The organism is Pantoea sp. NPDC088449 (assembly GCF_044753225.1).
Lineage (GTDB): Bacteria > Pseudomonadota > Gammaproteobacteria > Enterobacterales > Enterobacteriaceae > Pantoea > Pantoea floridensis.
In genome coordinates this window covers 458,832-574,174 of sequence record NZ_JBIVMT010000003.1, presented here as the reverse complement: position 1 = coordinate 574,174, position 115,343 = coordinate 458,832, and the positions used below count along the sequence as shown (strand labels likewise).

Genomic DNA, 115,343 nt, shown 5'->3' with positions numbered 1-115,343 from the left:
GCCAGGCCAAACTGTTCCATGAAGCGGTGGGCCTGACCGGCATCGCCCTGACCAAACTGGACGGCACCGCCAAAGGCGGCGTGATCTTCTCGGTTGCCGATCAGTTCGGCATTCCGATTCGTTATATCGGTGTTGGGGAAGGCATCGAGGATTTACGGCCGTTTAAGGCCGCAGACTTTATTGAGGCACTGTTTGCCCGAGAGGAATGATTGGGATGATTCGCTTTGAAGAGGTCAGTAAAGCTTACCTGGGTGGACGTCAGGCGCTGCAGGGGGTGGATTTTCATCTGCGTCCTGGTGAAATGTCGTTCCTGACCGGCCACTCTGGCGCGGGGAAGAGTACCTTACTGAAGCTGATTTGTGGCATTGAGCGCCCGAGTGCGGGGCAGATCTGGTTTAGCGGCCACGATATTTCGCGTTTGCGTCACAGCGAAGTCCCTTTCCTGCGACGTCAGATTGGCATGATTTTCCAGGATCACCACTTACTGATGGATCGTTCGGTCTATGACAACGTGGCGATTCCGCTGATTATCTCCGGTGCCAGCGGCGAAGACATTCGTCGCCGCGTATCGGCCGCGCTGGATAAAGTGGGCCTGCTCGACAAAGCGAAAAGCTATCCGATTCAGCTCTCAGGCGGTGAACAACAGCGTGTGGGCATTGCCCGCGCGGTGGTGAACAAACCGGCGGTGCTGCTGGCGGACGAACCGACCGGTAACCTCGATAATGCGCTGTCGGAAGACATTCTGCGCCTGTTTGAAGAGTTCAACCGCGTTGGCGTCACGGTACTGATGGCAACGCACGATGTCGGGTTGATTGCGCGCCGGAATTATCGCGTGATGACGCTCAATCAGGGACGTCTGCACGGAGGCCACGATGGTCAATAAACGCAACAAGCGCGCACCTGCGCCGAAAGCGAAGCAACCTTCTAAAAGTAAAGCGCTGAAGGGTGGCTGGCAGGAGCAATGGCGCTACGCGCTGCGCGGCACGCTGTCCGATATGTGGCGTCAGCCGCTGGCGACGCTGCTAACGGTGATGGTGATTGCTATCTCACTGACGCTGCCGAGCGTGTGCTACATGGTGTGGAAAAACGTAAGCCAGGCCGCGACCCAGTGGTATCCCGCCCCGCAGCTGACGGTGTATCTGGATAAAGCGCTGGATGACACCGCAGCAGAGAATGTCACCGCGCAGCTTAAGCAGCTGGATGGCGTGGATAATGTGAATTACCTGACGCGTGAAGAAGCGCTAAATGAGTTCCGCAACTGGTCGGGCTTTGGCGGCTCCATGGACATGCTGGAGCAGAATCCGCTGCCGGCGGTGGCCATCATCACGCCAAAACTCAACTTCCAGAATTCGGATACCATGGCGAATCTGCGCGATCGCGTAGCGAAAGTGCAGGGCGTTGATGAAGTGCGCATGGATGACAGCTGGTTCTCACGTCTGGCAGCGCTCACGGGGCTGGTTGGCCAGATCGCCTCAATGATTGGTCTGCTGATGGTGGTGGCGGTGTTCCTGGTGATCGGCAACAGCGTTCGTCTGAGCATCTTTGCGCGTCGCGATACGATCAACGTACAGAAGCTGATTGGCGCGACCGATGGGTTTATTCTGCGTCCTTTCCTGTATGGCGGTGCGCTATTAGGTTTCGGCGGTGCGGTGCTATCGCTGATTCTTTCGGAAGTGCTGGTGCTGCGCCTGCAATCGGTGGTGGCGCAAGTGGCAACGGTATTTGGTACCACCTTTGTGCTGGAAGGTTTTTCCTGGGATGAAGGGCTGCTGTTATTGCTGATTGCCGGCATCATTGGCTGGATTGCGGCATGGCTGGCGACGGTACAACATTTACGCCGATTTACGCCACAGTAACCAAAAGCAACGTTTTTTGGTATACTCTTCCTCTGCTGCCGACGACCTGGGAGCAGAGGAATTCTCCTGTTTCCCCCGCCGTCATCTGTGTGTAAAATATTCACTGCTATAATTGAACTTGTGGATAACTTTGTCGTCCAAGTAGCACAGATTGCTTCTGGTTTTCTCGCGACGTTGACATAATGTAGCGTCTGCGCAAGGAAACGTGCAGCAAGTCCATTGAATTTGTGAGGGTTTGAATGACCAAAGAAATGCAAACTTTAGCGATTGCTCCTCTGGGTAACCTGGAATCTTACGTCCGGGCTGCCAACAACTGGCCGGTACTGACGGCAGAAGAGGAAAAAGCATTGGCTGAGCGGCTGCATTACCAGGGCGATCTGGATGCGGCTAAAACGCTGATCCTGTCTCACCTGCGCTTTGTTGTTCATATTGCTCGTAACTACTCCGGTTACGGCTTGCCACAGGCGGACTTGATTCAGGAAGGTAACATCGGTCTGATGAAGGCGGTGCGTCGCTTCAATCCTGAAGTCGGTGTACGTCTGGTGTCGTTTGCCGTGCACTGGATTAAAGCAGAGATTCACGAATACGTGCTGCGTAACTGGCGTATCGTGAAAGTCGCGACCACCAAAGCTCAGCGTAAGCTGTTCTTTAACCTGCGTAAAAGCAAACAGCGTCTCGGTTGGTTCAACCAGGACGAAGTGGAAATGGTTGCGCGCGAGCTGGGCGTGAGCAGCAAAGATGTGCTGGAAATGGAATCGCGCATGGCCGCGCAGGATATGACCTTCGACATGTCGTCTGATGACGAAGCGGGCGAAGGCAAAGCGATGGCGCCAGTGCTGTATCTGCAGGATAAAACCTCTGACTTTGCCGATGGCATTGAAGAGGATAACTGGGATGCACACGCTGCGGACAAGCTGAGCGATGCAATGCTGAGCCTCGACGAACGCAGCCAGGATATCATCCGCGCCCGTTGGCTGGATGATGATAACAAGACCACGCTGCAGGAGCTGGCCGATAAATACGGTGTTTCTGCGGAACGCGTGCGTCAGCTGGAAAAGAACGCCATGAAGAAACTGCGTGTGGCGATTGAAGCCTGATAACTTTCAGGCGGAAAAACGGGGCGACTTTTTAAGTCGCCCTTTTTATTGCGCGCGAATCGGTCGCCATGAATGACGACCCTACAAATGGCGCGGTTTCGTAGGGTGCGCATTTATGCGCACCGTTTCACCCACCGCACGAAACCCTTCAACGCACCCAGCCATCAGCCTGCGCGCGAAAACCACATGCCTGCATAAAGGCTGCCCGCACGCCCCGATCGGCGTCGCCATCATCGGCAATCCACCAATCCGTCAGCGCACCATTCTGCGTAATTGTCTCTACCAGCAAATATTGACCTACGCCGCGGCGGCGTGTCACTTCGCGTACGTTGAGATTAAAAATTTTTCCCTGCGTGCCGCTAATACTAAGTTGTAATGCGGCCAGCAGCCGATCGTTGAAACGCGCGGCATACAGCTGCTGTGTTTCGCTGAGTTGTGCTTCCAGTTGCACAATATCCATTTCTGGCCAGACTTTAGCTAAATCGATGCGATCCTGTGCGGTTAACGATGCTAAGCGCTGGATTGTCAGCTTCATACCTAATACCTGTACTAGTGCAAAGGCGATAGTGTAGCGAATTTAGACAGTCAGAGCGCTGTCACTTTTTTGCAATGAAAATAGGTCGAATGCCAGCCACTTTGCCAGGATTGTGGAGTAAGCCATCAATGATCGTTGAAAAAGCCAGCATAATGCGCTGGTATCCTGCTGAAAAATCGGCCATAACGACCAGACGATTCTGCTGCTCCACTCAGTCAATTCTGAATATGTCAGTTGATTTACAGAATAAAGTTCCTGTTTAATAACCTGAAAAATAAAGCCTTATTACCAATAAATGCCAGAAAAGCGCGCTAACCCATTATTGCAGAATGAGTTTTCCCCTTTGACTGGCAGAAAATAAACCAATCACAACACACACGACACAACTGATGGGGAAGTTCGCATGAAAATGAGTAAAGGACGCGCATTATTGGCGGGCTGCGTCGCCCTGGCGATGAGCCACGCGGCACTGGCGAAAGACATCAAAATTGCTATCGTCGGCGCATCAACCGGTCCGGTCGCGCAGTACGGTGACATGCAGTTTACCGGTGCAGCGCAAGCCATTAAGGACATCAACGCCAAAGGCGGCGTAAACGGTGACAAACTGGTTGGCGTGGAATATGACGACGCCTGCGACCCAAAACAAGCGGTTGCGGTTGCCAACAAAGTGGTTAACGACGGCATTAAATACGTTATCGGCCATCTGTGCTCTTCTTCTACTCAGCCTGCTTCAGACATCTATAACGACGAAGGCGTGCTGATGATTACCCCAGCCGCCACCGCACCCGAGCTGACTGCGCGTGGCTATGCTGACGTGCTGCGCACCACCGGCCTGGATTCCGATCAGGGCCCAACGGCGGCAACCTACATTCTCGATCACATCAAACCAAAGCGTATCGCTGTTGTGCATGACAAGCAGCAGTATGGTCAGGGCCTGGCGGAATCCGTACAGAAAACCCTGAAAGCCAAAGGCGGCAATGTGGTGCTGTTTGAAGGTATCACCGCCGGGGATAAAGACTTCTCCACGCTGATTGCGCGCCTGAAGAAAGAGAACGTGGATTTCGTTTACTACGGCGGCTATTACCCAGAGCTGGGCCAGATTCTGCGTCAGGCAAAATCGGCTGGCCTGAATGCCGGCTTCATGGGCCCAGAAGGCGTGGGCAACGCTTCACTGTCTAACATCGCGGGTGATGCATCGGAAGGCCTGTTTGTTACCCTGCCGAAGCGCTATGACCAGCTGCCAGAGAACAAGGCAATTGTGGATGCGATTAAAGCCAACACCGCGTCTAACCGCAAAGATCCCACCGGTCCGTTTGTCTGGACCACCTACGCCGCGATTCAGTCGCTGGTGGCGGGGATTGAACGCAGCAAGAGCGATGAGCCTGATGCGATTGCTAAGAACCTGAAAGAGGGCGCCGCCGTTCCTACCGTGATGGGCAACCTGAATTGGGATGAGAAAGGCGATCTGAAGGGCTTCGAATTTGGTGTCTTCAAATGGCACAAAGACGGCTCTTCTACCGCAGTTAAGTAATCCCCCCCAAATTCCCTCCCCCGCACGCGGGGGAGGGAATTATTCAGCTCCAGAGCAGGTCTTCACTATGTCCGAGCAGTTTCTCTATTTCATTCAGCAGATGTTCAACGGGGTTACCCTCGGGAGCACCTACGCGCTGATCGCCATTGGTTACACCATGGTTTACGGCATTATCGGCATGATCAACTTCGCCCATGGCGAGGTGTACATGATCGGTAGCTATGTCTCCTTTATCGTGATTGCCGCCCTGATGATGATGGGCATTGATACTTCGTGGCTGATGATTGCCGCCGGTTTCGTGATGGCGGTGATCATCTCCAGCGCCTACGGCTGGAGCATCGAGCGCGTGGCGTATAAGCCGGTGCGATCGTCGAAGCGCCTGATTGCGCTAATCTCCGCCATCGGTATGTCGATCTTCCTGCAGAACTACGTCAGCCTGACGCAGGGTTCGCGCGATCTCGCGCTGCCAAGCCTGATCACCGGCCAATGGACGCTGGGTGAGAGCAACGGCTTTGCCGCCACGCTCTCCACCATGCAGCTGGTGATTTGGATTGTCACCTTCCTGTCGATGCTGGCGCTGACGCTGTTCATCCGCTATTCGCGCATGGGACGCGCCTGTCGCGCCTGCGCAGAAGACCTGAAAATGGCCAGCCTGCTGGGCATCAACACCGACCGCGTTATTTCACTCACCTTTGTGATTGGTGCGGCGATGGCGGCGGTGGCGGGCGTGTTGCTCGGTCAATTCTACGGCTCCATCAACCCGTTCATTGGCTTTATGGCTGGGATGAAAGCCTTCACCGCCGCGGTATTAGGCGGCATCGGCAGCATTCCTGGCGCGATGATTGGTGGCCTGGTGCTGGGCATTGCCGAAGCGCTGACCTCGGCCTATCTGTCGACCGAATACAAAGACGTGGTCTCCTTCGCGCTGCTGATTGTGGTGCTGCTGGTGATGCCAACCGGGATTCTTGGCCGTCCGGAGGTAGAGAAGGTATGAAACGCCTCGGTTTGGTCAACGCCGTGATCTCCACGGTGATGTTGTTGGTGCTCGCCACCTTTTTCATGGGCGTACGCCTCGATTTGGATGGCACCAAACTGGTGGTCGCCAATGCGGGCGCGGTACGCTGGAACTGGATCTTCATTGGCTGTGCGGTAGTGTTTGTCTTCCAGCTGCTGCGTCCGCTGGCGCAGGGCAAATTCAAACGCAGCGGCAAAGGGTTTGTCCTGCCAGGTTTTGATGGCTCAACGCCGAAGCAAAAATTGCTGATGGCGCTGGTGATCGCGGCGGCGGTGATTTGGCCGTTTCTGGTGTCGCGCGGCAGTGTGGATATCGCCACGCTGACGCTGATCTACGTGATGCTCGGCCTCGGTCTGAACGTGGTCGTGGGATTATCAGGATTGCTGGTGCTGGGCTACGGCGGTTTCTACGCCATCGGCGCTTACACCTTTGCCTTGCTCAACCACTATTACGGCTTTGGTTTCTGGGAAAGCCTGCCACTGGCCGGTTTGGTGGCGGGCGCCTTTGGTTTGCTGCTCGGCTTCCCGGTGCTGCGCCTGCGCGGGGACTATCTGGCGATTGTGACGCTCGGCTTCGGCGAAATCGTACGCATTCTGCTGCTGAATAACACGGCGATCACCGGCGGCCCGAACGGTATCGCACAGATTCCCAAGCCCAGCCTGTTTGGTCTGGAGTTTGGCCGCCGGGTCAGCGAAGGCGGCTGGAGCACCTTCCATGAGTTCTTTGGCCTGAAATACGATCCCAGCGACCGTGTAATTTTCCTCTATCTGGTGGCGCTGCTGCTGGTGGTGCTGACGCTGTTCGTTATCAACCGCCTACTGCGTATGCCGCTGGGCCGCGCGTGGGAAGCGCTGCGTGAAGATGAGATCGCCTGCCGTTCGCTTGGTCTGAGCCCAACGCGCATCAAACTGACCGCCTTCACCATCAGCGCCGTGTTTGCGGGCTTTGCGGGTACGCTGTTCGCCGCACGTCAGGGTTTCGTCAGCCCGGAATCCTTCACCTTCGTCGAATCGGCCTTTGTGCTGGCGATTGTGGTGCTAGGCGGCATGGGCTCGCAGCTGGCGGTGATCCTCGCAGCCATTCTGCTGGTGGTTTCGCGCGAGCTGATGCGTGATTTGAACGAATACAGCATGCTGGTGCTCGGTGGTTTGATGGTGCTGATGATGATCTGGCGTCCACAAGGGCTGCTGCCAATGAAGCGTCCGCATCTGAAGATGAAAAGCAGTAAACAAGGAGAGCAGGCATGAGTCAGCCTTTATTAGCCGTTGAAGGCCTGATGATGCGCTTCGGCGGCCTGTTAGCCGTCAACAATGTGGCGCTTGAGCTGCATCCACAGGAAATCGTTTCGTTGATTGGCCCGAACGGTGCCGGTAAAACCACGGTGTTCAACTGCCTGACCGGTTTCTATAAACCAACCGGCGGCACCATCAAACTGCGCGATCAGCAGCTGCAGGGTTTGCCGGGCCAGAAGATTGCGCGTATGGGCATTGTGCGCACCTTCCAGCACGTGCGCCTGTTCCGCGAAATGACGGTGATTGAAAACCTGCTGGTGGCACAGCATCAGCACCTCAAAAGCGGCGTGTTCTCCGGTTTATTCAAAACCCCGGCTTTCCGTCGCGGTGAGAGCGACGCGCTGGATCGCGCGGCCACCTGGCTGGATCGCATCGGCTTGCTGGATCTCGCCAACCGCCAGGCGGGCAACCTCGCTTATGGCCAGCAGCGTCGTCTGGAAATTGCACGCTGCATGGTAACGCGTCCGGAAATTCTGATGCTGGATGAACCGGCTGCCGGGCTTAACCCGCGTGAAACCCACGAGTTGGATGAGCTGATCGCCGAGCTGCGCGGTGAGCACAAGGTTTCCGTACTGCTAATTGAACACGATATGAAGCTGGTGATGGGCATTTCTGACCGCATTTACGTAGTGAATCAGGGAACGCCGCTGGCCAACGGTACGCCGGAAGAAGTGCGTAACAATCCGGATGTGATCCGTGCTTATTTAGGTGAGGCGTAACATGGCAAACCCGATTTTAACCTTGCAGAATGTCAGCGCCCATTACGGCCCGATCCAGGCGCTGCACAACATTAATCTGCACATCAATCAGGGCGAGATCGTTACCCTGATCGGTGCCAACGGCGCGGGTAAAACCACGCTGCTCGGCACCTTGTGCGGTGAACCGCGCGCCACCAGCGGCAACATTACCTTTGATGGCAAAGAGATCACCGACTGGCAAACGGCGAAAATCATGCGTGAAGCGATCGCCATCGTGCCGGAAGGGCGTCGGGTGTTTTCGCGTATGACGGTAGAAGAGAACCTGGCGATGGGCGGCTTCTTCGCTACGCGGCAGCAGTATCAGGAACGTATCGATCGCGTCTATCAGCTGTTTTCACGCCTGGCAGAACGTAAAGCACAGCGCGCGGGCACCATGTCCGGCGGTGAGCAGCAGATGCTGGCCATTGGCCGTGCGCTGATGAGCCAGCCGCGTTTGCTGCTGCTGGATGAACCGTCGCTGGGACTCGCCCCGATTATCATTCAGCAGATCTTTGACACCATTGAGCAACTGCGCAAAGAGGGCATGACCATCTTCCTCGTCGAGCAGAACGCCAATCAGGCGCTGAAGCTGGCGGATCGCGGTTATGTGCTGGAGAATGGCCACGTGGTGCTTGAAGACAGCGGCGAAGCGCTGCTATCCAATGAAGCGGTACGCAGCGCTTATTTAGGCGCGTAACCGCGGTTGCCCTCACCCTAACCCTCTCCCGCAGGCGGGAGAGGGAACCGATCGAGCTTGCATATGGCAACATCTCCCTCTCCCGCAGGCGGGAGAGGGAACCGATCGAGCTTGCATATGGCAACATCTCCCTCTCCCGCAGGTAGGAGAGGGAACCGATCGAGCTTGCATATGGCAGCGTCTCCCTCTCCCGTGGGAGAGGGCCGGGGTGAGGGCACCAGCACGCAGCAGTCCTAACCAAATTCCGCTGTCACATCCCCGTCATAAACCTGTTATTAATCCGTCATTTCCCCGTGTCATGTTACATCGCGAACAAAAAAATGCGCGAATTCGCGCGTAGCTAACAGCACAGGAAAAACCTTATGTCCGCTTTTACGCTTCGTCCCCGCCTGATGAGTGTCGTGCTCGGTCTGGCGCTCAGCGGTAATGCGCTGGCTGCAACTGAGATCCCTTTCTGGCACTCAATGGAAGGCGAGTTAGGCAAAGAAGTTGATTCTCTGGCACAACGTTTTAACCAGGCTCATCCAGAATATAAAATCGTCCCGACTTACAAAGGTAACTACGAGCAAAGCCTGGCAGCGGGCATCGCCGCGGTGCGCTCGGGTAAAGCGCCCGCACTGCTGCAGGTGTATGAAGTCGGTACCGCGACCATGATGGCATCGAAAGCGATTGTGCCGGTCAATGAAGTGTTTAAAAACGCTGGCGTGCAGATGGATCCGCAGCAGTTCGTACCAGCCGTTGCGGGTTACTACAGCGACAGCAAAGGCCAGCTGATTTCTCAGCCGTTCAACAGCTCCACGCCGGTGCTCTATTACAACAAAGACGCGTTCAAAAAAGCTGGCCTGAATCCGGATCAGCCACCGAAAACCTGGCAGGAGCTGGAAAAAGATGCCGAAGCGCTGCGTAAAGCGGGCCTGACCTGTGGTTACGCCAGCGGCTGGCAGGGTTGGATTCAGATTGAAAACTTCAGCGCCTGGCATGCGCTGCCGGTGGCCAGTAAAAATAACGGCTTTGACGGCACCGATGCGGTACTGGAATTCAATAAGCCCGTGCAGGTGCGCCACATCGAAATGCTGGAAGCTATGAACAAGAAGGGCGATTTCACCTACTTCGGTCGTAAGGATGAATCCACCGCCAAGTTTTACAACGGCGATTGCGGCATCACCACCGCCTCTTCCGGTTCGCTGGCCGACATCAAACACTACGCCAAATTTAACTTCGGCGTGGGCATGATGCCGTACGATGAAACCGTACCGAACGCCCCGCAGAACGCCATCATTGGTGGCGCGAGCCTGTGGGTGATGAAAGGCAAAGATGCCAACACCTACAAAGGCGCGGCGGAGTTTATGAAGTTCCTCGCACAGCCGGAAATCGCCGCTGAATGGCACCAGAAAACCGGTTATCTGCCGATCACCACCGCCGCCTATGAGCTGACTAAACAGCAGGGCTTCTATGACAAGAACCCAGGCGCAGACATCGCCACGCGTCAAATGCTGAACAAAGATCCGCTGCCGTTCACCAAAGGCATGCGTCTGGGCAATATGCCACAGATTCGTACCATCGTGGATGAAGAGCTGGAAGGCGTGTGGACCGGCAAACAGACACCACAAGCCGCGCTGGATAACGCGGTGAAACGCGGTAACGAACTGCTGCGCCGTTTTGAGCAGCAAGTGAAGTAAACGCTGTCATCTCGGGGCCGACGTTTGACGTTCGCCCCGATTTCTCTCTTTGATTGAGCCTGCTATGTCCTCATCGCGCCCCGTATTTCGTTCCCGTTTTCTGCCCTATTTGCTGGTGCTACCGCAGCTGGTGATTACGGCCATTTTCTTCCTGTGGCCCGCCGGTGAAGCTCTGTGGTATTCGCTGCAAAGCATTGATCCTTTTGGCATCTCCAGCACCTTCGTGGGTTTGGCGAACTTTAAGCGTCTGTTCAATGACGAATACTATCTGGCATCGTTCTGGACCACCATTGAGTTCAGTGCGCTGGTGACGATTTGCGGCATGACTTTTTCCCTGCTGCTGGCGGCGCTGGTGGATTACGTCATTCGCCTGCGTAAGCTGTATCAAACGTTGCTGCTGCTACCGTACGCGGTCGCGCCGGTGGTTGCGGCAGTGCTGTGGATGTTCCTGTTTAATCCAGGGCTAGGGTTATTCAGCCATCTGCTGAACCAAATGGGCTACAACTGGAACTATGCGCAAAACAGCGGGCAGGCGATGTTCCTGATTGTACTGGCGTCGATTTGGCAGCAAATGAGCTACAACTTCCTGTTTTTCTTCGCGGCGTTACAGTCAATTCCCAAATCGCTGGTAGAAGCCGCAGCGATTGACGGTGCCGGTCCGGTGCGCCGCTTCTTCAATTTGTCGCTGCCGCTGATTACGCCGGTAAGTTTTTTCCTGCTGGTGGTGAATTTGGTTTACGCCTTCTTCGATACCTTCCCGGTGATCGATGCCGCAACCGGCGGCGGCCCGGTACAGGCGACCACTACGCTTATCTACAAAATCTATCGCGAAGGCTTCACCGGGCTGGATCTCTCCTCCTCCGCTGTGCAGTCGGTGGTGCTGATGCTGCTGGTGATTGGCCTGACTATCCTGCAATTCCGCTTTGTCGAGCGTAAGGTGCAATACCAATGATTGAGAATCGACGCGGGCTGGATATCTTCAGCCATACCTTGCTGGTGCTGGGCGAGCTGACCATTCTGTTCCCGCTTTATATCGCCTTTGTGGCGGCGACGCTGGATAACGAGGCGGTGTATCAGGTGCCAATGACGCTGGTACCGGGATCGCATCTGTGGGAGAACATCTCGCGCATCTGGACGCACGGCGTCAACGGCAATGGTCCGGCATTTGGCATGATGATGCTTAACAGCCTGCTGATGGCGCTCGGCATTACCGTCGGCAAAATCACCGTCTCAATGCTCTCCGCCTTCGCGCTGGTGTGGTTCCGTTTCCCGCTGCGCTCGCTGTTTTTCTGGCTGATTTTCATCACGCTGATGCTGCCGGTTGAAGTGCGTATTTTCCCGACGGTGGAAGTGATTTCGACGCTGAATATGCTCGACAGCTACAGCGGTTTAACGCTGCCGCTGATGGCGTCCGCTACCGCCACCTTCCTGTTCCGCCAGTTCTTTATGTCGCTGCCGGACGAGCTGATAGAGGCGGCGCGTATCGACGGCGCCAGCCCGATGCGCTTCTTCTGGGACATCGTGTTGCCGCTATCCAAAACCAATCTCGCCGCGCTGTTTGTGATCACCTTTATTTATGGTTGGAACCAATATCTGTGGCCGCTGCTGATCATCAACGACGCCAGCCTCAGCACCGCGGTAGCGGGAGTGAAAAGCATGATCAACACCAGCGGTGGCCCAACGCAGTGGAATGAAGTGATGGCGGCAATGTTATTAACCCTGATTCCACCGGTGGTGGTGGTACTTGTGATGCAACGTGCCTTTGTGCGTGGCCTGGTGGAGAGTGATAAATAAATGGCAGGCGTAACCCTTCAGACCGTTACCAAATCGTATGACGGCAAAAATCAGATCATTCAGCCACTGAATATCACCATCAATGATGGCGAATTTATGGTGATGGTGGGGCCTTCCGGCTGCGGCAAATCGACGCTGCTACGCATGGTGGCGGGGCTTGAACGCGTTACGTCTGGCGATATCTATATCGACGACAAACGCGTCACCAACATGGAGCCGAAAGATCGCGGCATCGCCATGGTGTTCCAGAACTACGCGCTCTATCCGCATATGACGGTGGGCGAAAACATGGCCTATGGCCTGAAAATTCGTGGCATGGGCAAAGTGCAGATCGCGCAGCGGGTGATGGACGCGGCGCGCAGCCTGGAGTTGGATCATCTGCTGCATCGCCGTCCGCGCGAGCTGTCGGGCGGACAACGCCAGCGCGTGGCGATGGGCCGCGCCATCGTACGTGAACCGGCGGTGTTCCTGTTTGATGAGCCTTTATCGAATCTGGATGCGCGCCTGCGCGTGCAGATGCGTCTGGAGCTGCAACAGCTGCATCGCCGCTTGAAAACCACCAGCATCTACGTGACGCACGATCAGGTTGAGGCGATGACGCTGGCGCAGCGCGTGATGGTGATGAACAAAGGGGTGGTGGAGCAGGTGGGTACGCCGGTGGAAGTTTACGAACGTCCGGCCAGCCAGTTTGTTGCCTCCTTTATCGGCGCGCCGGCCATGAACCTGCTGCCGGGTCAAATCAACAGCGATGGCACGCGCTTTACGCTGGATGCACTTAACAGTTTGTTGCTGGGTGAGAGTAAAGCCAAATGGGCCAACCGCCCGCTAACGCTCGGCATTCGTCCGGAACATATTCAGCTCAGCAGTCGCGATGCCGGCGGTATTCCGCTGGTGGTCGAGACGCTGGAGATGCTCGGTGCCGATAATCTGGCGCATGGCCGCATTGGCAACGCGCGCATGGTGGTGCGTTTGCCGCACAGCGAACGTCCGCAGGCGGGCAGCACCTTATGGCTGCATCTGCCGTCAGATGCGTTACACTTCTTCGATTCAACCTATGGAAAGCGTCTGGAATGAGTCAACACAACTGGCCTTATCCGCACATTGTTGCGCATCGCGGGGGCGGAAAACTGGCCCCGGAAAATACCCTCGCGGCGATTGATGTCGGCGCGCAGCACGGTCATACCATGATCGAGTTTGATGCCAAGCTATCGGAAGATAAGCAAATTTTCCTGCTGCATGATGACACGCTCGATCGCACCAGCAATGGCTGGGGCGTGGCCGGCGATCTGTCGTGGCACAAGTTGTCACAGCTGGATGCCGGCGCTTGGTTTAGCCGTGATTATGAAGGCGAGCCGCTGGCGCTGCTGAGCGAAGTGGCAGAACGTTGCCGCCAGCATCAGATGATGGCGAACATTGAGATCAAACCGACCACCGGTAAAGACGTTGAAACCGGCCGCAACGTGGCGCTGGCCGCGCGTGAACTGTGGCAAGGACAAACGGCGCCGTTGCTATCCTCGTTCTCTTACGCCGCGCTGGAAGCGGCAATGCAGGCGGCGCCAGAGCTGCCGCGTGGTTTACTGCTGGATACGTGGCATGACAACTGGCAGGCGCTGACTGCGGCACTGGATTGCGTGTCGATCCACCTTAATCACAAATTACTCGATGCTGAACGCACCGCGCTGCTGAAAGCGGCCGGTTTGCATATTCTGGTGTATACCGTGAATCAGCCCGCACGGGCGCGCGAGCTGCTGAGCTGGGGCGTCGACGCCATCTGTACCGATAGCATCGACATTATTGGTCCTGACTTTCGCTAGTTTTGCTGCTGTTTTTGGCCCGGCTGCGATTGAATCACCTGCTGCTGGGCACTGTTCCGCTGTTCCTGCACTTTACGCTGCACGTCCTGGCTCTGCTGCTGTTGATCCTGCTGCAGCTTGCGCTTCTGCTGTTGCTGCTGATTCTGCATTTGCGACTGCATACGCTGCTGGCTCGGGTTGTAGCCGGGCTGATTCGGGTCGTTAGTGCTGTTCAAGGTATTCGCCATGCTGCTTAACGGCAGCAATGCTGCGATCATAATTAGCCATTTGTTTTTGTTCATGGTCTTCCTCCATCAATGCAGCCTGCTGCTGTGTGGTGTTATTGCCTGACTGGCAACAACGGCTACTTGTATAAGTTTATGCTATATCTCAAACACCTCTTCCAGGAGTGCGCCTAATTTAACTTTACTGCTACTCTTTTTACTGTGTCTGCAAACACTTGCATCAATTGATAACAAATGTAAATAACGTAAAAAGGGTGGTAGCAGGATGAGAATTAAGAGCAACCTACGTCAGCTCAGTTGGGCGTTGCTGATGAGTTTTACCGTCGTGCAGGGGGGACAAGCCGCGCCAGCCAATGCGCCGCCGGTCTCTTACGGCATTGATAGCGATACCTTTCATCCGGTGAAAGCCAAACATGGCATGGTCGCATCGGTTGATGCGATGGCGACCGAAGTGGGTGTTGATATTCTCAGGCAGGGCGGTAACGCGGTAGATGCGGCAGTCGCGGTAGGCTTTGCGCTGGCGGTGACGCATCCGCAGGCCGGTAACCTTGGCGGTGGCGGCTTTATGCTGCTGCGTACCGCGTCCGGCCGCACCACCGCAATCGATTTCCGCGAAATGGCGCCGGCGCGAGCTTCGCGCGATATGTTCCTTGATAAGCAGGGCAACGCGGATAGTAAGTTATCACTCACTTCTCATTTAGCTTCTGGCACGCCGGGCACCGTTGCCGGGTTTGCGCTGGCCGCGCAGAAATATGGCACGTTACCGCTGAGCACTTTGCTGGCTCCGGCGATCAAACTGGCACGTGACGGCATCGTGGTTAATGATGCGCTGGCTGACGATCTCGCCACCTACGGCAAAGAGACGCTGATTAACCACGACAACAGCCGGGCGATTTTCTACAAAGCGGACGGCCAGCCGTATCAGAAAGGCGAACGGCTGGTGCAGAAGAATCTTGCGCGTAGCCTGCAGCTGATTGCCCAGCAAGGGCCGGATGCGTTCTATAAAGGTAAAATTGCCGATGAAATTGCCGGTGAAATGGCGCAGCACGGCGGATTGATTGGCAAGCCGGATCTGGCGGCCTACCGTGCCGTGGAGCGCAAGCCGGTCAGCGGCACCTATCGCGGCTATGAAGTCTTCTCCATGCCGCCGCCGTCGTCCGGCGGGATTCACATCGTACAAATCCTTAATATCCTGGAAAACTTCGATCTGGCGAAATGGGGCTTTGGTAGCGCCGATGCGATGCAGGTGATGGCGGAAGCGGAAAAATATGCTTATGCCGACCGTTCAGAATATCTTGGCGATCCTGATTTCGTTAAAGTGCCGCAGCAGGCGCTAACCAGCAAAGCCTATGCCAAAACGCTGGCGCAGCAAATTGACGTGAATAAAGCGCGCCCCTCCAGCGAGATCAAACCGGGCAAGCTGGCACCCTATGAAAGCAATCAAACCACGCACTTTTCCGTAGTGGATAAAGACGGCAACGCGGTAGCGGTCACCTATACGCTGAATACCTATTTCGGCAGCGGCATCGTGGCCGGAGAGAGCGGCATCCTGATGAACAATGAAATGGATGACTTCTCGGCGAAACCGGGCACGCCAAACGTGTATGGCTTAGTAGGTGGCGAGGCGAATGCGGTACAACCGGCTAAACGTCCGCTGTCATCAATGTCGCCCACCATCGTGGCGAAAGACGGCAAAACCTGGTTAGTTACCGGTAGCCCGGGCGGTAGCCGTATTATCACCACCGTGCTGCAAATGGTGGTGAACAGCATTGATTTTGGTATGAACGTGGCAGAAGCCACCAATGCACCGCGTTTCCATCATCAGTGGTTGCCGGATCAGCTGCGCGTAGAAAAAGGTTTTAGTCCCGATACGCTGCGCCTGCTGGAAAGCAAAGGTCAGCATGTGAAGGTGATGCCAGCCATGGGCAGCACGCAGAGCATTATGATTGGGCCGGATGGCACGCGCTATGGCGCCTCGGATCCGCGTTCAGTGGATGATTTGAGCGCGGGTTATTAAAAACGGTTGGTAAAAGCCAATTAGCCGTTTAATAAACCATAAAAAATGCCAGTCAGTTTTGCTGACTGGCAGAATGGTAAATTAGCGGGTCTAATTAAAGTAGACGCAGGTATATTATTTTACGCAAACATACTCTACACCCGCGAAGTTGGTGAGATCACCTTTTTCTCCATTGTTACGGTATAAATCAATTGCTTTACTGTTCCAATAATCTGAGACCCTCAGCCAGGCATTCGTATATTCACTTGATACTTTTTTATCGCGGAAGTCGCCACCATTTTGGAGGAAGGCTAATCCTTCTTTTGAACTAAGTACATGTCCTTGACCATAAATATTACAGTAGTTCTGTGCAGTACTTAAATTATCGGTATTGTGATCGCTAACCATTGACCAGTAATAAACGCCATTCAGTTTAAATACGGTACGAATAATAACGTCACGAGTTTGATTATTCACGCTTGTACTGGCGCTTATCGTCGCTGTGATATTACTCTGCTCCGTATAGTCCATCCCATTCAGCGTTATTTCGGCTTTACCTGAATCATCCGTATTAGAAACTGGCGCGCTCAATGTAGAAAGCGTGGTTGTCCATTGCACAGGATAATTGGCGACTTTATTACCGTTTGCATCTTCAACGATTGCCGTCAGGATGGCGGTATCGTGGCTGTTGCCGGTAATTTTCACTTTATTACTGGTGAGGGTTTTGATCTGGGCCGTCGTCACATCAGCGGTGAAAGCCACGTTCGCCGCATTCACATTGTTTCCACCACTCAGAGCAGCATTCAGGATGGCATCACCTGACACTTTACTACTCAGTTGAATAGTGGCTTCGCCTGCTCCGTTTGTGTTGCTGCTGGTTGCACTCAGATCGCCACGATTGGTCTTCCAGTTTACCTTAATGTTTGGCAGCGGATTGCCGTGAGCATCTTTAACCTGTGCGGTGTAGGTAACCGCTTCAGTACCATTCGCAATCACGGTCGTTTTGTCAGCTTTCACCTCGCTATCCAGAGCGGCCGTACTGTTATCGGCAATAAAGGTCACCGCAGTTGCAGGAGTGGCGGCACCCTTGTTAACGGCGGCGCTTACCACGGCCGTGCCTGCTAAGGTACTCGAAAGCTGGATGGTTGCCTTGCCTGCCTGATCGGTATTACTGCTATTGCTTTTCAGATCGCCATGATCGCTGGTCCAGCTAACGGCGATGCCCTGAACAGGGTTGCCGTGTGCATCTTCGACCTGCGCCGTATAGGTAACGGCTTCATTGCCATTGGCAATAGCACTGCTCTTATCGGCCTGAAGGTTGCCGCTACCAATTGTGGCACTAGCCTGATCGGCTGAGAAGCTCACGGCTTGCGCATTTATCGCCGCTTTATTGTTAACCGTTGCGCTAACGATGGCATCACCGGCGGCGGTACTGCTCAGATGGACTTCGGCTTTACCTGCATTATCCGTCGTGCTGCTGGACACATTGAGGTTACCGCGATCGCTACTCCAGCTAACCGCCATACCGACGACAGGATTACCTTGAGCATCTTTAACGAGCGCACTGTACGTGATGGCATCGCTGCCATTGGCCACTGCGTTCGTTTTGTCTGCTGTCAGGTCGTTGGTACCGATGCTAGCGCTGCTGCTATCGGCGATAAAGGTAACGATAGGTGCGTTTGTGACGGCACCATTATTTACCGATGCGCTGATGGTGGCCGTTCCAGCTCGTGTGCTGCTCAGCGTCACGCTGGTGCTGCCATCCTTATCCGTTACCGTGCTGTTTTTATCCAGATTGCCGCGATCGTTCGCCCAGCTGATAGTGGCGCCTGTGACTGGGTTGCCATGCGCATCTTTGACTTGTGCAGTATAAGTAACGGTATCGATGCCATTCGCCAGGGCGCTGGTTTTACTGGCTTTAAGGTCATCTTTCCCCAGTTGGGCGCTTGAACTGTCGGCGACAAAAATAACCGAGGTTGCTTTGACTTCTGCTGCGCCATTAACCGAAGCGGCGAGCGTAGCCAACCCTGCCTGGGTGCTGGTCAGATTTACAGTGGCTTTACCATTGGCATCAGTACTGCTGTCAGCGCTACTTAGTTTGCCTAAATCCGTCGTCCATTTGACGTTAGCTGCGGGAATTGGGTTGCCATTGGCATCTTTCACCAGCGCGGTATAAATAATCGGGCTAGCACCATTTGCGGGCGCATCGTTACGATCGTGAGTGAGATCGCCCTGATCGATGACGGCAGAAGAATTGTCTGCAATGAAGCGACTTTCGACCTGGGTACTCCCGCCATTGGCGGTTTTGGCCATGACCGTTACCGTTTCAGCGACGGTATTAGTAAACAGTAGGTTGGCATAACCTTGATTATCACTGATAACGTTTAAACTTGCGCTGTTCACAACCTGTGCGGAGCCGCTCAGGCTAAAGGTGACGTTGATTCCCGCTACTGGGTTTCCGCTGGCATCCGTTACGCGCGCACGTACTCGATTCTCGCTTTTACCATTCGCAATAGTTGCGTCCTGCTCTAACTTGAGATCGCCGTCCTGAACGACCGCTGAATCGGCATCACTGATTTGCTGTATGGAAAGAGCAGGTAATGCCTGGGCGTTCACCGTGGTAGCAATATTTAAGGTTGCCACGCGCGTTCCTGCGGTTATCAACGCAATATAGCTGCCATCAGTTTGTTCACTGATTTCTCCAATTGAGGCAGGTACTGCAGGAACCTGTACAGCCTGTGTTTTAATACGGCTGGTTTTCGCAGTGGAAATATCTTCTTTGAGCGCGACTTTAATATCTGCCGCCATTCCCCGAATAGGTTGCGAACTATCATCAATGAGTTTAATCACCAGCTGCGTAGTGGCGCTGCCATTGGCGATAATGGAATTCGCAGCGCTGCCCACGCTACTGTTTTTCATACTCAACGCAGGCGGAGTGACTTTAATCGTGGTATATGCGGCTTTAGAAACATTACCGCGTGTATCGTGAGCAATACCGCTAAACGCATAGCTGTTGGCACTACCGGCAAGATATTTCGGTAAGGCCAGCTGATAACTGCCGTTACCTTGATCGATGACTTTGCCGCCTGCCGCTACGAGCGCGGCGTCATTCCATACAACGTTGGAAAAACCATATTTACCCTGTGTTTTATAAACGAGTGGAATAACTTTGCTGCTTTCACCGGTAATTTCAGCCGACATGAATAAATCAATTAGCTGTTGTTTGCGATACTCAAGCACAATGTTGTTATTACGCTCAACCAGATCCATTGCACTGCCAGCCAGCGTGCGTTTATCACCCACCCGAGTGGGATCAATCTGTGAAGCCAGAGATTGGCCAAGCTGCCAGGACAATTGCAATCCGAATGCCGTCTCACTATTTTGACCGCCTTTTTTATGATCGGCAGTGAAAGAGATGAGGGGAATCGGCGTCCAGCTCAATCCTGCGGTAACAGCATCCGGGTTACGCTGACGCTTATCTTTACCGAACAGTGCGACTTCATCGCCATAATACTTCTCATACATCATACGCCCGCCAAGCGCGGGATAGGCAGGGAGCCAGGCTTCAGCACGCAGATCAAAACCGTTAGCCGGGCGCGCATCATAATCGGTAACATCGCCGGAATTACGCCAGTCAGAAAGACGCCAATAACCGTTACCCGAGAGTTTGACGTAATCGCGCCACGCTTCCACGCCGGTGCCCAATCGTTTATGGCCACGGCTGATATTCTGATCGTAGAAAGCGTTATAGCCGAACATCCATTCATCCACAAAATGACGCATGCCTAGCCCCATATTGCCGGTTAACTCACCGTCAACCTGGCGAAAACCTCCTTGGGTGAAGAACAGGTGTTCGTTGCTTTTATCCAGCGGCAGCAAGAGGTCCACGGCCCCACTGCGAGGCGTAAAATGCTGATTGGCGTTTAATTCAATGCGTGCGGTGCCAAAATTCTGCAACCACTGTTGCAGCTGCTGCGTCATCAGGCTGGATGCCTGTTGCGTGGCCAATCCATTAAAGTTGCCGGATTGCGCAGCCTGACCGAGGGTATTCAGCTGTCCCGCTGCGGCATTCAGTGGTGAATCATCTGCAGATAAGGGTTTTTCAGCTCTTGCGCTATTAATCCAGAGGGGAGAAATCGACATGCCGATTTGCACGGCGATTTGTAAATAAGCCAGAGGTTTAAGCCAGCCTTTCGTGGCTTTTTTTCTAATCGTATCCATGATGAGAACCTGGTATCCAAAAAATAAGAAGTGAAGGGAATTTCCAGGCGAGAGTTTAAGAGTGATGAACAAGGGCTCTTGTAAAGACATGTCTTGAAAATTTGGCAGAGAGGATGAAGTAGAGGCAGGTTATTACTTAACAATGCGCAATAAATTGCGCCGCTACGGTATGTGCACACAGTTATAGCGGCGCGGTTCTGGTTGGCTGTACATGCGCGATAATGCGGCGGCATCTTCGGGAATAGCATGGCGAATGACGATCTGACTCATCGAGCGGCTCCTTGTGCAAAATGGTTAAAGTCCCCTTTAACATCAAGGGATTATCAATCAACGTCAATGCAAAATAATTCGCGAAAGGGGTTTACAGACGCGAATGATAATGATTATTATTGCCATGCGAGCTCGGAAACGTCTCCTGACATCTGGGTAAGCACGACATTGCTCACATTGCTTCCAAGTATTATTTAGCCAGCTCGGGTGCTGGCTTTTTTTTGCCTGCGATTTCCCTTCTTCATCTACCCAGTCCATCTCGCCAGATGTTATTCATGATTTTTGAACAGAGGCGTGAAGTTTTTCAGCTATCAATCAACTCATCTCAAGTCCAGACTGTAAAAAACATTGAGGAGAATTGAACATGATTTACGTACGTAAAGCTGAAGAACGCGGTCATGCTAACCACGGGTGGCTCGATAGCTGGCACACTTTTTCCTTTGCCGATTACTATGATGCCAACTTTATGGGCTTCTCCGCCCTGCGTGTGATTAATGAGGACGTGATCGATGGCGGTCAGGGTTTCGGTACGCATCCGCATAAAGATATGGAGATTCTGACGTATGTGCTTTCTGGCACCGTCGAGCATCAGGACAGCATGGGCAACAAAGAGCAGATCCCGGCGGGTGAGTTCCAGATCATGAGTGCTGGCACGGGCGTGCGTCACTCGGAATACAACGCCAGCGCCACCGATCCGCTGCATCTGTATCAGATCTGGATTATTCCAGAGCGCAAAGGCATTGAACCGCGCTATGCGCAGCGCCGTTTCGCTGATGTGAAAGGCCGCCAGTTTGTGCTGACGCCAGACGAGCGTGATGGATCGCTCAAGGTGTTTCAGGACATGACGCTGTCGCGCTGGGTATTTTCCACAGGCGAAAGCGATGACGTGGCGATTGAAGCGGGCCGCCGCGTGTGGATTCAGGTGGTGAAAGGGAAAATCAGCGTGAATGGCGAGCAGGTAGGCACCAGCGATGCGCTCGCGATCTGGGATGAACATGCGCTGAGCATCAAAGCCGACAGCGATGCTGAAATTCTGCTGTTCGATTTGCCGCCGGTATAAAACCGCGTAATAAATGTATTGATCGCCATTCTTGGCGATCGATACATTTGATGGGGTGCGGATTCGTACGCGCCTGATCGGCGCGGTACGAGGCGTGGAAAATGAAAAATTAATGATAAACTTCATCTATCTCTGATTTCAGGCGCATAAGATGAAGAAGAAAAGACCGGTATTACAGGACGTAGCCGATCGCGTCGGCATCACAAAAATGACCGTCAGCCGCTACCTGCGCAATCCCAATCAGGTCTCTGCGGCGCTACGTGACAAAATCGCCGTGGCGCTGGACGAGCTCGGCTATATCCCCAATCGTGCCCCCGATATGCTCTCGAACGCCACCAGCCGCGCTATTGGCGTGCTGCTGCCTTCCCTGACCAACCAGGTTTTTGCCGATGTGCTGCGCGGTATTGAAGCCGTCACCGACGAAGCGGGTTACCAAACGCTGGTGGCGCACTTTGGTTACAACGCGCAGAAAGAGGAATTACAGCTGCGTTCGCTGCTCGGTTGGAACATCGACGGCGTGATCCTTACCGAACGCACTCACACGCCAGGCACGCTGCGCATGCTGGAAGTGGCTGGCATTCCGGTGATTGAGATGATGGACTCGGTGACGCCATGCCTCGATATGGCGGTGGGCTTCGATAATGTCGAGGCGGCGCGTCAGATGACGCATGCTATTCTGAAAAAAGGCCATCGTCACACCGTGTATCTCGGTGCGCGCCTTGATGAACGTACTTTGCAGAAGCAGCAGGGCTACGAAAAAGCGATGCGTGAAGCGGGACTCACGCCGCATAGCGTGATGATGGAAGATGCCTCGTCATTCAGCGCCGGTGCGCAACTGCTGTGTGAAGCACAAAAACGTTATCCCGAAACCGATAGCCTGTTCTGTACCAACGATGACCTCGCGGTTGGCGCAATGTTTGAGTGCCAGCGGCAGGGTTTGCACGTGCCGCAACAGATGGCGATTGCCGGGTTCCACGGCCACGATATTACGCAAGTGGTAAATCCACGGCTCGCCACGGTGCTGACGCCACGTGAGCGTATGGGGCGAGAATCGGCGGCGATGCTGCTGGCGCGGATTGGCGGCGATCGGACGGTAATGCAACCGCTGGATGTGGGGTTTGAAATTGCCGAAGGTGACAGCATCTGATTTTGGCGATTTTTTGAGTCAGTTCACACTTTCGTGCTTTTCCGCCTGACAAGGGTTGCCAGTCTTTCAGCGGCCTCCGACAATGATGACTGAAATTGTTATCGGTAACATTAGGCGGGTTTCCTGCCGGAGCGCAAAAAAAATGACAACGCCATCTCCATCGCACCACGTCTTTATCCTGATGGGCGTTTCCGGCAGCGGAAAATCTGCCGTCGCCAATCAGGTTTCTCACCAATTAAACACTGCGTTTCTTGATGGAGATTTCCTCCATCCGCGCAGCAACATCATGAAAATGGCCGAAGGCCATCCGCTGGACGATAACGATCGCCAGCCGTGGCTGCAGGCACTGAATGATGCGGCGTTCGCCATGCAGCGCACGCAGGAAATCTCCATTATTGTCTGCTCGGCGCTGAAAAAGTCCTATCGCGACATCCTGCGTCAGGGCAACGAGAACCTGAAGTTTATCTACCTGCAGGGCGACTTCGAAACCATCGAATCACGTTTGAAGGCGCGTAAAGGTCACTTCTTCAAACCGCAGATGCTGGTGACGCAGTTCGCCACGCTGCAGGAACCCGGCGCTGATGAGCCCGATGTACTGGTGGTTGATATCAATCATTCACTGGATGAGGTAGTTGCGGCCACGGTTGCGACCATTGAGGGTGCAATCAACAAGGGTTAGTCATGAGTACCGCAACGCTAGTGTTAACCGCAGCAGGCTCTGTCCTGCTGCTGCTGTTTTTGGTAATGAAAGCGCGTATGCACGCCTTTGTTGCCCTGATGTTAGTCTCTATTGGTGCTGGTCTGTTTTCCGGCATGCCGCTCGATAAAATCGCCGAAACCATGGAAAAAGGCATGGGCGGAACGCTCGGCTTTCTCGCCATTGTGGTGGCGTTGGGTGCGATGTTCGGCAAAATCCTGCATGAAACCGGCGCGGTCGATCAAATTGCCATCCGTATGCTGAAAACCTTTGGTGAAAGCCGCGCGCACTATGCGATGGGCGTTGCCGGGCTGATCTGCGCGCTGCCGCTGTTCTTTGAAGTGGCGGTAGTGTTGCTGATCAGCATTGCATTTGCGGTGGCGCGGCGCACCAAAGGTAATCTGGTGAAACTGGTGATTCCGCTGTTTGCCGGTGTAGCGGCTGCGGCGGCGTTCCTGCTGCCGGGACCGGCGCCAATGCTGCTGGCTTCGCAGATGCACGCCGATTTTGGCTGGATGATTCTGCTCGGCCTGTGCGCGGCGATTCCCGGCATGCTGATTGCTGGTCCGCTGTTTGGTAATTTCATCGCGCGTCATGTCAGCTTTAGCGCACCGCCGGAAGACCATCAGCCGGAAGTGGAAGAGGGCAAGCTGCCGTCGTTTGGCTTTAGCCTGTCGTTAATCCTCTTCCCGCTGCTGCTGGTGGGGCTGAAAACCATCGGTGCCCGCTTTACCACGCCGGGCACGCATTTGTATGAGTGGCTGGAGTTTATCGGCCATCCGTTCACCGCAATCCTGCTGGCTTGTCTGGTGGCGATTTATGGTCTGGCGTACCGTCAGGGCATGGATAAAGAGAAGGTGATGCAGGTGTGCGGCAGTGCGCTGCAGCCGGCGGGGATTATCCTGCTGGTGATCGGAGCAGGCGGCGTGTTTAAGCAGGTGCTGGTGGATTCGGGCGTGGGCCCGGTGCTGGGACACGCGCTGACCGGCGCAGGAATGCCAATTGCGCTGGCGTGCTTCATTCTTTCTGGCGCGATTCGTGTGATTCAGGGATCGGCTACTGTGGCCTGTTTAACCACCGTAGGGTTGGTGATGCCAGTGATTGAGCCGCTGCATTACAGCGGCGCGCAGCTGGCGGCGCTATCGATTTGCATCGGCGGTGGTTCGATCATCATCAGCCACGTTAACGATGCTGGTTTCTGGCTGTTTGGCCGCTTTACCGGCGCGACCGAAGCCGAAACGCTGAAGACCTGGACGCTGATGGAAACCATTCTCGGTACCACCGGCGCGATTGTCGGCATGATTGCGTTTAGTTTGCTGTCTTGATGTAAAACCCGCGCAATAAATTGCGCCGCTACGGAACAATGCAGATATTTGTAGCGGCGCGATTCATCGCGCGTCTTTGAACGTATCAATCCTCATCCCGCTCGTCATCCGGCTGATCTAACACCGTGTACGCCACGGCGCAGAACAGCGAATTCAAACGTTTCATATCGCCTAGCAGCCCAAGATGCAGCGAGCTGGTCTCGATACTTTGCACGTTCTGCATATGCAAACGCTCAACGTGCGCGTGGGAGAAGCGGCGGATCAGAATCCGGAAGCGATGCTTAGAGCGGCGCAGGCGTTTGGCGCTGGTGACGTCGTGTGAAAGGAACACCGACAAACTCAGGCGCAAATTGTAGAGTACCTGCTCCTGCAAGGTTTGCAGCTCCTCCAGTCCTTCCGCTGAAAATGCCCGGCGCGCGGTCAATGATTTGTCCGCCACGTCGGCGCACATACGCTCAATAATATCGCCCGCTTGTTCAAGGTTGAGCGCCATCTCAATAATCTCCGCCCAGCGGCGTGAATCATCCTCAGGCAAATCCTCTTTCGGCATGCGCGCCAGATAAAGTTTGATGGCGGTGTACAGCACATCCACATCATCATCCAGCCGCCGCACCGCGCGTTCTTCGCGCAGGTCGCCGTGTACCACTTTATTAAACGACTCAATCATTTGCTCAACCACATCGCCGATGCGCAGCGTTTCGCGCGAGGCGTTAGCGAGCGCTAACGCAGGCGTATCCAGCGCGCTGCTATCAAGGTGTTTGGGCTTAAGGTGAAGATCATTTTCCGCATCGTCGTCAATCATGCGGCGGCAGAGGCGCGCCATCGGTTCGGCGAACGGCACCATGACTAAGCAGCGAATCAGGTTGTAGAACACGTGGAAAAAGATCACCAGCTCTTCATCATTGACCGGCAATTTATCCAGCACGTCGGCGACAAAATTGACGAACGGCAAAATGGCGATGCTGCCAATCAGCTTAAACAGCAGGCTGCCGAGCGCAACACGCTTGCCTGCCGCATTGGAGCCGCTGGCATTAATCATGGCCAGTAAGCCGCTACCGAGATTGGCGCCAATCACCAGACACAGCGCAACTTTAAATGAGATGACGCCGGTGGCCGTCAGCGTAGCGGTAATCAGTACCGCCGCCAGGCTGGAGTAACTGATAATGGCAAACACCGCGCCAATCAGCGCATCGAGCATCACATCGCCGGTCAGCGTGGAGAACAGCACCTGCACGCCTGCCGCCTGCGTAATGGGTTTGGCGGCGGCGACAATCAGCTGTAGCGCCAGCAAAATCAGGCCCAGGCCAATACTGGCGCGGCCAAGTTGGCCTCCGCGCGTTTGCTTACGACTGAGGAAAAACACCACGCCAAAGAAGATAAACAGCGGCGAAAGCCACGTCAGATCGAAGGTCAGGATGCGCGCCATGATGGCGGTACCGACATCCGCGCCCAGTACCACCACCAGCGCCGGCGTCAGGCCCACCAGATTCTGTGCAACAAACGATGTGACGAGTAGTGTCGTGGCGTTGCTGCTTTGAACTAATGCGGTGACGCCAATCCCGGCAAGAAACGCCATCGGTTTTTTTTCGACGCTGCGGCTGAGCACGCGGCGCAGATCGGCACCGTACACGCGCATGATGCCGGTGCGCACAATGTGCGTACCCCATACCAGCAGCGCAACGGCAGAGAGAAGATTAAGCAGAGTTAACACGTATAGAGGCTCCTCATCCGTCAGGCTTAAACAGTACCGATTGCCAGCCTGACGGTGAGCACAACCGGTAAATCCTTCGCCGCGTTGCGTTGCCCATTTTTTCGTTTAAATTAAGCGACCTGGCGCAACGTCGACATCTCTAACTGTAGCCCAATCTGCATGCCAGCGGGATGCAAATCTGCCACGCTGCGGTTCAGCACATCGATGGAAAGCTCAATATTTTGCGCGCGCACGCGATAGCGAATCACATTGCCGAGCAGGCTGTGGCTGAGGATAGTGGCGGGAATACCTGCCTGCGGTGCGCACAGTTGGATCGACTCGGGACGAATTGCCACCTGGCCGCTAAAAGCCTGACCCGTCAGCTGCGTCGCCTCTTCAGCGCTTAACAAATTGAAGTTGCCCATAAACCCTGCGGCGAACAGATCGGCCGGTTGGGTATACAGCATTTCAGCGTTGCCGTTCTGCACGATTTTTCCGCGGTTCATTAATACGATGCGGTCCGAAAGCGTCAGCGCTTCTTCCTGATCGTGGGTTACAAAAATGGTGGTGAGTTTCAGCTCGCGCTGAATATTGCGGATCTGCTCGCGCAGATGGCGACGGATGCGCGCATCCAGCGCCGACAGCGGCTCATCCAGCAGCAGTAAGCGCGGACGCGTCACCAGTGAACGCGCCAGCGCCACGCGCTGACACTGCCCACCGGAGAGCTGATGCGGATAGCGGCGGGCGAAGTCGGTGAGCTCAACCAGCGCCAGCACCTCCATCACACGTTTTTGAATATCGCTGCTGGGAAGCTTCTGCATCTTCAGGCCAAACGCCACGTTCTTCTCCACCGTCATATTCGGAAATAGCGCGTAGCTCTGAAAGACCATGCCGATGGTGCGCTTCTGCGGCGGCAGCGGCACCAGATCCTGACCCTGCAGCAGCACTTTGCCGCTATCAACGTCGGTTAATCCCGCGATGCAGCGCAGCAGGGTGGATTTGCCGCAGCCGCTGGGGCCGAGCAGGGTGACAAACTCGCCCTCTTCGGCGCTGAAATCGATATTTTCAAAAATAGAGGTTGGGCCGTAGCTTTTGTTCAACTGGGTGACGTTCAGGTAACTCATGGTTAGCCTCGTTCAGGATTGAGGGCATTCGCCAGCCAGGTGACCAGCAGGACGACGGCAAAATAGGAAATCACCAGCGCGCTGGTGAAGTGGCCGCTGCCGTTGCGCATATTGAAAAGATAAACCTGCAGGGTTTCATAGCGGGTACCGACCAGCATGTTAGCGAAGACAAATTCACCGATCAGGAAAGAGAAGGAGAGCAGCACCGCAATAAACACCCCTTTGCGCAGGTTTGGCAGCACCACAAATAGCGCGGCTTGCCAGGTGCTGGCGCCGAGTAGTTGCGCGGCATCAATCAGCTCTTTCAGGTTGATCGCCTGCATATTGTTAGAGATGGCGCGATAGATAAACGGCAGCGCGATGGTGAAGTAGCAGCCAATCAGAATCCACGGCGTGCCGGTGAGCATCAATGGCGACGAGGAATAGAGCTGCAGCAGACCAACGGATGAAACCACCGGCGGCACGGCGAACGGCATCAGAATCAGCACGTTCATTAGCGCATCCAGCTTTGGATAATAGTAAGCAATTACAAACATGGCAGGCAGCACCAGCACCAGCGAGAACAGCAGTGCGCCGAAGCAAACCAGCAGCGAATGACCCAGCGCCGTTAGAAAACGCGGATCGCTCCATAGCGCAGTCAGCCATTTAAGCGTGAAGCCCTGCGGCAGAATGGTGTCGCTCCAGCTGGTTGAAATGCCATACAGCAGCGTCGCCAGCAGCGGCGCGGCTAAGATGCACAGCAGCAGCCAGACAATCAGGCGATGGTAAAATTTTTCTGCGCGAGACACGTGTGGCTCCTTAAGACGCTTTGGCGTTGAGATAGCTGCGGCGCACCAGATACTGCTGCACCACGGTGATCAGCGCCATGATCAGCACCAGCAGCATTGCCAGCGCGCCACCGGTATTGGGATCAAGCGAGATATCACCGGATACCAGCGCGGCAATGCGCACCGGCACCACGTTAAAGTTACCGGTGGTCAGTGCGTAAATGGTGGCGTAAGCGCCGAGCGCGTTAGCCAGCAAAATCACGAAGGTGCCGAGCAGCGCCGGGAACAGAATGGGTAAACCAATGTGCCACCAATAGCGCCAACGGCCCGCTCCCAACAGCGCGGCGGACTCTTGCCAGTCACGGCGCAGGCCATCAAAAGCCGGATAGAGCAGCAGAATGCCGAGCGGGATCTGGAACCAGGTGTAAACCAGCACCATGCCGTCACGCGAGAACAGCTTAAAGCCCTCCAGCACGCCGTAATGGCGCAGCAGCAGCGTCAGGCAACCGTTCAGCCCCAGCAGAATGACAAAGGCAAATGCCAGAGGAACCCCGGCGAAGTTGCTGGTCATGTTGGTAAATGACATTAAAAAGCGCTGAAATCGCCCACTGCCGAGTTGATGCAGCGAATATCCAGCAATCAGCGAGATCAGCAGACCATAAATGCTTGACCAGATGGAGATATCCAGCGAGAGACGAAACGCCTGTAAATAGAATGGCGAGGTGAGAATGTCGCTGTAATTATCGATGCCCCAACGCTCGTTGATGTCGCTCCAGAAGCTATTAATGGCAATCCATAGCAGCGGGGCGAGCTGAAACGCCACCCAAAACAGTGCAAAGGGCAACAGCAGCAGAGACGCGAGCGTTTTTCCTTTCATTACTGCGGCTCCGCCAGTAAACCATGGCAGATCGGCTTGTCGTGTTCGACGTTAAGTAAGCTGCAGACGATGCCGCACAGCTCGGTTTGCTGAGGCTGAAGATCGGGTTTTAATGAAAAACCGGTCCCAAACACAAACAGCGGTACCTGCGTCTCTTCCGGTAAAATGCCACCGTGCGAGCAGTCATCGTTCATGCCGTGATCGGCGGTGACAATCACCTGATAACCCGCCGCCAGCCAGCCGGGCATCCACTGCGAAAGATAACCATCAGCCATGCGCGCGCGGTTGCGGTACTGCGATGATGACAGGCTGTGCTTGTGCCCGGCATCGTCAATGTTCATGGGGTGGATGAGCAGGAAGTCCGGATCGTGGCGCAGGCGCAGACTTTCTGCATCTTCAAATAGGTGAGAATCCGGGTAACCGTCGTCCCAGTAAAAGTGCCCATACTGAATCGGCAGATCGGGCGCAACCGTGTGTCGGTCGCGCGCTGCGTTGAATGGAGATTGATTATAGAGCTCACTCACCCAGTGATACGCCGCCGCTGCGGTAGTAAGGCCAGCAGCTCGTGCGTAATGGAAGATGCTGCGTTGATTACTCAGACGGCTGACGCCGTTATGAATAATGCCGCTGCGCACTGGCGGAATGCCGGTAAGAATGCATTCGTACAGCGGGCGTGACAGCGAAGGCAGTTCGCAGGTCAGCGTATAATACTGGCCGTTGCCCTGCGCGCATTCCGCAAACAGATAGCCCATCGCGTGCTGCGCCACCTGATTACTCAGGCCATCCAACACCACCAGGATTGTTTTCATCCTTTCTCCTTTATGACAATCGTTAATCCAGGTGCGCATAAATGCGCACCCTACAAAACGCGTAGGGTCGCCATTTATGGCGACTTCTCCCCAGGAGCGCATAAATGCGCACCCTACAAAACCCGTAGGGTCGCCATTTATGGCGACCACACCTGAGAACGTTATTGCTTCATATTAATGATGACGTTCTCTTGCCACAGGCGCGGCAGCATTTTCGACGTCTTATCCCATGCGGCCTGATCTTTGATCGGACGGGCATTTTTATACTCAGACTGCGGCAGCAGTTTGGCCTGCACGTCAGCTGGCAGGGTTAAATGCTCGGCACGAATCGGACGCGCATAGCCTTTCGCCAGGTTGATCTGACCTTCATCAGACAAGATATATTCGCGCGCCAGCTTGGCGGCGTTTGGATGCTTAGCGTATTTGTTGATGATGGTGGTGTAGCCAGAGGTGACGGAACCATCGGATGGAATCACCACTTCGTAGCGATTTTTATCGATCTGATCGCGGTAGTTCAGGCCGTTAAAGTCCCACACTACAGCCACCTGGATTTCACCTTTCTCGATGTTGGCAATCACCGGATCGGTCACGCCAAGGCGACCCTCTTTCGCCAGGTCGCCGAAGAAGCTCAGCGCCGGTTTCACGTTCTTCTCGTCACCGCCCAGGGCATAGCTGGCGGCCAGTACGCCGTTAGCTGCCTGAGCCGCAGTGCCGACATCGCCGATAGTGACCACATACTTACCTTTCTTCAGATCGGCCCAGCTGTGCGGCACGTCCTTCACCTGCTGCTTATCCACCAGGAACGCGATGGTGCCGGTATACGCCAGCATCCAGTTGCCATCCTGATCTTTTGCCCAGCTCGGGATTTGATCCCAATGCGTTGGCTTGTATGGCTGTGCTACGCCTTTCGTCACGGCAATTGGACCGAATGCGGCACCCACATCACCGATATCGGCGCTGGCGTTCTCTTTCTCTGCCGCAAATTTTGCCAGCTCCTGTGCAGAGGACATGTCCGTGTCACTGTGCTTCAGGCCGTATTTGCTGTTGAGATCACTCCAGGTATCTTTCCAGTTTGCCCAGCTGTCTGGCATGCCGACGCTGTTGACCTGGCCTTCCGCGCGCGCCGCTTTTTCCAGCGCGGCGAGGTCATTATCTGCGGCGTGCGCGGCAGGCAGCGCAAGCAGTACGGCACTGGCTACTACAGAGGCGATTAACGCTTTCATCTCGATTGCTCCCGGTATATGTTGTGGGACTTCTTGGTCTAGTCCAGCAAGAACCGAGCCAATGTAGCCCGAGTAGATGAAGGTTTTATGACCATGGTGGTGAAATGTGGTGTGGCGCGACGATCCACATGCGGTTACAGCGCGCTAAAGCGTGGGTTGTTCCTTGTCACATTGTAGTCATCGAACTGTCATAGTGCAGATTTGCCCCAAAATGAGGCTAAAAAATGTTGTCTAAAACGGCAGATGTGATTGCGGCAGGGCTGCGGGAACGTATTGAAAACGGTGAATTTGCCAGCGGTCGTTTGCCTGCGGAACGCGCCCTAAGTGAACACTATTCCACCACCCGCATCACGCTGCGTGAGGCGCTCGGTTTGCTGGAAGCGCAGGGTATTATCTTTCGTGAACTGCGTCGCGGCTGGTTCATCGCACCACCGCGTCTGGTTTACAATCCATCGCATCACAGCCACTTTCATGCCATGGCTGCTGAGCAAGGGCGCGTGGCCAGTACCGAAGTGCTTGAAGCCAGTGAAGTGCCCGCACAGCTAGCGATTGCGCGTCATTTACAGTTGCTGGAAGGCGATAAGGTTTATCGCGTTCGGCGCTTACGGCGTATCGACGGACGCGCAGTATTGTATGTTGAGCATTACCTCAACCCAGCCTTTTTCCCGGGGTTAATGGCAGAGGACCTCACGCGATCGCTTACCGATCTCTACGATCAGCGTTACGGCATTCGCTATGGCGGCGCGCGTTTTACCATTTTGCCTGGGCCGCTTCCGGCACGTGCCGCTCCTGCCCTGAATGTGGCCAGCGGCACGCCGGGCTTGCTGATCACTCGCATCAACCGCGATCAACACAAGCGCGTCATTGATTGTGACTGCGAGTTCTGGCGCTACGACGCGCTCTGCGTGGATGTCGAAGTATAAATATTGTGATTTTGATCACACTACAGCATGATAGCGCCAACCAGTTCAGCGGAGACTAAGGCGCAAAAATGACAACAAAATCAGGCGTGGGGCAATATATTTCATTGCTGCTGCAGTGGGTGCTCAATATTGGACTGATCATCCTTGCCATAATCCTCGTGGTGTTTCTCGGCAAAGAAACCATTCATCTGGCCAATGTGCTCTTTAGCACCGGTGAGCAGACGTCTTCCTATCTGCTGATTGAAGGCATCGTTATCTATTTCCTCTATTTTGAATTTATCGCGTTGATTGTGAAATACTTTCAGTCGGGATATCACTTCCCGCTGCGCTATTTCATCTACATTGGTATTACGGCGATTATTCGCCTGATCATCGTCGACCATAAAAACCCCTTCGATACGCTATATTACTCAGCTGCGATCCTGATCCTGGTGGTAACGCTGTGGCTGGCGAACAGTAACCGGCTGAAGCGTGAGTAATTAATATTCTTTCAATGACGTGGCACAACGAGCCGTGCCACGCATTCTGCTCTGCGCTAAACTAGGGCAACTTTTTTTCTGGAGATGCCCTGATGTCGCATGAAGCGCTGCGCCAGTTACGCGCACTGCACTGGCTACCAGCCTCTTCCCCGCTGCTTTCTGCCCCGCTAATTGACTGGTTGATGGAAGAGGATTCCATGACTCGTCGCTTCGAACAGCATTGCCGCCAGGTGACCGTTGAACTCATCCGCGAAGACTTTATTGGCATAGATGAAGTGACGGATGAAGCCGCGTTTTTGCCGGCAGACCAACGGTTCTGGCTACGCGAAATCGTGCTGTGCGGCGATGGCGAACCCTGGTTGATAGGCCGAACCGTGGTACCGGAAAGCACCCTGAACGGTCCGGAGCTGATGCTGCAACAGCTGGGTACGCGTCCTCTTGGCCGCTACCTGTTTTCTTCTTCTACCTTGAGCCGCGATTTTATCGATGCAGGCCAGGTGGGTGATCTGTGGGGACGGCGTTCCCGCCTGCGTTTATCAGGCAAACCGCTGCTGCTTACTGAACTGTTTTTACCTGCGTCGCCGCTGTATCGCGCGCTGGACCAAGGATAAATGACCGTGCAAAACACTCTTCCCATGACCAAATGGCAGGCTTACCGCCGGCTGATGCGTATCGATAAACCGATCGGCACCGTTTTACTGTTGTGGCCGACGATGTGGGCGCTGTGGCTTTCCGGCATGGCGATTCCGCCGCTGCCGGTGCTGCTGGTATTTGTCCTCGGCGTTATTGTGATGCGTGCAGCGGGCTGCGTGATCAACGATTACGCTGACCGCAAAATCGATGGTCATGTTAAGCGTACCGCTTCACGTCCACTGGCCAGCGGTGCGGTGACGGAGAAGGAGGCCAAACTGCTGTTTGCCGGCCTGGGAATTCTGGCATTTATGCTGGTGTTGACCATGAACACCATGACCATTTTGCTCTCCTTTGGCGGCCTGGCGCTGGCATGGGTGTATCCGTTTATGAAGCGCTACACGCATCTGCCGCAGGTGGTGCTGGGCGCGGCGTTTGGCTGGGCGATTCCGATGGGATGGGCCGCAGTTAGTGAGTCCTTACCTTTGGTTTGCTGGTTAGTATTCCTGGCGAATATCTGCTGGACGGTGGCCTATGACACGCAATATGCGATGGTTGACCGCGATGACGATGTGAAGATTGGCGTGAAGTCGACGGCCATTTTGTTTGGTCGTTACGACAAGCTGATTATCGGTCTGCTGCAGCTGGCGACGCTCGCCCTGATGGCGTTGGTCGGAATGATGCTCCATTTGAACGGCGCGTTTTATTGGTCGCTGTTACTCGCCGCGGGACTGTTTGTGCATCAGCAGAAGCTGATTGCTCAGCGCGAGCGCGATGCCTGCTTCCAGGCGTTTCTGAATAACAACTATGTGGGCATGGTGTTATTTATCGGCATCTTGCTCAGCACCGTGCCGTTCGCCGATTTGCTGTAAACAAAAAAGGCGCACCGAAGTGCGCCTTTTTATCGCGGGTCGCCAAATTAATCGTGCGCGACCGCGCTCTCAATTGTCAGACGCACATCGCTTGTCACTAACTCCGCCAGCATCTGCCACATCATATGACTACGTTCTGCATCTGCATCACCTTTGTCACTGATATAGCCTTCATCGCGCAGCGTCAGTACCAATGCGGTAAACACCGCTTTATCGAAGAACTCCGGCGCGTTGATACCGTGCAGCACTGAGAGACGTTGAGCCAGCGTGCGGCTCTCTTTCTCCAGCGTGCCACGGTTGATCGCCGGTTTCGCGCTGAGAATGGCGAAGGTAATTGCAAAGCGCTGCAACGTTTCACGAATACCCGCTGCCAGCAGCTGCAATGAACGATGACGTGCCGGGCTCATTTTGAGCTGGCCATCCTGCAGTGTAATCAGCCCCTGACGCGCCATTTCTACGCACAGTGCATTCAGCAGGGCGGGCAGCTCAGCATTATCCCAACGCAGGAACAACTCGCTCTTCAGCATTGGATACACCAGGCTAACCTGGCGCAGCAACTCTGCTTCGCTGATTTCACGATGCTGCTGCACGATGGCGGCGATCAACGATGGCATCACCAGCATATGATGGATATTGTTACGGTAGTAAGTCATCAGCACCGCCTGCTCGCGCGGCAGAATGATGATGTCGCCAATGTTGTCTTGCTCAGTCTCGAACTTGTTCATGCCCATGGCGTGATCAAGCAGTGCTTCGGCGCTCATATCCGGCACGGTTGCTTCCGGCGAATAGGGCACGTTACGCAGCAGTTGGGTGTAGCACTCCAGCTGCTCAATCAACTGTTCGCGAGTGAGTGAACGCTGACGTGAGGCCAGTAGCGCGGTGACGCACAGGTTCATGGCATTCGCGGCACCGGCTTCGTTGATGCGCACCATCAGCTTCGCCGCAATGTCATTTACGGCTGGCGTCATCCAGGCTGGACGTTGGGGTTCGATAGGATCGATCGCATCACGCCATTCCGGCACGTTTTTGTTCAGATAGTTCATCAAGGGCAGCGGTTCGCCAAAGTTGACGTAGCCCTGACCAAGATTGCGCAGCTTACGTAAGCCGCGCACCATCTGCAGGAAACTCTCTTTCTCTTTGGCCGCGCCACGCAGTTCTTTCGCGTAAGTGCCCACTTCCATCACGTGCTCATAACCAATATAAATTGGCACGAAAGTGATGGGACGGCTGCCGCCGCGCAGCATGGCTTGCAGCGTCATTGATAGCGTGCCGGTTTTCGGATCCAACAATCTACCGGTACGCGAGCGGCCGCCTTCCACAAAATATTCCACCGAGTAACCACGGCTAAACAGTTCGCCGAGATATTCACGGAACACGGTGGAATAAAGTTTATTGCCCTTGAAGGTACGACGAATAAAGAACGCGCCAAGACGACGGAAAATCGGGCCCGCAGGCCAGAAGTTCAGGTTGATACCCGCAGCAATGTGCGGCGGCACCAGGCCTTGATGATATAGCACGTAGGAAAGCAACAAATAGTCCATATGGCTGCGGTGGCAGGGCACATAAACAATCTCATGTCCATCCTGCGCCAGCTGACGTACGCGCTCGCCACCGTGAACGTTGATGCCTTGATACAGCCGGCTCCACAGCCAGCCCATCACGCGGTCAGTCACTTTAATCGCTTCGTAGGAGAAGTTTGCCGCCACTTCTTCCATCATTTCGATGGCGTTCTGCTGGGCTTTCTCATGTGAGATCTTTTTGCTGCGCGCCTCATCTTCTACCGCTTTTTCAATCGCCTTGGATTGCAACAGCTTGTTGAAGAGATCCTGGCGTGCAGGCAGACGTGGACCCACCGCGGCCAGACGCTGGCGAGCAAAATGAATGCGCGCGACACGCGCCAGCTTCTGTGCAATCGACTTATCAGTGCCGTGTTCGGTCGCCATCTGACGTAACGAAACGGTTTGCGAGAAGCGGACAAAGCTATCGCGACCGTGCCACAAAATGGCGAAGAATTTCTGTACGCCATTTAGAACGCGCAGATGCGGTGTGGATTCACCTGATGTTTCACGTCCCGGCGCGCGGCCAAACATCACCGCGACCGGCAACATTTGTACATCGAGCTGCGGGTTGCTGCGGTGTAAATCCAGATAATCGTGGAACAGCTTTACCGATTCGGGATTGGCCACGAAATAGGGAATAACGCGTGGGCCATCGTGAATAAACACGTGGCGCGGCAGCAAGGTGCCATCGATCTCTAGCGGAGCCAGCGGATCGGGCAAATCGTGTTTCAGACATTGTGCACGAAGTGTGAGCAAGTCAGCCTTTGAATCATAAGGCAAAACATACATCACTGGACGTGTCGGATCGATTCCGTGTTCAGAGATAGGATCGGTCGGAATGACCTTACTTTTTACCAAAATAGAGAGTGGTAAATTCAATAATTTGTAATAGAGTTTACGCCAACCTGACATAGACAACTTAAAGCCTCTTGTTAGCAAAGCGCGGCAAGCATACCAGAAAGTGCAGCGAAGATCTGTGGCTCTGCCACCTCATACTGCCCACACATTGACGTCAAAATAGATCAAGGGTTCCATAAACATGGCAAATAACGTCACCGGTATTGTAAGAATAGTGAAAGCAGCCGGTTATTCCTGGCAGGGGCTGCGTGCCGCATGGCAGCACGAGGCGGCATTCCGCCAGGAAGCGATAGCCGCGCTGGTGGCGATTATCGTGGCATGTTGGCTGGATGTAGACGCCATTTCCCGCGTGCTGATGATTGGCTCCGTGGTACTGATTGTCATTGTCGAAATCCTTAATAGTGCCATTGAATCCGTCGTTGACCGCATTGGCCAGGAGCAACATCCCTTATCAGGGCGCGCCAAAGATATGGGCTCGGCTGCGGTATTGCTGACTATCTTACTGGCTCTTTTTGTTTGGATCGTGCTGCTCTGGACGCATTTGAGATAGCCATTCCAGATTCATCAAACCGCTGATTTTTCCCTCTGTTACGGTTTTCATTTCGCCAATACCTGTATATACTCACAGCGACTGTATAAACAACCAGGGGGCGGGATGAAAGCGTTAACTGCACGGCAGCAACAGGTCTATGACCTGATTCGCGACCATATTAACCAGACGGGCATGCCGCCAACGCGTGCGGAAATTGCTGCGCAACTGGGATTTCGCTCGCCCAATGCTGCTGAAGAGCATCTGAAAGCGCTGGCGCGTAAAGGCGTAATTGAAATTGTTTCCGGCGCATCGCGCGGGATTCGCTTATTAATGGAAGAAGAGCCGAGCGAAGGCTTGCCATTAATTGGTCGTGTCGCTGCGGGCGAGCCGCTGCTGGCACAGGAGCATATTGAAGCGCACTATCAGGTGGATGCAAACCTGTTCAAACCCAGCGCGGATTTCCTGCTGCGTGTGAGCGGTATGTCGATGAAAGACATCGGTATTATGGATGGCGACTTGCTGGCGGTGCATAAAACGCAGGAAGTGCGTAACGGACAGGTGGTCGTAGCGCGCATTGATGACGAAGTCACGGTCAAACGCTGGAAAAAGCAGGGCGCGATTGTCCATCTTCTGCCGGAAAATAACGATTTCCAACCGATTGTGGTAGATACCCGCGAGCAATCACTGACCGTTGAAGGTCTGGCCGTTGGGATCGTGCGTAACGGCGAATGGCTCTGATTCGTTCCTGATTCCCTCCTACTGCGGCGGCGTATGCTGCGCTGGCCGCAGTCTGCTAGTTTCTTCTTTTTGACATTTTCTGCGGCACTGTCGGGCGCAATCACGCTGGTTACCGCAAATAACGGAATGGGCTGATGCAGCTGTTTTCCCCTTCAGATAAAGCGCTTTGGCGGCTGGCACTGCCGATGATCCTCTCTAACATCACCGTTCCATTGTTGGGCGTGGTGGATACTGCCGTTATTGGTCATCTCGATAGCCCGATTTATCTTGGGGGCGTCGCCGTGGGTACCACGGCAACCAGTTTTATCTTTATGCTCCTGCTGTTTCTGCGCATGAGTACTACTGGCCTTACCGCGCAGGCGTTTGGTGCCAATGACAAAACGGCGCTGGCACGCGCCCTGACCCAACCGCTGTTGATTGCTTTGGTTTTTGGTTTGCTATTTATGGTGCTGCGAACGCCGGTAAGCAGTTTGGCAGCCGCATTAATGGGCGGCAGCCCAGAAGTGCAGCAGCAGGCCAAAATTTTCATTGAGATTCGCTGGCTTAGCGCGCCCGCCACCTTGGCTAATCTGGTTATTCTTGGTTGGCTGTTAGGCGTGCAGTATGCGCGTGCGCCGATGGTATTGCTTATCGTCGGGAATCTGGTGAATATCCTGCTCGACCTTTTATTTGTCCTTCAGCTGCATTGGGGAGTGGCCGGTGCAGCGGCGGCAACGGCGCTGGCTGAATATGTCACGCTGGGAGTAGGTTTGTGGATGGTGGCGCGCGTACTCAAACTGCGCGGTATTCATTTCGCTCTACTAAAAAGCAGCTGGCGTGGCGATGCCGCGCGGTTGTTCCGTCTTAATCGCGACATCATGCTGCGCTCATTAATGCTTCAAATCTGCTTTGCATCCCTGACCATTCTGGGGGCGCGCATTGGTCCTGATGTGGTGGCGGTTAATGCCGTATTGCTGATGTTCCTCACTTTTACCGCCTACGCGCTAGATGGCTTTGCTTATGCGGTTGAAGCCTGCTCGGGTGAAGCGGTAGGCGCGAAAGATCGCAGTCGATTAATACTTATCTGGCACGCGGCCTGCCGTCAGGCCTGTTTTGTCGCCGCATTATTTGCCCTGATTTATGCGTTCACGGGGCCGCAGATTGTGGCCATGCTGACATCACTGGAAGCGTTGCGTGAAATGGCCGACAGATATCTCATCTGGCAGGTGATATTGCCGTTGATAGGCGTCTGGTGTTATCTGCTGGATGGCATGTTTATTGGTGCGACGCGTGGTCGTGAGATGCGTAACAGCATGATGATAGCCGCCATGGGTTATGGCCTGACGCTGCTAACATTGCCCTGGCTTGGTAACCACGGTTTATGGCTGGCGATAACGGTATTCCTGGCGCTACGAGGGGTGACGCTGTGGCTGATGTGGCGCGGTCATTGGCAGCGCGACAGCTGGTTTAATGCCTGAATAAGCGAAGCGTAACCTACAGATTAATCTGTAATTTCCTGCAAACTTCGAAGCGGCAACTATAATTAACTCATACGGCGCAGATGAATAGCGCATCGTGTGGGTATGTTCTTTGATATACAGAGAATGTATCCGTCTCACTCAGGATGAAGTGGAGGATTATTATGAATAAAGACGAAGCTGGTGGAAACTGGAAGCAGTTCAAAGGGAAAGTGAAGGAGAAGTGGGGCAAGCTTACGGATGATGATATGACCGTGATCGAAGGTAAACGCGATCAGCTTGTCGGTAAAATCCAGGAACGCTACGGTTATGCGAAAGATCAGGCAGAGACCGAAGTGAAAGACTGGGAAAGCCATAACAAAGATTACCGCTGGTAATCGACGTCTTATTAAGGACGATGCTCCTACCCACCGATCATTATGATCGGGTCGGCACAAGGAAGTGCCAATTAAGCCTTTCTCACCCGCTTTTTACTCTCACTCTGATGGTCGTGTTCGCAACTATCATGCCGCGTACAAGCCGCAACTTCCGTGCAATTCTCGCATAAGCCATGTGCTTCAATCACCGTATGACGCAGTGAAAACCCCGCCTGATCTGCCAGTGTCGCAATGGTTTTTTCTACGCCATGTGCATGCTTTTCACTTACCGCCGCGCAGCCATCACACACCAGCATCACAGAAGTGTGCGCGGGTTCGTCGAAATGGTGGCAAACCACATAGCTATTATTCGATTCCACGCGGTGAATGAATCCCTGCTCCAGCAGAAAATCCAGTGCACGATAAATCGTGGGCGGTTTGGCTTGAGGTTCACTGACGCGTAGCTGATCCAGCAGGTCGTAAGCGCTAATTGATCCATTTTGCTCAGCCATCAGACGCAATACTTCAGCGCGCTGAGTAGTAAGGCGCACGCCGCGGTCAAGGCAGAGTGATTCAGCCTGGGTAAGCAGCTGTTCGGGCGTGAGGTTAGACATGAGCATTCTCCGGGTTGCAGGTTATGTTATTTTATCACACAATTTTTTCTACTGCTGTTATTGCTTTTTTAAGCGTGTTTTCTGCTAAAAAAACCGGTTAATCAATTTGTTACCGTTCCACTTTGTATCATCCTTCAGTTTTTGCCCATTTTCCCGATGTAAACCACTATGTAGCCAAGGCAACGGCTGCTGGGATTTTGCTTTGCAACTCACCAGGTTAGCGTCTATGGTTCAAAAGGTCTTAAGTAATTTCTGGTATCAATTTAAACACTGTTAATCTTTCTGCATAAAAACACAGCGGAATGGTGTGAAAGCATCCAATTCTGCGAATAGCAGTGCTATTTCCTTTCAATTCACAGCAATGAAGCGTTAGCCATGGTTCAGAATAGCGGCTAACTAAACTGTTCCGTCGGTGAGTGGCTCAGCGACATTTCAAAGGTGATGGCAGGCTCATGGTGAAGACACTATTCAGGCACAAAAAAGTTGCTTATCTTGTTGGTTTGAATGCGGTATTTATTTCTTCTTCAGCTTTAGCAGCAGGCACATGGTATGACGCGCGCAATGATGCCATGGGAGGAACGGGCGTAGCTTCTTCCACCTGGAGTTCTGCGGTGCTGGCTAACCCAGCATTGATGACGAAAGCTCAGCCGGAAGATAACGTCAGCATCATTTTCCCTTCAGCTGGCGCACAGGTTACTGACAAAGACAAATTGATCGACCGCGTTGATGACATCACGGATAGTGTCGATCGTTATCAGGACGTGATTGATAACCTCACCTTTGCGGATTACCTCAATGGTTATCCGCAGCTGAAAGCGGCTGCAGGTGATGTGGCTAACCAGCTTAGCGATCTTCGCGGCAATAAAGCCAATGGAACTGCGGGTGTGGCGCTGGCCGTCACCGTTCCCAATGAAACCTTACCTTTTGCGTTTATCACTAAGGCCTATGGAACTGCGCACGTACGTGCCAACATCGCGGATAGCGACATCGCCTATCTGCGTGGTGTTGCTAACGGTACCGTTATTCCTGTGCCGGGCGATGAGGACAAATTGCGTTCCAGCGCTAACGGCCTGGCGGCGTTAATCACCGATTATGGTGTATCAGTGGCGCATGAGTTCTCTATTGCCGGCCATCCGGTTTCTGTTGGTATCACGCCAAAACTGCAGAAAACCTGGCTGTATAACTACACCGCCAGTATCTATAACTACGACAAGAGCGACATCAACAGCAGCCGTTATCGCAGCAGCGATACCGGGTTTAACGTGGATGCCGGTGTTGCCACTGATTTTGCTGATAACTGGACTTTCGGTGTGACGGGGCAGAACTTAATCTCGCGTGATATCGATACTAAAGAAGTAAACGGTTATCGCGATACCTATCAAATTCGTCCGCTGGTCACGACTGGCCTCGCGTGGAATAACGGGCCGTTTACCCTGGCGGGTGATGTTGACCTGACAGAAACCAAGCGCTTCAAATCAGAAGAGTCCAGCCAGTATGCCGGCGTAGGTGCAGAGTATCGCGTGCTGGATTGGCTGGCGCTGCGCGCCGGTTATCGTGCCGATCTGAAATCGAATGATACCGACGTAGTTACCGCAGGTTTGGGCATATCGCCGTTCAACAATACGGTTCATCTGGATCTGGCCGGTTCAGTGGGCAAAGACAATACCGTGGGTGCAATGTTGCAGCTTGGATTTAACTTCTAATCCTCACTCAACGGTTACTCCTGATAACGGGCGGCTGTGCCGCCCGTTCTGCTGTGATATGATTGCGCAGTTTCTCATCACTTAACTACTGCGGATTTACTGCGTTTCATGACCGATACTTTCTCCTCGCAACGTTTTTCAATTGCCCCGATGCTTGACTGGACCGATCGCCACTGTCGGTATTTTCATCGCAAGCTGAGCGGCGATACCCTGCTGTATACCGAAATGGTGACCACGGGCGCCATCATTCACGGTAAAGGCGACTATTTGGCCTACAGCGAGGATGAACATCCTCTGGCGCTGCAACTTGGGGGCAGCGATCCCGCCGCACTGGCACAGTGCGCCAGACTAGCAGAAGCGCGTGGCTACGATGAGATCAACCTGAACGTCGGTTGTCCCTCGGACCGCGTTCAGAACGGGCGTTTTGGTGCCTGCCTGATGGCGGATGCTGCGTTGGTCGCCGATTGTATTAAAGCGATGCGTGATGTCGTGAGCATTCCGGTAACGGTAAAAACCCGAATCGGCATTGACGAGCAGGATAGTTATGAATTCCTGTGTGATTTTATTGGCACCGTGGCGCAGCAGGGCGGCTGCGATACCTTTATTATCCACGCCCGCAAAGCCTGGCTGTCGGGTTTGAGCCCAAAAGAGAATCGCGAAATTCCGCCGCTGGATTATCCACGCGTTTATCAGCTGAAACGTGATTTTCCAACGCTAACCATGGCGATCAACGGCGGCATAAAAACGCTGGAAGAAGCCAAACTTCATCTGCAGCACATGGATGGCGTGATGATGGGCCGCGAAGCCTATCAGAATCCGGGCATTCTGGCGCAGGTCGACCGCGAGCTGTTTGGTCGTGATGTACCGCAGGTCGATCCGGTAGCGGTGGTGCGTTCGATGTACCCCTATATTGAAGCGGAATTGTCGAAAGGTACGTACTTGGGACACGTCACGCGCCATATGCTCGGCCTGTTCCAGGGCATCCCAGGCGCTCGCCAGTGGCGTCGCTATCTGAGTGAAAACGCCCACAAAACCGGTGCCGATGTGCGGGTGCTGGAAGCGGCGCTAGCCTTAGTTGCGGATAAAATCCCGCAGGAAGCGCTGTAACCCTTGTTGGGTAAGGTCACCATGAAGGGTGTAATGATTGTCAGTTAAGACATGAAAAAACCTAATCACCGAGAGCACACCTTGTAGCGGCGCAATTCATTGCGCGATAAATCGCGCCGCTACGGAAGGTGCGGTAATTTGGTACGGGATCGGGATTACACCATGAAGGGTACCCCTGCGTGGATATAGCTGGGTTTTCGTAGGGTGCGCATTAATGCGCACCAGACAAATAGCACGACAATTCTTGAGATATGGTTTTTTCCACACCACAAGTTGGCTATTTTCAGCACGTGCTCATTCGCCCATGGATCTTCACTTCAATACTTTCAAAGCGTTAGCGCATTTACGAGTTGGCACGCATCTTGTAATACTCCTGAAGTTACTCACACAGGAGCACCTTCGTGGAAATTCTCTTTGTTCTCGGCTTTTTTCTAATGCTGTTACTCACCGGCGTTTCATTGCTTGGTGTTATCGCCGCATTGATTGTTGCTACCGTCTTTATGTTCCTCGGCGGCCTGCTGGCAGTTGTTATTAAATTGTTACCATGGCTGGTGCTGGCGGTTATCACCGTATGGCTCTATCGCGCATTTAACACGCCCTCGGGTGAGGCGAAATTAAACAGGCTGAAAAGAAAAATCAGTAAGTTAGAGAGAAATGGTTGGCGGTAATTGCGGGAAAGATCACAGACTCAGACATTGCTTAGACCAATTTCGCAATTAAACATATTTTTTACTTATGTTTTCTGCCAGGATGATTGGCGTTGTTTCAACACGAATTCATCGCCGCTGTCCCTACACCAGCGCGAACTATAAAAAAGAAAGAAAAAGGGGCTTCCTACGGGAAGCCCCGTTTGCTTTTAGCGATCAGGGAATTAGCAGACTTGAACCCTGTGTTGCACGGCTTTCCAGCACCTGATGCGCACGTACCGCATCGCTTAAGGCAAATTTCTGCTGCTCAGGTACGTTAAGCTGAATTGCCCGGCTGGCGATCAGTGAGAACAACTCATTACTGGCGGCGTCGAGCTCTTCCCGGTTGGTGATATAGCCAAACAGGGAAGGTCGGGTAACGAATAGCGAGCCTTTCTTATTCAGTATGCCGAGATCGATACCGGTCACCGGACCCGAGGCATTACCAAAGCTCACCATCAATCCGTGGCGGCGCAGACTATCCAGCGAAGGTTCCCAGGTATCTTTCCCTACTGAGTCATACACCACCGCGACCTTCTCGCCCTTGGTTAATTCGCTTACGCGTTTCGCAATATCCTCTTCACGATAGTTAATGGTGGCCCAAGCACCCGCATCTTTTGCAATCTGCGCTTTCTCGGCCGAACCCACGGTACCTATCAGGTGTGCGCCCAGCGCTTTCGCCCACTGGCAGGCAATCAAACCGACGCCACCGGCCGCGGCGTGGAACAGGAAGATTTCGTCGGCTTTCACTTTGTAGGTTTGGCGCAGCAGATACTGCACGGTTAAACCTTTGAGGAAAGAGGCCGCGCCTTGTTCAAAGCTGATGCTGTCTGGCAGGATCACCAGGCGGTCTTCTGCCACATTGTGCGCTTCACTGTAGGCACCCAACGTCGCCTGGCAATACACCACGCGGTCGCCTGCTTTGAATCGCGTCACTTTTGATCCCACTCGCTTCACCACACCCGCGGCCTCGGTGCCCAGGCCCGATGGCAACTCCGCTACCGGATACAGGCCGCTACGTACGTAGGTATCAATGTAGTTAATGCCAATCGCCTTATTTTCCACCTGCACTTCATGCTCGGCGGGATCGGCTAACTCGAAATCGGCCCATTGCAGCACTTCTGGGCCGCCGTGTTGGTTGAACTGAATACGCTTTGCCATTCTGACTCCTGTGATTGTTCATCCTGGGACGGTATACTTGCGCGTCCCTTTCACGATCGGTAATGCATTCACTATGGCAGGAAATAAACCCACCAACAAATCGAACGAACCCCGCGATCGGCAGCTGGAAGGCGTGAAAATGCCACCGCATTCCATAGAAGCGGAGCAGTCGGTGCTCGGTGGGTTGATGCTGGATAACCAGCGCTGGGATAACGTCTCAGAACGTGTCGTCGCCAGCGACTTCTTTAACCGCTCGCACCGTTTAATCTTTACGGAAATGCAGCGTTTACTCGAAGCGGGCCAGCCGATTGACCTGATTACGCTCTCAGAATCACTGGAAACACTCGGTGAGCTTGAGATGGCGGGCGGCTTCGCCTATCTGGCCGAGCTGGCAAAAAATACACCAAGTGCTGCCAACATCGGTGCTTATGCCGATATCGTGCGTGAACGAGCGGTAGTACGAGAAATGATCGCGGTGGCGAACCAGATCGCTGATGCTGGTTACGATCCGCAGGGTCGCAGCAGCGAAGATCTGCTCGATTTCGCTGAATCTAACGTCTTCAAAATTGCCGAGCAGCGCGCCAATAAAGATCAGGGCCCGCAGAACATTGAGCAGATTCTGGAAGCGACGGTATCGCGTATTGAATCACTGGTCTCAACGCCGCATGACGGCGTGACCGGTGTTGATACCGGTTATCAGGATTTGAACAAAAAAACCGCCGGATTGCAGGGCTCAGACCTGATTATCGTGGCGGCGCGCCCTTCGATGGGCAAAACCACCTTCGCCATGAACCTGTGCGAAAACGCCGCGATGTTGCAAGACAAGCCGGTGCTGATTTTCAGTCTGGAAATGCCCAGCGAGCAGTTGATGATGCGTATGCTGGCGTCGCTCTCGCGTGTGGATCAGACGCGCATTCGTACCGGCCAGCTGGAAGATGAAGATTGGGCGCGCATCTCCGCGACGATGGGGATTTTGCTCGAGAAGAAGAACATGTTTATTGATGATTCTTCTGGCCTGACGCCCACCGAAGTGCGTTCGCGCGCGCGTCGTATCTTCCGTGAAAACGGCGGGTTGAGCCTGATCATGATCGACTACCTGCAGCTGATGCGTGTGCCGTCGCTGTCGGATAACCGTACGCTGGAGATCGCCGAGATCTCGCGCTCGTTAAAAGCGCTGGCGAAAGAGCTAAATGTGCCGGTTGTTGCCCTTTCACAGCTTAACCGCTCGCTGGAGCAGCGCGCCGATAAACGCCCGGTGAACTCGGATCTGCGCGAATCGGGCTCGATCGAGCAGGACGCCGACTTGATCATGTTTATCTATCGCGATGAGGTCTATCACGAAAACAGCGATCTGAAAGGCATCGCTGAGATCATCCTTGGTAAGCAGCGTAACGGCCCGATCGGTACGGTACGCCTGACCTTTAACGGCCAGTGGTCACGCTTTGATAACTACGCTGGCCCGCAATACGACGACGAATAATCCTTTCTCTGCGCCTGCATGCACGATTTGTGCATGCATTTCACGTCATCAGAAAATAGTGTTGGACAACCCCGCCTTCAATCGGGTTATCTGTAGCAAAGCGCACCCTATAACGCTGTGGAAACAGAATGACTCAGGTAGACGATCACGACCTTAAGATACTGACATTACTACAATCTAATGGCCGCCTTACCAACCAGGAACTCAGTGATTTAGTCGGGCTTTCGGCGTCGCAATGTTCACGCCGCCGCATCAATCTTGAACAGGCGAATCTCATTCTCGGCTATCACGCCCGCCTTTCGCCCGATGCAGTTGGCCTTGGTATGGTGGGATTAATTGAAGTTCGTCTGAAAAATCATACGCCGGATTATGAAGAGAGTTTCCATCGCATGGTGGAAGAAGAAGCCGCTATTGTTGATGCCTTCAAAACCACCGGCGATGCAGATTATTTACTGAAAGTGGCGGTGGCCGATTTAGCGTCGTTAAGCGCGCTGATTAGCCAGCTAGTGGCGGGGCATCAAAGCGTCGCGCACGTTAAAACATCCGTGGTTTTAAGCCGCTTAAAAGAGAACGGTTTGATGATCATCCCCCAGCACAAAACGCGCCAAAAAAGTGCATGATGTGCTAATCTGGTGCGATAATTGCCGAGTTAATGCAAAAAACGCGCATCAGAAAATAGATTTGTGCATAAGTTGATGGTTTATCCTTAATAGATGCACAAAAACCTGCAATAAAGCGCCTTAGTTATCAATTGGATAATCACTGGCACCCATCGGTGGTGACAAAACGTCGCCGATGTGGTGCGTTTTTTGCATTTGACGGGCATCATTTGCAATGAGATTAACCCATGGATAACGTTGTACAACCGACCAAAGTTCCCCATTCGCTGATTGAAGATGCGCTGGCAATTGTCCTTGGCACGCTGATGGTGTCGTTTGGCGTGATTATGCTGAAACAGGCGGGCGCGCTGACCGGTAGCTCGGCAGGTATTGCCTTCTTGATTAGCTACCTGACGCCGCTCTCCTTCGGCAGCGCGTTCTTCCTCATCAATCTGCCTTTTTACTGGCTGGCCGTGCGCCGCATGGGCTGGGAATTCACGCTAAAAACTTTCTGTGCTGTGGGCCTTGTGTCGCTGTTTACGCATCTGCATCCTCTCTTTGTGCATTTTTCTGCGCTAAATCCGTTTTATGCGACACTGTTCGGTAACGTGGTGATGGGCATTGGGTTTATAGTGTTGTTCCGTCACAAAGCCAGCCTTGGCGGCATCAATATTTTGGCGCTCTGGTTGCAGGACCGTATCGGGCTGCGAGCCGGGAAATTGCAAATGGCGGTGGATACCTGCGTGGTGCTGGCCTCGCTGTTTGTGGTATCAATGCCGATGCTGTTGGCCTCAATTGCGGGCGCGGTGATCCTTAATCTCATCATCGCAATGAATCATCGTCCCGGCCGTTACATGGTTTGATGACGCATCATTACCTCACCTCATACTTAAGAACAATCATGGAGATCTGCACCGTGTTTCAAAACGTTGATGCCTATGCCGGCGATCCGATTCTGTCGCTGATGGAAACCTTCAAACAAGATCCGCGCGATAACAAAGTCAATCTGAGCATTGGTCTTTATTACAACGAAGCGGGCATCATTCCTCAGCTGCAGGCGGTTGCCGCAGCGGAAGAGCGCTTGCAGGCACAGCCACATCAGGCATCGCTGTATCTGCCGATGGAAGGTTTGAACGCGTACCGTAATGCCATTGCGCCGCTGCTGTTTGGCAAAGAACATCCCGTGCTGAAAGCGGGGCGGATTGCCTCAATCCAGACGCTGGGTGGTTCAGGCGCGCTGAAAGTCGGTGCCGATTTCCTGAAACGTTACTTCCCCCATTCAAACGTGTGGGTGAGCGATCCAACGTGGGAAAACCACATCGCGATCTTTAACGGTGCCGGTTTCGAGGTGAATACTTACCCGTGGTATGACGCGGAAACCAACGGCGTACAGTTTGAGGCGTTCATTGCCAAACTGAAAAGGTTGCCGAAGCAATCCATCGTGCTGCTGCATCCATGCTGCCACAACCCAACCGGCGCCGATCTGACTAACGCGCAGTGGGATGAAACCACCGACGTACTTAAAGCGCAGGAGTTGATTCCGTTCCTCGATATCGCGTACCAGGGTTTTGGTGCGGGAATGGAAGCGGATGCCTATGCGATTCGCGCGATTGCTGCAGCCGGTCTGCCTGCGCTGGTCAGCAACTCGTTCTCTAAAATCTTCTCACTTTACGGCGAGCGCGTTGGCGGACTTTCTATCGTCTGCGACAGCGCCGAAGAGTCTGTGCGCGTACTCGGCCAGCTGAAAGCCACCGTACGCCGTAACTACTCCAGCCCACCCAACTTTGGCGCGCAGGTGGTTTCATGCGTACTGAACGACGAAGCGCTGCTGACCAACTGGCTGGCTGAAGTGGAAGCGATGCGTCTGCGCATTATCGAAATGCGTCAGGCGCTGGTGGAAGTATTACGCGCTAAGCTGCCGGGGCAAAACTTTGATTACCTGCTGAAGCAGCGCGGTATGTTCAGCTATACCGGCTTGAGCGCCCAGCAGGTTGATCGCCTGCGCGATGAGTTTGGTGTGTATCTGATTGCCAGCGGCCGCATGTGCGTTGCGGGTCTTAACAGCCGTAACGTCAATCAGGTGGCCGAAGCCTTTGCTGCGGTGATGTAACGCCTTTTCTGCTGTTGAAAAACCGCCAGCCTGAGGTTGGCGGTTTTTTTATAACTTTTTTGTTATGTATAAACGGGACCGGTCTCGTTAGATCTTAATTTCTTGAATGTAAAGATGCTCGCGCCGACAGCGGCCGTACGCGACAACCTGTTGCGAACGCATACATACAAGGAAGCATGCTTATGACCCGGACAGCCCGTTCTTATTTACTCAATCCATTGGCTTGTGCTCTTGCCTTAGCCTTCTCACTTCCAGCTTTCAGTACCGAATTAACGCGCGACAATGGCGCTCCAGTAGGTGATAACCAGAACTCACAAACCGCAGGCGATCAAGGCCCTGTGCTGCTTCAGGATGGGCAGTTGATCCAGAAGCTGCAGCGCTTTGACCGTGAACGTATTCCCGAGCGTGTCGTCCACGCACGCGGCACGGGTGCTCATGGTGAGTTCCGTGCCAGCAAAGACATCAGCGATTTGACGATGGCTGAAGTGTTCAAGCCAGGCAGCGTGACGCCAGTCTTTGTGCGCTTCTCATCCGTGGTTCACAGCAAACATTCGCCGGAAACACTGCGCGATCCGCGTGGTTTCGCCACGAAGTTTTATACCAGCCAGGGCAACTGGGATTTGGTTGGCAATAACCTGCCGGTGTTCTTCATCCGCGATGCGATTAAATTCCCGGATATGGTCCATGCTTTCAAGCCCGATCCGCGTAGCAACCTTGATAACGATGCGCGCACCTTTGATTTCTTTTCCCACGTCCCGGAAGCTACGCACGCCTTAACCATGCTGTTCTCCAACATGGGCACGCCGGCTAACTATCGTCAAATGGACGGCAACAGCGTCCATGCCTATAAGTTCGTCAACGCGAAAGGCGAAGTGCACTATGTGAAGTTCCACTGGAAGACGCTGCAGGGCGAGAAAAACCTCGATCCAGGTGAAGTTGCCGCCATTCAGAGTACCTCTTACAGCCATATGACTGAAGATCTGGTCACGGCGATTAACAACAAAGCCTTCCCGAAGTGGGATCTCTACATTCAAACCATCAAAGCCAGCGATCTCGATAAATACGATTTCAACCCGCTGGACGCGACTAAAATCTGGCCGGGCATTGCCGAAGTGAAGATCGGTCAGATGGAGTTGAATCGCAACGTTGATAACTTCTTCCAGGAGACCGAGCAGGTGGCGATGGCGCCGTCAAACCTGGTTCCGGGCATTGAAGCGTCTGAAGACCGCTTGCTGCAGGGACGTCTGTTCTCCTACGCCGATACGCAGATGTATCGCGTGGGTGCTAATGGCCTGAGCCTGCCGGTTAACGCGCCGCGCGTGCCGGTCAGCAACGGCAATCAGGATGGCGCGATGAACAGCGTTCAAGCCGATGATCATGGTGTTAACTATCAGCCAAGCCGCATTTATCCTCGCGAGGAGCTGCAAAGCGCACGTTACAGCCACACTCCACTGAGCGGAAGCACGCAGCAGGCGATCATCGCGAAAACCCAGAACTTCAAGCAGGCTGGCGAGCTGTATCGTTCGTTTAGCGATAAAGAGAAAACCGATCTGGTTAACTCGCTTGGCGGCGCGCTGAAAGGTGTTGATGTGCAAAGCCGCGCCATTATGCTGTCGTTTTTCTATAAAGCCGATAAAGAGTACGGCACGCGCCTGGCGGCGATCACCAAAGATGACGTTGGCAGCATCAAAGCGCTGGCAGACAAGCTGAACGACTAATCTTCTGGCGGCAGACATCACGCTCTGCCGCTTTTTCCTTCCTGCAGGGTTTACCTTTCGCTGACATGCTGCACACTTAAACGGTGTATTTCATTTAGGGATTCTGGCATGTGGTATCAACAAACGCTTACGCTTGACGCCAAAACGCGTGGTTTTCATCTGGTCACTGATGAGATTATCGACCAGCTTAACGTCTTATCCGATGTGCGCGTCGGCCAATTGCATCTCTTGCTGCAACACACATCGGCCTCTTTGACGCTGAATGAGAATTGCGATCCCACGGTGCGCAGCGATATGGAGCAGCATTTCTTACGCCAGGTTCCAGAAAACGCGCCTTATCAGCACGACTACGAAGGGGCTGACGACATGCCCGCGCATATCAAATCTTCGCTGTTGGGTGTTTCACTGCTGATCCCGATTAATCGTGGTCGCCTGCTGCTGGGAACGTGGCAGGGGATTTGGCTCGGCGAACATCGCGTACACGGCGGTGCGCGGCGCATCGTGGCGACCTTACAAGGGGAATAAAACATGAATACTTCGGATCTACTGACTTACTGCATGGCCAAGCCGGGCGCAGAGCAGAGCTACAAAGAGCAGTGGCAGGCGACGCAAATCAAAAGCGAGGGCGTGCTTTTCGCCATGCTGTACGAGGTGAAGGGGCGCCCAGCGTTATCGCTGAAGGCTTCTCCGGCGCTGGCGGAGTTATTACGCGAGGAACATAGCGATGTGTTTCCTAGCGAGCATTTGAACAAGTCGCACTGGAGCACGTTGTGGCTAGATGGTTCGCTGAAAGATTCGCAAATTTACTATCTGGTGGATGCGTCCTGGCAACAGGCTGACGCCACGCGCGAAGCGGGCGTCAACCATGACGAAAACTGAGGCGAATTACGCCGCAGATTCCTCACGCAGGGTGTTGATATCAATCACGAAGCGATATTTCACGTCGCTTTTCAGCATACGTTCGTAGGCTTCGTTGATTTGGTTCATCGCGATCAATTCGATATCGGAAGTGATACCGTGCTTGCCGCAGAAATCCAGCATCTCCTGGGTTTCAGCGATGCCACCAATCAGTGAGCCGGCGACGCTGCGACGTTTGAAGATCAGGTTAAATACCTGCGGTGCCGGGTGATCGTGCTCCGGCGCGCCGACCAGCGTCATGTTGCCATCACGCTTCAGCAGGGTGATGAACGGATTAAGGTCGTGCTGTGCCGCCACGGTATTCAGAATGAAGTCAAAGCTATTGGTGTGCTGTGCCATCTGATCGGCATCTTTCGAAATCACCACTTCATCAGCGCCCAGGCGCTTACCATCTTCAATTTTTGATGGTGAGGTAGTGAACAGCACCACGTGTGCGCCCATCGCGTGCGCCAGTTTCACGCCCATGTGACCAAGACCGCCCAGGCCGACGATGCCCACTTTTTTACCCGGGCCGACGTTCCAGTGGCGCAGCGGCGAGTAAGTGGTGATGCCAGCACACAGCAGCGGCGCAACGCCCGCCAGGTCGAGATTTTCAGGTACGCGCAGCACGAAGCTTTCATCTACCACCATGTTGGTGGAGTAACCGCCGTAGGTAATCGCACCTGTTTGGCGATCTTCACCGTTATAGGTGCCAACGAAGCCGTTTTCGCAATACTGCTCCAGCCCTTCCTGACAGCTTGGACAGCTGCGGCAGGAATCGACCATACAGCCAACGCCGACCAAATCACCCACTTTGTAGTTGTGCGTGTGCGCACCAACGGCCGTTACGCGACCCACGATTTCATGGCCTGGCACTACCGGGAAAACGGTGTTGCGCCATTCGTTGCGGGCGGTATGTAGATCAGAGTGGCAGACGCCACAGTACAACACTTCAATCTGCACATCATGATCGCGCAGTTCGCGTGGCTTAAAGTCGAACGGAGCGAGTTTTGCTTTCGCGTCCTGTGCGGCATAGGCATGCGTAATATTCATGGTGTCTCCAGTAGGATGTGTCGTGAGATTTTTGCGGGATCCCGTTCAGTACATGGAAGGGATAAAAGGGCGTAAGGACGCCAAAAGGAACGTTGTAAGGATAGTCAGCAGGATGAAAAGCGTATATGCCTGAAGTTGTCTGATTCTTGCCTGTTCCTGCATTTCGCGGCGGAAATCGACACTAAAAATAAGGCCCGCGCTGGCGGGCCTTAGAGAAATTTACTTCTTCAACATAGGTTTAAGGAAGCGGGCGGTATGCGAGCGTTCACACTCCGCTACCGTTTCTGGCGTGCCCGCAATCAGGATTTCACCGCCACCGCTGCCGCCTTCCGGGCCGAGATCGACAATCCAGTCTGCGGTTTTGACCACGTCGAGATTGTGTTCAATCACCACGATGGTGTTGCCCTGATCGCGCAGCTGATGCAGCACTTCCAGCAGCTGCTGGATATCGGCAAAGTGCAGACCGGTGGTTGGCTCATCAAGGATGTACAACGTCTGGCCAGTGCCGCGTTTTGACAGCTCACGCGCCAGCTTAACGCGCTGGGCTTCACCGCCAGAGAGCGTGGTCGCTGACTGACCGAGACGGATATACGACAGGCCAACATCAATCAGCGTTTGCAGCTTACGCGCCAGCGCCGGCACCGCATCGAAGAACTCACGTGCTTCTTCAATGGTCATGTCCAACACTTCGTGGATGCTCTTGCCTTTGTATTTAATCTCCAGCGTTTCGCGGTTATAGCGTTTGCCTTTGCACTGGTCGCACGGTACGTAGATATCGGGTAAGAAGTGCATTTCTACTTTGATCACGCCGTCGCCCTGGCAGGCTTCACAGCGTCCGCCGCGCACGTTGAAGCTGAAGCGGCCCGGATTATAACCGCGTGAACGCGCTTCCGGTACACCAGCGAACAGCTCGCGCACTGGCGTAAAAATGCCGGTATAGGTCGCGGGATTCGAACGCGGCGTACGGCCAATCGGGCTCTGATCGATATCGATCACTTTATCGAAATGTTCCAGACCGGCGATCTCACGATAAGGCGCCGCTTCGATGGTGGTTGCACCGTTAAGCTGGCGCTGTGCAATCGGGAACAAAGTATCGTTAATCAGCGTTGATTTGCCGGAGCCGGATACGCCAGTGATGCAGGTGAATAATCCTACCGGGATTGTCAGCGTGACATCTTTAAGGTTATTGCCGCGCGCACCGGTGAGTTTCAGCACTTTAGTGGGATCGCCTTTCACGCGCTCTTTAGGGATGGCGATTTCGCGTTTGCCGCTCAAGAACTGGCCGGTAAGCGATTGTTCATTGGCCATAATCGCATGGACATCGCCTTCCGCCACCACCTGACCACCATGCACGCCTGCGCCTGGTCCAATATCAATAACATGGTCAGCCGCGCGAATCGCATCTTCATCGTGCTCAACCACAATCACCGTATTGCCCAGATCGCGCAGGTGAATCAGCGTGCCGAGCAGCCGCTCGTTGTCGCGCTGATGCAAACCGATAGAGGGTTCATCAAGCACATACATCACGCCCACCAATCCCGCACCAATCTGGCTCGCCAGACGAATACGCTGCGCTTCACCGCCGGACAGCGTTTCCGCTGAGCGCGACATCGACAGGTAATTCAATCCGACGTTTACCAGGAAGCTCAGGCGATCGCCAATCTCCTTAAGGATTTTTTCCGCGATCTGCGCGCGCTGGCCGCTCAGCTTCATATTCGCGAAGAAATCCATCGCATGACCAATGCTCATCTCAGAGATGGTCGGCAGGTTGGTGTCTTCGACAAATACATGGCGCGCTTCACGACGCAGACGCGTGCCTTCACAGCTGGCACAGGCGCGGTTGCTGATAAATTTCGCCAGTTCTTCACGCACCGCATTGGATTCCGTCTCTTTATAACGGCGCTCCATGTTGTGCAGCACACCTTCAAACGGATGGCGACGTACCGAGGTATCGCCCCGATCGTTAATGTATTTGAATTCGATATTTTCTTTGCCTGACCCGTAGAGGATCACCTTGCGCGCGTTGTCGCTCAGGCTGTTGAACGGGGCTTCGACATCGAACTGCAGATGCTCTGCCAGCGAGCGCAGCATCTGGAAGTAATAGAAGTTACGGCGATCCCAGCCGCGGATAGCGCCACCGGCCAACGACAGCTCCGGATTTTGCACCACGCGATCGGGATCGAAATATTGCTGTACGCCCAAACCATCACAGGTTGGACAGGCACCGGCTGGGTTGTTGAACGAGAACAGACGCGGTTCAAGCTCGCGCATGCTGTAGCCACAGATTGGGCAGGCAAAGTTAGCTGAGAACAACATCTCTTCAGCATCGGTATCGTCCATATCCGCAACGATCGCCGTACCACCGCTCAATTCCAGCGTGGTTTCAAACGATTCAGCCAGACGCGTTGCCAGATCGTCGCGCACGCGGAAGCGGTCAATCACCACTTCAATGGTGTGTTTCTTTTGCAGCTCAAGCTTGGGTGGATCGGAGAGATCGCACACTTCACCATCAATACGTGCGCGGATATAACCCTGTGCAGCAAGGTTTTCCAGCGTTTTGGTGTGCTCGCCTTTGCGATCTTTCACCACTGGCGCCAGCAGCATCAGGCGGCGGCCTTCTTCCTGCGACAACACCTGATCGACCATCTGACTGACGGTTTGTGCCGCCAGGGGAACGTCATGATCGGGGCAGCGCGGCTCACCGACACGCGCAAACAGCAGACGCAAATAGTCGTGGATTTCCGTAATCGTGCCGACGGTAGAACGCGGGTTGTGTGACGTTGATTTTTGCTCAATGGAAATGGCGGGCGAAAGACCTTCAATATGGTCAACGTCCGGTTTCTCCATTAATGAAAGAAACTGGCGCGCATAGGCCGACAGCGATTCGACATAGCGACGCTGGCCTTCGGCATACAGCGTATCAAACGCCAGCGAAGACTTACCGGAACCCGATAGACCGGTGACCACAATAAGCTTATCGCGAGGAATGATCAGGTTGATGTTCTTCAAATTATGGGTGCGAGCACCGCGGACTTCGATCTTATCCATTCACCTTTCCCGGATTGAACAACACTCGCCATGCCTTGCCAGCATGACCAGCAGAAACGCATCATTATGGCACAAAAAATAAACTGAATAAATATCCAGTGTTTTTGCTAATATTGGGATAGGGAAAATTTGGAATCCCGCTCTAAAGTGGGCACACAGCAATATGACGTGATACAATTTTTCGCTTAGACTTTTAGCATCAACTCATCGGGAGACAGCAACATGGCCAGTCGTGGCGTAAACAAAGTGATTCTAGTCGGGAATCTGGGTCAGGATCCGGAAGTGCGCTACATGCCAAATGGTGGCGCGGTAGCCAACATTACGCTGGCCACGTCAGAAAGCTGGCGCGATAAGACCACCGGTGAAAACAAAGAGATCACTGAATGGCACCGTGTGGTGCTGTTTGGCAAGCTGGCGGAAGTAGCCGGAGAATACCTGCGTAAAGGTTCTCAGGTTTACATCGAAGGGCAGCTGCGTACCCGTAAATGGACTGACCAGAGCGGCCAGGAAAAATACACCACTGAAGTGGTGGTAAATGTTGGCGGCACCATGCAGATGCTGGGTGGACGTCAGCAGGGCGCGAACGCCGGTGGCGCACCCGCGGGCGGCCAGGGCGGCAATAACAACGGTTGGGGCCAGCCACAGCAGCCACAACAGCAGCCGCAAGGCGGCAACCAGTTCAGCGGCGGTGCTCAGCAGCGTCCACAGCAGCAGAGCGCACCGGCGAACAATGAACCGCCGATGGATTTTGACGACGACATTCCGTTCTAAACGCTCTGCTGAGCGTTATCGGTTTCGTTGCTTTGAAAGCCCCGTCATACGGGGCTTTTTGTTGTCTGGAGAGTCAGCTTTTGATTTACTTGATCAGTCGATGATCGAATGCAAAGGGGAGCTTTTGTACACTCGGTAGAAAGCCCTTAAATGCCGGATGCTGAGGATTCAACACCGCATTGTTTTCCATCGGAATCATGCTTGAGGGAATAATCAGCGCTGCACCTTCCCCCGATTGAAGCCAACCTGTACCTAAATCCATGGTCGAAACCGGAGCTGGATCCTGGCGCCAATCGGCAGGCAAAAAATCTTCAGTAATGTAGGAGACTTCGTCGTCAGGGATCTCAATGCTGAATAAGGTGTACTCATCCAAAATCGACGCATTCGAGGCATGCACCAGCACTTCAAGCGCGGCAAGTGAAACCGAGGTCGCGACATAAAGGGTTGGGTGGCCTTTATGATTCCAGCGGCCACCATACTGTTTCGCACCATTGCCGGTCCAGGCTTCAGAAGCATATTGCGTTTTGATTAGCCGGAAGAAAATCATGAGAAGACGCCATGCTCCAGTCGTCCAATCAAATCAAGCACATCTAATGCGCCGCTTTCCGTTGCCAGCAAGGTAATCGGTGCAACGTTACCTAATCCTTTCACCGGCCGGCTTAACCATTGGGTAGCGTCTTCTTTATTGCCACCAAATAATTGAACGGCAGCATCCATGACACGGACAAAGCGGGCGATACGTTCGCTCTCATCGGGTGACAAGCTTTTACCTGCGCTTTTACGGCGGGCAATATTACGCTCATTGATGCCGGTGACCTTCATGATCTCGGCTCTGCTCATCGCCGACCAATGACGAATGTCGTCGATCACCGCGACCGGTAAGCCTGCCTCGAGCATGCGAGTTAGCTCCAGTCCCCGTGGGGGTAAGCCAGCAAAGCGCCAAAGCGCGTTGTCATGTGATTTGCCATCAGGAATGTAGGCTCGCATAGATTTCTCCAAATCTGACAAATGTCATACTCTATTATTGACACTTGTCAGAAGTTTTCAATAGCAGAACCGTTAATGCGGTCGCCATTCCCGTAATAACGCTTCCGTCTCACGCACCCGCACCGGATTACCCGGCATAATCAAATCGGCCCACACTTCGTTGTGCTGATTGATCTGCTGTTGCGCGGAAACATAAGTGCGGTCGGCGGTGGTGTGCGCATCGGCGGCGACAGTGATGTGATAGCCGAGGCTGGCGCCGACTTTGATGGTGGTATCGACACAGTAATCGGTCGCGCAGCCGCAAATGACGAAGCTGTTAATACCAAATTGGTCGAGCTGAGCGGCGAGGTCGGTTTGCCAAAAGCTGTCGCACGCCGTTTTGTTGACGAAGAGGGCGTTAGCCGGCTGCTGCAGTTCGGGGACAATCGCCCAGCCCTCTGAATCTACCTCTAAGCCTGGGCCCACATGCTGGATGAAAATCACCCGATCGGCGGCGGCGGTTAACTGATTAATGCGTTCGCACCGGCCAGAACGATCAAAGCGCGGCATTGCCAGCACGCCATTTTGCATGTCCACGACCATAACTACTCGATTAGCCATCGTTATCTCCTTTTCAGTCCTTTGAGTGTCCGGTGAATACGTGAAGAGGTAAAGCAAATCCGTTTTGCATTTATCGGCATCCCCGCGCATGCTTATAATCGCTTTTAATCTGGAGGTGGGTTGTGAAGGTGGTTCCTGACGTTTTTCCTTGTGAGCAAGATCGGGCGCAGTTTCAGCATTTCGCTGAGCTGCCAGGCATTGAGCTTTATCAGGCGCACATCTCCCGCTACGCTTTTGAGCCGCATACCCATGAAGCCTTTGGCATCGGCACCATAGAGTCTGGAGCCCAGCGTTTCCGCTATCGTGGTGCCAACTACACCGCGCCCCAACATTCGCTGATAATGATGAATCCCGATGAGCTGCACACCGGTGAATCAGCCTGCGACGACGGTTGGCGTTATCGCATGATCTACATCGATCCGCAGGAAATGGATCGATTAACCGGCGATCGTCACTGGTGGTTCAGCGAGGCGCTACGTACTGATGTGCGTCTGGCACAGCCGTTTTCTCAACTGCTGGCACAGATGTGGCAGGCAGAAACCGCGCTGGAGCGTGAAAGCACGCTGCTCGAACTGCTGGAACTGATGCGTCCACTGGCACGCCAGGGCGAACCGCGACCCGCAGAAGCGACGCATCGCTTTGATGCCGTTCGCGACTATCTGCGCGAAAATCTTGCCGAGCCGGTGCGGCTTGAAGAGCTCGCAGCGCTGGCGTCACTGTCGCCGTGGCATTTTCTGCGCAGTTTCAAACAACACTTTCACGTCACCCCGCATCAAATGCTGATGGCATTTCGCTTGTTCGCGGCCAAACAGCTGCTGGCACGCGGTGAAAGTGCCGCGACGGTTGCGGCATCCGTCGGCCTAACCGATCAGGCCCATCTCACGCGTGCATTCGCCCATCGCTACGGCATCACACCTGGACGCTACCAAAAACAAGTCTTCCATTCGCGCTAACCGCAATCTGCTACAAGCCTTTAACTATCTGCTCCATCACACTGCAGCAAATTACCTATAAAGGAAGAGATGTATGTTTGCTGGAGTACTGTTTGCGCTGGCCGCGGGGCTAATGTGGGGGCTGATCTTCGTCGGCCCGCTACTGATTCCGGATTATCCCGGCACCTTACAATCGGCCGGGCGCTATGTGGCATTTGGTTTATTGGTGTTGCCGCTGGCCTGGTTCGATCGCCGTCGCTTGCGTCAGCTAACGCGCAAAGATTGGGTTGAAGCGCTGAAGCTATCACTGATTGGTAACCTGCTGTATTACACGTTTCTTTCCAGCGCGATTCAACGAACCGGTGCACCGATCTCCACCATGATTATCGGCACGCTGCCGGTGGTGATGACCGTGACGGCCAATCTTTGCTATGGCCACGTGGAGGGACGCCTGCCGTGGCGTAAGCTGATGCCGGCTTTACTCATTATTGCTGTTGGGCTGATCTGCGTGAATATGGCTGAGATGCAGACGCAGGGGCCCGATTTTGATTGGTCGCGTTATCTGCTGGGTTTGCTGTTTGCGATACTGGCTTTAGCGTGCTGGACCTGGTATCCCCTGCGCAATGGTTTATGGTTGCGTGCTCATCCGCAGCATAAAGCAGGCAGCTGGGCGACGGCACAAGGTTTAGTGACGCTGCCGCTGGCGCTGGTGTTCTTTCTCTTAGTTTGCGGACAACTTCACTGGCAGCAACCTGAGTTTGCTCTGCCGTTTGGGCCACAGCCGCAGCGCTATCTGCTGTTAATGCTGGGACTGGGACTGTTTTGCTCATGGCTGGGCACATTGTGCTGGAATGCTGCCAGCCAGCGCGTGCCAACGGTGATCATGGGGCCGCTGATTGTCTTTGAAACCTTAGCCGGTTTGCTGTGGGCATTTCTGTGGCGACAAAGCTGGCCGCCGCTATTAACCCTAATGGGTATCGGCTGTCTGCTCGTGGGCGTGATCTATGCGATGCGTATTAAACCGCAGAAGGCTTAAGGTCTCAGATAGCGCGACTGGATAAACTATTCAGGAGCGCTTTTCCCTGTGTTTTTAAGAATTTCCCCCACGCTTTCCCCCCTTCGTATTGCCCTTTTTACCGCACGCGTTGCCCGCGATATAACAATACGGCTCATTTCATCCCCTTTTATCGCCCCTTTTTGTCATAAAAGACGCGATCCGGATGAGCAGCAAGGGGGAATTCAATGATGTTAAGGCCACCTAAACGCGCCCCGAAGTCACATCACCGTGGCTAAAGTGCGTTCCGGCGAGGTAAAAACAGGCGCGAAGAGGCGCAAAAAGGTGCATTTTACCTGCCTTTTATTGCCCCCTGGCACTGAAGTCGGCCGTTGAAAAGCCACTTTTTGCTTAAGGGAATACGCCGTTGTTAAGAAACATTCGATTAGGCGTGAACAAAAAACCATTAAGCGCGGCGATGATTATGGTGAAAGAATTTACCTTAACCGCCACTTTTTAGCCGTTATTGTTTAGGAGCAATAACGTATCTAATCAGGATAATTCCTGGCAGCAAGTTGGCGGATTTAGACTAGTTCCGTTGAAACAGGTAATCGTAAAGTCAGGCAATAGATCCAATTGAAAACAGAGGCAATGTGTTAGCGGTTACACGGCGTTGTTCATTAACGCTTAACAGAATTGTCTGCATTCAGGGCTGATGATTAATGTTGGTAAAGTAATAGCCGAAGCGCCAATCTCACGTTAATGAGATTGGACTTCGTCTAAATGGCTTGAATAGAGAGACTTTTGCTGATGTGAATCTATTTTACCGCAAAAAAGGAAGCAATTCCGCGATGGTATTCATCAGGAAAAATTGGTTCGAATTGTTATGTTGTGAACGCCGAATTAAATGATCTTCATATCTTCTGGTAAGAACAAATCTCAGCATTAAGTCAAATAACATCGGCCTTAATAATGCTAGCGATTATCTGTTCCTGATGGATAGTGATAAACGCTACGGCTAATATCCAGCAAGCGGCAGCTACGACGTGTACCTATGTCGAACGTGGTTTGCAGGAAGTTAACGGCCTGGCGCTTTTCATTTGTGGTGAAGAAGTTTTTTAGCACGCTTTGCAGCATCTCTTTGTCCGAACTCAGTGATTGCAGCTCGCGCGTAAGGTTAAGTAGCTGATCTTCCAGCTCCTTGATTTTACGACCTTCTTCGGAGGATAATCCTGAGAATTTCTTCTTCCAGCTATAGAAAGTGGCCTCGGAAATGCCTAGCTCCTCACAAATCTCCCTGACTTTCACTCCCGTTTCAGAAGCTTTAATGGCATTTGTGATTTGCTCTTCGCTATATCGTGACTTTCTCATAAATGCTATTACCTTTCTTATCAATTAGTGGATGAGAATTACTGTATTAATATCTGGCACTGCAAAAACACTATTAATGCAGTATTAAAGTGCGCGATTTGAATTGCGAGGGTTAAATTAAGATATTTAGAAGAAATATCATCATGGGATAAATCTTATTTTATTCTGAATGGCATTGAACGCCTTCCGGGCGTTAGGTTTTTGATATAAATTCACTCCATCCCAAATGCAGAAAAAATACTACATTCATTGGAAAAACGGCATAACCCAGACGCTGAAATGCTCGGGTGTGCCAGTAAACGTTTGTGCGGAATTTAAGCTGAAATCGTTTACATCCACGGAGTTTCGCACCGGATATAATCGGAATTTTCCTGAATATAGTTCTTAATTCCTGACGCGAGTCTCATTTTTCGGACCAGTTTGGTTTGAAGTTCATTAATTAAGTCAGGCCCACTGAGCGCTTGTTAATTCATTTCAAGGATGTTGTACCGAAAGTTGTTGTAGTTCGTAATACTAAGGATCAGTCAATGAAATTGAGCGTAATGTCGAATGCCGCCTGGATGATGTCTGAAAAGATTGTCTCCGTGTTCGGCGTCATATTTGTGACCTCCTACGTGGCAAAATCCTTTGGCCCAACCATCTTTGGCCAAATGGCGTTTTCGACCTCACTGTTTTCCATGGTGCAAACCGTGGCGATTTTCGGTACGGAAACCATTCTGTTTAAGCGGATTAGCAAAAGCGCACCGAAAGGGCTGCGCCTGATGACCGTAGCGCGCAATATGCGCCTGGTTTTGCTTTTGCTCACATCGCTGCCGGTGTTGATTTGGGTCTGGTACAACATGCAGGAAAATTTCCTCGCCTTTGCGCTGGCCTCGTTTATTTCCTCGGTGTTTGTGACGCAGGACACTTTCAGCGTCTATAACAATGCGCGCTTAGCGTCACGGCTGAACACCATCGCTAACTCGGTGGGATTGCTGCTGGGATTCACGCTGAGTTTCCTCATTGCCTGGCTACACCTCAATCCGCTGTGGCTCACCGTCTCCATTGTGGCGGTGACGCTGGTGCCGTATGCCATTAAGCGCATTAATTTTTACCGCGAAAATGAGGATGTGGCACCGCCACAGGAGAAGCGCAACGCCTATTTGCGCTACCTGCTCTATGCCGGATTGCCGCTGGCCATTTCCAGTATTTTCATCTCAGTGCAGGTGAAAGCGGCCCAGATGTTCCTGGCGGGCATCGCTTCAGCGCGCGACCTTGGCCTGTTTGCCGCGGCAAATACTATTTCGGCTTCATGGATTTTTATTCCGGTTGCCATCATCACTTCCTGCTTCTCGGAAATCTTCCGTGAGCGTGGAGAAGCCGCCATGAAGCTGACAGCACGGCTCAATGGTTATGTCATGGGTGTTTCATTGTTGTTGTTAGCGGTGATCGCGATGTACGGCGAAAAAATCATCATCGCTTTGTATGGTCACGAATACACACAGTCAGGAAGTCTCATTACGTTGTTGTCGTTAGCAACCTGCTTTTCGGCGATGGGGACCGTAGCGTATCGCTACATGGTCAAAGAAGGCGGGTTTAATTATCTGTTGAAGAAAATTGTTTGCCTGATGGTTATCAGCTTGCCGCTGTCGTGGTGGCTGATACAGGGCTACGGCATCATGGGTGCCGCCTGGAGCGTTTTCATCTCAGAATTGCTGTCTCTTACCGTAATGAATTACTTCTTCAAAAATGGCGTCATCCAAAAAATCCAGGTTTCCTCACTCAACTACAAAACCTACAAATGAGGTCAGATATGCTCAAGTTGAAAGAAGAACTCAGAAGAAGCGTGCAGTACTTCATTAAGAAGATGCCCTGGGCAACCCAGGATCGTATCTACTACTTTCATAAGTTTCGTAGATTACCCAACCTGCGTGAGCCGAAGGTCTTCAATGAGAAGGTGCTGTACCGCAAATTCGTCCACGGCGACTACCAGATCTACGGACGCCTGTCGGACAAATATTCAGTGCGTGAATATATCGCCGAGAAAGTGGGTAGCGAATACCTGATCCCGCTGGTGTATGAAACCAGCGATCCCAGCTCGCTGCACACCTTGCCGAGCTGGAAAAATACGGTGATCAAACCGAATCATGCCTCCAACATGGTGGAAATCCTGCTGGAAGAGCCGGACGCGCTGAAGAAGCAGCAGATTATTAACGACTGTCATCGCTGGTTGAAAACCGACTTCGCCAATGAGGCGCGTGAGATTCACTATCGCTACATCAAGCCGCGTATTCTGGTGGAGCAGTACATCGGTGATGGTAAAACGGCACCGATTGATTACAAATTCCACATGTTCAATAAGCGCGATGGCAATTTTGAATATGTGCTGCAGGTGATTTACAACCGCTGTAATCCGCTGTTGTCGATGAACTTTTATGTTAACAATCTGAAAGAGGCCTATCACAAGATTCGTGATACCGGCCTGGACGTGACACCGCAGATGGCGTCGTTACAGCACGCCCTGGCGTTGAGCAAAACGCTGGCCAGTGATTTCGATTACGTGCGCGTGGATTGGTACATCGATAACGACCAGATCTACTTTGGCGAATTGACCTTTACGCCGGGAGCTGGCTTAGTGACCGGTCTGGATCGCGGGCTTAATCAAATGATGGGTGATATGTGGATTCAGGATCGTCGCGGTACGAAGATACCGGGCGTCACGGTTGCGGATGTCGCCATCCCGGCCGTATTGAAGAAAATTTAAGAATCACACAGCAAAATAAAAAACCCCGCCTTGGCGGGGTTTTTTATTGGCGGCGATTAAGGCATCGGCCAGTCTGCTGGCGCCTGGCTCATCACCTGGATAAAGGCGTTCTTAGAGATTTCCATAAAGTTATGCAGATTCTCCATGCTTAACGTAATGCCAAGCAGGCCGGTAACGAACCAGCAGGACATGCCCACACCAATACCTCCACACAGCAGCGCCATCACGTGATGACTGTTTTGACGCAGTCGAATTTTCATGGTGCTGGCAAAGAACATCATTACTGCGCTCAGGAGTTCCCAGCGCATAACAATCAAACTGGTGGTTAACGTGGCCATCTGCAAAAAACCTCTTAGAATCAGTGATATCCCCGACATTCAATGGACATCACTGGCGGCAAAGAAGGAAGGTCAGGGAAGCCCTTCTGGCCGTCTTACTGCAAACAAGAAAGTGTGACTTGGCTCACATTATATCACTCGATTTTAAATTTTGAACAAAATTTATACCTTGTATGGTAGAAATTTTTTCATCAAAGAGGGAGGAATTTGCGGGCAAAAAGAGAGGTGCGCCCGCTTGGGGCGCGCAGAAAAGGTTAGCTAACCGGGCAGCACTCGCCGGTTGTACGTTGGGCAAAGCTGTTCATACTGCTCTCGACGCAGTCAAAACTGAGCAGACGTGGACGCTGCATCATCGCCTGACGACGCATGGTATGACGATAAGCGGTCGGCGTTTGCGAGAACTGACGGCGGAACACGCGTGAGAACGTCTGCTGCGAATCGTAGCCGTACTGCATGGCGATATCGAATACCGGGCGCTGGGTTTGACGCAGCGCTTCTGCGGCCAGCGTCAGACGACGTTCGCGAATATAGCCACCCAGCGTCTGTTTCGTGACGGCACGGAACATACGCTGCAGATGCCATTTTGAGTAACCTGATTTTGCTGCGACTTCATCAATTGACAGCGCTTTATCCAGATTCTGATCGATCCAGTGGGTCAGCGAATGAATGATTTCCTGTTGCATCATAGCCTCATCCTTCTGATGGTTAATACCTGGTTAGAAATTCGTAGTTTTGCTGGGGTGCGAGTATAATTCCTCAAGTTAACTTGAGGTAAAGGCCCTAAATGAAAAAAGAACGCAATTACCCGAAGCCGGTGCTGACGCCGGGCGAAGTGGCGAAACGCAGCGGTGTGGCGGTCTCGGCGCTGCACTTCTATGAAACCAAAGGATTGATTTTTAGCTCACGCAACGGCGGTAATCAGCGCCGCTACAGCCGAGATGTGTTGCGCCGCGTGGCGATCATTAAAATTGCGCAGCGCATTGGCATTCCGCTGGCAACGGTGAGCGATAGCCTGACGCACGTGCCGGCCAATAAGCGTATGTCGACGCAGGAGTGGGATGCGCTAACGCAGCACTGGCGTGAAGAACTGGATAAGCGCATCGAAACCCTTACGCGTTTACGTAACGATCTTGATGGCTGCATCGGCTGCGGCTGTTTATCGATGCGTGACTGCCCGCTACGCAATCCCGATGACCGCCTGGGCGAACAAGGTTCGGGTGCGGTACTGCTCGATCCTGAACAAGACGAGCAGAAACGGTAATCGACTATACTTGCCGGGACACTTTTACCGGCAAGGAAAACCGTATGATCACCGTTCACCATCTGGAAAATTCCCGCTCGCACCGCGTGTTATGGCTGCTGGAAGAGCTCTCGGTGCCTTACCAAATCAAACGTTATCAGCGTGAAAACAGCCTGCTGGCGCCTGATTCCTTAAAGAAAGTCCATCCGCTGGGTAAATCCCCGGTGATCACCGATGGCAATCGGGTTATTGCCGAATCGGGCGCTATTCTCGAATATCTGCAAATGCGCTATGACAGTGAACATCAGCTGGCCTTGAGTGATGAGGATGAACAGATTCAGTCGCGTTATTGGCTCCATTACGCCGAAGGATCGCTCATGCCGCTGTTAGTGATGAAACTGGTGTTTGCTCAGCTGGGCAAGAAGCCGGTGCCGTGGCTGCTGCGTCCTGCGGGCATCGCGCTGAGTAAGGGCATTCAAAAGGCCTGGCTGAACAAACAGCTGGCGTTGCACGGCAGCGTCATCGAACAGCATCTCAGCCAGCACGCTTATTTTGCCGGTTCACGTTTTAGTATCGCCGATGTGCAGATGAGCTTCCCGCTGCTGGCGCTGCAGATGCGCGGTTCACTGCGTGAGATGCCCGCCACCGCACGCTGGCTGGAAACCATGCAGCAGCGCGCCGCCTGGCAACGCGCCATTGAGCAGGGCGGCCCGATTCAACTGCAGAGTTGATTGCGGCCAGGTCGTCATGAATGACGCCCCTACAAAGCCCATGATCGTAAGGTCGCCATTCATGGCGACCTGGGAACCCCATTGGCTGGATTTATCCTGCAATCCCCGCGATTAGTAGTTGAAAACACCATGCCAAACGCCAGATAATCGTTTGCCTTTTTTCCCTGTCTCTTTTTACCAACAGGAATACGCGGCGACGTAAACGTTTGCCTGGATTTTCACCATGAAAATCTCGCATCAGGGAGCAGCAAACGCGCGCCGTGCGGCAACTCACATCACAAAAAATATTGAGGAATGATTATGTCTGGTGAATCGCGCCCGGCCAGTGGAAAACTGGACGCCTGGTTCAACATCTCTGCACGCGGCAGCAGCGTGCGTCAGGAAATATTAGCGGGTCTGACGACGTTTCTGGCGATGGTCTACTCGGTTATCGTGGTCCCCAGCATGTTGGGCAAAGCGGGCTTCTCGCCGACGGCGGTGTTCGTTGCTACCTGTCTGGTCGCAAGCTTTGGCTCAATCATCATGGGCTTGTGGGCAAATCTGCCCATGGCGATTGGCTGTGCTATCTCACTGACCGCTTTCACTGCCTTTAGCCTGGTGCTCGGCCAGCACATTAGCGTACCGGTGGCGCTCGGCGCGGTGTTCCTGATGGGCTTACTGTTCACGCTGATTTCAGTGACCGGTATTCGCACGTGGATTCTGCGTAACTTACCGATGGGGGTGGCGCACGGCACCGGCGTGGGTATCGGCCTGTTCCTGATGTTGATTGCCGCAGACGGCATTGGTTTGGTGGTGAAGAACCCGGCGGCGGGCTTGCCGGTGGCGCTCGGCCATTTTGCTTCGTTTCCGGTGATCATGGCGCTGGTGGGACTGGCGGCCATTTTCGGTCTGGAGAAACGTCGCGTACCGGGCGGCATCCTGCTGACCATTATTGCGATCTCCATTATCGGTTTGATTTTCGATCCGGCGGTGACCTACCAAGGTCTGTTCGCCATGCCGAGTCTGAAGGATGCCAACGGTCAATCGGCGATGTTTAGCCTGGATATCATGGGTGCGCTGCAACCGGTCGTGCTGCCAAGCGTGCTGGCGCTGGTAATGACTGCGGTATTCGATGCCACCGGCACCATTCGCGCGGTAGCGGGGCAGGCGAATCTACTGGATAAAGAGGGCCAGATCATGAACGGTGGCCGCGCGCTGACCACGGATTCTGTCAGCAGCCTGTTCGCCGGTCTGGTGGGCGCATCACCCGCTGCGGTTTATATTGAATCGGCCGCAGGTACGGCGGCAGGGGGCAAAACCGGTCTGACGGCGATCGTGGTCGGCTTGTTGTTCCTGGTGATTCTATTTATGTCGCCGCTGGCGTATCTGGTTCCCGCTTACGCCACCGCCCCCGCGCTGATGTATGTTGGCCTGCTGATGCTCAGCAACGTGGCAAAAATCGACTTCAATGATTTCGTGGATGCGATGTCTGGGTTGCTGACTGCAGTCTTCATCGTGCTGACGTGCAACATCGTAACCGGCATCATGCTCGGCTTCGCTTCGCTGGTGATTGGTCGCCTGTTCGCGGGTGAATGGCGCAAGCTGAACGTTGGCACAGTGGTGATTGCTGTCGCGCTGGTGGTGTTCTACGCCGGTGGTTGGGCTATCTAAAAAACCAAGATTTTTCTCTTTCTGCTCCTCGCCGCACATCGGGTTGCCCGCTGTGCGGCGTTTTGTTTTACACTTTCCCACGCAACAACATCGCTTTAATGAAATTGATTCGCCTAAGGAAAGCATGGAAATCTTCTTTACTATTCTCATCATGACGCTGGTGGTTTCACTCTCCAGCGTGGCGGCACGTATTCTGCCGTTTCAAATTCCTCTACCGCTGGTGCAGATTGCCGCCGGTGCATTACTCGCTTTTCCCGTCTTCGGCCTGCATGTCGATTTTGACCCGGAACTGTTCCTCGTGCTGTTCATTCCGCCGCTGCTGTTCGCAGATGGCTGGAAAACGCCGATTAACGAATTTCTCCATCACGGTCGTGAAATCATGGGGCTGGCGCTGGTTCTGGTGCTGATCACCGTGGTCGGGATTGGTTACCTGATTTACTGGCTGGTGCCGGGCATTCCGCTGATTCCCGCCTTTGCGCTGGCGGCGGTGCTGTCGCCCACCGATGCCGTGGCGCTGTCCGGCATTGTCGGTGAAGGGCGTATCCCGAAAAAGATCATGTCGATTGTGCAGGGCGAGGCCCTGATGAACGACGCATCGGGCCTGGTATCGCTCAAGTTTGCGGTGGCAGTCGCCATGGGCACCATGGTGTTTACGTGGGGCGGTGCCAGCGTTGAGTTTCTTAAAGTGGCCGTGGGCGGTTTGGTTGCCGGCGTCGCAATATGCTGGCTGTATGGTCGCTCGCTGCGCCTGCTGAGCCGCTGGAGCGGAGATGACCCGGCCACCCAAACCGTGCTGCTGCTGCTGTTACCGTTCGCCTCTTATCTGATTGCCGAACACCTTGGCGTGTCCGGCATCCTGGCCGCCGTGGCCGCAGGGATGACCATCACGCGTTCCGGCATTATCCGTCAGGCACCGCTCGCCATGCGTCTGCGTGCGAACAGCGTGTGGCAGATGCTGGAGTTTGTCTTTAACGGCATGGTGTTCCTGATGCTCGGCCTGCAGTTGCCAGACATCCTTTCCACGTCGATTGCCCAGGCACAAGCCGATCCCAATGTGGAACTGTGGATGTTGCTCACTGACGTCTTGTTGGTGTACGCCGCCCTGATGGTGGTGCGATTCGGCTGGCTGTGGATCATGAAGCGCACCAGTCAGCGCCTGCTGAAGAAAAAGCCGCTGGAGTTTACCAACTATTCGCTGCGCGAATTGCTGATTGCCTCTTTTGCCGGGGTGCGCGGTGCCATCACGCTGGCCGGTGTGCTGTCGATTCCGCTGTTCCTCAGCAATGGCGATCCCTTCCCGGCGCGCTATGAATTGGTGTTTATCGCCACCGGTGTGATTCTGGTTTCGCTGCTGGTCGGCGTGGTACTGCTGCCGATTCTGCTGCGCGATGTGGAAAGCATCGATAAGGTCGGTCATCGTCGTGAGATTCAGTTCGCGCGTGCCGCCATGGCGGGTGTGGCGATAGAGAGCCTGCACAAAATGGAGCAACGCCTCGAGAGTGACGCGGAAGAGAACATCGATCCCGAACTGCTGAAAGAAGTCAGTTTGCGGGTAATTGGCAATCTACGTCGCCGGGCGGAAGGCAAAAACGATATTGAGCAGGCGCAGTTTGCTGAAAACCTTGAGCGTCGTTTCCGCCTCAATGCGCTGCGAGCCGAACGTGCAGAGGTGTATCACCTGCGCGCGACGCAGGAAATCTCTAACGAGACGATGCAGAAACTGCTGCACGATCTCGATCTGCTCGAAGCGCTGCTGATAGAGAAAGAGGAATAGCGGCAAGCCTGTTTTTCACCTGTAGCGGTGCAATCCAGGTGCGCATGAATGCGCACCCTACGTAAACCCAGCCAGATAAACGTAGGGTCGCCATTTATGGCGACCGGTTCAGAATCCAGGTGCGCATGAATGCGCACCCTACGTAAACCCAGCCAGATAAACGTAAGGTCGCCATTTATGGCGACCGGTTCAGAACGTTACTGTGCTGCTGTTGTTTTCACACCGAAAGCCGCGGTGCCTTATCCGGCCAGTGTTCACGGCAGCACTCAATCCATGCCTGCGCACTGCGTGATAAGTAACTGCCCTCTCGCCAAATCAAGCCCAGGCTCCACTGCAGCTCCGAATCTAGCGGCAGCCACAGCAGCGACTGCTTATCCAGCCGCTGACAGATCGGTTCCGGCAAAATCGCCAATCCCATCCCCGCTTGCACCATTGACGCCAGAAAATCCCACTGCGCACTGCGTAGCGCAATGTTCGGTGTTACGCCCAGACGTTGAAACGCTTTCATGATTTGGCGATTAAGTGCGAACTCTTCATTGAGAATCAGCAGCGGATGCCGGGCTAATTCAGCCAAACCTACTTTGCGATGCTGTAGCCAGCTTTCACTGCGCGGCAGCAATACGCACATCGGATGGTGCATCAGCGCCAGCGTATTGAGCGGCAGTACTGCATCAAGCGGCAGTGCGGTGAGGGCGATATCCAGCGCGCCGCTCAGCACCGCTTGTTGCGCGGTTAGCCCGCCAAACTCAGAAATTTTTAGCTGCACGCCAGGATAACGGCGACGAAAGGCAGAGATAGAACCCGCAATCTGCATGCCGACCATTGGCGGAATGCCCAGCCGCAGCTCACCGGTTTTTAGCTGGTTGATATCGCCTAACTCCGCCTCCAGCTGATGAAACTCCTGCAAAATCGCCAGCCCGCGCTGATAAACCGCCTGGCCACTGTCGGTCAGATGCAGCTTGCGCCCTTCGCGCAGCAGCAAGGTGCAGCCCAGTTCCTCCTCCAGCTGTCGCAGCATTTTGCTGATGGTGGGTTGCGTCACGTACAGCTTCTCAGCGGCGCGGGTGAAGCTCTGCTGACGGACCACTTCAGTGAAGTAGCGCAAGGCTCGCACGTCCATAAACATTCCTTTTTGGCATAGTTTGAATGATTTTAATTCATTTCTTTCACAGTTTGCGGCGGATTTATACTAGAGCCCTGAATTATTCATCGGGGTGAAAGGAAATGATGGCATTAAGTCCGCGCAGAACGGATCTCCTGCAACGCGCTTTCGTACCGCTGCAGCTGGTGCTGTATGTCGGATTGTTTATGTTCAGCGGCGAGCTGGTGAGCTGGCTGCATCTACCGCTGCCTGCCAATGTGGTTGGTATGGTGTTGCTGCTGGGACTTATCATGACGCACATTGTGCCGCTGCGCTGGGTGAAAGCCGGCGCCAACTGGCTGCTGGCCGAAATGCTGCTGTTCTTTATCCCGGCGGTGGTGGCGGTGGTGAATTACAGCGATTTATTGCGCAGTGAAGGCTGGCGTATCTGCGTGGTGATTGGCGTGAGCACCTTGCTGGTGCTGGCGTCGACCTCACTAGTGGTCGACCATTTATACCGTTTTGAACTGGCGCGCGCTGCACGCAAGCAGGCCCATCATGAATGATCTACTGATTAGCCTGCTGTGTCTGGGATTCACGCTGCTGGTCTATTACATCAACAAAGTCCTGTATCGTCGCTGGCGTACGCTGCTGCTCATGCCGCTGGTACTCACGCCGCTGGTGCTGGTGGCGCTGCTGCTGCTTACCCACGTGAGCTGGAAAAATTATATCGCCGAAAGTCACTGGCTGATTTGGCTGCTCGGCCCGGCAACGCTGGCATTTGCCGTACCGGTGTATGAGAACCTCGAGATCATCAAGCGCCACTGGCTATCGCTGAGCGTGGGCGTCGTCACCGCTACGCTGGTGGCGGTGTGCAGCTCGGTATGGCTGGCGCGTTTACTGGCGCTGCCGGAATCCATCCAGCGCAGCCTGGCAGTACGTTCGATTACCACACCGTTTGCGCTGGCGGCAGCACAGCCGATTGGCGGTCAGCCGGATCTGGTGGCGCTGTTTGTGGTGATCACCGGCGTGTTCGGTATGGCGGTGGGCGATGTTCTGTTCCTGCGTATTGCCATTAAGCAGGGCGTGGCGAAAGGCGCGGGCTTCGGTGCGGCATCGCACGGTGCAGGGACCGCGCGCGCTTATCAACTGGGTCAGCAAGAAGGGGTGGTCTCGAGCCTGGTAATGATGCTCTCCGGCGTGGTGACGGTCATTCTCGCGCCCCTGCTCAGTCATCTGCTGTGGGCCGCTTAACAAGCGGCTCTTTTGCCCGTCGTAACCCATTTTTACGTAAAGCTTTCCAAATAATGTTGTCTCCCGCTGCCAGGCTGGTACCCTTGCCGCCGAATTATTGGTCCTTCATGGAGTGGAATCACATGTTAAAGCAACTTGTTACTGGAAGCGTATTGGGTCTGGCACTGCTGAGCAGCGGCGCACAGGCGATTGAGGGCAGTGTTGACGTGGGTGAGCACAGCACCAACCTGAACCTTGGTCTCGGTACTACCTCGCCAGGCCTGTTCCTGAAAGGCAACTGGCTGCGCAGCGATCACGATGGCAGCACCTATGGTGCCGGCCTGGGCTATAACATCGACGTGGGCGATTTCCGCATTGCGCCAACGGCGAAAGCGCTATTCACCCATCCGGAAGATGGTCGTGATGGCTTTACCGTAGCAGTGGGCGGCGGCGCGCAGTACAGCTTCAACAGCATGTGGGGACTGTATGGCGAATATTACTATGCACCGGAAGCGTTCTCCGATCGTCTGGATAGCTATCAGGAAGCGTCTGGTGGCCTGAGCTTCACGCCAATTTCGCTGCTGAACCTGCGTGTGGGTTATCAGTATATTGAGCTGAACAATAAGGGCAGCCGTAAAGATAACGTGCTGGTTGATGGGCCGTACGTTGGCGCGTCACTGCGTTTCTAATGATGATATAACCAGGTGCGCATTAATGCGCACCCTACGCCGTAGGGTCGCCATTTATGGCGACCTGGTTAATTACCGCTCCTAGTGCGATTTACCCTGCGAAATTCCTATTCCCGTCTGCGAACGAATAAACTGTCCGCGGAAGCGAGCACGTTCCTCGGCACCGCGCGCCGAGTGGTCGGTGATCGAGAACAGCCAAATGCCGATAAACGCCGCCAGCATTGAGAACAGCGCCGGATACTCATACGGATAAATCGGCTTCTCATGCCCCAGCACCTGCACCCAAATGGTTGGGCCAAGGATCATCAATAGCACTGCCGTAATCAATCCCAGCCAGCCGCCAATCATCGCGCCGCGCGTGGTCAGTTTTGACCAGTACATCGAAAGCAAAATAATGGGGAAGTTACAGCTGGCAGCAATCGAGAACGCCAGACCGACCATAAAGGCGATGTTCTGTTTTTCAAACAGAATCCCCAGCGCAATCGCCACCACGCCTAATACCAACACGGTGATCTTCGAGATGCGCAACTCATCGCGTTCTGTCGCTTTACCTTCGCGGATTACGCTGGCATAGAGATCGTGTGACACCGCAGAAGCGCCCGCCAATGTCAGACCCGCAACGACCGCCAGAATGGTGGCGAAAGCCACGGCCGAGATAAAGCCGAGGAACAAGCTGCCGCCAACCGCATTCGCCAGATGGACCGCCGCCATGTTGGTGCCGCCGAGCAGGGCGCCGCTGGCATCTTTGAAGGCCGGATTCGATCCCACCAGTAATATCGCGCCGAAGCCGATAATAAAGGTCAGGAAGTAGAAGTAGCCCATAAAGCCGGTGGCCCAGAACACACTTTTACGCGCTTCACGCGCATCGGCCACGGTAAAGAAGCGCATCAGAATATGCGGCAAACCGGCGGTACCGAACATCAAGCCCAGCCCGAGTGACAGCGCCGAGATCGGATCTTTCACCAGCCCGCCGGGCTGCATAATCGCCGCACCTTTCGGATGCACCGCCATGGCTTCGGTGAACAACGTATTGAAGCTGAAGCCGGTGGCTTTCATCACCATAATCGCCATAAAGCTGGCGCCAAACAGCAGCAGCACCGCTTTGATGATCTGCACCCAGGTGGTGGCCAGCATGCCGCCGAACAGCACGTACAGCACCATCAAAATACCCACCATCACCACCGCGATGTGGTAATCCAAACCAAACAGCAGCTGGATAAGCTTACCGGCACCGACCATCTGCGCAATCAGATACAGCGCCACCACGACCAGCGAGCCGCAGGCCGACAATGTACGGATGGGTTTCTGTGCGAGGCGATAGGAGGCAACATCAGCAAAGGTGTAACGACCGAGATTGCGCAGGCGTTCGGCAATCAAAAACAGGATCATCGGCCAGCCGACAAGGAAGCCGAGCGAGTAGATCAGCCCATCGTAACCCGAGGTATAAACCAGGGCGGAAATACCGAGGAACGAGGCGGCGGACATAAAGTCACCGGCAATGGCCAGCCCGTTCTGGAAACCGGTGATATTACCGCCGGCGGTGTAGTAATCGCTGCGCGAACGGGTGCGCTTGGATGCCCAATAAGTAATGCCGAGCGTCGCTGCCACAAACACCACGAACATAATAATGGCTTCATAGTTGGTGGCCTGACGCTGTACCGCGCCGGTTATCGCATCGGCGGCAAACACGCTGGCGGGCACAATAGCCAAAAACATCGAGAGCAAGCGCTTCATGATTTCACCTCGCTCAGGATCTGTTTGGTCAGACGGTCAAACTCGCCGTTGGCACGCCATACGTAGACGCCGGTCAGCACGAAAGACATCACGATGAGGCCGACGCCAATGGGAATACCCCGCGTCACGTTGGTACCTGCATGCAATGGCGTGCCCAGCCAGCCGGGCGCAAAGGCAATGAGCAGAATAAAGCCGACGTACAGCACCAGCATGATAATGCTAAGTAGCAGCGCGAAGGCCTGACGTTTGTGCACCAGTTCGTGATAGCGCGGGTTATTTTCGATTTGTAGCCAGATTGCTTCCTGTTGTTCCAGGGTTTCGTTCATCACATTTTCTCCAGAGGCAAGGCAGACAGCAATCTCACAATAAAGTGATTTAACTGGCTGAATATTCTAGTTATATATACCCTTCATACTTCAAGCTACAGGTATGTTGGCTGCGTATGCTCATCCCAGTCACTGACTTCAGTAAGCTCCTGGAATTCTCATCCTTGCCGCCTTCCTGCAGCTCGAATTATTTTGGGTATGGGTTGTGCGATGTTGAAAGGCATACGGCGTAAGGTAAAGGTGACGGAGAGTAACCTGCCGTGGACAGGCTGACACTCTCCGTCGGGACGATGCCGATTACGGCATGGTGATGGACTGTTTCTCCTCCAGCAATTTCTCTACCACGCCCGGATCGGCCAGCGTAGAGGTATCGCCGAGATTGCTGGTATCACCGGCAGCGATTTTGCGCAGAATGCGACGCATAATCTTGCCGGAGCGGGTTTTTGGCAGCGAGTCGGTCCAGTGCAGCACATCCGGCGTGGCAATCGGGCCAATCTCTTTTCGTACCCAGTTACGCACTTCGGTATACAGCTCTGGCGAAGGCTCTTCACCGTGGTTTAGCGTGATGTAAGCGTAGATCGCCTGGCCCTTAATGCTGTGCGGAATACCCACCACCGCGGCTTCGGCAATTTTTGGATGCGACACCAGCGCTGATTCGATCTCGGCGGTACCTAAGCGGTGACCGGAGACGTTGAGCACATCATCCACGCGACCGGTGATCCAGTAATAGCCATCTTCATCACGGCGCGCGCCGTCACCGCTGAAGTAGCGATTTTTGAAGGTGGAGAAGTAGGTCTGCTCGAAACGATCGTGATCGCCATACAGCGTACGCGCCTGGCCTGGCCAGGAGTCGACGATCACCAGGTTACCTTCGGTGGCGCCATCCAGCTGATTGCCATCGTTATCGACCAGCGCCGGCTGCACGCCAAAGAAAGGTTTGGTGGCGGAACCGGCTTTCAATTCGGTGGCGCCCGGCAGCGGCGTGATCATAAAACCGCCGGTTTCGGTCTGCCACCAGGTATCGACGATCGGGCAACGGCTGTCGCCAATCTTCTTGTAATACCACTCCCAGGCTTCTGGATTGATCGGTTCACCCACCGAACCCATAATGCGCAAGCTGCTACGATCGGTGCCTTCAATCGCCTTATCGCCTTCGGCCATCAGGGCGCGGATCGCGGTTGGCGCGGTATACAGCAAGGTAACCTTATGTTTATCCACCACTTCAGCCATGCGGCTCGGCTTTGGCCAGTTCGGCACGCCTTCAAACATCAGCGTGGTCGCCCCGCACGCCAGCGGGCCGTAAATCAGGTAGCTGTGACCGGTGATCCAGCCGACATCAGCGGTACACCAGTAGACATCATCAGGATGATAATCAAACACATACTTGAAAGTGCTGGCGGCATACACCAGATAACCGCCGGTGGTATGCAGCACGCCTTTCGGCTTGCCGGTGGAGCCGGAGGTATAGAGGATAAACAGCGGATGTTCGGCATCCACGGCAACCGGTTCATGCCGATCGCTGGCCTTTGCCACTAAATCGTGCCACCACAGGTCGCGGCCTTCGCGCCAGCCGGTCTCTTTACCGGTGCGCTTGAACACCACCACATTTTTCACCGTGGTGACGTTTGGATTGTTCAGCGCGTCATCAACGTTTCGCTTCAGCGGAATGCTGCGGCCGGCGCGAACGCCTTCGTCGGCGGTAATAATCAGTTTGGCATTGGAATCAACCACGCGTCCGGCAACCGCTTCCGGTGAGAAGCCGCCAAAAATTACCGAGTGCACCGCGCCAATGCGGGCGCAAGCCAGCATCGCGACGGCGGCCTCTGGCACCATCGGCATGTAAATCGCCACTACGTCGCCTTTTTTCACACCAAGGCTCACGAGCACATTGGCAAAGCGGCAGACGTCGCCATGCAGTTCGCGGAAGGTCAGGGTTTTGCTTTCGCTGGCGTCATCGCCTTCCCAAATAATCGCGGGATGATCGCCACGCGTTTGCAGATGGCGATCGAGGCAGTTGGCGGCGAGGTTCAGCGCGCCGTCTTCATACCAGCGAATCGAAATATTGCCGGGGGCAAAGGAAGTATTTTTCACTTTGCTGTAGGGCTTAATCCAGTCGAGGATTTTACCTTGTTCGCCCCAAAAAGCGTCGGGATCGTCAACCGATTGTTGGTACAGCGCCGCATACTGATCGGCATTTATCAGGGCATTCGCTGCAATGGCAGCGGGTACGGGATGCTTGTGTATTTGGCTCATGGCTGACCTCCTTGAAGATGTTAATCATATGTCAATCAAAGGTTAAGGGAAGAGCGCAATAGGGCTTTGTTTCTGTTTTGTAGTCTGGATCACGACCTTTCCACCCGGCAAAATGCCCTTGAATCACTTGTTTAAAACGCTGCGTAAATTGCAGCTTGTGCTGCTCTAAGCCTACGAGATCTCTGCCACTGTTGTGCAAATAATCAGCAAACGCACCGGCGTGCTTTTTGCCCAGTTATGCATAGCTATGCGGAAACTTATCGAATTAACACTTTTCATAACAGCGAGTTATGGTCATTAACAAGCCTCAGCATTTTATGCTACTAACCTGAGTAAGATTTGCGCTATCGCGCCGGGGGTTGCATTTACCGTAGTGAAAATGGTACTTATCTCGGCCCTGTTCAGCAGGTATCTACTCAGGCTGCATCATTTCGCAGGCGCAAAATGCCTGCCAAGCGGTAAACGGCGCAGTCCACAATAACCTTCTATTTTTATCGGGCTTTTGCTCACTTCCCTGTGTGACATTTCTCCTGCACCTTCGCAGCAGAGCAAAGGGGTTTTTGACTTGAGGAAATAAAGCGTTATGAAAGGTTTTAAATTCACCCTTGCATGGCAGATTTTAGTTGCGCTGATTTTGGGCGTGATTGTAGGAACCGTGCTGCATAATCAGCCCGGCGAACGTGAATGGTTAATCACCAACATTCTGACGCCAGCCGGTGATATCTTTATCCATCTGATCAAAATGATCGTGGTGCCGATTGTTATTTCCTCGCTGATTGTCGGCATTGCCGGCGTTGGAGATGCGAAAAAGCTCGGCCGTATTGGTGTCAAAACCATCATCTATTTTGAAGTGATTACCACCATTGCCATTGTGGTCGGCATTACGCTGGCCAACGTATTCCAACCCGGTAGCGGCATTGATATGTCAACGCTGGTAACGGTGGACATCTCTAAATACGAAGCGACAACGGCCGCCGTGCAGGACGCACCGCACGGCCTGGTGACCACCATCCTGTCGCTGATCCCGCAGAACATCTTCGCCTCGCTGGTGAAGGGTGACATGCTGCCGATTATCTTCTTCTCGGTACTGTTTGGTATGGGCCTGTCGGCGCTGCCATCGGAGCATCGCGATCCGCTGGTTACGGTATTCCGTTCTATTTCCGAAACCATGTTTAAAGTGACGCACATGATCATGCGTTATGCGCCGGTGGGTGTATTTGCGCTGATTGCGGTCACTATCGCCAACTTTGGATTTGCTTCGCTTTATCCACTCGCCAAGCTGGTGCTGCTGGTGTACGTGGCAATTCTGTTCTTTGCTTTCGTGGTGCTCGGCACCGTGGCACGCTTGTGTAAGCTGCGCATTACTACGCTGATGCGCATTCTGAAAGACGAGCTGATTCTTGCCTATTCCACCTCAAGTTCCGAAACCGTTCTGCCGCGCATTATGCAGAAGATGGAAGCCTATGGTGCGCCGAAAGCCATCACCAGCTTCGTGGTGCCAACCGGTTACTCGTTTAATCTCGATGGTTCAACACTGTACCAAAGCATTGCGGCGATCTTTATCGCCCAGCTGTATGGCATTGATCTGTCGCTCACCGACGAGATCATTCTGGTGCTGACGCTGATGGTGACCTCAAAAGGGATTGCTGGTGTGCCGGGTGTCTCCTTTGTGGTGCTGCTGGCGACGCTGGGCAGCGTGGGTATTCCGCTGGAAGGATTGGCGTTTATCGCCGGTGTTGATCGCATCATGGATATGGCACGAACTGCGCTGAACGTCATCGGTAACGCGTTGGCGGTACTGGTAATTGCACGCTGGGAAGACCAGTTCGACGCCAAACAGGCCGCTGCCTACGAGCAGCAGCTGCGTACGCAAAGCGCCAGTTAATTTGCCGGTGCGCATGAATGCGCACCCTACGTCATAGGGTCGCCATTCATGACGATCGGTATCCACAGAAACCCGCTTCGGCGGGTTTTTTTATGCCCGCTGCAGACAAGTCTTATAACCCTTTGTCTCAAACCTTGCTTAAATCCATACCCACTATAACCACAAGTGCTGCATAGCGTAGTTATAGTGGGTATAATGACTGTGTGCCAGGGACTCAAGGAGGCTGGATTGACCAGTGGCGAACTCATAAAGCTTTTAGAGCAAAATGGCTGGGTACAGAAAAGGGTGAAAGGAAGTCACCACATCTTCAAAAAGGATGGCGTGAGTTATGCCATTGCCGTCCCTCATCCCACAAAAGATATTTCAACGGGGACGCTAAGCAAAATACTTAAACAGATATGAAAACAGGCGCACACAGCGCGCCCAAATTTCGGTAATAATTTTAAGTGCCTTGTACGTAATAGAAATCCAGCTTGAGCGGGTAGGGGGTTGCAAATGAGATATCCAATTTACATCCATAAGACAGAAACTGGCACTTACTCAGGGTTTGTACCAGATGTAACCGGATGCTATTTCGCAGGCGATACCTTCGAGAACACAATCAAAGATGCAGCGGAAGCGATAGACGCGCACGTAGAGTTTACGGTTGATGAAGGCGGTGCAATTCCAGAAGCTAAAACTTTTGATGCGCATCTTGATAATGAAGACTGCCAGGGCGGCACCTGGGCTTATGTCGATGTCGATGTAAGCAAGTATGATGGAAAGGCAATCAAGTTAAACATCACGATTGCACAAAACTTGTTAGCGCGCATTGATCGTTACGTCGAGGAACATCGTGAATATGGGTCAAGAAGTGGATTCTTAGCGGAGTTAGCCCGCAGAGAGTTGGCTAAAACATAAGAAATTCCCGTAAGACGTTTAATCATGGGTAATAGCCTGCTTATGCAGGCTTTTTTGTGGACGTCTGCCATCCCCAGTAGCGAGCAAAAATGACATATACCTGACGAATTAACAATTCTTTGTGATATATAGTTTGTTGAATAAATTATTCTCTCACAGGAGCCTGTCATGCAGATCGATCTCAGCCAGATGATTACCGAAGGCCGTAATCCCGCCAGCCAAAACATTGATGAGCTGGAGACTGAAGCCATGCTGCGCGTGATTAATGATGAAGACAAAAAAGTGGCGCTGGCGGTAGAAGCCATCGTGCCGCAGATTGCGCAGGTGGTGGATGCTATTACTGCGGCTTTCAGTAAGGGCGGCCGTCTCATCTACTGTGGCGCGGGCACATCGGGGCGTTTGGGCATCCTTGATGCCAGTGAATGTCCGCCTACTTTTGGCACGCCGCGCAGCCAGGTGGTGGGATTGATTGCGGGTGGCCACGCTGCAATTCTGCAGGCGGTAGAAAACGCCGAAGACAACGTTGAGCAGGGTGCACAGGATCTGCGTGATATTGCTTTTAGCGCCAGCGATGTGCTGGTGGGCATTGCTGCCAGCGGCCGGACACCTTATGTACTTGGCGCTCTGGCGTATGCCCGCCAGCAAGGGGCTTTTACCGCCGCGTTGACCTGTAACCCTAACAGCCCGATGTCACAGGTCGCTGATGTGGCGCTGACGCCGGTGGTTGGCCCCGAAGTGGTGACCGGTTCTTCGCGCATGAAAGCCGGCACCGCGCAGAAGCTGGTGCTGAATATGCTCACTACCGGGGCGATGATTCGCAGCGGCAAGGTGTATGGCAATCTTATGGTCGATGTTGAAGCCACCAATCAGAAGCTGGTACAGCGCCAGGTGAATATTGTTAAGCAAGCCACCGAGTGTGACGATGCCACCGCGCAGCAGGCGCTGGCAGCCTGTCACGGACACTGTAAAACCGCGATTGTGATGGTGCTGGCCGAACTCAATGCTGAAGAGGCGCAAGCCCTGCTGAGCCAGAATCAGGGCTTTATCCGTAACGCTTTGCGTGGCGCAGGAGCTAATTAATGGCCGCTATCGAAGGTGTAGTGCGCGACATTTTGCAGGCGGTGGGTGGCGCAACCAATGTGGTGCAGTGCGGCAACTGTATGACACGCCTGCGCCTGACGCTGGCGGATGCTGCACGTGTTGATAGCGCAAAGCTTAAAACGCTACCGGGCGTGTTGGGGGTCATTGAGAGCGATGCGCAGTTACAAATCGTGCTTGGCCCCGGTAAGGCGCAAACCGCGGCAGAGAAGATGCAGGCGTTACTCAATGATGGCAGTGAAGCCGCTGCATCACAGGAGCTGCAAGGTATTGCCTCCGCGCAAAAGCAGCAGATGAAGGCGAAGCAAACCAGCGCATTGCACCGTTTCCTCTCCCGCTTTGCCACCATTTTTACGCCGCTGATCCCTGGTTTCATCGGTGCCGGTTTGCTCCTGGGCTTTGCCACGCTGATTGAGCAGGTATTCCACCTTAATCAGCCCGGCGAACACGCGCGCTGGCTGCTTGCGACCGTGGCGTACATGAAGGTGTTCGGCAAAGGGTTGTTCACGTTCCTGAGTATTTTGATTGGTTATAACGCGCAGAAAGCCTTTGGTGGCACCGGCGTGAACGGCGCGATCGTCGCTTCACTGTTTATCCTCGGCTATGTGCCCAAAGCCACGGTCGGCTATTACAGCGGCATGGAAGATTTCTTTGGTATGGCGATCGATCCGCGCGGCAACATTATTGGCGTGCTGCTGGCGGCTATATTTGGTGCTTGGGTTGAGAAACAGCTGCGAAAAGTGGTTCCCGATAATCTCGATATGATTTTGACGTCACTGCTGACATTACTTATTACTGGCGCCGTCACCTTCATGGTCATTATGCCGATTGGCGGTGAATTATTTAAAGGGATGTCATGGCTTTTCATCAATTTAAACAGTAATCCGTTTGGCTGTGCTCTCCTCGCCGGGCTGTTTTTAATTGCGGTGATGTTCGGTATCCATCAAGGCTTTATTCCGGTCTATTTTGCTCTAATGGAAACCCAGGGTTTTAATTCACTTTTTCCGATACTGGCGATGGCCGGAGCCGGGCAGGTGGGTGCTTCGCTAGCGCTGTGGTGCAAAGCCGATAAGCATTCGCTGCTGCGCAAGCAAATTAAGGGCGCGATTGTGCCGGGCTTATTGGGCGTGGGCGAGCCGCTGATTTATGGCGTGACGCTGCCGCGCCTCAAACCCTTTATTACTGCCTGTCTGGGCGGTGCGCTGGGCGGCTTCTTTATTGGACTGGTAGCGTGGCTGGGCCTGCCCGTCGGGATGAACACGGTGTTTGGTCCATCGGGGCTGGTGACGCTACCGTTAATGACCTCATCCCAGGGGATTTTTGCCGGTATGGCGGTGTATTTAGCCGGGCTAATAGTGGCGTGGATTGGAGGCTTCGCATTTACGTGGTGGGGCGGAACGCGAAATGTGGATTTGAGCTAAACGCAGTGCGGATGTTGGTTCGGTGCGCATTAATGTGCACCCTACAGCGTAGGGTCGCCATTTATGGCGACCGAAAAAATAGTGATTTGAGTCACATTTTTGCATTTTCTCGTATCGCTTACTCGTTTAGGTTATTTTTGCCGTTATCGGACCGAGTGTAAGTAAAGTGTTATGAAGAAATAAAAGAATTATTAATGAGTTGGAAAGCTAGTCTCTCAATTAATATTGGTCTTAAATTATTTGCAATTTATAACCCTGCTCGCAATTATTTCTCCCATATGACAATAAGTTAGTCAAAATTCCCTTTTGCATCAGTTAATAAAAAAGTCTATACCTACAGCCAATAAATCTATAACAACCGATCCATCCCTTTAGCGCTACGCCTTACTTTCTTCACACAGTTGTTCTCGAATTAAATGACGACACGGGATTGGTATTAACCTGCCGTTTTATCCCCATCAAGATGAATTTAACGCTGTTGCAATAACAGCGTGGACGCTGCACGCCCACTGGAGGAAGTATGAGGTTTAAATTAAATCCGATCGCGATAGGGATGATGGCGGCGCAGCTGCTGTTCTATCCAGCGATTCAGAGTCAGGCTGTTACATTAGGCGCGTATACGCCGCAAGCTAATGATAACCAGGTGGGTAAAGTTGTCGTCGATGGTAATAGCGAAACCCTGACGGGTAACCAGGCGTTTACTCCAGGCACGGACGGGGCGGTAACCACCACCCTCGGGCAAGTGGCGATCACCTCCGGTTCGCAATATCTTAATCAGGATCGCCTCGATCCTGGCCCGCAAAACTTTGCTATCACCACGCCCGATCCGACTACCGGTACTAACACCACCTTCCAGGTGTATAACCCTGCCAGCCTGGTGGCACTGGCGCCCGTCACCAGCGCCACCAGCGTGCCTGATATCCAAAACGTAAATGATGGGCAATACATTAATGCGCGGATTGCGGATGTCACGGGCGGCGGCACGCTGGATGTCAATATCGGCCAGGCCAATGCGGCCAGCAGCGCAGCCACCAATAGCTGGACAATGGCGGCAAAGCAGACGCAATTGTTTAACGTCGATGCGGGCAGTACCGTCAACTGGAACAGCAATAACCGCATTAATTTTTTCGGTTCGACCGCGACACCGGATGGATCGGGATCGGCCACCAGCAGCTATCAGGTACAAAATCTTGCCACCTATGGCGGGGCATTCAGCGTACAGACGCTGGATGGCAAGAGCACCAATTTCACCGTCACCAATGCTGGGCAGCTGCAGAGCTATAACAACTGGTTAATCAGCCAGCTTCAGGCCGGCAATCTCGATAAAACCCGCTACCTGACTGAATTCAATAAAGCCGTTACCTTCACCAATGCCAATATCGTGTATGACGTCAGCGCTACGCCGCCGGACGAAGTCACGCAACCGATCGGCGATCGCATTGTGATTAATGCCGAGGGTGCCGGAACGAAAGTGAATCTGGCGGCGGGCAAAACGCTTGAAGTTATTGGCGCTTCTGCGGGCGGAGCGATAAAAGTCTCGAACGGCGCTGAAGCCGTGATTGATGGCAAGCTGGCGAGTCGTGGAAGCAATACCAATAACGGCACCGCGCTGGTATTAACCGACAACGGTAAGGGCACCAATAACGGCGTCATTAACGGTGGTTTTCTTAATCGTCAGGATGGCACCGGTATAGGATCGACCGGTTACGGTGCCAACGGTGTGAATGTACAAAACGGCAGTACTTTCGATAATAACGGTATTCTCAACCTCGCCACTACCGGCAGTAACTCCACGTATGGCGTGGCCGGTATCAACCTGGGGGCCACCTCCACCGCCACAAACAGCGGTAACATTAACGTTGGTGTCAATGGCTCCAGCGCACGTGGCATCACCTCGGGCGTATTGCTCACCGATGCCACCTCCACGTTTACCAATACCAGCAGCGGCACTATTTATATTGGTCGTGGACCACAAAATAGCCCGGGTGATGCGGCTGCCGATACGGCGATGAACCAGAGCGGATTGACCAGCGGTATTGCGCTGGTGGCTAACGGTAGCGCCACCAATGACGGCACCATCATCATTGGTAGCAAAACGCAAAATGCGGCGGGGATGTCGGCAACCGGTGCCAATAATGTCACGATGGTCAACAATGGCATCATCAACGTAAACGGTGCCGCAGCGGCCATACCGCGTGAAAATGTCGGTATGTTGGTGACTAACAGTTCAGGCACGATCACTAACAGTAACACCGGCGTGATTAATCTCAACGGCGTGAATGGCACCGGGCTGAAGGTGCTTGCAACCAATGGTAATACGGCTAGCGCCACCTCAACCGGCGTCATCAACGTCGCGGGCGGTGCCGATCCCGCCAGCGGTACGCGCAACTACGGTGTGTGGGTTGAGGGCCAGGGAGCGACCGGTAGCGCGCAGGCGACGATAGGCGGTCCCATCAACCTTAGCGGGAACGGGGCGATTGGCGTACACGCGCGCGGTGATGCAACGGTTACCGTCGATCCTGCCGCTGTGCCAACCTTCTCCAGCGGTACTAATCAGATTGCCTTCTTCGCATACGGCCCGAAAGCGCTGATTAACGTGCTGGGCAGTAATCCTTTTGACGTAACGACACAGAACTCAACGCTGTTCCGGGTCGAACAGGGGGCACTTTTCGAAGGTAATAATTTGCTGCTGACGGCTTCAGGCGCGGGTTCCACCGCCGTTGTTGGCAGCGGCCCCGGCACCAATGTGAACACGGATGCGGCGCAAATTAACGTCAGTGGCACCGGTGCAAATGGCATCACCGTTGAAGGAGGAGCAACCGGCGTCATTGCTAACACCACCACCATGAACCTCACCGGAAGCAATGCCATTGGGGCGATTGTCGACGGCCAGAAGCACGATATTTTTGGTAAAAACAGCGGTTCTCCGGTTGCCAGCACCAGTCTCAATTCTGCTGCGACACTCAATTCTAATGCGAGTGGATTAACCGGCTACCTGGCGCGTAATCGTGCGCAGTTAACCAACACCGGGGATATTAACTTTACGGGCGCCAACGCGACCGGCATTCGGGTGGAAAGCGGTGCCACCGGCACCAACAGTGGCAATATCAACATTAACGATGGCGGCACCGGTATTTCTGTTAACAGCAGCGGTACCACCACCACGGCGAATAACAGCGGCATCATCAACGTTAACGGCGGCAGCACGGGGGCGCGGACGCGTGGCGTCAGTGCCAGCGGCAGTGGCGCGGTGGCCAATCTTAACAGCGGCGCACTGAATCTTAACGGCGTGGGTGCCATTGGCGCTGAAGCCTTGAGCGGTGCTCGGGTTAACGTCTCTGCGGCGTCCACGCCAGTGTTCAATAATAGTGACCAGATTGCCTATCACGCGGCGGGGGCAGGATCGCTCATTAACAGCGCGGCGAATGCACTCAATGCCAACACCACCGGTTCAACCGGTTACCGCATTGATGACGGCGCCACGCTGGCACTGAGCAACGGCAGCGCTATTACCAGCAGCGCGGCAAACAGCACCGGTGTGATTGTCTCAGGAAGCGGCAGTACGCTAAACAGCGGTAACGGCCAATTTATTGCCAGCGGCGATGGCAGTACGGGCGTACGTGCCGAGGGTGGCGCGCAGGCAACGCTGGCGGCCGGTAGCACGATAAATGCCAGCGGCACCAATAGCGTTGGCGTGCTGGTCAATAACCTGCGTACCGATCTCAGCAACGCATTAAACGGCAGCGCAGCGCCCACGTTAGTCACCAATAACGGTGCCGTGAGCGGCGCTGGCACTAATGCGGTGGGCATTGATGTGACGAACGGCGCTGAATTGCTCAACAACGGCAACGTGAATTTCACCGGCAGCAACAACATCGGCATCCGCTCTCGTGCGGGCAGCACGATCACCAACAATGGCGTGGTTAACGTAGCAAATGGCACCGGGTTGGATGTCTCCGGTAACGGCACCACGCTGGCGAAGGGTGGCACCATCAACGTCGATAATGGCACCGCAGGTGTGCGCATCAGCGACGGCGCCCAGCTGGCGTTAACCGGCAGCGATACGGTGATCACCACGCGCGGTAATGCACACGGTATTTTACTGGATAGCGGCGCAACAGCGCTTAGCGCCAGCGACGCCACGGTGAATGTGTTAGGGAGCGGCAACGGTATTGAGAACCGTGCTGAACTGAGCAATGTCGGCCTGAGCAATCTCACCATCAACGTTGGCAACGGTAACGGTATTCGTACCGCCGTAGGGTTTGATCCCGCCTCCACGGTGACCACCAATGTGTCCGGCAGCGGCAACGGCCTGAAAATCTCTAATGCCGATGGCTCAACCAGCAGCGGTGATTTAATCCTCGGTTCCGGCTATCAGTTCAATGTTACCGGTGCTGGCGGCACGGGCATCCTGGCCAATACCACCGGCAATATCACTACTGCGGCAAACGTCAATATCGATAATGCTGCAGGTGGCTCGGCGCTGGTTTCCAGTACCGCAGGCACCATCGTTAATACCGGTAATCTCAGTTCGAATAGCCTGACGGCACCGGTGGTGGATCTGCGTGGGGGGAAAACGGTGTTTGAGAACCTCGGCAACATCATCACCGCTAATCCACAAACCGTGGCGGTGGCGGGCAGTAACGCCGATGACGTCATTCTGCTCACGGAAGGGGATGTCCGCGGTGATATCAACCCTGGCGGAGGCTCAGACGTGTTCCGCTGGACGGGCGGCACGCTTAACGGCAGCCTGACGATGGGCAATGACAATAACAACAGTGCTGAGGTGAGCAATATCGATCTCGGCACGACCTACCATCTCACCAGCGGCACTGGCACCGGTAATACGTTAACTTTCAACCAGATCGACGCGCGCGGCGGCAGCTTCAGCGCAGACGATCTCAGCAAAGGGGTTAACCTCGGCAGCGGCTGGAGCACCATCAACTTTGCCAACACCCGCTGGACGTTAACCGACAACCTCAAGTTAGCGCACAGCATCATCAATGTGGATGCGGATTCAACCCTGTACGCGGGCGATAACGTGCATCCTACGCTGGCTGGCGGCACTGCCGATTCGCTGGTGGTGAATAATGCCGGTACGTTGGATCTCACTAACGGTGCGGGTTCGCCGGGCAACACGCTCGATATCGCCGGTTCGCTGGCCTCGAGTGGCGGGCAGCTTAATCTCATCACCACTCTCAATGAGGGCGGGGCGCTAAGCAACCAGTACACCGACCATCTGAACGTGACCGGCAATGCCACGGGCACCACGCTTATCAATGTGAAACTGACGGATGCCAGTACCGGTGCGTTGACCGATCTCAATCGTAATGGCGGTGTGGAAGGCAACGAAGGTATTTCGCTGGCGCAGGTGGGCGGTAATGCCAGTCCTGACAGCTTTGCGTTGAAAGGGGGCTATCTGGCTGCGGGGCCGTGGCAATATCGGCTCTACACCTTCGCGCCGGGCAGCAGCGATGCTAACCAACGGCTGGTTAGCGGCAGTGGTAACAATTACTGGGATTATCGTCTGGCTAATTACTACGTCTGTGAGGACAGCGCGAGCTGCCAGCCTACCTTTGTCACCGATGGGTTTGGTACCCCACACAGCTACGATTCTCGTCCGGCGGTGGTACCGCAGGTTCCATCCTATGTTTCTGCGCCGGTGGGCCTGGCCTATTACACGGCGGCGATTATTGACGACCTGCATAAGCGTCTGGGCGAACTGCGCCACGAGCAGACGCGACCAGAAGGCGATGGCGGCGAGATGTTCCTGCGCTATATCGGCTCGAACATGAAGTACAAAAGCGATCAAAGCTTCCGAGACTACGGCTATGACTTCGACCTGGATTACAGCGCGGTGCAGGTCGGCGGTAACCTGCTGCGCCTCGACGGCGACAAAGATAGTCTGCGCGGCGGTATCGCCTATACGCGTGGCAACACACGGATCCGTCCCGATGCGGCAGATGGCTACAGCAGCACCACCTTCGACAGCGACAGCCTGGCGTTTTATGGTACCTGGCAGCGCCAGAACGGCTTCTATCTGGATGGCGTATTGTCCTTCGACTGGCATCGTGGTGAAACCGATATTGCCCGTACCCAGGAAGTGGCAAAGCTGAAAGGCCACGGTTGGACAGCGTCGCTGGAGAGCGGATATCCGTTTGAGTTAGGCGAGGGTTACAAGCTGGAGCCGCAGGCGCAGCTGATGTACATGCAGCTGAACATGAATGACTTCACCGATGAAGACGGCAACAAAGTGCGTTACGGTGACTACAACCAAACCATTGGCCGCCTCGGCGCGCGCCTTGATCGCACCTGGACTGACGACAGTAACCGCCAGTACACGCCTTATCTGCGCGCCAACTACTACAAAGGCTGGGGCGGCACGGCGGATACATCGGTTTCGTCAGTGGATAATCCAGCACTGGGCGCCACCTTCAGCAGCGGTCACTTCGGCCAGATGTGGGAAGTGGGTGCCGGTGGTACCGCAACCGTGCAGAAAGATGTTTCACTTTACGCCGAGGCGGATTATCGCAAAGAGATTGATGGCAATGGCGCCAAAGGGTGGCGATATAACGTTGGCGTGAGGTGGCAGTTCTGATCTGGGTGCTAAAAGCAAAACATTGATCTGGTTTACTGTAAAACCCGGTTAATCGATGAGGTCAGTGACAAAACTGTGAAAGCCGCTGCAAAGCGGCTTTTTTGTTGCCGCTAATTTTGAACTGATGCTAAAGCCAGACCGTTCTTGTGCCGAAAAGGTAAAAAAGAGTAATAGATTTTTTTCTTTTAGCCTGCGTTTTGCAAGGACACACACATGCGCAACAATCAGCCCGTCACTCAGCGCGAATTTGCGTTTGACGATGACGCGACTTTGATGTCGACCACCGATCTTAATAGCCACATCACCTACGCCAACGATGCGTTCATCAACGTCAGCGGATTCTCCCCTGAAGAGGTGAATGGACAGCCGCATAATCTGGTGCGCCATCCCGATATGCCACCAGAAGCGTTTGCAGATATGTGGTCGACCCTGAAAAAGGGAGAGCCGTGGACCGCGCTGGTGAAAAACCGTCGTAAGAACGGCGATCACTATTGGGTACGCGCCAACGCGGTGCCGGTAGTACGCGCAGGCAAAGTGCAGGGCTTTATGTCGGTGCGGACCAAGCCATCGAAAGAGGAGGTTCGTCAAGCCGAAACGCTGTATCGCGCATTCCGTGAAGGTCGGGCTGGCGGGCGCCGCTTCTATAAAGGATTGATCGTGGGTACCGGCTGGCGCCGCCTCGGCTCGCTGCTGAAAACGCTGCCGCTGCGCTGGCGTATTCGCTCGACCTTACTCACGCTGCTGCCACTTTCAGTGCTGGGCGTTTGGTTGCTGGGCATGGCTCCTTTAGCAATTGGCGGCTTCGCTGGCGGCATGGCGGCGATGTTGCTGCTGGCGAGCCTGTGGCTGGAGCAGCAAATTTCGCGTCCGATGGAGCGTATGTGTCGGCAGGCGTTAAGTGTGGCGACCGGTGCCAGCCACAAAGTTGAACAGATTGATCGCGTTGACGAGATTGGGGTAACGCTGCGCGCCATTGGTCAGCTTGGCCTGATGTTTCGCTGGTTGGTGGATGATGTCAGCGGCCAGGCGATCAATGTGTTGAGCGCCAGCGATGCCATTGCGCGGAGCAACGACGAACTGAGCCGTCGCACGGAACAGGCTGCCGCCAACGTCCAACAAACAGCGGCAACCATGAATGAAATGACGGCGACGGTGAAGAGCAACACCGAAACCGCCAGTGAAGTGAATGGCCTGTCAGAATCCACCAGTTCTGCGGCGATCAAGGGCGGCGAAGTCATGCAGGAGATGGTTGGCATGATGGCGGAGATCGCCGACAGCTCGCAGCGTATTGCCAGTATCACCAGCGTGATTGACGGCATCGCCTTCCAGACCAACATTCTGGCATTGAACGCGGCGGTTGAGGCGGCACGCGCCGGTGAGCAGGGCAAAGGATTTGCGGTGGTGGCCGGTGAGGTCCGAAACCTCGCACAGCGTAGCGCCAAGGCGGCCAGCGAAATTAAACATCTGGTGGAAACCAGCGCCAGCCGGGTGCAGTCGGGTAGCGATCACGCTGATGCGGCAGGACAGACCATGCAGGATATTGTCGGCCAGGTGCAGAACGTCACCGCGCTGATTGCACAAATCAGCGGTGCCACCGCCGAGCAGGCCGCAGCCTTAACGCAGGTCAGCACGGCGGTGGAAGATCTCGACGATATCACCCACCAAAACGCCGCGCGGGTAGCCGAAAGCGCAGAGGCGTCGGGCCGCATGAAGCATCAGGCCAACCGTCTGGTGGAAGCGATCAGCGTGTTCCGTTGATCTTCAGATGAGCTCCCGTCCGGCACGCAGCGCACCGGGTGGGGTGCCGACAATGCGTTTAAACGCGCGGCTAAACGCCGCCAGCGAACCATATCCGAGGTGGAAGGCGACGCTTTCCACCGCTTCCCCCTCATTCACAATGCGTTCTACCGCCAGCCGCATGCGCAGCTCGGTGAGATAGCGCAGCGGCGTCATGCCGGTTGCCGTCTGGAAGCGCGCGGCAAACACCGAACGAGAACTGCCGGATTCACGCGCCAGTCGTTCCACCGTCCAGTTCTCTCCGGGCGCGCGGTGCATCGCCGCCATTGCCTGGCTGAGACGCGGATCGCGCAGCGCCTGCACCAGTCCGCTGCCTTTGCCACAGCCGTTTTCCACCCAACCGCGCACAATCTGCGCCGCCACGACGTCCGCCAGCCGCGACAGGATCCCGGCAAAACCCGCTTTACGCTCGCGGGTTTCACGCTCCATCGCATCGAGAATCGGCTGGATCTCGGGATATTGCGCCAGCAGCGTACTCACCAGCATCACATCCGGCATGGTGTGCACCAGCGGCTGCATGCCGCCGAGTTCGAACGCCATGCAGGCGCTGAACAGAATCACATCGCTGTTATCCGGGCATAGCTCGCTGCTGTCGTCGATGGCGCAAACGCTGGCGCAAATCGGTCGGCTGTTAAACGTGGAGATGGGTTCGCAGATAGCGTCTTCAGAGGAGATTAACGCGTGCGGTTTGCCGTGGGGAATCAGCAGCGCATCGCCGGCTTGCAGCGGATAGATCACGCCCGACGCGGAGCGGATCAGCAAGGATCCGCGCCCAACAAAATGCAGCTGCGCGCGGCCTGGCGCGTCGTCATATTGCAAACCGAACGGCGTATGCAGCGCGATACGCTGATATTTGACGCCGTACAGGCGCATGCCCATCAACAGTTCACTGGTCAGATCTTCATAGCGGCTCATACGAATCCAGACGAATAATCAAAAAACAAAGTTTCTGCATCATAGATCGTCTTGCTGGGAGTCTCTATGCTTAAAGCCTAATATTTTGTGATGGGGATCACAGATGAGCCTGGAAACTGAAATAGCCGAATCACCTTTAGAGGTGACGAAACCGGAGTGGGGCGCGGTGTTTGCCATGGCGTTTGGCGTGTTCGGCCTGATTACCGCGGAATTTTTACCGGTGAGCTTGCTAACGCCGATCGCCGACACGCTGCATATCAGCGAAGGACAGGCGGGACAAACGGTGACCGTCACCGCGCTGGTGGCACTGCTCACCAGTTTGGTGATCGGTAACGTAACGCGTCAGATCGATCGCCGTCTGGTGATGCTGGGCTTTACGCTACTGCTGATCGCCTCCGCGCTGCTGGTGGCCTTTGCTGAGAATCTGCCGATGATTCTGCTGGCCCGCGTGCTGCTGGGCGTGGCGATTGGCGGTTTCTGGACGCTGTCTACCGCCATTACCATGCGGCTGGTGCCGAGCGATCAGGTGCCGCGTGCGCTCTCAATCGTGTTCAGCGGTATTTCACTGGCAACCATCATTGCCGCGCCGCTCGGCAGTTATCTGGGGGCGATTATCGGCTGGCGTAATATCTTCATGCTGACCGCGGCGCTGGGCGTGCTGGCGCTGTTATGGCAGTTTTTCACCTTGCCTGCGATGCCGCCCGTGAACAAAGCGCGCAGCGGTGGCGTACTGGATCTGCTGCGTAAAAGTGTGATGCGCTGGGGCATGCTGGCAGTAATCATGATGTTCACCGGCCACTTTGCCTTCTTTACCTACCTGCGTCCGTTCCTGGAAGGTAGCGCGCAGCTTAATGTGAATCAGCTGTCGCTGGTGCTGCTGGCGTTTGGCGTGGCCAACTTCTTTGGTACCTCGCTGGCCGGTTATCTGGTGACGCGCAGCGTTTCGCTGACGCTGACGGGAATGGCGCTGGTCATGAGCGTGACGGCGCTGGTGTTGGTGAGTTTTGGCAACGTGTCGTGGCTGGTGGGCGCGGGCGTGGCGCTGTGGGGGTTGGCGTTTGGTTCAATGCCAACCGGCTGGTCAACGTGGCTTTCACGTGCGGTGCCGGATGATGCCGAATCGGGCGGTGGTTTGCTGGTGGCAACCATTCAACTGGCGATCACCGCCGGTGCCGCAGCGGGTGGCTGGATGTTTGATCTGCAGGGCGCAGGCGGCGTGTTCCTCGCCAGCGGCGTGCTCATGCTGTTAGCCGCTATCACCATTTTCACCCGCGTTAGGCATCACGGTTAATCACTACCCGGTCGCCATAAATGGCGACCCTACAACAGCGTAGGGGCGCCATTTATGGCGACCGGGTTGATAACCGCATGGATTCTTACAAATACCTATCACAGCCATTTATCCTGCCTTTTAACTAAATGTCAGATTTTTAACCGTTTGCATCAAGGTTAATCTAAACGTGCTTTATATGTTCAAAATAATCGAACAACTACGGCAAAACTCTCCGCTTTTTACTGATCAATTCTGCGCCTATTATGTCTCTCAACAAGGCGATAACGCCTTACTCAATCAAACGTACATTAAGGAATTGACCATGAAATCTATCAAAACTTTTGCTGCTGTTGTTGCTCTTACCGTTCTGCCATTCGCAAGCTTTGCACAAAGCATCACTGCAACCGCTTCAACGCTGGATGGCGCAGAAGCGCAAATCGCTGCTCAGGCGCATGAAGCTGGTGCTTCCTATAAAGTGACCGAAGCCAACTTCAACAACGGCGTGCACATGACTGCTGAACTGACCAAGTAAGTCGCATAAACGTTCTGTGCTGACAGGGTGCCTTCGGGCGCCCTGGCGGCGTTGCTAACCTGATAAAATCCTGTCACTTTCCCTCCGAAATGATTACTATTCTCAAATAATAACCTCTTTTGTCGGCTCGCCTCGGGCTGTCTTTTTTACATTGGTTGTAATGTCGAGCTTTCACTTCACTGCCATCAGGCGGTGTTTTTGCTATGGAGAAGTTATGAAGGCGAATAAAAAATCGTGGGCGCTGCGTCCTCTGTTGCTGGCAACGGCGCTGTTCTCTACCTCTGCGGCGATCGCGGCGGAAACGCAGCCATTGAATCAGGTGATTTCAAAAGGCGCTTATGAGCTGGCGTTCAGCAACAGCGATAACGCGCTGTTCCTCGCGACGGCACAAAGCACAACCGATCAAAAAGGCGGCACCGTTTATCGTCTCGATCCGCAGAATCTGGCGGTGAAGCAAACCATCAGCACCGATCTGCCGACTTTTGGCGCAGCCATCAACCAGAAAACCAACACGCTCTATTTCGGTAACACGCGCGACGGTTCACTGACGGCGGTGGATGCGACCAGCGGCAAAGTGATCAACACGCTGGTGCTGGATGGTCGCAAGCGCAGCGAAACCGTGCGTCCGCTGCAGCCGCGTCAGCTGGCGGTCGATGCGGCTACCGATCGCGTGTATATCACGGGGCTCGGTGAGCAGAGCGTGGTGTGGGTAGTGGATGGCAAAACCCTGAAACTGATTAGCACCGTGCCGAACACCGGCAAAATGGGCACCGGCCTGGCGATCGATTCTGCGGCGCAAAAGCTGTATGTGACCAATGCGGATAACGAGCTGGTCACCATCAATACGCGTCTGAACGCGATTGAAAAACGTCAGAAAATTGAGGGCGACAAAGATCACTTCTTCCTCAACATCTCGCTGGACACTCAAGGCCATCGCGCCTTCCTCAGCGATTCAAAGCAGCCGCAGGTGCTGGTGCTGGACCCGCGTACGCAGGAAGTGATTCACAAGATCGCTGTGCCAGAATCGCTGGCGGTGTTGTTCAATGCCGATCGTGATGAGCTGTACGTCACCCACCGTAAAGCGGGTGAAATCAGCATCATCGACGCCAGCAGCTACAAGGTGAAACGCACGGTGAAAGCACCGGGCCTGCCAAACAGCCTGGCGCTGTCTGCCGATGGCAAAACGCTGTTCGTCAGTATCAAGCAGCCGGGTTCACGCAAAGAGCCACCTAAGAATCCGGACAGCGTTCTTCGTATCGCCTTATAAGCGGTAATAGTCTGAATTAGAGGGCGGCTTGTGCCGCCCTTTGCATTTCTGCGATTCGTTATACGCTACCCTGTAGGATGACAACACCATAAGAGAGGACGCTATGAGCCAGTTTTTTATGCATGAGAAAAACGATCTGGTAAACGAAGCCATCGAAGGGGTTTTACTCAGTACGCCGTGGCATAACCTCAGTCGCCTCGATCTTGGCGATGAGATCCGTGTGGTGGTGCGTTCGGACTGGGATAAGAGCAAAGTGGCGCTGATTTCGGGTGGCGGTTCCGGTCATGAACCGGCGCATGCCGGATTCGTCGGTAAAGGCATGCTGACGGCGGCGGTGTGTGGCGACATTTTTGCCTCGCCGAGCGTCGATGCGGTGCTAAACGCCATCGTGAACGTCACCGGCGACGCCGGTTGTCTGCTGATTGTGAAGAACTATACCGGCGACCGCCTCAACTTTGGTCTGGCGGCCGAGAAAGCCAAAAATCTGGGCTACAAGGTCGAGTTGGTGATGGTGCAGGATGATATCGCGCTGCCGGAAAATCCGCAGCCGCGCGGCATTGCCGGCACGGTGCTGGTGCATAAAATCGCTGGCTATGCGGCGGAGCAGGGACAATCACTTGATGAAGTCAAAGCATTGGCGCAGCGCGCGATTGATGCCACCTCGTCGATGGGTCTGGCTTTTGCCACCTGTCATGTGCCGGGCGAAAAGCGCGATGAACGCGTCGAGCCAGGCCACAGCGAGCTCGGCATGGGCATTCACGGTGAGCCGGGCGTGGTGACGCTCGACACGCAAAACAGCCGTAAAATCAGCAGCATCATGTCAGATAAACTGGCGCAGGCGCTGCCCGATGGCAAGCAGGCGCTGCTGCTGATTAACAACCTCGGTGGCTTTTCACAGCTGGAGCTGGCGTTGCTGACGCGTGAAGTGCTGCAGTCGCCGCTGGCGGCGCGCATTACCCATCTGATTGGCCCGGCGACGTTGGTGAGTGCGCTGGATATGAAAGGCTTCTCACTGTCGCTGCTGGCGCTGGAAGAGGCGTTTCTGGCAGCATTAAGCGCGCCGGTTCAGGTGCTGGGCTGGGTGCCAATGTATGACTTTGCACCGATCAGCCTGCAACGTGCAGAGAAAATCGGCAGCGTGCTGGATTTTGATGCATCTGAGAATGCCGAAGTAGCGAAGATTGTTGAAGGCGTCACGCAGACGTTGATCGATTTGGAAAGTGAACTGAACGCGCTGGATGCCAAAGTTGGCGACGGTGATACCGGTTCGACCTTTGCCGCCGGAGCGAAGAAGATTCAGCGCGGCCTCAATGATAAGCAGCTGCCGCTGGATGAGCTGCCAACGTTGCTGGCGCTGATTGGTGAGCAGCTGGCAACGGTGATGGGCGGATCGAGCGGCGTATTGATGTCGATTCTGTTCACCAGTGCCGGCCAGCAGCTGGAAGAGGGCAGCGCGCTGCCGCAGGCGTTGATGCACGGCCTGGAACGCATGAAGCATTACGGTGGTGCGCAGCCGGGGCATCGTACGCTGGTGGATGCGCTGCAACCGGCGCTGGAAGCGTTAGTCGCAGGCGAGTCGCTGGCGGCGGCCGCTAAGGCCGCTCAGCAAGGCGCAGATGCGACCGCGCAGATGCAGAGCGCCAAAGCCGGACGCTCCGCTTATCTGAATCAACAAAGTCTGGATGGGGTGAAAGACCCGGGCGCGTACGCGATTGAGCGGGTGTTTGCGGTGTTAGCGGGTTGAGATTGTGCGGGTTGATGCCCTCACCCTAACCCTCTCCCGCAAGCGGGAGAGGGAACCGATCGAGCATTTTGCAGCGTCTCCCTCTCCCGTGGGAGAGGGCCGGGGTGAGGGCCTCAGCGCGCACCTTACTCCGCCGCTTCGCGCATCATCTCATCGTGTGGAATATCATCCAGAATCTGCTCGAAACTGCGCAGACGTTTGTAGATCGACATCAGCGTAATCAGCGTTGACCACGAGGTGATCAAATACTGGAACGACGATCGCACCTGATCAAACACGTTGGTGATCTGGTTCAGCAGACCCAAGGTGATGGTGCCCGCCACAATCGACGGGAACAGCACAAACAGCCCGAACACGTTATCCACCTGCAAATACATAATGCGCGTGATGTTGAAGTACAAATAGTGGAAGTAGAGGCGGAAGTAGTTCTGACGCACGCGAGTAAATAACTCATGCACCGTTGGCGGGGCGGCGCGCTCCGGATCGTCTTCGCCGTACACCAGCTCTTTACGATAGGCCGCTTCCACACGCTGATTGCGGAACTCCAGCCCCGGCAGTTTTATCCCCACCATCGCCAGCAGCGCAGTACCAAACAGCGACCACAGCAGCGCGGCAATCACCAATGCATACGGAATGCTGCCGAGAATCGGCACCTCTTTCACATGGTGCGACAGCGTCACCAGCACCGGCAAAAACGCCACCAGCGTCATAATCGCCTGAATAAAGTTAATGCCCCAGTCCTGCAGCGTACCGGCGAAACGCATGGTGTCTTCCTGCACACGCTGCGCTGCACCCTCAACCAGACGCAGACGCTGCCAGTTGTGCATGTAGTAATTGTTCATCGCGGTACGCCAGCGGAACACCCAGTGACTGACGAAGAACGAGTTCATCACGCCAATCACCACCGCAATCAGCGCGATGCCGAGAAACGCCAATACTTGCACATAGAATTGATGGATAGCGACGGAACCGGCTTTGGTTAACGCCTGCTGGATCATGTCATAGAACGGGCCGTACCAGGCATTCACGCCCACGCCAACCTGCACGCCAAACCAGGTGACGAAAATGATCAGCATTGACCCCCACACCGACCAGCGCTGCCACGGATGGTTATCAATCACGCGCCATGCAAGGCCAAAGATCCCAGCCACAATCCAGTAATAAGCATAAAACCAGAGCTGGCTGACGTGAATAAATCGGCTGGCATTGGTGGGTAATGGCTGTTGCATCGCCGCCTGTAATGCCGGCCAGCGTGCGGGAAAGTCATTGAAAAAGCCAAACCAGGCAAAAATTGCTATCAAACTCCAAATCGCAGCTGAGCTGAAAAACAGCGATGGCCGCGGAAAAAAGGACTTAAACATAGGCACTCCGCTGTTGTGTGTACGCTTTTATACCGCTTTATACGGTTATCTGTCTGTTGTGGGTTGTATCTGACGATGACAGCTTCGCCGCTGCGATGTAAAGCGACAGCGGCAAATGTTAAGTAATTTGTGCGGATTTGTTTCTACGAACTAAATTATTAACAGCAATGGTGTTACACTTTGTGCGCTGTTACCGGTAACAGTGACGCTGTATCCCTTAAGCTATCAATAAAAAAACAATACTACGCAACTACTTAACTTTCGTATCGCATTATATGTGGTACTGAGGCAATGTCATGTCAGAACAAAAAAATGGTCACAGTCGCAGGGATTTTCTGCTGAGAACCATCACCCTGGCGCCGGCAATGGCGGTGGGCAGTACGGCGATGGGCGCGCTGGTGGCGCCGATGGCCGCCGGGGCAGCAGAGCAACAATCGTCATCACAACAGGCGCGGAGCTACCAGCCAACCTGGTTCACCGCCGAAGAGTTTGCCTTCATTACCGCGGCCGTGGCGCGCCTGATCCCCAGCGATGAACGCGGTCCTGGCGCACTCGAAGCCGGCGTACCGGAGTTTATCGATCGTCAAATGAACACGCCGTACGCCATCGGTAACAACTGGTACATGCAAGGCCCGTTCAATCCGGACCTGCCTAAAGAGTTGGGCTATCAGCTGCCGCTGGTGCCGCAACAGATCTATCGTCTCGGTCTCGCCGATGCCGATGGCTGGAGCAAAAAGCAGCACGGCAAAGTGTTCGCTGAGTTAACTGCTGAACAGCAAGATGCACTGCTGACCGCGTTTGAAAGCGGCAACGCGGCGTTTCCGCAGCTGCCGGCCAAAATCTTCTTCTCCTTCCTGCTGCAAAACACCCGCGAGGGTTACTTCAGCGATCCGATCCACGGCGGCAATCAAGGCATGGTGGGCTGGAAGCTGATTGGCTTCCCAGGCGCACGCGCTGACTTTATGGATTGGGTGGAACGCGGCGAACGGTATCCGTTCCCGTCGGTGGATATTCGCGGGGAGAGGACGTAAGCGTGGCAAATGAATTGAAAAAAGTGGATGCGGTGGTGGTCGGTTTCGGCTGGGCGGGCGCGATTATGGCGAAAGAGCTGACCGAAGCGGGCCTGAATGTGGTGGCGCTGGAGCGCGGTCCGCATCGCGATACCTACCCGGATGGCTCCTATCCACAGTCGATCGATGAACTGACCTATAACATCCGTAAAAAACTGTTCCAGGATCTGTCGAAAAGTACCGTGACCATCCGTCACGATGCGTCACAAACGGCGGTGCCGTATCGCCAGCTGGCGGCGTTTTTGCCGGGCACCGGCACCGGCGGTGCAGGTCTGCACTGGTCGGGCGTCCATTTCCGCGTCGATCCGGTCGAGCTCAACCTGCGCAGCCACTACGAGCAGCGCTACGGTAAAAATTTCATCCCGGAAGGCATGACGATTCAGGATTTCGGCGTCAATTACGACGAGCTGGAACCGTTCTTCGATCAGGCTGAAAAAGTGTTCGGCACCTCGGGCAGCGCCTGGTCGATCAAAGGCAAGCTGCTGGGCAAAGAGAAAGGCGGCAACCCGTACGCGCCCGATCGTTCCAGCGACTTCCCGCTGCCGGCGCAGAAGCGCACCTACTCGGCACAGCTGTTCGCGCAGGCGGCAGAATCCGTCGGTTATCATCCGTATGATATGCCGTCGGCCAACACCTCTGGCCCGTACACCAACACCTACGGCGCACAGATGGGCCCGTGCAACTTCTGCGGTTTCTGTAGCGGTTACGCCTGCTACATGTATTCCAAAGCGTCGCCAAATGTGAACATCCTGCCGGCGCTGCGCCAGGAGCCGAAGTTCGAGTTGCGCAATAACGCCTACGTGCTGCGCGTGAATCTGACTGACGATAAAAAGCGCGCCACCGGCGTGACCTATCTCGATGGCCAGGGCCGCGAAGTGGTGCAGCCGGCGGATCTGGTGATCCTGTCAGCGTTCCAGTTCCACAACGTGCATTTGATGCTGCTTTCCGGCATCGGCAAACCCTATAACCCGATCTCCAACGAAGGGGTGGTGGGCCGTAACTTTGCCTATCAGAACATCTCGACGCTGAAAGCGCTGTTCGACAAAAACACCACCACCAACCCGTTTATCGGTGCCGGCGGCGCAGGTGTGGCGGTGGATGATTTCAACGCCGACAACTTCGATCACGGGCCGCACGGCTTCGTCGGCGGTTCGCCGTTCTGGGTCAACCAGGCCGGTACCAAGCCGATCTCCGGTTTGCCGACGCCAAAAGGCACGCCAAACTGGGGCAGCCAGTGGAAAGCGGCGGTAGCGGATACTTACAACCATCACATCTCGATGGATGCGCACGGCGCGCACCAGTCGTATCGCGCCAACTATCTCGATCTCGATCCCAACTACAAAGATGCCTACGGCCAGCCGCTGCTGCGTATGACCTTTGACTGGCAGGACAACGACATCAAGATGGCGCAGTTCATGATTGAGAAGATGCGCAAAATCACCGAAGCGATGAACCCGAAAATGATCATCGGCGGCGCGAAAGGGCCGGGCAGCCACTTCGATACCACCGTGTATCAAACCACGCACATGAGCGGTGGGGCGATTATGGGTGAAGATCCGAAAACCAGCGCGGTTAACCGTTATCTGCAGAGCTGGGATGTACCAAACGTGTTTGTGCCAGGCGCCTCAGCGTTCCCGCAAGGACTCGGCTACAACCCAACCGGCATGGTGGCGGCGTTGACCTACTGGTCAGCCAAAGCCATTCGTGAACAATATCTGAAAAACCCCGGCCCGCTGGTACAGGCATAAGGAACACGGCGATGATCAAAAGCATTTTAGCCCTGTTTCTGGGCACGATGACGTTCGCCGCAGTGGCGGATGATAGCGCTGCGGACGCGTTGGTGAAACGCGGCGAGTATCTGGCGCGCGCGGGTGACTGCGTGGCGTGTCACAGCGCGCAGGGCGGTCAGCCGTTTGCCGGTGGACTGCCCATGGCGACGCCAATCGGCACCATTTATTCCACCAACATCACGCCGGATAAAGCCACCGGCATTGGTGACTATAGCTACGATGATTTCCAGAAAGCGGTGCGTCACGGCGTAGCGAAAAACGGCGATACGCTCTATCCGGCGATGCCGTATCCGTCGTACGCGGTAGTCAGCGATGACGACATGAAGGCGCTGTATGCCTACTTCATGCACGGCGTGCAGCCGGTGGCGCAGGCCAATAAAGAGAGCGATATTCCGTGGCCGCTGTCGATGCGCTGGCCGCTCTCGATCTGGCGCGGCATCTTTGCGCCGGACGTGAAGGCGTTCCAGCCGGCGGCGCAGGAAGATCCTGTGCTTGCTCGCGGTCGCTATCTGGTGGAAGGTCTCGGTCACTGTGGCGCCTGCCACACGCCGCGCAGCATCACCATGCAGGAAAAAGCGCTTAATAACGACGAAGGCAACAACTATCTCGCCGGCAGCAGCGCGCCGATTGACGGCTGGACCGCCAGCAACCTGCGTGGCGACAACCGCGATGGTTTAGGCCGCTGGAGCGAAGAGGATCTCAAGCAGTTCCTGCGCTTTGGCCGCAACGATCACACCGCGGTGTTTGGTGGTATGACCGACGTGGTGCAGCACAGCCTGCAATATCTGAGCGATGACGATATCAGCGCGATCGCTAAGTATCTGAAATCACTCGGCGCAAAAGATCCGAATCAGGCGGTGTTTAAGCAGGATGACGCCGTCGCCAAAGCGTTGTGGAAAGGTGACGACAGCCAGCCAGGCGCAGCAACCTACGTCGATAGCTGTGCGGCGTGCCACAAAACCGACGGCAGCGGCTATCAGCGCTTCTATCCGGCGCTGCGCGGTAATCCGGTGGTGATGGCTGACGATCCAACCTCGCTGATTCACATTGTGCTGGTGGGCGGTACTTTGCCTGGCGTGCAGGGTGCACCAACGGCGATCACCATGCCGGCGTTCGGCTGGCGCATGAACGACCAGCAGGTGGCGGATGTGGTGAACTTTATCCGTGGCAGCTGGGGCAATGGCGTGAAGTCGAGCGTATCGGCGAAGGATGTGGCGGCGCTACGTAAAGACGAAACCGTGCAGCCGAAGCAGAGCAGCGCGGATATTAAGGTGCTGGAAGGGCAGTAGCTTTCCCTCACCCTAACCCTCTCCCGCAGGCGGGAGAGGGAACCGATCGAGCATATTTCTCCCCTAATTATTCCCTCTCCCACTTGTGGGAGAGGGCTAGGGTGAGGGCATCAACTCAAATATTCTCCAAATCCATGCCACGGGTTTTCGGCCCGTAAATCCCCACCGATAGCATCACCATCAACATGCTCAGCACGATAAAGGCGATCACGCCTTGGCTGCCGGCATACTGCAAAATAATGCCAATCAAAATGCTGCTGAACACCGTCGACAATCGGCTAAACGAATAGCAGAAACCCACCGCGCGGGCGCGAATGTGCGTCGGGAAAATCTCGGTTTGATAAGCGTGATAGCTGAAGGTCAGCCACGCGTTGCTGTAGGTGATCAGGAAACCGCAGATGATCATCAGCACCGGATTCGTCATAAAGGCGAATAGCGTGCCGAACACCACCGTCATCAGCGATGACAGAACGATCTGCCATTTGTTCTCAATCTTATCGGCGTAGCGGCTGCAAATCAGCGAACCGAGCGGGTAGGCCAGCGTAATGAAAAAGGCATACAGCAGGCTGTGCGTGACGGTGGCGCCTTTGCCCGACAGCAGCGCGGGCAACCAGTTACCGAAGCCAAAGAAGCCAATCGCCTGAAAGAAGTTCATCACCACCAGCATCAGCGTACGCTTGCGATAGGCCGGCGCCCAAATCTCACTGAAGCGACCTTTTTTCGGCAGCTGTGCCGCGGCATCGCTGTGGGAAAAGTCTTCGCCTGGCGAGATGCCACAGCGTTTTTCCATCGCGCTCAGCACCTGATGCGCTTCCTGATGGCGCCCTTGTTGCGCCAGCCAGCGCGCGGATTCGGGCAGGTTTTTACGGATCAGCCAGATCACCAGCGAACACACTGCGCCAGCAATCACCACCCAGCGCCAGCCCTCCAGGCTAAGGATGGTTTGCGGCACCAGCCACCACGACATCAGCGCCACCGCCGGTACCGACAGAAACTGGATAAAGAACGAGAAGGCGAACGCGCGGCTGCGCAGATGCGCCGGCACCCATTCGGAGAGATAAGTATCGATGGTCACCAGCTCCACGCCGAGACCAATGCCGACCAGGAAGCGGAACAGGATAATCATCTCCGCGCTCTGCTGGAACGCCATCAGCAGAGAAAACGCGCCGTACCACGCCAGCGCGCACATAAAGGTGAGGCGGCGGCCGAAGCGATCGGCATAGGGCGCGAGCAGGCTGGCACCGACAAACAGGCCAAGGAAGGTGGCGGAGGCAAACGCCGCCTGATCGGCGATGCCGAACACGCCCGCCGAGCCGGTATGAAACACGCCGGCGGCAATCAGGCCAGAGCTGATATAGCCGGTTTCAAACAGATCGTAGAGTTCAAAAAAGCCGCCGAGCGCCAGTAGCGTGATAAAGCGCCACAAACCCGCGGAAGAGGGCAGCGCATCAATGCGCCCGGCTAAGGTGCGGCGATCCGCGCTCATGCGATCGTTCGCCATCCCTGTCGATGTGATGGTTGTCATTGTTCTATAGACCTCGGTGTTTGCAGAACCCGCTGACGGCTGAGAGAGGTTTTAAAATAATTAACCGTTAGCAAGCGAAGGAATAGCAGAATAATAAATTCGTGACAGGTTGCCGAGAGGCGCTACGGTGACATTTTGGCAACATGCGTTGCAGTTCACAGAAGTGTGATCGCCATCCATGGCGCAGGCTTAGTGCAGGCTGGGATAAACGCCCGGTCCAATCGGTAAACCCAACGCGTACCACGCCAGCAGCAGCACGATCCAGGTGGTAAAGAACACCAGCGGATAAGGGAAGATCAGCACGTAATAGGTGCCTAGCTGTGCATCTTTTTGATAGCGCTGCAGGAAGCCGAGGAACAGCGGCAGGAACGGTGACATCGGCGCCAGCGGCAGCACGGCAGAATCGGCGATGCGGAAAATCATCTGGGCAAATGCCGGATGGAAGCCCAGCAGCATAAACATTGGTACAAATACCGGCGCGAGGATTGACCAGATCGCCGATCCGCTGGCGATAAACATGCACAAGAACGCCGACAGGAACATCAATCCCATAAACGCCGGTGCACCGCTGATGCCGGCGCTCTCCAGCACATCGGTCAGGCCTATCGCCATAAACTTGCCCATGTTGCTCCAGTTAAAGAAGGCAACAAACTGCGACAGCGGAAACACCATCACAATAAAGCCCGCCATGCTCTTCATCGGATCAACCAGCAGCTGCGGAATATCATCCGGACGGCGGATCTGCTTCGTCACCGCACCGTAGGCAATGGCCACCACGAAGAAGAACAGGATGATGATCGGTACAATGCCCTGAATAAACGGCGAGGGGATGATGCCGCCGGTTTTCGGGTTGCGCAGCGGCGCGTGTTCCGGCACCACCAGCAGCGCCATTAGGGCAATAAACACCAGCGCGGCGATACTAGCGGCTTTCAGGCCGCGATTCTCCAGCGCGGTAAGCGGTGGCAGGCGATGATTATTGCCGCCGTTCCACGCTGGCAGACGCGGTTCGACGAATTTATCGGTGAGTAGCGCGCCGGCGATGGTCAGCACAATCACCGAACTGGCCATAAAGAACCAGTTGTCGATAACGCTAACGTGCACGGTATCGCTCACTGCTTTGGCGGCTTCGGTGCTGATGCCGGAGAGCAGGACATCGGTGGTCACAATCAACAAGTTGGCGGTAAAGCCGGACGCTACCCCGGCAATCGCCGCCAGCAGGCCCGCCACCGGATGGCGTCCCACCGCGAGGAAAATCAGCGCGCCGAGCGGTGGCATCACCACCAGCGCCGCATCCGATGAGATGTGGCTGAAGAAGGCGATAAACAGCACCATGTAGCTGGCGTAGCGGCGGCTGACGCGTGAGGCCATTTTCACCATCAGCGACTGCAGCAGGCCGACTTTTTCCGCTAATCCAGCGCCAATCACCAGCGCCAGAATCGATCCCAACGGCGTAAAGCCGCTGAAGTTTTTGATGATGTTGGGCAGGATCCACTGAATTCCGGCGACGCTCAGTAGGTTGTTGACCCGCACCAGCTCGCCGTTGGTGGGATTCTTCACCGCCACATCAAGGCTGCCGAGAATGGCGGTGGCAACCATCAGCACCACAATCAAATAGACAAACAGTAAGAACGGGTTCGGCACTTTATTACCAACGCGTTCAATCCAGCTAAACAGTTTTCCGGGGCTGCGGTTCTCCGTGGTGGCTTCCATAGATCAATCCTCGTCAGTCGTCTTGTTATGTTTGCATGCCCGCTTGGGGGCTATATTTTTTTGTATTAAGGTCGTATTCAATGTTCGTACATACCGTAGCGGCGCAATTTATTGCGCAATATCTGGATGGGCACGGAGTCGCCATTCAAATGCGCGATGAATCGCGCCGCTACGGATGGTGCTTATTACTGCTTAGGAGACTAATTTCGACGGTGTGACATCTGCTGGAATCGGGCAGATGTAAGGTTGTTCGCGGCGCACGCGTTGGAACTCTTCGCGGCAGCGCGCCAGCGCCTCGTCATCCTGCAGCAAGGTTAACGCGGTGGCGGCCATCACTTTGGCCGCCAGGCACATGCCTTTGTGCGCAATAGACGTGCGGCCCTGCGCGACCAGCTGCCAGGTGTGCAGCGGCGTGCCGAAAGCAAAGCAGGGCGCAAAGCACTGCGCGGTGGGCGTCACCCAACTCACATCGCCAACGTCGGTTGAGCCGTAAAGCAGCTCACGCGTGACCGCATAAGGCGCCACCTCATCCATCAGAATCTTATCGCCCAGCGCCTCGCTCCAGGCGACGCCCGCTTCACCGCCGGTGCGTGCCGCATTGAGACGCGCGTTGCGCAGATCGTCTTTGCTCAGCGTGGCACGAATCTCAGCGGCGAACGCCTGCTCCGCTTCGCTGTAGTCAGGCAAACCAAACTGATGCAAATAGCGCTCCATCACGCTTTCCAGCGCGCGATTCGGCACGTAATTGGAGCAGGCTTTATCAAAGCGCACCGTCATCTGCGTGTCGGTCATCAGCGCCGCGCCTTTAGCGATGTTAATCACGCGCTGATAGATATCCTGCGCCTGATCGAGCTGCGGCGCGCGAATCAGGTACAGCACTTCGGCATCGGCTTGCACCACATTGGGGGAGACACCGCCGGTGTTGGTCACCGCATAGTGCAGCCGCGCTTCTTGTACAATGTGCTCGCGCAGGAAGTTAGCGCCGGTGTTCATCAGCGTCACCGCATCCAGCGCGCTGCGCCCCAGATGCGGCGAGTTAGCCGCGTGCGCCGCCACGCCTTTAAAGCGGAAAGCCGCCTGAATATTGGCCAGCGTGCTGAGGTTAAACATGCCGCTGAAGCCTTCGGGATGCCAGGTGACTGCCGCGTCCACATCGTCAAACAAGCCTTCACGCACCATAAAGGTTTTGCCGGAACCGCCTTCTTCGCCCGGACAGCCGTAAAAGCGCAGCGTGCCGCGCTGGCCGTGCTCTGCCCACCAGGCTTTGATGGCGAAGGCGGCGGCTAAACCGGCGGTGCCGAGCAGATTGTGGCCGCAGCCGTGGCCGTTACCGTTCTCCACCAGCGGCTGCGGCGTGGCGCAGCCCGATTGCTGGCTCAAACCGGCTAGCGCATCAAACTCGCCAAGAATGGCGATCACCGGTTTACCGCTGCCGATGCTGGCAACAAACGCGGTGTCAATGTTGCCGACGCCACGCTCCACGGCAAAGCCCTCCTGTTCCAGCGCATCGGCCAGCAGCGCGGCGGATTGCGTCTCTTCAAAGCGGGTTTCCGGCACGTCCCAGATGGCATCGCTCAGGGCAGTAAAACGCGGCTGATGGTGGTTGATATAGTGATCAATAAATTCGCTGTGGCTCATCGTTGGCCTCCAAACTGGGCTTGATTAAGTGCCAGCGTTGCTAGCGTCTGTACTGCGGTAGCCATGATTGCTTCGTCGAAATCGAATCTGGCGTTGTGATGACCCGCCGCCAGTGCGCAGCCGAAAATCACATAGGAGGATTGGCCGCCGCGCTGCTGCACGCGCTCCAGCATGTAGGTGGCATCTTCGGATCCGGCCGCCTGCTGTTTGGTATCGACCACCGAAGTAAAAATGCCCAGCGCCTCGGCCTGCTGGTGGATGAATGCCACCCACGGCTGACTTGGCGTGCAGCTACGTGCGCCGCCCATCAGCTTCACATCGTATTCAACGCCGTACATTGCGGCCGCACCGGCGATCACGCGCAGCGCCTGCTGATAGATATCGTCGTTGACATCGTTGCTCGCGCCGCGCGTCTCCACCTTCATGAGCGCGTAGTCGGGCACCACGTTGCGTCCGGAGCCTGCCTGTAATACGCCGACGTTAACGCGCGCCACGCCGCCGCTGTGCTGCGGCAAATTGTGCAGCGCCAGTGTGGCCTGCGCCGCCGCCAGCAAGGCGTTGCGGCCTTCTTCCGGTTTGCCGCCGGCATGCGCGCCCACGCCGGTGAACGTGACGTCGAGTTTGGTGGTAGCGAGGAAGCTGTCGCTGCCACACACGATTTCACCGGCAGGCACGCCGGTGCCGAGGTGAATGGCGGTAAACAAATCGACATCATCCACCACGCCCGCGGCGACCATCGCTTTGGCGCCGCGCACGCCTTCTTCAGCTGGCTGGAAGATGATTTTAAGCGTGCCGCTCAGCTGATCTTTCATCTCCATTAATACGCCCGCCAGCGCCAGGCCGATGGTGGTGTGGCCATCGTGACCGCACGCGTGCATCATGCCGGGATTGCACGAGGCAAAACCTTCGCGCGTCGGCAGATGATCGCTTGCGCGGCTTTCGTTTTGATCGAGTGCATCCATATCAACGCGAAAACCCATTACCGGGCCCGGACGACCGGTTTCCAGCGTCGCCACCACGCCACAAAATCCGCCGGAGAAGTGTGTGATCCACTGCGGCAGCGCACCTTGCTCCAGCGCGCGCGCTTCCTGTTGCGCCAGCACCTCATCGGAGGGCACTCCCATGCGCGCGTCGGCATCGATCACCTCGCGGCCGAGCTTGAGTTGATAACCAAGACGATGCAGCTCTTCTGCCACTAAGGTGGCGGTGCGAAACTCCAGCCAGCCTGATTCGGCAAAATGGTGCAGATCGCGCCGCCAGGCCTGCATCTGCGGCACGCGGGCGTTGACACGTTCGGACAGGGTTTTCATCGGCATTTCCTTTGTGTTGATTTTTTATGCATTCACTCGAATCTACACAATGGTTTTGGAGCGCATAAGATGCGAATATCTTGCTACTGATAAACAACGGTTATCACTTCAAACATGTCTGCGAACCTCAAACTTCATCAGCTGCGCGCCTTTGTTGACGTGGCGCGGCAGGGCAGTATTCGTGCCGCCAGCCGTTTATCCGGGCTCTCGCAGCCCGCGCTCACCAAAGCGATTCAGGAACTGGAGCTCACGCTGGGTGCACGGCTGTTTGAACGGCGCCAGCAGGGCGTCACGTTGACCGACATCGGTGATAACTTTTTCCAGCATGCCAGCCTGGTGCTGGAAGAGTTGCGGGTGGCGCAGGAGGATATTCAGCAGCGGCTGGGATTGGCGGGCGGGCGCGTGAATATTGGCGTGGGCGGCAGTATTGCGCGCACCATCATGCCGCATGTCATCACGCAGTTTCATCGCGAGTATCCGCTGGTAAAGGTACGCATTGTTGAAGGCCAACTGGTATCGATGGTGCAGGAACTGCGCCAGGGCGAGCTGGATTTCACCATCAATACCTACGAAAAAAATCATCTCGATCAGGAATTAATTTTTGAACGCTTGATGGAGCGCGACTATCAGGTAGTGATGCGTAAAGGCCATCCGATGGCGCACGCGCGCTCGCTGGCCGAGTTACAACACTGCGACTGGACTATGCCAACGCCGCAGGGCAGCTACTATCGGCTGCTGCACGATCTGTTTGGCGAGCGCGGCATGGCACCGCAAATTGTAGTGACCTGCGAAACCTTTATGGCTTGCACCAGTCTGGTGGCGCAGAGTGACTTCGTCAGTATTATCTCGCGCGATGTGATTGAAGATCCGACGCACGGCGGTCAGCTGATTTCGCTGGAGCTTGACGATCCCTTGCCGAAAGCCACGTTCTATCTGATCCAGCGCAAAGATGCTGCTCTGACGCCGATGAGTGCCTATATGGCGCAGCTGTTCCGCCGCCATTGTCAGCAAAGGTAAGAGTGCGTCCTGGCTCGCAACGGTATAAATAATGCGCACTACACTTGCATCTGGCGTTCCCTTAATGGAGTACAGACCATGCAAGTTACCCCGTATGTGTTCTACAACGGCCGCTGCGAAGAGGCGATTGCCTTCTACCTTGCGGCTACCGACGGCGAGCTGCTGTTTAAGATGACCTATGGCGATATGCCAGATGAAACGCCGGTGGAGGATGAAGGTTGCACTTCAGGCGTGAGCTTTTCACCCGAGCAGATTATGCATGCGCATGTGCGTATCGGGCAGGGCGAAATAATGATGAGTGATGGCGCACCGCAGGCGGAATATGCCGGTTTCTCGGTGAGTTTATCCACGCCGGATGAAGCGCAAGGGAAGCGTTGGTTTGATGCGCTGTCGGCGGGCGGTAACGTCACCAAAAGCTGGGCTCCAACGTTCTGGGCCAACGGTTTTGGGATGTTTACCGATAAATTCGGCGTGCCGTGGATGGTGAATGCGTATAAGCCACAGGTTTGAGTGGGATGGTGCGCGCTGGCCCTCACCCTAACCCTCTCCCACAAGTGGGCGAGGGAACCGATCGAGCCTAATTACTCCCTCTCCCGCGAGCGGGAGAGGGCTGGGGTGAGGGGAAACCCTCAACACCTTAGAAGTTGTAACCCACCACCAGGTAGTAACCCCAGCCGGTTGATTTCACTTCAAACGGGCCGTTGCCGAAGTTCAGCTCCTGGCCGTCAGCCCACTGGCCGCCGTTGTGGAAGTAACGCGCCACGGTAGAAACGTGCCAGTGATCGTAGTTCAGCGACAGAATGTGGCTGGAAGCGATGGAGTTGCTGGTGCGTGAACGATCGGACTCATCACGCAGATCGGAACCCCAGTCAAAGTTGGTAAAGCCGATGTAGCTCAGCTTGCCGCCCCACAGATCGGTAATCGGCACAAAGTATTTCACCTTGAAGCGATAACCATCCCAGCTGTTCTCGTTTGCCGCACCGTAGTTTTCCCACTGGTATTTGGCGTACACGTTGAGCGACAGGCCGATATCGCTGTGCGTATCGATGTCGGTGCCAAGACCCATGTACCAGGTGTTCTGACGGTTATCGCTATTGCGACCCATGTCATAAATATAGTTGTTGGCGAAATACCACTCTTTGAACGGACCAAATGAGAGATCGGTGCCGGTCAGTTTATCAATCGAGAAACGGGGCTCAATTTCCATGAACATCGGCGAACCGTGGTCAAATACGCCATTGGCGTTGCTATTGCCCACGCCAAAGAAGTTGGTCAGATCGAGGTAACCGTAGAAATCGAACCAATCCTTTTTGGTGAAGGCTTCGTATTCGAGGTACACGTCATTATTAAACTGGGGTCCAAAACGGGTATGCGTGCTGCCCACCACGTTAACGCTTTGATGCCACCAATCGGAAAGATACTGCGGATCGCTTTCTGCCGCTTGTGCTGCGCCAGTCAAGCTAGTGGCCAATAAGGCGCCTGCTATCAACGAGTTATATTTCATTATTTTAACCACATGCTTGTGATCGCCGGTCTTGTGCCGCGATCGGGTGAAGTCGATCCCAGGGATGGGCAGTGTGTTGTTGGATCCGGTCTCAAGCGCCAGATTTTCAAGCCCGCGTAATGTGCCTGTAACAGAGGCATAGAAAATAGATTTTGATCACGTTTGTCAAAAAGTGTTGCATTTCGATTCACTGAAAATGTGATCATTATCACAAATAAGCCGTGCAGCGAACGGAACCCCGCAACCGTTTACGTTGTCGCGTACAGCAGGAAATGTGTTTGATGTAGGGAAAGGATGTAGCGGCGCGATTTATCGCGCGTTTTTTGAAGGGGCACCGTGCTCGCTATGAAAATGCACAATAAATTGCGCCGCTACGGCACGGTGCGAGTTATGGCAAGGTAACGCGCACCTGCAGCCCGGCAATCTGGCCCAGCGCATCATGGCGATTCGACAGCGCAACCTGCATCTGATGTTTCTGCGCCACGCTGCGCACGATCGACAGGCCCAGCCCGCTGCCTTGCGCCTGCGCATCAGGCGAACGGGTAAAGCGGTCAAAAGCGCGTTCGATAAAGGATTCCGCCATACCTGGCCCGTTGTCCACAATATCCACCACGGTATGATTCCCCACCCGATGCAGCAGCACATCCACCAAACTGCCTTCCGGCGTATGCAGCATCGCGTTACCGATCAGGTTATCGAACAGGCTACGTAAATCAGAGCGACTGGCGTGCAGGCGATAGTGCGCTGTGCCGTTGAAGCCGATATCAATACCGCGTTTGTCGGCCACCACCATCAGCTGCTCAATGCTCTCTTTCAGCAGACTGTCCAACTCGATGGCTTCCACCGTGGCAACCACCGATTGATCTTCCTGGCGCGAAATGTTCAGCAGCTGCGTGACCAAATGACGCGTCCGGGTGACGCCCGCTTCCAGCTGATCGAACTGGCGACTGGCTTCTCCCGGCTGAATGTGTTGTCGCAGATTTTCCAGCTGCAAGGTCACGGCGGTCACCGGCGTGCGCAGCTCGTGGGCGGCATCCTCAAGGAACTGGCGCTGAGACGACCATGCCGTGCGCAGTTTATCCAGCAACGAGTTGTAAGCCGCCACCAGCGGCAGCACTTCATCCGGCAAGCCATCAGGAGATAGCGTATGCGGATGCAGCGTTTCCTGGGCGGCGATTTGACGCGATGCAACGCGTAAATCACGCGTGATGGCGCGTACCACCAGCCAGATGACGAGCAGCGAAAGCGGCATCATTAATACCAACGGAATGATGGCGGAGAGCGCCCGCTTCAGCATGATGCTTTTCATGTAGCCGATGTTGTGCAGCACCTGGATATTGCCAATTTCACTGCCCAATTCGCCGGGACGCGTATAGACGCGCCATTCGCAGTCATCGCCACAATCACCCACTTTCAGGTCGTGCCAGCCATTTTTGCTTTGCAAGGGGGCATGCAGATCGGGCCACGAGCTGGCACGCAGCCGGTTATTGGTGTCCCACAGCTGGACAATGTAGGTGCTTTTCAGCTTTTCGGTATTCATCACCATCGGCATCAAGGCGGGCATACGCTGGCTGCTGGACCAGGCATCGGCGATCTTAGCAAGTTGATCGTCCTTCATGGTGCCCATCATGTCGCCGTAGCAGTGATAGAAATACCAGGTGACGCCGCCGATCATCGCCAGGTGCAGAATCACCAGCGTGGCGAGCAGTTTGTTACGCAGAGAGCGCATAAAGGTGAAAGGTTTCATATTGCCGGTACTCGCCAGCCGAGTCCGCGCACGTTGCGGATCACTTCGTTATCCAGCTTACGGCGCATGCCGTGAATTAATACATCAACGGCGTTGCTGCTCACTTCTTCGCCCCAGCCATAAATACGGTTCTCTAACTGCTCGCGCGACAGGATGGCACCCGGGCGCTCCAGAAGCGCGTAGAGCAGGGCATATTCGCGCGCGGTAAGCTGCTCGCGCTGGCCTTTGTAAAGGACTTCACGCGTCATGATATCAATCTGCACGTCGCCGCTGCCCAGCAGGGAATCCGCCGCACCGTGGCGACGTCGGGTAATGGCGCGCATGCGCGCCAGCACTTCTTGCAGATCAAAGGGTTTCAGCAAATAGTCATCCGCACCGCTGTCCAGCCCCTGAATGCGTTGCTGCACGGTATCGCGGGCGGTAAGCACCAGCACGGGCGTCATGTCACCGCGCGTGCGTGCGCGGCGCAGCACCTGCAGGCCATCTTCACGTGGCAAGCCCAAATCCAATAACACGCAGGTATAGCCGCCTTCGGCCCAGGCATTGCTGGCAAACACGCCATCACGCACCCAATCCACCGACCAACCTGCCGCTTCCAGCGCTTGCTGCAGGTTGGCGCCAATCATTTCGTCATCTTCTACCAGCAGCACACGCATGATGTTCTCCAACTTAACTGAGCGTAGTTTACCGTTGTTTTCTTAGCGCAGAATTACCCTGTTTTTTGCCTTGCTAATTCTGCGCTAATTTTCCGCTAATTAAGGGATAAATTTAACGCGCTACAGTAGCTGCACTGGACACATCGTCAAAGCAGGAGAATCCCATGAATCAGCGCGAATTTATCCGTAGTTTGCTGGACTGGATAGAAAATAATTTAGGACACGATTTGCATCTGGATGAAGTAGCACGCCGCTCGGGATACTCCCGCTGGCATCTGCAACGTCTGTTTCGTCAGCACACCGGGTTTTCTCTGGCAGAGTACATTCGCCAGCGCCGGCTGACTGAGTCAGCACTCACGCTTATCAACAGTGACGAAGCAATTTTGCAGGTGGCGATGAGCTACGGTTTTGATACGCAGCAGGCTTATACCCGTACATTTAAAAATTATTTCCTTGTGACGCCAGGCCAGCTGCGCCGTCAGCGCCGCGTTGAGCCGGATCGGCTGCTGTTCCCACTGGCGATGGCGAGTTGAAATACTTATTCCGATATTTCTCAGAGCACGCTTCGTAGCGGCGCAATTCATTGCGCAATATCTGGATGGGCAATCAGGTGCCATTGATACGCGCGATAAATCGCGCCGCTACGAAATGTGCGGCGATGGACTTATTACTGGTTTAGCTTTTAATCTACGGTTCTCACTTATCTAGCCCACCAGAGAACATGGATAACAGCGACAATCTCACCGCCATGATGCTGTTTGCACGCGTGGTGGAACGGCAAAGCTTTAGTGAAGCCGCTCGTACTTTAGGCGTCTCCAAATCTCACGTCAGCCGTGAAGTGGCCCGGCTGGAAGTGCGGCTCGGTATCAAGCTGCTGCAGCGCACCACGCGTAAAGTGGTGCTGACGGAGCTCGGCCAGGCTTACTATCCGTTTTGTACGCGTATGCTGGCAGAAATGCATCGCGCCGATGCGTTTGTGCAGCAGGTGCATCAATTACCGGCGGGCAACGTGCGCTTGCAAGCACCGATCACCTATGGCTGCCAATGCGTGGTGCCGACGCTCAATGATTTTATTCGTCGTCATATTCATATCAATGTCGATCTTGACCTCACCACCCTTGATGATCCGCAACCCAGTGCCGATGTGGCGATCGTGATTCGCGCGCGTGCGCCTGATGCGGCCAATTTTCGAGAACTCAGCAGCATCGATTGGGGCTTGTACGCCACGCCGGATTATCTGGCGGCGCACGCAGCTATCGACCATCCCGAACGTCTGATGCGCCACGATCTGTTGCTGTTTCACGGACCGGCGCATACCGCAGCGCTGCCGTTTCGGCGTGATAAGCAGCGGTTAGCGCTGGATGTGCGCAGTCGCTTCCGCGCCAATAACAGCATGGCGCTGCTGAATGCCGCGCTGGCGGGCACGGGCATCGCTTATCTACCGGCCTATATGACGCAGGAAGCGTTGGCGCGCGGTGAAATTCAGCAGGTGCTGCCGGAGTGGCAGATGGATCGCCTGCACAGTTATCTGCTGCTGAAAGAGCAGCTGCAGCCCTCCTCACCGGTAACGTTATTATGCGAGGCGCTAATTAATGCCCTCGGCAGTCGCTGATTGTTGTTTGCTGGCAACAATATTGCGCTGCCTGGCAATTATCACTGCAACGCTGTTCTCTGCCAGAAGTCACTGTTAGCCTGCTAAAAAAGCAAAAAACAGGGATATCACCATGCAACAACCTCCAATCGCGTTAGCGCCCGAACAGCAACACTGGAAGCGAAATTTAGTAGTCTGCGT

102 protein-coding genes (2 of these 102 cut by a window edge) are annotated in these 115,343 nt (G+C 54.6%); 68 read left to right on the top strand and 34 right to left on the bottom strand.

Going from position 1 to position 115,343, the window contains the following annotated elements; all coding sequences use genetic code 11:
- From ftsY to rpoH, 4 genes are all read left to right on the top strand, one after another.
- Positions 1 to 209 carry the 3' portion of a signal recognition particle-docking protein FtsY gene (ftsY, locus tag ACIP6T_RS17125; RefSeq protein ID WP_400458176.1) on the top strand. 1,210 nt of this gene lie to the left of the window's left edge, so the window shows 209 of its 1,419 coding nt (coding positions 1,211–1,419); the start codon falls outside the window, past its left edge; it ends in the stop codon at positions 207 to 209.
- Between the two features lie 5 nt (positions 210 to 214).
- Positions 215 to 883 carry a cell division ATP-binding protein FtsE gene (gene ftsE / locus ACIP6T_RS17120; protein ID WP_097095258.1) on the top strand — a complete coding sequence of 223 codons (669 nt, stop codon included), beginning with the start codon at positions 215 to 217 and terminating at the stop codon, positions 881 to 883.
- On the top strand, positions 873 to 1,856 hold the full coding sequence (gene ftsX, locus ACIP6T_RS17115; protein WP_097095257.1) for a permease-like cell division protein FtsX: 984 nt from the start codon (positions 873 to 875) through the stop codon (positions 1,854 to 1,856). The genes ftsE and ftsX overlap by 11 nt, the downstream gene beginning before the upstream one ends.
- 239 nt (positions 1,857 to 2,095) lie before the next feature.
- Positions 2,096 to 2,953 carry an RNA polymerase sigma factor RpoH gene (gene rpoH, locus ACIP6T_RS17110; protein WP_064737937.1) on the top strand — a complete coding sequence of 286 codons (858 nt, stop codon included), beginning with the start codon at positions 2,096 to 2,098 and terminating at the stop codon, positions 2,951 to 2,953.
- A 148-nt stretch (positions 2,954 to 3,101) separates the two neighbouring features.
- Here rpoH and panM read toward each other — a convergent pair whose 3' ends face one another.
- Positions 3,102 to 3,488 (bottom strand): aspartate 1-decarboxylase autocleavage activator PanM, encoded by a 387-nt coding sequence (panM, locus tag ACIP6T_RS17105; protein ID WP_400458175.1) that lies wholly within the window; start codon positions 3,486 to 3,488, stop codon positions 3,102 to 3,104.
- Positions 3,489 to 3,549: 61 nt separating this feature from the next.
- Positions 3,550 to 3,699: a hypothetical protein gene (locus tag ACIP6T_RS17100; protein WP_176519137.1), complete on the bottom strand. Its 150-nt coding sequence runs from the start codon at positions 3,697 to 3,699 to the stop codon at positions 3,550 to 3,552.
- Positions 3,700 to 3,891: 192 nt separating this feature from the next.
- Between ACIP6T_RS17100 and ACIP6T_RS17095 the strand changes: the two genes are divergently transcribed.
- From ACIP6T_RS17095 to ugpQ, 10 genes are all read left to right on the top strand, one after another.
- Positions 3,892 to 5,019, top strand: coding sequence for a branched-chain amino acid ABC transporter substrate-binding protein (locus tag ACIP6T_RS17095; RefSeq protein WP_061718403.1), 1,128 nt, complete (start codon positions 3,892 to 3,894; stop codon positions 5,017 to 5,019).
- Positions 5,020 to 5,086: 67 nt separating this feature from the next.
- Entirely contained in the window at positions 5,087 to 6,013 is a 927-nt protein-coding gene (livH, locus tag ACIP6T_RS17090; RefSeq protein ID WP_097095255.1) for a high-affinity branched-chain amino acid ABC transporter permease LivH, read from the top strand.
- Positions 6,010 to 7,281 (top strand): high-affinity branched-chain amino acid ABC transporter permease LivM, encoded by a 1,272-nt coding sequence (locus tag ACIP6T_RS17085; RefSeq protein ID WP_097095254.1) that lies wholly within the window; start codon positions 6,010 to 6,012, stop codon positions 7,279 to 7,281. Before livH ends, ACIP6T_RS17085 begins: the two co-directional genes overlap by 4 nt.
- A complete protein-coding gene (gene livG, locus ACIP6T_RS17080) occupies positions 7,278 to 8,045 on the top strand; it encodes a high-affinity branched-chain amino acid ABC transporter ATP-binding protein LivG (RefSeq protein ID WP_097095253.1) in 768 nt (255 codons plus the stop codon). Before ACIP6T_RS17085 ends, livG begins: the two co-directional genes overlap by 4 nt.
- A gap of 1 nt (position 8,046) precedes the next feature.
- A complete protein-coding gene (gene livF / locus ACIP6T_RS17075) occupies positions 8,047 to 8,760 on the top strand; it encodes a high-affinity branched-chain amino acid ABC transporter ATP-binding protein LivF (RefSeq protein WP_097095252.1) in 714 nt (237 codons plus the stop codon).
- Positions 8,761 to 9,122: 362 nt separating this feature from the next.
- Positions 9,123 to 10,439, top strand: a complete 1,317-nt coding sequence (gene ugpB, locus ACIP6T_RS17070) for a sn-glycerol-3-phosphate ABC transporter substrate-binding protein UgpB (RefSeq protein WP_400458174.1) — start codon at positions 9,123 to 9,125, stop codon at positions 10,437 to 10,439.
- Positions 10,440 to 10,503: 64 nt separating this feature from the next.
- Positions 10,504 to 11,391, top strand: coding sequence for a sn-glycerol-3-phosphate ABC transporter permease UgpA (ugpA, locus tag ACIP6T_RS17065; protein WP_400458173.1), 888 nt, complete (start codon positions 10,504 to 10,506; stop codon positions 11,389 to 11,391).
- On the top strand, positions 11,388 to 12,233 hold the full coding sequence (gene ugpE, locus ACIP6T_RS17060; protein ID WP_400458172.1) for a sn-glycerol-3-phosphate ABC transporter permease UgpE: 846 nt from the start codon (positions 11,388 to 11,390) through the stop codon (positions 12,231 to 12,233). Before ugpA ends, ugpE begins: the two co-directional genes overlap by 4 nt.
- A complete protein-coding gene (locus tag ACIP6T_RS17055) occupies positions 12,234 to 13,307 on the top strand; it encodes a sn-glycerol-3-phosphate import ATP-binding protein UgpC (protein ID WP_345827436.1) in 1,074 nt (357 codons plus the stop codon). It begins immediately after the preceding gene.
- Positions 13,304 to 14,047 carry a glycerophosphodiester phosphodiesterase gene (gene ugpQ / locus ACIP6T_RS17050; protein WP_400458171.1) on the top strand — a complete coding sequence of 248 codons (744 nt, stop codon included), beginning with the start codon at positions 13,304 to 13,306 and terminating at the stop codon, positions 14,045 to 14,047. The genes ACIP6T_RS17055 and ugpQ overlap by 4 nt, the downstream gene beginning before the upstream one ends.
- Here the strand turns inward: ugpQ and ACIP6T_RS17045 are convergent.
- The gene (locus ACIP6T_RS17045; protein WP_097095247.1) at positions 14,044 to 14,328 is read right to left on the bottom strand and encodes a DUF2756 domain-containing protein; all 285 of its coding nucleotides are present in this window, start codon (positions 14,326 to 14,328) and stop codon (positions 14,044 to 14,046) included. The two genes, ugpQ and ACIP6T_RS17045, sit on opposite strands and share 4 nt — an antisense overlap.
- Before the next feature lie 208 nt (positions 14,329 to 14,536).
- Between ACIP6T_RS17045 and ggt the strand changes: the two genes are divergently transcribed.
- Entirely contained in the window at positions 14,537 to 16,288 is a 1,752-nt protein-coding gene (gene ggt / locus ACIP6T_RS17040; RefSeq protein ID WP_400458170.1) for a gamma-glutamyltransferase, read from the top strand.
- A 114-nt stretch (positions 16,289 to 16,402) separates the two neighbouring features.
- On the opposite strand, the gene ACIP6T_RS17035 is transcribed toward ggt, so the two are convergent.
- Positions 16,403 to 20,488, bottom strand: a complete 4,086-nt coding sequence (locus tag ACIP6T_RS17035; protein WP_400458169.1) for an Ig-like domain-containing protein — start codon at positions 20,486 to 20,488, stop codon at positions 16,403 to 16,405.
- Positions 20,489 to 21,122: 634 nt separating this feature from the next.
- Between ACIP6T_RS17035 and ACIP6T_RS17030 the strand changes: the two genes are divergently transcribed.
- From ACIP6T_RS17030 to gntU, 4 genes are all read left to right on the top strand, one after another.
- On the top strand, positions 21,123 to 21,818 hold the full coding sequence (locus tag ACIP6T_RS17030) for a pirin family protein (protein WP_097095244.1): 696 nt from the start codon (positions 21,123 to 21,125) through the stop codon (positions 21,816 to 21,818).
- A 151-nt stretch (positions 21,819 to 21,969) separates the two neighbouring features.
- Complete coding sequence (gene gntR / locus ACIP6T_RS17025; RefSeq protein ID WP_097095243.1) at positions 21,970 to 22,965, top strand: gluconate operon transcriptional repressor GntR; 996 nt, start codon at positions 21,970 to 21,972, stop codon at positions 22,963 to 22,965.
- A 142-nt stretch (positions 22,966 to 23,107) separates the two neighbouring features.
- The gene (gntK, locus tag ACIP6T_RS17020) at positions 23,108 to 23,644 is read left to right on the top strand and encodes a gluconokinase (protein WP_097095242.1); all 537 of its coding nucleotides are present in this window, start codon (positions 23,108 to 23,110) and stop codon (positions 23,642 to 23,644) included.
- A 2-nt stretch (positions 23,645 to 23,646) separates the two neighbouring features.
- Positions 23,647 to 24,987: a gluconate transporter gene (gntU, locus tag ACIP6T_RS17015; RefSeq protein WP_097095241.1), complete on the top strand. Its 1,341-nt coding sequence runs from the start codon at positions 23,647 to 23,649 to the stop codon at positions 24,985 to 24,987.
- An 85-nt stretch (positions 24,988 to 25,072) separates the two neighbouring features.
- Here the strand turns inward: gntU and ACIP6T_RS17010 are convergent, their stop codons facing one another.
- The 6 genes from ACIP6T_RS17010 to ACIP6T_RS16985 form a co-directional block, all read right to left on the bottom strand.
- The gene (locus tag ACIP6T_RS17010; RefSeq protein WP_400458168.1) at positions 25,073 to 26,698 is read right to left on the bottom strand and encodes a Na/Pi cotransporter family protein; all 1,626 of its coding nucleotides are present in this window, start codon (positions 26,696 to 26,698) and stop codon (positions 25,073 to 25,075) included.
- Between the two features lie 110 nt (positions 26,699 to 26,808).
- Positions 26,809 to 27,801: an ABC transporter ATP-binding protein gene (locus tag ACIP6T_RS17005; RefSeq protein ID WP_097095239.1), complete on the bottom strand. Its 993-nt coding sequence runs from the start codon at positions 27,799 to 27,801 to the stop codon at positions 26,809 to 26,811.
- Between the two features lie 2 nt (positions 27,802 to 27,803).
- On the bottom strand, positions 27,804 to 28,589 hold the full coding sequence (locus ACIP6T_RS17000; protein WP_097095238.1) for an ABC transporter permease: 786 nt from the start codon (positions 28,587 to 28,589) through the stop codon (positions 27,804 to 27,806).
- 10 nt (positions 28,590 to 28,599) lie between these two features.
- Positions 28,600 to 29,445 carry an ABC transporter permease subunit gene (locus tag ACIP6T_RS16995; RefSeq protein ID WP_345827433.1) on the bottom strand — a complete coding sequence of 282 codons (846 nt, stop codon included), beginning with the start codon at positions 29,443 to 29,445 and terminating at the stop codon, positions 28,600 to 28,602.
- The gene (locus tag ACIP6T_RS16990) at positions 29,445 to 30,254 is read right to left on the bottom strand and encodes an alkaline phosphatase family protein (protein WP_400458167.1); all 810 of its coding nucleotides are present in this window, start codon (positions 30,252 to 30,254) and stop codon (positions 29,445 to 29,447) included. Before ACIP6T_RS16990 ends, ACIP6T_RS16995 begins: the two co-directional genes overlap by 1 nt.
- A 161-nt stretch (positions 30,255 to 30,415) precedes the next feature.
- The gene (locus ACIP6T_RS16985; RefSeq protein ID WP_345827432.1) at positions 30,416 to 31,477 is read right to left on the bottom strand and encodes an ABC transporter substrate-binding protein; all 1,062 of its coding nucleotides are present in this window, start codon (positions 31,475 to 31,477) and stop codon (positions 30,416 to 30,418) included.
- Between the two features lie 224 nt (positions 31,478 to 31,701).
- Here ACIP6T_RS16985 and ACIP6T_RS16980 point away from each other — a divergent pair, with 224 nt between their 5' ends.
- The 4 genes from ACIP6T_RS16980 (at position 31,702) to ubiA (ending at position 34,381) form a co-directional block, all read left to right on the top strand.
- Positions 31,702 to 32,400 carry a UTRA domain-containing protein gene (locus tag ACIP6T_RS16980; RefSeq protein WP_345827431.1) on the top strand — a complete coding sequence of 233 codons (699 nt, stop codon included), beginning with the start codon at positions 31,702 to 31,704 and terminating at the stop codon, positions 32,398 to 32,400.
- Between the two features lie 68 nt (positions 32,401 to 32,468).
- Positions 32,469 to 32,879: a phosphate-starvation-inducible protein PsiE gene (gene psiE, locus ACIP6T_RS16975; RefSeq protein ID WP_097095233.1), complete on the top strand. Its 411-nt coding sequence runs from the start codon at positions 32,469 to 32,471 to the stop codon at positions 32,877 to 32,879.
- A gap of 92 nt (positions 32,880 to 32,971) precedes the next feature.
- A complete protein-coding gene (gene ubiC, locus ACIP6T_RS16970) occupies positions 32,972 to 33,490 on the top strand; it encodes a chorismate lyase (protein WP_345827430.1) in 519 nt (172 codons plus the stop codon).
- Between the two features lie 6 nt (positions 33,491 to 33,496).
- Positions 33,497 to 34,381, top strand: a complete 885-nt coding sequence (gene ubiA, locus ACIP6T_RS16965) for a 4-hydroxybenzoate octaprenyltransferase (protein ID WP_345827429.1) — start codon at positions 33,497 to 33,499, stop codon at positions 34,379 to 34,381.
- Positions 34,382 to 34,428: 47 nt separating this feature from the next.
- On the opposite strand, the gene plsB is transcribed toward ubiA, so the two are convergent.
- The gene (plsB, locus tag ACIP6T_RS16960) at positions 34,429 to 36,852 is read right to left on the bottom strand and encodes a glycerol-3-phosphate 1-O-acyltransferase PlsB (RefSeq protein ID WP_400458166.1); all 2,424 of its coding nucleotides are present in this window, start codon (positions 36,850 to 36,852) and stop codon (positions 34,429 to 34,431) included.
- 127 nt (positions 36,853 to 36,979) lie between these two features.
- On the opposite strand from plsB, the gene ACIP6T_RS16955 reads away from it, so the two are divergent.
- The 4 genes from ACIP6T_RS16955 (at position 36,980) to ACIP6T_RS16940 (ending at position 39,902) form a co-directional block, all read left to right on the top strand.
- The gene (locus ACIP6T_RS16955; protein ID WP_097095230.1) at positions 36,980 to 37,348 is read left to right on the top strand and encodes a diacylglycerol kinase; all 369 of its coding nucleotides are present in this window, start codon (positions 36,980 to 36,982) and stop codon (positions 37,346 to 37,348) included.
- Positions 37,349 to 37,453: 105 nt separating this feature from the next.
- Positions 37,454 to 38,068 carry a transcriptional repressor LexA gene (lexA, locus tag ACIP6T_RS16950; protein WP_097095229.1) on the top strand — a complete coding sequence of 205 codons (615 nt, stop codon included), beginning with the start codon at positions 37,454 to 37,456 and terminating at the stop codon, positions 38,066 to 38,068.
- Between the two features lie 134 nt (positions 38,069 to 38,202).
- The gene (gene dinF / locus ACIP6T_RS16945) at positions 38,203 to 39,525 is read left to right on the top strand and encodes an MATE family efflux transporter DinF (protein WP_400458165.1); all 1,323 of its coding nucleotides are present in this window, start codon (positions 38,203 to 38,205) and stop codon (positions 39,523 to 39,525) included.
- A 164-nt stretch (positions 39,526 to 39,689) separates the two neighbouring features.
- The gene (locus tag ACIP6T_RS16940; protein WP_097095227.1) at positions 39,690 to 39,902 is read left to right on the top strand and encodes a CsbD family protein; all 213 of its coding nucleotides are present in this window, start codon (positions 39,690 to 39,692) and stop codon (positions 39,900 to 39,902) included.
- Positions 39,903 to 39,973: 71 nt separating this feature from the next.
- Here the strand turns inward: ACIP6T_RS16940 and zur are convergent, their stop codons facing one another.
- Entirely contained in the window at positions 39,974 to 40,495 is a 522-nt protein-coding gene (gene zur, locus ACIP6T_RS16935; RefSeq protein ID WP_097095226.1) for a zinc uptake transcriptional repressor Zur, read from the bottom strand.
- A 452-nt stretch (positions 40,496 to 40,947) separates the two neighbouring features.
- Between zur and ACIP6T_RS16930 the strand changes: the two genes are divergently transcribed.
- From ACIP6T_RS16930 to pspG, 3 genes are all read left to right on the top strand, one after another.
- Entirely contained in the window at positions 40,948 to 42,198 is a 1,251-nt protein-coding gene (locus ACIP6T_RS16930; RefSeq protein WP_097095225.1) for a conjugal transfer protein TraF, read from the top strand.
- A 108-nt stretch (positions 42,199 to 42,306) separates the two neighbouring features.
- Entirely contained in the window at positions 42,307 to 43,305 is a 999-nt protein-coding gene (gene dusA / locus ACIP6T_RS16925; RefSeq protein WP_097095224.1) for a tRNA dihydrouridine(20/20a) synthase DusA, read from the top strand.
- 401 nt (positions 43,306 to 43,706) lie between these two features.
- The gene (pspG, locus tag ACIP6T_RS16920; protein WP_097095223.1) at positions 43,707 to 43,973 is read left to right on the top strand and encodes an envelope stress response protein PspG; all 267 of its coding nucleotides are present in this window, start codon (positions 43,707 to 43,709) and stop codon (positions 43,971 to 43,973) included.
- Positions 43,974 to 44,168: 195 nt separating this feature from the next.
- Here the strand turns inward: pspG and ACIP6T_RS16915 are convergent, their stop codons facing one another.
- Positions 44,169 to 45,152: a quinone oxidoreductase gene (locus ACIP6T_RS16915; RefSeq protein ID WP_345827426.1), complete on the bottom strand. Its 984-nt coding sequence runs from the start codon at positions 45,150 to 45,152 to the stop codon at positions 44,169 to 44,171.
- A gap of 73 nt (positions 45,153 to 45,225) precedes the next feature.
- Between ACIP6T_RS16915 and dnaB the strand changes: the two genes are divergently transcribed.
- From dnaB to ACIP6T_RS16880, 7 genes are all read left to right on the top strand, one after another.
- Entirely contained in the window at positions 45,226 to 46,632 is a 1,407-nt protein-coding gene (gene dnaB, locus ACIP6T_RS16910) for a replicative DNA helicase (RefSeq protein ID WP_097095221.1), read from the top strand.
- Positions 46,633 to 46,760: 128 nt separating this feature from the next.
- The gene (locus ACIP6T_RS16905) at positions 46,761 to 47,252 is read left to right on the top strand and encodes an Lrp/AsnC family transcriptional regulator (RefSeq protein ID WP_097095220.1); all 492 of its coding nucleotides are present in this window, start codon (positions 46,761 to 46,763) and stop codon (positions 47,250 to 47,252) included.
- 227 nt (positions 47,253 to 47,479) lie between these two features.
- Positions 47,480 to 48,094: a YitT family protein gene (locus ACIP6T_RS16900; RefSeq protein ID WP_097095219.1), complete on the top strand. Its 615-nt coding sequence runs from the start codon at positions 47,480 to 47,482 to the stop codon at positions 48,092 to 48,094.
- Between the two features lie 53 nt (positions 48,095 to 48,147).
- The gene (locus ACIP6T_RS16895) at positions 48,148 to 49,341 is read left to right on the top strand and encodes an amino acid aminotransferase (protein WP_400458164.1); all 1,194 of its coding nucleotides are present in this window, start codon (positions 48,148 to 48,150) and stop codon (positions 49,339 to 49,341) included.
- 176 nt (positions 49,342 to 49,517) lie between these two features.
- On the top strand, positions 49,518 to 51,059 hold the full coding sequence (locus ACIP6T_RS16890; protein WP_370659784.1) for a catalase: 1,542 nt from the start codon (positions 49,518 to 49,520) through the stop codon (positions 51,057 to 51,059).
- A gap of 108 nt (positions 51,060 to 51,167) precedes the next feature.
- Entirely contained in the window at positions 51,168 to 51,584 is a 417-nt protein-coding gene (locus ACIP6T_RS16885; RefSeq protein ID WP_097095217.1) for a secondary thiamine-phosphate synthase enzyme YjbQ, read from the top strand.
- A 3-nt stretch (positions 51,585 to 51,587) separates the two neighbouring features.
- Entirely contained in the window at positions 51,588 to 51,938 is a 351-nt protein-coding gene (locus ACIP6T_RS16880; protein WP_097095216.1) for an MmcQ/YjbR family DNA-binding protein, read from the top strand.
- Positions 51,939 to 51,944: 6 nt separating this feature from the next.
- Here ACIP6T_RS16880 and ACIP6T_RS16875 read toward each other — a convergent pair whose 3' ends face one another.
- Both ACIP6T_RS16875 and uvrA read right to left on the bottom strand, forming a co-directional pair.
- Positions 51,945 to 53,009 carry an NAD(P)-dependent alcohol dehydrogenase gene (locus ACIP6T_RS16875; protein ID WP_097095215.1) on the bottom strand — a complete coding sequence of 355 codons (1,065 nt, stop codon included), beginning with the start codon at positions 53,007 to 53,009 and terminating at the stop codon, positions 51,945 to 51,947.
- Positions 53,010 to 53,228: 219 nt separating this feature from the next.
- Positions 53,229 to 56,057, bottom strand: a complete 2,829-nt coding sequence (gene uvrA, locus ACIP6T_RS16870) for an excinuclease ABC subunit UvrA (protein ID WP_097095214.1) — start codon at positions 56,055 to 56,057, stop codon at positions 53,229 to 53,231.
- 222 nt (positions 56,058 to 56,279) lie between these two features.
- Between uvrA and ssb1 the strand changes: the two genes are divergently transcribed.
- Complete coding sequence (gene ssb1 / locus ACIP6T_RS16865) at positions 56,280 to 56,828, top strand: single-stranded DNA-binding protein SSB1 (RefSeq protein WP_097095213.1); 549 nt, start codon at positions 56,280 to 56,282, stop codon at positions 56,826 to 56,828.
- A gap of 85 nt (positions 56,829 to 56,913) precedes the next feature.
- On the opposite strand, the gene ACIP6T_RS16860 is transcribed toward ssb1, so the two are convergent.
- The 3 genes from ACIP6T_RS16860 to ACIP6T_RS16850 all read right to left on the bottom strand — a co-directional run bounded on the left by ACIP6T_RS16860 (position 56,914) and on the right by ACIP6T_RS16850 (position 58,415).
- Positions 56,914 to 57,375, bottom strand: coding sequence for an RES family NAD+ phosphorylase (locus ACIP6T_RS16860; protein WP_400458163.1), 462 nt, complete (start codon positions 57,373 to 57,375; stop codon positions 56,914 to 56,916).
- Positions 57,372 to 57,815 carry an antitoxin Xre-like helix-turn-helix domain-containing protein gene (locus ACIP6T_RS16855; protein WP_097095211.1) on the bottom strand — a complete coding sequence of 148 codons (444 nt, stop codon included), beginning with the start codon at positions 57,813 to 57,815 and terminating at the stop codon, positions 57,372 to 57,374. Before ACIP6T_RS16855 ends, ACIP6T_RS16860 begins: the two co-directional genes overlap by 4 nt.
- A 72-nt stretch (positions 57,816 to 57,887) precedes the next feature.
- Entirely contained in the window at positions 57,888 to 58,415 is a 528-nt protein-coding gene (locus ACIP6T_RS16850) for an isochorismatase family protein (protein WP_097095210.1), read from the bottom strand.
- A gap of 122 nt (positions 58,416 to 58,537) precedes the next feature.
- Between ACIP6T_RS16850 and ACIP6T_RS16845 the strand changes: the two genes are divergently transcribed.
- The gene (locus tag ACIP6T_RS16845; RefSeq protein ID WP_400458162.1) at positions 58,538 to 59,368 is read left to right on the top strand and encodes an AraC family ligand binding domain-containing protein; all 831 of its coding nucleotides are present in this window, start codon (positions 58,538 to 58,540) and stop codon (positions 59,366 to 59,368) included.
- Positions 59,369 to 59,441: 73 nt separating this feature from the next.
- On the top strand, positions 59,442 to 60,383 hold the full coding sequence (locus ACIP6T_RS16840; RefSeq protein ID WP_345827422.1) for a DMT family transporter: 942 nt from the start codon (positions 59,442 to 59,444) through the stop codon (positions 60,381 to 60,383).
- A 933-nt stretch (positions 60,384 to 61,316) separates the two neighbouring features.
- On the opposite strand, the gene ACIP6T_RS16835 is transcribed toward ACIP6T_RS16840, so the two are convergent.
- Positions 61,317 to 61,712, bottom strand: coding sequence for a transposase (locus ACIP6T_RS16835; RefSeq protein WP_097095207.1), 396 nt, complete (start codon positions 61,710 to 61,712; stop codon positions 61,317 to 61,319).
- A 527-nt stretch (positions 61,713 to 62,239) separates the two neighbouring features.
- Between ACIP6T_RS16835 and ACIP6T_RS16830 the strand changes: the two genes are divergently transcribed.
- Positions 62,240 to 63,496: a polysaccharide biosynthesis C-terminal domain-containing protein gene (locus ACIP6T_RS16830; RefSeq protein WP_097095206.1), complete on the top strand. Its 1,257-nt coding sequence runs from the start codon at positions 62,240 to 62,242 to the stop codon at positions 63,494 to 63,496.
- 8 nt (positions 63,497 to 63,504) lie between these two features.
- Positions 63,505 to 64,455 carry an ATP-grasp fold amidoligase family protein gene (locus ACIP6T_RS16825; RefSeq protein WP_097095205.1) on the top strand — a complete coding sequence of 317 codons (951 nt, stop codon included), beginning with the start codon at positions 63,505 to 63,507 and terminating at the stop codon, positions 64,453 to 64,455.
- 56 nt (positions 64,456 to 64,511) lie between these two features.
- Here the strand turns inward: ACIP6T_RS16825 and ACIP6T_RS16820 are convergent, their stop codons facing one another.
- Both ACIP6T_RS16820 and soxS read right to left on the bottom strand, forming a co-directional pair.
- Positions 64,512 to 64,793, bottom strand: coding sequence for a YjcB family protein (locus tag ACIP6T_RS16820; RefSeq protein ID WP_097095204.1), 282 nt, complete (start codon positions 64,791 to 64,793; stop codon positions 64,512 to 64,514).
- Between the two features lie 254 nt (positions 64,794 to 65,047).
- Positions 65,048 to 65,479, bottom strand: coding sequence for a superoxide response transcriptional regulator SoxS (soxS, locus tag ACIP6T_RS16815; protein ID WP_097095203.1), 432 nt, complete (start codon positions 65,477 to 65,479; stop codon positions 65,048 to 65,050).
- A gap of 98 nt (positions 65,480 to 65,577) precedes the next feature.
- Here soxS and soxR point away from each other — a divergent pair, with 98 nt between their 5' ends.
- The 4 genes from soxR (at position 65,578) to ACIP6T_RS16795 (ending at position 70,188) form a co-directional block, all read left to right on the top strand.
- Entirely contained in the window at positions 65,578 to 66,054 is a 477-nt protein-coding gene (gene soxR, locus ACIP6T_RS16810; RefSeq protein ID WP_400458161.1) for a redox-sensitive transcriptional activator SoxR, read from the top strand.
- 44 nt (positions 66,055 to 66,098) lie between these two features.
- Positions 66,099 to 66,764, top strand: coding sequence for a glutathione S-transferase family protein (locus tag ACIP6T_RS16805; RefSeq protein ID WP_097095202.1), 666 nt, complete (start codon positions 66,099 to 66,101; stop codon positions 66,762 to 66,764).
- A gap of 300 nt (positions 66,765 to 67,064) precedes the next feature.
- Entirely contained in the window at positions 67,065 to 68,414 is a 1,350-nt protein-coding gene (locus ACIP6T_RS16800; RefSeq protein ID WP_097095201.1) for an NCS2 family permease, read from the top strand.
- A gap of 124 nt (positions 68,415 to 68,538) precedes the next feature.
- The gene (locus tag ACIP6T_RS16795) at positions 68,539 to 70,188 is read left to right on the top strand and encodes a Na+/H+ antiporter (RefSeq protein WP_097095200.1); all 1,650 of its coding nucleotides are present in this window, start codon (positions 68,539 to 68,541) and stop codon (positions 70,186 to 70,188) included.
- A 217-nt stretch (positions 70,189 to 70,405) separates the two neighbouring features.
- On the opposite strand, the gene ACIP6T_RS16790 is transcribed toward ACIP6T_RS16795, so the two are convergent.
- Complete coding sequence (locus tag ACIP6T_RS16790; RefSeq protein ID WP_400458160.1) at positions 70,406 to 71,308, bottom strand: LysR family transcriptional regulator; 903 nt, start codon at positions 71,306 to 71,308, stop codon at positions 70,406 to 70,408.
- 104 nt (positions 71,309 to 71,412) lie between these two features.
- On the opposite strand from ACIP6T_RS16790, the gene ACIP6T_RS16785 reads away from it, so the two are divergent.
- The 3 genes from ACIP6T_RS16785 (at position 71,413) to ACIP6T_RS16775 (ending at position 73,191) form a co-directional block, all read left to right on the top strand.
- On the top strand, positions 71,413 to 71,835 hold the full coding sequence (locus ACIP6T_RS16785) for a CidA/LrgA family protein (protein WP_097095198.1): 423 nt from the start codon (positions 71,413 to 71,415) through the stop codon (positions 71,833 to 71,835).
- Positions 71,828 to 72,523 carry an LrgB family protein gene (locus ACIP6T_RS16780; RefSeq protein WP_097095197.1) on the top strand — a complete coding sequence of 232 codons (696 nt, stop codon included), beginning with the start codon at positions 71,828 to 71,830 and terminating at the stop codon, positions 72,521 to 72,523. The genes ACIP6T_RS16785 and ACIP6T_RS16780 overlap by 8 nt, the downstream gene beginning before the upstream one ends.
- Positions 72,524 to 72,645: 122 nt before the next feature.
- Positions 72,646 to 73,191, top strand: coding sequence for a YfaZ family outer membrane protein (locus ACIP6T_RS16775; RefSeq protein WP_097095196.1), 546 nt, complete (start codon positions 72,646 to 72,648; stop codon positions 73,189 to 73,191).
- Positions 73,192 to 73,272: 81 nt separating this feature from the next.
- Here ACIP6T_RS16775 and actP read toward each other — a convergent pair whose 3' ends face one another.
- From actP to acs, 3 genes are all read right to left on the bottom strand, one after another.
- Positions 73,273 to 74,925: a cation/acetate symporter ActP gene (gene actP, locus ACIP6T_RS16770; protein ID WP_097095195.1), complete on the bottom strand. Its 1,653-nt coding sequence runs from the start codon at positions 74,923 to 74,925 to the stop codon at positions 73,273 to 73,275.
- Positions 74,922 to 75,251: a DUF485 domain-containing protein gene (locus ACIP6T_RS16765; RefSeq protein WP_097095194.1), complete on the bottom strand. Its 330-nt coding sequence runs from the start codon at positions 75,249 to 75,251 to the stop codon at positions 74,922 to 74,924. Before ACIP6T_RS16765 ends, actP begins: the two co-directional genes overlap by 4 nt.
- 297 nt (positions 75,252 to 75,548) lie before the next feature.
- Positions 75,549 to 77,504, bottom strand: a complete 1,956-nt coding sequence (gene acs / locus ACIP6T_RS16760; protein WP_097095193.1) for an acetate--CoA ligase — start codon at positions 77,502 to 77,504, stop codon at positions 75,549 to 75,551.
- 583 nt (positions 77,505 to 78,087) lie between these two features.
- Here acs and gltP point away from each other — a divergent pair.
- The 7 genes from gltP to ACIP6T_RS16725 all read left to right on the top strand — a co-directional run bounded on the left by gltP (position 78,088) and on the right by ACIP6T_RS16725 (position 91,164).
- The gene (gene gltP, locus ACIP6T_RS16755) at positions 78,088 to 79,389 is read left to right on the top strand and encodes a glutamate/aspartate:proton symporter GltP (RefSeq protein WP_097095192.1); all 1,302 of its coding nucleotides are present in this window, start codon (positions 78,088 to 78,090) and stop codon (positions 79,387 to 79,389) included.
- A gap of 228 nt (positions 79,390 to 79,617) precedes the next feature.
- Positions 79,618 to 79,791 carry a type II toxin-antitoxin system HicA family toxin gene (locus tag ACIP6T_RS16750; RefSeq protein WP_400458159.1) on the top strand — a complete coding sequence of 58 codons (174 nt, stop codon included), beginning with the start codon at positions 79,618 to 79,620 and terminating at the stop codon, positions 79,789 to 79,791.
- A gap of 93 nt (positions 79,792 to 79,884) precedes the next feature.
- Complete coding sequence (locus ACIP6T_RS16745; protein WP_097095190.1) at positions 79,885 to 80,289, top strand: type II toxin-antitoxin system HicB family antitoxin; 405 nt, start codon at positions 79,885 to 79,887, stop codon at positions 80,287 to 80,289.
- A gap of 168 nt (positions 80,290 to 80,457) precedes the next feature.
- On the top strand, positions 80,458 to 81,369 hold the full coding sequence (gene murQ / locus ACIP6T_RS16740; RefSeq protein ID WP_400458158.1) for an N-acetylmuramic acid 6-phosphate etherase: 912 nt from the start codon (positions 80,458 to 80,460) through the stop codon (positions 81,367 to 81,369).
- Positions 81,369 to 82,808 carry a PTS N-acetylmuramic acid transporter subunit IIBC gene (gene murP, locus ACIP6T_RS16735; protein WP_400458157.1) on the top strand — a complete coding sequence of 480 codons (1,440 nt, stop codon included), beginning with the start codon at positions 81,369 to 81,371 and terminating at the stop codon, positions 82,806 to 82,808. The genes murQ and murP overlap by 1 nt, the downstream gene beginning before the upstream one ends.
- A gap of 520 nt (positions 82,809 to 83,328) precedes the next feature.
- Positions 83,329 to 89,406, top strand: a complete 6,078-nt coding sequence (locus ACIP6T_RS16730) for an autotransporter outer membrane beta-barrel domain-containing protein (protein ID WP_400458156.1) — start codon at positions 83,329 to 83,331, stop codon at positions 89,404 to 89,406.
- 213 nt (positions 89,407 to 89,619) lie between these two features.
- Complete coding sequence (locus tag ACIP6T_RS16725) at positions 89,620 to 91,164, top strand: PAS domain-containing methyl-accepting chemotaxis protein (RefSeq protein ID WP_097095186.1); 1,545 nt, start codon at positions 89,620 to 89,622, stop codon at positions 91,162 to 91,164.
- A gap of 3 nt (positions 91,165 to 91,167) precedes the next feature.
- Here the strand turns inward: ACIP6T_RS16725 and ACIP6T_RS16720 are convergent, their stop codons facing one another.
- A complete protein-coding gene (locus ACIP6T_RS16720; RefSeq protein WP_400458155.1) occupies positions 91,168 to 92,118 on the bottom strand; it encodes a cupin domain-containing protein in 951 nt (316 codons plus the stop codon).
- A gap of 103 nt (positions 92,119 to 92,221) precedes the next feature.
- On the opposite strand from ACIP6T_RS16720, the gene ACIP6T_RS16715 reads away from it, so the two are divergent.
- From ACIP6T_RS16715 to ACIP6T_RS16700, 4 genes are all read left to right on the top strand, one after another.
- Entirely contained in the window at positions 92,222 to 93,409 is a 1,188-nt protein-coding gene (locus ACIP6T_RS16715) for an MFS transporter (protein WP_400458154.1), read from the top strand.
- 304 nt (positions 93,410 to 93,713) lie between these two features.
- A complete protein-coding gene (locus tag ACIP6T_RS16710; RefSeq protein WP_007888545.1) occupies positions 93,714 to 93,923 on the top strand; it encodes a DUF1471 domain-containing protein in 210 nt (69 codons plus the stop codon).
- 214 nt (positions 93,924 to 94,137) lie between these two features.
- Positions 94,138 to 95,190, top strand: coding sequence for an SMP-30/gluconolactonase/LRE family protein (locus ACIP6T_RS16705; protein ID WP_400458153.1), 1,053 nt, complete (start codon positions 94,138 to 94,140; stop codon positions 95,188 to 95,190).
- A 103-nt stretch (positions 95,191 to 95,293) separates the two neighbouring features.
- A complete protein-coding gene (locus ACIP6T_RS16700; protein WP_400458152.1) occupies positions 95,294 to 96,934 on the top strand; it encodes a dihydroxyacetone kinase subunit DhaK in 1,641 nt (546 codons plus the stop codon).
- 125 nt (positions 96,935 to 97,059) lie between these two features.
- On the opposite strand, the gene sbmA is transcribed toward ACIP6T_RS16700, so the two are convergent.
- Positions 97,060 to 98,295, bottom strand: coding sequence for a peptide antibiotic transporter SbmA (gene sbmA, locus ACIP6T_RS16695; protein ID WP_345827411.1), 1,236 nt, complete (start codon positions 98,293 to 98,295; stop codon positions 97,060 to 97,062).
- Between the two features lie 296 nt (positions 98,296 to 98,591).
- Between sbmA and ACIP6T_RS16690 the strand changes: the two genes are divergently transcribed.
- Genes ACIP6T_RS16690 through ACIP6T_RS16680 form a run of 3 tightly spaced genes read left to right on the top strand, consistent with a single transcriptional unit; the run spans position 98,592 to position 102,444 of the window.
- Positions 98,592 to 99,326: a gluconate 2-dehydrogenase subunit 3 family protein gene (locus tag ACIP6T_RS16690; protein ID WP_097095180.1), complete on the top strand. Its 735-nt coding sequence runs from the start codon at positions 98,592 to 98,594 to the stop codon at positions 99,324 to 99,326.
- Positions 99,327 to 99,328: 2 nt separating this feature from the next.
- Positions 99,329 to 101,113, top strand: coding sequence for a GMC family oxidoreductase (locus ACIP6T_RS16685; RefSeq protein WP_097095179.1), 1,785 nt, complete (start codon positions 99,329 to 99,331; stop codon positions 101,111 to 101,113).
- A gap of 11 nt (positions 101,114 to 101,124) precedes the next feature.
- A complete protein-coding gene (locus tag ACIP6T_RS16680) occupies positions 101,125 to 102,444 on the top strand; it encodes a c-type cytochrome (protein WP_400458151.1) in 1,320 nt (439 codons plus the stop codon).
- 115 nt (positions 102,445 to 102,559) lie between these two features.
- On the opposite strand, the gene ACIP6T_RS16675 is transcribed toward ACIP6T_RS16680, so the two are convergent.
- The 4 genes from ACIP6T_RS16675 to ACIP6T_RS16660 all read right to left on the bottom strand — a co-directional run bounded on the left by ACIP6T_RS16675 (position 102,560) and on the right by ACIP6T_RS16660 (position 108,627).
- Positions 102,560 to 103,969, bottom strand: coding sequence for an MFS transporter (locus ACIP6T_RS16675; RefSeq protein ID WP_097095177.1), 1,410 nt, complete (start codon positions 103,967 to 103,969; stop codon positions 102,560 to 102,562).
- A 189-nt stretch (positions 103,970 to 104,158) separates the two neighbouring features.
- Entirely contained in the window at positions 104,159 to 105,679 is a 1,521-nt protein-coding gene (gene abgT / locus ACIP6T_RS16670; RefSeq protein ID WP_400458150.1) for a p-aminobenzoyl-glutamate transporter, read from the bottom strand.
- Between the two features lie 192 nt (positions 105,680 to 105,871).
- Positions 105,872 to 107,317, bottom strand: coding sequence for a M20 family metallopeptidase (locus tag ACIP6T_RS16665; protein ID WP_400458149.1), 1,446 nt, complete (start codon positions 107,315 to 107,317; stop codon positions 105,872 to 105,874).
- On the bottom strand, positions 107,314 to 108,627 hold the full coding sequence (locus ACIP6T_RS16660) for an amidohydrolase (RefSeq protein WP_400458148.1): 1,314 nt from the start codon (positions 108,625 to 108,627) through the stop codon (positions 107,314 to 107,316). The genes ACIP6T_RS16665 and ACIP6T_RS16660 overlap by 4 nt, the downstream gene beginning before the upstream one ends.
- A 114-nt stretch (positions 108,628 to 108,741) precedes the next feature.
- Between ACIP6T_RS16660 and ACIP6T_RS16655 the strand changes: the two genes are divergently transcribed.
- Both ACIP6T_RS16655 and yjdN read left to right on the top strand, forming a co-directional pair.
- Positions 108,742 to 109,644: a LysR family transcriptional regulator gene (locus ACIP6T_RS16655; protein ID WP_097095173.1), complete on the top strand. Its 903-nt coding sequence runs from the start codon at positions 108,742 to 108,744 to the stop codon at positions 109,642 to 109,644.
- 78 nt (positions 109,645 to 109,722) lie between these two features.
- Positions 109,723 to 110,154 carry a VOC family metalloprotein YjdN gene (yjdN, locus tag ACIP6T_RS16650; RefSeq protein WP_345827406.1) on the top strand — a complete coding sequence of 144 codons (432 nt, stop codon included), beginning with the start codon at positions 109,723 to 109,725 and terminating at the stop codon, positions 110,152 to 110,154.
- A gap of 127 nt (positions 110,155 to 110,281) precedes the next feature.
- Here yjdN and ACIP6T_RS16645 read toward each other — a convergent pair whose 3' ends face one another.
- From ACIP6T_RS16645 to ACIP6T_RS16635, 3 genes are all read right to left on the bottom strand, one after another.
- Complete coding sequence (locus tag ACIP6T_RS16645) at positions 110,282 to 111,148, bottom strand: nucleoside-specific channel-forming protein Tsx (protein WP_097095171.1); 867 nt, start codon at positions 111,146 to 111,148, stop codon at positions 110,282 to 110,284.
- A gap of 388 nt (positions 111,149 to 111,536) precedes the next feature.
- A complete protein-coding gene (locus ACIP6T_RS16640; RefSeq protein WP_400458146.1) occupies positions 111,537 to 112,895 on the bottom strand; it encodes a sensor histidine kinase in 1,359 nt (452 codons plus the stop codon).
- Positions 112,892 to 113,551 carry a response regulator transcription factor gene (locus tag ACIP6T_RS16635; RefSeq protein WP_007888511.1) on the bottom strand — a complete coding sequence of 220 codons (660 nt, stop codon included), beginning with the start codon at positions 113,549 to 113,551 and terminating at the stop codon, positions 112,892 to 112,894. Before ACIP6T_RS16635 ends, ACIP6T_RS16640 begins: the two co-directional genes overlap by 4 nt.
- 164 nt (positions 113,552 to 113,715) lie before the next feature.
- Between ACIP6T_RS16635 and ACIP6T_RS16630 the strand changes: the two genes are divergently transcribed.
- The 3 genes from ACIP6T_RS16630 to ACIP6T_RS16620 form a co-directional block, all read left to right on the top strand.
- Complete coding sequence (locus ACIP6T_RS16630; protein WP_007888509.1) at positions 113,716 to 114,084, top strand: helix-turn-helix domain-containing protein; 369 nt, start codon at positions 113,716 to 113,718, stop codon at positions 114,082 to 114,084.
- A 188-nt stretch (positions 114,085 to 114,272) separates the two neighbouring features.
- On the top strand, positions 114,273 to 115,163 hold the full coding sequence (locus ACIP6T_RS16625) for a LysR family transcriptional regulator (protein WP_400458143.1): 891 nt from the start codon (positions 114,273 to 114,275) through the stop codon (positions 115,161 to 115,163).
- Between the two features lie 112 nt (positions 115,164 to 115,275).
- Positions 115,276 to 115,343: the 5' portion of an MFS transporter gene (locus tag ACIP6T_RS16620; protein WP_400458142.1), read on the top strand. It continues 1,144 nt past the right edge of the window; 68 of the gene's 1,212 nt are visible here — the first part of the coding sequence; the start codon lies at positions 115,276 to 115,278; its stop codon lies off the right edge, out of view.

Excerpts from the sequence above, each read along its gene's own strand:
- ftsE (WP_097095258.1), top strand. The coding sequence starts at position 215 with ATGATTCGCTTTGAAGAGGTCAGTAAAGCTTACCTGGGTGGACGTCAG.
- ftsX (WP_097095257.1), top strand. The coding sequence starts at position 873 with ATGGTCAATAAACGCAACAAGCGCGCACCTGCGCCGAAAGCGAAGCAA.
- rpoH (WP_064737937.1), top strand. The coding sequence starts at position 2,096 with ATGACCAAAGAAATGCAAACTTTAGCGATTGCTCCTCTGGGTAACCTG.
- panM (WP_400458175.1), bottom strand. The coding sequence starts at position 3,488 with ATGAAGCTGACAATCCAGCGCTTAGCATCGTTAACCGCACAGGATCGC.
- ACIP6T_RS17095 (WP_061718403.1), top strand. The coding sequence starts at position 3,892 with ATGAAAATGAGTAAAGGACGCGCATTATTGGCGGGCTGCGTCGCCCTG.
- livH (WP_097095255.1), top strand. The coding sequence starts at position 5,087 with ATGTCCGAGCAGTTTCTCTATTTCATTCAGCAGATGTTCAACGGGGTT.
- ACIP6T_RS17085 (WP_097095254.1), top strand. The coding sequence starts at position 6,010 with ATGAAACGCCTCGGTTTGGTCAACGCCGTGATCTCCACGGTGATGTTG.
- livG (WP_097095253.1), top strand. The coding sequence starts at position 7,278 with ATGAGTCAGCCTTTATTAGCCGTTGAAGGCCTGATGATGCGCTTCGGC.
- livF (WP_097095252.1), top strand. The coding sequence starts at position 8,047 with ATGGCAAACCCGATTTTAACCTTGCAGAATGTCAGCGCCCATTACGGC.
- ugpB (WP_400458174.1), top strand. The coding sequence starts at position 9,123 with ATGTCCGCTTTTACGCTTCGTCCCCGCCTGATGAGTGTCGTGCTCGGT.
- ugpA (WP_400458173.1), top strand. The coding sequence starts at position 10,504 with ATGTCCTCATCGCGCCCCGTATTTCGTTCCCGTTTTCTGCCCTATTTG.
- ugpE (WP_400458172.1), top strand. The coding sequence starts at position 11,388 with ATGATTGAGAATCGACGCGGGCTGGATATCTTCAGCCATACCTTGCTG.
- ACIP6T_RS17055 (WP_345827436.1), top strand. The coding sequence starts at position 12,234 with ATGGCAGGCGTAACCCTTCAGACCGTTACCAAATCGTATGACGGCAAA.
- ugpQ (WP_400458171.1), top strand. The coding sequence starts at position 13,304 with ATGAGTCAACACAACTGGCCTTATCCGCACATTGTTGCGCATCGCGGG.
- ACIP6T_RS17045 (WP_097095247.1), bottom strand. The coding sequence starts at position 14,328 with ATGAACAAAAACAAATGGCTAATTATGATCGCAGCATTGCTGCCGTTA.
- ggt (WP_400458170.1), top strand. The coding sequence starts at position 14,537 with ATGAGAATTAAGAGCAACCTACGTCAGCTCAGTTGGGCGTTGCTGATG.
- ACIP6T_RS17035 (WP_400458169.1), bottom strand. The coding sequence starts at position 20,488 with ATGGATACGATTAGAAAAAAAGCCACGAAAGGCTGGCTTAAACCTCTG.
- ACIP6T_RS17030 (WP_097095244.1), top strand. The coding sequence starts at position 21,123 with ATGATTTACGTACGTAAAGCTGAAGAACGCGGTCATGCTAACCACGGG.
- gntR (WP_097095243.1), top strand. The coding sequence starts at position 21,970 with ATGAAGAAGAAAAGACCGGTATTACAGGACGTAGCCGATCGCGTCGGC.
- gntK (WP_097095242.1), top strand. The coding sequence starts at position 23,108 with ATGACAACGCCATCTCCATCGCACCACGTCTTTATCCTGATGGGCGTT.
- gntU (WP_097095241.1), top strand. The coding sequence starts at position 23,647 with ATGAGTACCGCAACGCTAGTGTTAACCGCAGCAGGCTCTGTCCTGCTG.
- ACIP6T_RS17005 (WP_097095239.1), bottom strand. The coding sequence starts at position 27,801 with ATGAGTTACCTGAACGTCACCCAGTTGAACAAAAGCTACGGCCCAACC.
- ACIP6T_RS16995 (WP_345827433.1), bottom strand. The coding sequence starts at position 29,445 with ATGAAAGGAAAAACGCTCGCGTCTCTGCTGCTGTTGCCCTTTGCACTG.
- ACIP6T_RS16990 (WP_400458167.1), bottom strand. The coding sequence starts at position 30,254 with ATGAAAACAATCCTGGTGGTGTTGGATGGCCTGAGTAATCAGGTGGCG.
- ACIP6T_RS16985 (WP_345827432.1), bottom strand. The coding sequence starts at position 31,477 with ATGAAAGCGTTAATCGCCTCTGTAGTAGCCAGTGCCGTACTGCTTGCG.
- ACIP6T_RS16980 (WP_345827431.1), top strand. The coding sequence starts at position 31,702 with ATGTTGTCTAAAACGGCAGATGTGATTGCGGCAGGGCTGCGGGAACGT.
- psiE (WP_097095233.1), top strand. The coding sequence starts at position 32,469 with ATGACAACAAAATCAGGCGTGGGGCAATATATTTCATTGCTGCTGCAG.
- ubiC (WP_345827430.1), top strand. The coding sequence starts at position 32,972 with ATGTCGCATGAAGCGCTGCGCCAGTTACGCGCACTGCACTGGCTACCA.
- plsB (WP_400458166.1), bottom strand. The coding sequence starts at position 36,852 with ATGTCAGGTTGGCGTAAACTCTATTACAAATTATTGAATTTACCACTC.
- ACIP6T_RS16955 (WP_097095230.1), top strand. The coding sequence starts at position 36,980 with ATGGCAAATAACGTCACCGGTATTGTAAGAATAGTGAAAGCAGCCGGT.
- lexA (WP_097095229.1), top strand. The coding sequence starts at position 37,454 with ATGAAAGCGTTAACTGCACGGCAGCAACAGGTCTATGACCTGATTCGC.
- dinF (WP_400458165.1), top strand. The coding sequence starts at position 38,203 with ATGCAGCTGTTTTCCCCTTCAGATAAAGCGCTTTGGCGGCTGGCACTG.
- ACIP6T_RS16940 (WP_097095227.1), top strand. The coding sequence starts at position 39,690 with ATGAATAAAGACGAAGCTGGTGGAAACTGGAAGCAGTTCAAAGGGAAA.
- zur (WP_097095226.1), bottom strand. The coding sequence starts at position 40,495 with ATGTCTAACCTCACGCCCGAACAGCTGCTTACCCAGGCTGAATCACTC.
- ACIP6T_RS16930 (WP_097095225.1), top strand. The coding sequence starts at position 40,948 with ATGGTGAAGACACTATTCAGGCACAAAAAAGTTGCTTATCTTGTTGGT.
- dusA (WP_097095224.1), top strand. The coding sequence starts at position 42,307 with ATGACCGATACTTTCTCCTCGCAACGTTTTTCAATTGCCCCGATGCTT.
- ACIP6T_RS16915 (WP_345827426.1), bottom strand. The coding sequence starts at position 45,152 with ATGGCAAAGCGTATTCAGTTCAACCAACACGGCGGCCCAGAAGTGCTG.
- dnaB (WP_097095221.1), top strand. The coding sequence starts at position 45,226 with ATGGCAGGAAATAAACCCACCAACAAATCGAACGAACCCCGCGATCGG.
- ACIP6T_RS16905 (WP_097095220.1), top strand. The coding sequence starts at position 46,761 with ATGACTCAGGTAGACGATCACGACCTTAAGATACTGACATTACTACAA.
- ACIP6T_RS16900 (WP_097095219.1), top strand. The coding sequence starts at position 47,480 with ATGGATAACGTTGTACAACCGACCAAAGTTCCCCATTCGCTGATTGAA.
- ACIP6T_RS16890 (WP_370659784.1), top strand. The coding sequence starts at position 49,518 with ATGCTTATGACCCGGACAGCCCGTTCTTATTTACTCAATCCATTGGCT.
- ACIP6T_RS16885 (WP_097095217.1), top strand. The coding sequence starts at position 51,168 with ATGTGGTATCAACAAACGCTTACGCTTGACGCCAAAACGCGTGGTTTT.
- ACIP6T_RS16880 (WP_097095216.1), top strand. The coding sequence starts at position 51,588 with ATGAATACTTCGGATCTACTGACTTACTGCATGGCCAAGCCGGGCGCA.
- ACIP6T_RS16875 (WP_097095215.1), bottom strand. The coding sequence starts at position 53,009 with ATGAATATTACGCATGCCTATGCCGCACAGGACGCGAAAGCAAAACTC.
- uvrA (WP_097095214.1), bottom strand. The coding sequence starts at position 56,057 with ATGGATAAGATCGAAGTCCGCGGTGCTCGCACCCATAATTTGAAGAAC.
- ssb1 (WP_097095213.1), top strand. The coding sequence starts at position 56,280 with ATGGCCAGTCGTGGCGTAAACAAAGTGATTCTAGTCGGGAATCTGGGT.
- ACIP6T_RS16860 (WP_400458163.1), bottom strand. The coding sequence starts at position 57,375 with ATGATTTTCTTCCGGCTAATCAAAACGCAATATGCTTCTGAAGCCTGG.
- ACIP6T_RS16855 (WP_097095211.1), bottom strand. The coding sequence starts at position 57,815 with ATGCGAGCCTACATTCCTGATGGCAAATCACATGACAACGCGCTTTGG.
- ACIP6T_RS16850 (WP_097095210.1), bottom strand. The coding sequence starts at position 58,415 with ATGGCTAATCGAGTAGTTATGGTCGTGGACATGCAAAATGGCGTGCTG.
- ACIP6T_RS16840 (WP_345827422.1), top strand. The coding sequence starts at position 59,442 with ATGTTTGCTGGAGTACTGTTTGCGCTGGCCGCGGGGCTAATGTGGGGG.
- ACIP6T_RS16835 (WP_097095207.1), bottom strand. The coding sequence starts at position 61,712 with ATGAGAAAGTCACGATATAGCGAAGAGCAAATCACAAATGCCATTAAA.
- ACIP6T_RS16830 (WP_097095206.1), top strand. The coding sequence starts at position 62,240 with ATGAAATTGAGCGTAATGTCGAATGCCGCCTGGATGATGTCTGAAAAG.
- ACIP6T_RS16825 (WP_097095205.1), top strand. The coding sequence starts at position 63,505 with ATGCTCAAGTTGAAAGAAGAACTCAGAAGAAGCGTGCAGTACTTCATT.
- ACIP6T_RS16820 (WP_097095204.1), bottom strand. The coding sequence starts at position 64,793 with ATGGCCACGTTAACCACCAGTTTGATTGTTATGCGCTGGGAACTCCTG.
- soxS (WP_097095203.1), bottom strand. The coding sequence starts at position 65,479 with ATGATGCAACAGGAAATCATTCATTCGCTGACCCACTGGATCGATCAG.
- soxR (WP_400458161.1), top strand. The coding sequence starts at position 65,578 with ATGAAAAAAGAACGCAATTACCCGAAGCCGGTGCTGACGCCGGGCGAA.
- ACIP6T_RS16805 (WP_097095202.1), top strand. The coding sequence starts at position 66,099 with ATGATCACCGTTCACCATCTGGAAAATTCCCGCTCGCACCGCGTGTTA.
- ACIP6T_RS16800 (WP_097095201.1), top strand. The coding sequence starts at position 67,065 with ATGTCTGGTGAATCGCGCCCGGCCAGTGGAAAACTGGACGCCTGGTTC.
- ACIP6T_RS16795 (WP_097095200.1), top strand. The coding sequence starts at position 68,539 with ATGGAAATCTTCTTTACTATTCTCATCATGACGCTGGTGGTTTCACTC.
- ACIP6T_RS16790 (WP_400458160.1), bottom strand. The coding sequence starts at position 71,308 with ATGGACGTGCGAGCCTTGCGCTACTTCACTGAAGTGGTCCGTCAGCAG.
- ACIP6T_RS16785 (WP_097095198.1), top strand. The coding sequence starts at position 71,413 with ATGATGGCATTAAGTCCGCGCAGAACGGATCTCCTGCAACGCGCTTTC.
- ACIP6T_RS16780 (WP_097095197.1), top strand. The coding sequence starts at position 71,828 with ATGAATGATCTACTGATTAGCCTGCTGTGTCTGGGATTCACGCTGCTG.
- ACIP6T_RS16775 (WP_097095196.1), top strand. The coding sequence starts at position 72,646 with ATGTTAAAGCAACTTGTTACTGGAAGCGTATTGGGTCTGGCACTGCTG.
- actP (WP_097095195.1), bottom strand. The coding sequence starts at position 74,925 with ATGAAGCGCTTGCTCTCGATGTTTTTGGCTATTGTGCCCGCCAGCGTG.
- ACIP6T_RS16765 (WP_097095194.1), bottom strand. The coding sequence starts at position 75,251 with ATGAACGAAACCCTGGAACAACAGGAAGCAATCTGGCTACAAATCGAA.
- acs (WP_097095193.1), bottom strand. The coding sequence starts at position 77,504 with ATGAGCCAAATACACAAGCATCCCGTACCCGCTGCCATTGCAGCGAAT.
- gltP (WP_097095192.1), top strand. The coding sequence starts at position 78,088 with ATGAAAGGTTTTAAATTCACCCTTGCATGGCAGATTTTAGTTGCGCTG.
- ACIP6T_RS16745 (WP_097095190.1), top strand. The coding sequence starts at position 79,885 with ATGAGATATCCAATTTACATCCATAAGACAGAAACTGGCACTTACTCA.
- murQ (WP_400458158.1), top strand. The coding sequence starts at position 80,458 with ATGCAGATCGATCTCAGCCAGATGATTACCGAAGGCCGTAATCCCGCC.
- murP (WP_400458157.1), top strand. The coding sequence starts at position 81,369 with ATGGCCGCTATCGAAGGTGTAGTGCGCGACATTTTGCAGGCGGTGGGT.
- ACIP6T_RS16730 (WP_400458156.1), top strand. The coding sequence starts at position 83,329 with ATGAGGTTTAAATTAAATCCGATCGCGATAGGGATGATGGCGGCGCAG.
- ACIP6T_RS16725 (WP_097095186.1), top strand. The coding sequence starts at position 89,620 with ATGCGCAACAATCAGCCCGTCACTCAGCGCGAATTTGCGTTTGACGAT.
- ACIP6T_RS16720 (WP_400458155.1), bottom strand. The coding sequence starts at position 92,118 with ATGAGCCGCTATGAAGATCTGACCAGTGAACTGTTGATGGGCATGCGC.
- ACIP6T_RS16715 (WP_400458154.1), top strand. The coding sequence starts at position 92,222 with ATGAGCCTGGAAACTGAAATAGCCGAATCACCTTTAGAGGTGACGAAA.
- ACIP6T_RS16710 (WP_007888545.1), top strand. The coding sequence starts at position 93,714 with ATGAAATCTATCAAAACTTTTGCTGCTGTTGTTGCTCTTACCGTTCTG.
- ACIP6T_RS16705 (WP_400458153.1), top strand. The coding sequence starts at position 94,138 with ATGAAGGCGAATAAAAAATCGTGGGCGCTGCGTCCTCTGTTGCTGGCA.
- ACIP6T_RS16700 (WP_400458152.1), top strand. The coding sequence starts at position 95,294 with ATGAGCCAGTTTTTTATGCATGAGAAAAACGATCTGGTAAACGAAGCC.
- sbmA (WP_345827411.1), bottom strand. The coding sequence starts at position 98,295 with ATGTTTAAGTCCTTTTTTCCGCGGCCATCGCTGTTTTTCAGCTCAGCT.
- ACIP6T_RS16690 (WP_097095180.1), top strand. The coding sequence starts at position 98,592 with ATGTCAGAACAAAAAAATGGTCACAGTCGCAGGGATTTTCTGCTGAGA.
- ACIP6T_RS16680 (WP_400458151.1), top strand. The coding sequence starts at position 101,125 with ATGATCAAAAGCATTTTAGCCCTGTTTCTGGGCACGATGACGTTCGCC.
- ACIP6T_RS16675 (WP_097095177.1), bottom strand. The coding sequence starts at position 103,969 with ATGACAACCATCACATCGACAGGGATGGCGAACGATCGCATGAGCGCG.
- abgT (WP_400458150.1), bottom strand. The coding sequence starts at position 105,679 with ATGGAAGCCACCACGGAGAACCGCAGCCCCGGAAAACTGTTTAGCTGG.
- ACIP6T_RS16665 (WP_400458149.1), bottom strand. The coding sequence starts at position 107,317 with ATGAGCCACAGCGAATTTATTGATCACTATATCAACCACCATCAGCCG.
- ACIP6T_RS16660 (WP_400458148.1), bottom strand. The coding sequence starts at position 108,627 with ATGAAAACCCTGTCCGAACGTGTCAACGCCCGCGTGCCGCAGATGCAG.
- ACIP6T_RS16655 (WP_097095173.1), top strand. The coding sequence starts at position 108,742 with ATGTCTGCGAACCTCAAACTTCATCAGCTGCGCGCCTTTGTTGACGTG.
- yjdN (WP_345827406.1), top strand. The coding sequence starts at position 109,723 with ATGCAAGTTACCCCGTATGTGTTCTACAACGGCCGCTGCGAAGAGGCG.
- ACIP6T_RS16645 (WP_097095171.1), bottom strand. The coding sequence starts at position 111,148 with ATGAAATATAACTCGTTGATAGCAGGCGCCTTATTGGCCACTAGCTTG.
- ACIP6T_RS16640 (WP_400458146.1), bottom strand. The coding sequence starts at position 112,895 with ATGAAACCTTTCACCTTTATGCGCTCTCTGCGTAACAAACTGCTCGCC.
- ACIP6T_RS16635 (WP_007888511.1), bottom strand. The coding sequence starts at position 113,551 with ATGCGTGTGCTGCTGGTAGAAGATGACGAAATGATTGGCGCCAACCTG.
- ACIP6T_RS16630 (WP_007888509.1), top strand. The coding sequence starts at position 113,716 with ATGAATCAGCGCGAATTTATCCGTAGTTTGCTGGACTGGATAGAAAAT.
- ACIP6T_RS16625 (WP_400458143.1), top strand. The coding sequence starts at position 114,273 with ATGGATAACAGCGACAATCTCACCGCCATGATGCTGTTTGCACGCGTG.